This window comes from Rhodococcus koreensis, from assembly GCF_900105905.1.
Lineage (GTDB): Bacteria > Actinomycetota > Actinomycetes > Mycobacteriales > Mycobacteriaceae > Rhodococcus_F > Rhodococcus_F koreensis.
Genome location: NZ_FNSV01000005.1, coordinates 629,972 through 742,992, shown reverse-complemented (window position 1 = coordinate 742,992; position 113,021 = coordinate 629,972). Strand labels below are relative to the sequence as shown.

Here is a 113,021-nt window from a genome sequence, read left to right as displayed (position 1 = left end):
TCCGCATCCACAGCGTGTTGCTGTTCGAGCGGTCCAGCGAATCCGCTGTGTAGAGCAAGATCTGCGCCAACTGTGCGGCGCCGAGCATCATGTCGATCAACGAGATCGAACCGGGATATCCGGATTCCGCACCGTAGTACTGCCCGCTCGCCTCGTGGTCGATGCGATGCTGTCCGGTGATGGAGGTGTTATCGGCGCTGACGACGATGTCGCGTCCCGACAGCGTGCGATCCTTGAATCCGTCGAGGTAGAAGTGCTTCCCGGGTCCGCGATGGACGTGATGGCTACTTCGGAATCTGTCTACTCCGGGCACCGCGAGCGGGCCGGACCCGGGTGGGTGTACCAGCACCAGTGTGCCTTTCAGCTCACCGACCTGAAAACTGAAGGAGGTCTGTACTGTATTCGCGTCGGGTTCGTCCTCGGTTACCCCTTCCACGACCGCTTCGACCGGGATGTTCTGCAGATCCTCGTGTGGCCTGGTTCCGCATCGCACCGTCGCCCGGCGGACCCAGATCTGGCCTGCCTCGGTGTCATTGAGGTCCCGGGTGTAGACGATTGCGAGTTCACAGATCGTCGCGGCGAGAACGAGGGTGTCGATGCTGCTGACGTGCGGTACCAGTTCCTTGCTGGACTTCTTCGACCAGTCCGAGGGATAGCGCAACGTGGCGGCGGCACTGTAACGCGCACCGACCTCCATCGAGCGTTCGATCGAGATATCCGACAGCGAGTGCTCGACTCGCTTGTAGCCGCAACCGAAGTATCTCCCGTTCCTGGGGCCCAGCGCGTGATCGTAGGATTGGAAATGACTGCCATTCATGATGATTCTCCTACAGCGTCAACTGCGGGTTCCGTGCGAGTGAGCATCAGGGCTTCCCAGTGATCCGACAGGTGATGTCGAGGTACCCGAAGACCGGAGTGCCCCGACCGTGAACACCTAGAAGCCTGATCCCCGTACTCGCAGGAATCACCCCACCCCAGGGTGTCGAGGAGTGCACCCTAGGGTTGCCTCTGGGAGGCGGGCGGCGATCGGTGGCAGGCGATAGAGAAACCCAAACTCAGCCCCACCAGGAAGCACACCTGGTCGAGCTGCACCGCGCCGGCCGGCACACCACTGTTGACGGTCGCCCTGTATGCAGACGAATCAGGGGTGTTCCGTCAACGAGCTTTCTGAAGAGCTCTTCGGTGGAGTTCACTTCCTCTGCCGGCTGTTCACAGAAAAGCGGATGCCCGACGGCAACCCGCTCCGTGGCAGGTCTGTCAGTGAGGTCAACGCCCGCGACGTCAGCGCGGAGTCACAAGCTGTGATCCGCTATGACCTGTACCGCACCTTTGCGGTGGACCGGGGTCCTGAGCGCATTGAATGCCGCGAGCGCGCCGCTGCTGGTGGGCAACTCGAACGAACCTAAGGTGCATCGGACACGCGCGATCTGGAGTCTGCAGACCTCGCGCAGGAACGCTAGCTCCACCGTGAAGGCACATGACCGCAACACCGCACGCGAGGTCGGTCTCGCCTGGGATTTCCATGGCGAGTGGAGCTCGGTGTGGTGTGGCGCTGGAAGGTGTGTGCGATCAATCCGGTCGAGTTCATAGCGCACGTGCCGTGTGTGGATTGTCGTGTCGGGGTGGTGGAGCAGTCTAGTCATCGATGCACGGATAGTGCTGATTTACAGTAGTTTTCCCGCCAGATAGGGCATCTCATCACGATGCCGTGGAAGGGCAGCGACAGTGTCCGCCGGTCATAGGTAGGTCTCTGAGGTTCCGGTCCCGTACTCATCGCCGGGCCCAAGGCTTACGCCCTCCTCCAGGCCGCATAACCAGCACGGCTCAGGGGATGGTGGAATTCGTGGTGGCGGCCTTTCTTCCGCCGCTGTTTGATTAATCGAGCGAAAAGCAGAAATCCGGCCAGAACCATGACGGGAATACCGAGTACAAGAAAACCCATTGCAGGTGCGGTCTTTCAACAGAAACAAATTGCGGGCGGACCACTTCCCAGTCTTCCTCGGCCGCCGCCGATGGGCTAGGCACCCAAGGGGTGAAGTCGAACAGCCCCTCACTGATCTCGATTCTTCACGGGTGGTCGGGTCTGCCCGCGGGGGTGCCGATCCTGAGCTGATCTCGTCTGAGCGAGTGCGAGGCTATGCGCTCAGCCCCGCTGACATCGGTTCCCGCCGATGCACTCACGTCGGCCACGAGTGTGCTGTCGGTGCTCAAACCGGCCACGGTGGTGGGTCAGGTTCTCAATGTCGCCACCGGGGTGACCGCTCTCGAAGTGCCGGGCATCCTGAACGACCTCACCGTGTTGCCGCAGAAGGTCGCCGCCCTCGCCGCCCTCGACGCCCACGGTGCCCATCAGGTGGCCGGGGAGTTGAACAACCAGTTCGCGCCGTTGGTGACGATGGCCGCGGCCGTGGATCTGCGCTGGGTCTCCCAGGTGCTGTCGGTCATCCCGGACCCCACCGGATACACCCAGATCGCCGCACTGGTGGTGTCGATCCTGGCGAACGTCGACGTCATCCGGCTGGCGGTGGTGGAGAAGCTCTATTCCGCATTCGGCCGCGGGAATTCCCGGCGATTCTCGACCTGCTCGCCGAGGACGTGCGCTGGGAACACTGGGCCGACGCATTCGCTCAACGCGCCGGCGTGCCCTGGCTCCAACAGCGGACCGGTCGGGCCGGCGCGGCCGAGTTCTTCCGCGTCGTCGGCGCATTCGAGATCGCCGAGTTCGCCGTGCTCTCGATCATGGCGGACGAGAGCCAGGTCGCCGCCGAGATCGCCATCGACGCCGCCGTCCCCGGCGGAGGCCGCTACCGCGACGAGGAACTACACCTGTGGACCTTCAACGGCGACGGAACGATCTCCCGGATGCGGCACTACGTCGACACCGCGAAACACATCGCCGCCGCCCGGGGCGAAGACACCACGAGGCCGCAACCGTGACACGCGTCGTGGATTGGACCTTCGGGGGGACGTGGCCTACGAGCCACGCCGTCCCGCAGCAGCGGCAGCCGAGAGTGGCGTAGCTGGTCGACGAATGCACGCAGCGGTCCTTCGAGGACATGCGCAATGTTCCGCAAGCCCAACCACAACACCAGCGTGGTGGGCGCGACCAGGACCGAGGCGGTGCCGGAGAAGGCCACCAGCCCGAGGTTGATCACCGCGGTCAGGTCGTCGGCGAAGGCCTCTTGGGCCACCGCTATCCGGGACGGCGGCACGTCGGTGGCCTGCATCGACAGGGACAGCTCGATCACCAGGATCACGATGGCCCGGTTCCGGGGCACCTTCTTGTCGGGCGGTGGGCCCGGCCAGCGCGACCGCCAGCAGCAGGCACACGACCATCCGGGCGACCGGGATGCGCCATTTCGGTCCGGGACGTTTCGGGGCGACCCGGTCGAGGAGTGCGAGGTTGGTGAACCGCAGCAGGTGCCGGTACCGCAGCCGCTGCACCAGCACGTACCCGACCGCGACCGCGAACGCGAACGCGGCGACGGCGAATAGCAGCCGGAACGGGGAAGCGAACTCGAGCCCGTGCGCCGCGTTCGCGTTCGGTGAAGGGCCGCGGGTGGGGGCGGCGGGCAGGCCCGCCCGGCCTCACGGGCCCAGGTGGTCGGGCGCGCCCGGGCCTGGCGGGCAAGGTTGGTGCGGCAGGATCATCGGGGTTTATTCTCAGAGCCAGCGCTCGCGCCCCAACACCGCGTACAGGGTGATGGAGGTGATCAGCATCGGGGCCAGCGCGCAGGGATACCCGCCGCCCCAGTGTAGTTCGGGCATGTGGTCGCAGCTCCTCTGGCGGCCCGGGTGCGACCCGCCCTAGTTGATGGTCGACAGCTGGGCATTCGTGATCCAGCCCACCACGGGTTCTTCATTCTTCCCGGAGGCACTGACGAACACGTCGTTGCAGCGAGGGATGGCGTTCATCTTGTCGCGGGCCTCACCGAGGTTTGCGCTCACCGAAACGAAACCGATGGCTCCGGCCAGCTCCTTGTACTCCGGGTGGCCCGTATCGCCCAGCATGTTGTGCAAAGTTTTGTCACGGAGCGCTCGTCCTTCCTGAAGAAGTGCATATTCATCGAGTAACGATTTGTGCAGAACGAAGTGGGCTAAGTCATTCTTGTCGAGGATCGGGATCCGATTTTTTCCGCTCACCTTGATCTTCTCCAGCAGATCCTCGAGTTTGACTCCAGAGCCGTCGGTATCGCCATCCGCCAGAGTGTGTACCACCATCTGTGACCGCGGAATCATCAATTCGGCGACCGCGGACGAGCGATTGAGCAATCCGGTGAGGCGCAGTGTCGACTCGGATGCCGCCTCGAAATTATCGCGTGCGAAGTAGAAGGCGAGCACGGTGCCCACCCATGTGCCGAAGAGGGGCAATACTGCACTGAATACGAGGCGGGCCACCTCCTCGCGGTTATCCGGTGCGGCATAGATGACCATCAGTACGCTGATTGCAAGAATTCCGGCGAAGCTGGGAAGGATAATCCAAAACGCCAGTTGGTCGCGGAAACGCGTATTGCCATATTTGGGTTGCTTCGCCACGATGTCTCCATGCGGTGGGTGGGGAGAATGCGCAGGGACGGATACTCGGGTCGGATGGGGGACCGGACTGGATTTTAGTGTCGTCACGGGAGGATTTGTGGCCACATCGGCAAACGTCGTAGCCATGCATGCGCCGTGGTCCGGGAGCAATCGGGGTGTCCCGGGGCAATGATGTAGGAGATCGGCTGGTCGAGGGTGACAATCCCTGCTGCGCAGGACATGTCACTTCACTATCGCGCTCCCAGTGAAGAAGGGCCGGCGCCGTGGTGCCGAGGCAGAAGACGGTCGCGTTCCCCCTGACTTGCACAGGTCGATGGGGATTTCCGGCTTCGGCTGGCGTTTGTGCTGGTAGTGGATTCGCGGGTCGGGGATATGGGGCACTAATCGGTCGGTAGGATCGCCGGTTGTGGCTGCCTATATCCGCAAGGTTCGGACCGCGTCGGGGGCGACGGCGGTGCAGATCGCCGCGAAGGACGGGGGCCGCCACAAGATCCTTGAGCACCTCGGTTCCGCCCACACCGAGGGCGAGTTGGCGGCACTGTTGCAGGCGGCCCGGGAAAAGCTGCAGGCCGGCCAGCAGGAACTCGACCTCGACCTCGGCGGTGGTGGGGAACGCGGATCGGTGATCGCGACGAAACGGTCCCGCTGGCTGATCGAGGCGATCGAGACCGGATGGCGACGCCTGGGTCTCGACGCTGTCGACGACGACGCGTTCTTCCAGCTGGTCCTCGGCCGGCTCGTCGAGCCGACATCGATGAGCGACACCAGCCGGGTCGTCGCCGAGATCGGCCTGACCCCGGCCCACCGCAACACCTACGCCAACGCATTGAAGCGTTGCGCCACAAACGATTACCGAGACCGGGTCGCGAAGAAATGTTTCGAGCATGCCGCCGCGACCGGCGGATTGAGCTTGGTGCTCTACGACGTCACCACGCTGTACTTCGAGGCAGAGAAGGAAGACGACCTGCGCAAGGTCGGATATTCGAAGGAACGCAGGGTGGATCCGCAGATCGTGGTAGGCCTGCTCGTCGACCGTACCGGATTCCCCCTCGAGATCGGCTGCTTCGAAGGGAACAAGGCAGAAACCCATACCATCGTCCCGATCGTCCGGCAGTTCCAGGCCCGCCACGACATCGAGGGCGTCGAGATGGTTGTCGCCGCCGACGCAGGCATGCTCTCCGCCGGCAATCTCAAGGACCTCGACGAGGCCGGACTCAAGTTCATCGTCGGGTCCCGCGTCACCAAAGCCCCCGCCGATCTCGCAAACCATTTCCATTGGAACGGAAATAGTTTCGCTGACGGACAGATAATCGATACGGTCACTCCCCGGCACGCGAAGAGTACCGTCAACAACGTCAACAAGCGCACCGAACCGGTCTGGGACGCGGCCGGACATCCGAAGTCCTGGCGGGCGGTCTGGCAGTACTCGAAACGACGGGCGGTCCGCGACAATCAGACACTCAACGCCCAGGAGGCCCGGGCCAGGGAGGTCGTCGACGGCGGCACAGCTCCGAAGTCGACGCGGTTCGTCAAGACCACCGCGGGCGGCCGCACCCTCGACACCGCATCTCTCGATCGGGCCCGATCATTGGTCGGGTTGAAGGGCTACGTCACCAACATCCCCGCCACACTGATGGACCCGGGCGAGGTGATCGGCAAGTATCACGACCTTTGGCATGTCGAGCAGTCGTTCCGCATGTCGAAAACCGACCTACGGGCGCGGCCGATGTTCCACCACACCCGCGACGCGATCGAAGCCCACCTCACGGTCGTGTTCACCGCGCTCGCGGTCGCCCGCTATCTGCAGGCCGAGACGGGAGTCTCGATCGGGCGCATCGTGAAAACCCTGCGCCCGCTACAAGAAATCAGCCTGACCATCGCCGGCCACCCCCACACCGCCGCCGACCCGCTCACCGTCGACGCCGCAGCCATCCTCACCTCGCTGGAACTACCGACACGTTGACCGGGGTACTAAAACTGTGCAAGTCAGGCCAGAGTGTGTACCACCATCTGTGACCGCGGAATCATCAATTCGGCGACCGCGGACGAGCGATTGAGCAATCCGGTGAGGCGCAGTGTCGACTCGGATGCCGCCTCGAAATTATCGCGTGCGAAGTAGAAGGCGAGCACGGTGCCCACCCATGTGCCGAAGAGGGGCAATACTGCACTGAATACGAGGCGGGCCACCTCCTCGCGGTTATCCGGTGCGGCATAGATGACCATCAGTACGCTGATTGCAAGAATTCCGGCGAAGCTGGGAAGGATAATCCAAAACGCCAGTTGGTCGCGGAAACGCGTATTGCCATATTTGGGTTGCTTCGCCACGATGTCTCCATGCGGTGGGTGGGGAGAATGCGCAGGGACGGATACTCGGGTCGGATGGGGGACCGGACTGGATTTTAGTGTCGTCACGGGAGGATTTGTGGCCACATCGGCAAACGTCGTAGCCATGCATGCGCCGTGGTCCGGGAGCAATCGGGGTGTCCCGGGGCAATGATGTAGGAGATCGGCTGGTCGAGGGTGACAATCCCTGCTGCGCAGGACATGTCACTTCACTATCGCGCTCCCAGTGAAGAAGGGCCGGCGCCGTGGTGCCGAGGCAGAAGACGGTCGCGTTCCCCTTTCGTGAAGCCGCTGAGCTTGCCGACAGCTGCTGGAAGGCACCGTCTTGGAATGGAACCCCCCACGGCCGTCAAGAACTCGCCGCGCAGGTCCTGGGAACGGTCCTGGTCGTCCGCGCTCCCGCCTTACCCGCACGTGAGCGGCGAAGCGTGCTCCACCCGGGTTTGGAATAGGTAGTGAGGGCACCCTGGCTCCGGTGACTCTCACCTCACCCCTTTCACCGACGACAGTCCGGCGAAGGGGCGACGGGAGGGTGCCCGTGGGGAGGAGAATGCCAACCATGAGCAGTATCGACGACGATGTCCCGCCGGCCCCCGACAGTGTCATCGAGCGCGTGGCTCCCATACTCCGTGCCGCTCTTCTCCGGGCCGAGAGTCGAGCCTCAGACCGCGCCTCGAAGGCTGTGACCGTGGAACACGAGGCAGCGGCCATCAAGGCCGTGAAGGTCGCACATGGGAACTTGAGCGCCTTCCTCGCGGCCGACACCGCGCATCCCGACGGCGCCACCTCTCAGATCGACTATTACCGCTTCGCCTATGCACTGATCGATCGGATCGCGGAGGCGCGCAAGGCCGGTGTCGACGTCCGGCTCGGCGAGATCGAGATCCGGCGCTGACGATGGTCAAATCTCGACCAGGTGGTGATCGGCATGATCCATCAAGACATCCGGGAGCAGGTCGCCAAGTTGCTGCGACTCGACCTTGCGACGGCCGGCCCCGACGAACTGGCCAAGCTGGACGACGCGACCGCGCTGGCGGAGGGGTCGACTTCGGCACCTGAACCGGCAGGCCAGGTGGCGATAAATGCACGTTGGGGCTCAACCCAGGCGCATCATGACTCCACGAGGAGGTGGTCGTTTGGAAGGGAATAGTGGCCATTCCGGCAGGACCGATCGCTCCCCGGGTAGCGTTCGCCCACGGATCGCCGGGGGTCGATCGCCGTCTACAACTCACCCACAGGGTTCTCCCCAGTTCCGTCCACGGGATACTTAGGTTGGATTACGATCCGTCGGTGACACTAGGTTCCGTCTCGATGGCCCTCCTGCGCTTGAACTACGGCATAGCGCAATTTCCTCTTCAACTGATCGAGGATGTCGGGATCTCCCGCCTCGACGAGCGGGCACCGCTGCGGCTGGCCTACGAGAACGTACTCGTCACCGTGGATCGCGCCGCTGCTCGTCTACTCGATGACGAATCCGCCGCTGCCCGCGCCGGTGCACTTCATCAGCGGACGGCCGTTGTCCGGTTCACACTCGCCCTCCAGCAGCGACGCGAGAGGCAGAGGCAGGAGGCCGAGCGAGTTGCCAGGACGGCACGTATGGACGAGTGGGTGCGACACCGCGAGAGGCTCCGTGACGCACAGGTGGTCTATCTCGTTGATCGCGGCGATGACCGGCCGACGACCAAGTAGTACCCCTCGTTTCAGCCCCCGCGGCCGGAGCGGCCGGTAGCCTCTGTGCTGGGCGGGCCACGGGATGCCGAGCGACTCGCACGATGATGTGCCGCGGCGCAGAATCAGGGCGTTCGGCGGCTGACCCACATTATGCACGCCATTGGAATCGGGCAGGGTTCGACCAACCAGCTGCACGCCGGCACGAGCGCCTGGTCGGCGCCCGGCCCGGAAGTACCGGCAATCCGAACACAAATCTGCACCAGGGTCTACCCAGCGGTCTCGCAGAGGCAATGGGCGGTTGGATAGCGTGAGCTCAAATACGTTGTTGCAGATCGTATTCAAAGTTCGAGGCGGCATAATGCCAATTATCCCCACTTTGGGAAGGCTTGGCTGCCAGCATATTTGGAGCACAACTCTGCCCAAGCGCCCGCGACCGCGACCGCTGCGGGCGCGGGACGAGCCGTATCGAGGACCAGTCCTTCGCGGAGATCGTCACCCATTCGATCGTTTCTGCGGGACGAATGCACTCGGGACAGCTCCGGTGTTCACCGGGGATCGTCAGGAACCGCCCACAGGCCCGGGCCGGTCCGTCGGCCGGTGGCGGGGATCAGTGTCCGTAGCCGGTCGGCGTCTTCGCTGAGTGCCTTCTGCAAGTGGGGTCGTACGTCCTCGGCGACGCCTGGTGGGAGTGTGCAGCCTTGGTGTACGAGGTCGGCGGTGTTCTCGATGAGCCGGACCGCTCGCACGAGGAGCGGTTCCGGCACCCAGACGTTGGGGAGGTCGCCGTCGTGTTCTCTGGTCAGGACGCCGAGGGTGGAGATCATCGACATCGCTGTCGCCGGCTCGTCGGGACCAATGGTGGCGCGGGCGAGGGCGGCGACCTCGACGAGGGCGGCGATTGTCGCACCGAGGGTGGGCAGGGGCATGGCGATGGTGCGGGGCAGTGTCAGCAGGTCGGCGCCGGGTGCCTCATCTTTGATGCTCAGGGCCAGTTCACGGGCGAGCGTGCGCAGTGCGTGATGATCGAAGTACTGACGGGCGGTGCGTTCGGTGATGTGCATCCGCTCTGCCACGGCGGCGACGCGTTCGGTGAGCAGGTCCTCGAGTCGGTCGGCGGGGACGGTCAGACCGATTCGTGCCAGCTCCTCACCGAGGGCGGAGGCCGTCGTCCTCACCCATGATGATGGTCGCGGCATCGGGGCCTCCTGATCTGAGCGTTCCACCACACCTGGTCTGTCTACCAGTTCGCCCACGGTGCGGTCGGCAGGCAGGCGACTGGAAACGTGACGCCTGGCCCGGACACGCCCAGAGGCCCGCTCTAGCCGGAGGTGCGTCGTTGCAGGTCACTGATCGATCGAGGCTTCATTCGCTCGATCTGTCCTGAAATCCGATGCCGCCGGTGTCGAGCCTTACGTTCAGTTTCCGGCCTCAGCGTGCGCGCGACGGGCCGCCTCGATCAGAGCTTCTGCGGCACGTTCGGCGCGCTTCGATTCGGTACGGCTCGTCGGCGTATCGGTGTAACCGGGTCGCGTCTCGAGCCCCGAGCAGCACACCGAGGTGCTTCGCCGTAGCCGGGTCGACGGAACCGAGGAGTACCCGACTGGATCGAACTACTCTCCGACAACGAAACCCCGGAATTGGCCTCGGTCGTTGGGCGGACTGAGCCAACTGCCGATGGCGGAGCGCAAGATGACGGCGAAGGACCTGGGCGAGATCACCGAAAACGATCCTGACGCCTACATCTCCGGTTTCCACTCGACGCCCTCTCCAGCGGCGTCCCGCTGGGCGTCGACCTCAACGCGATTCCCGCACCGAGAATCGAAGTTAGTAGCGGGTTGCCACCGTGGGTGGGAGGTCGTGGTGTCGGGAACAGGCGAATGTCACACGACTTTGTATCCGAGTTTGTCGGCGACGCCGGCGAGTCGGGTGGCGAGGGCCGGGTCGGTCAGCGCTCGTGAGGTGAGGGGAGCGGTAGGCATCGCGTCCTGCGCTCGGGAGAACAGGGCTGCGCAGAGGGCCCCGGTGAAGCGGCTGTTGTAGCTGATGCCGTCGAGATGAGGGAATGCGTCGACGATGGCGCGGGCCCACCTCTGGGTGTGGTCGTGTCCGGCGGTGGAGATGGCATAGGTTCCGCCGGCGCGGGTGGGCCAGTGGCCGGTGCTGTCGGTGGAGACGTCGAGGAGGTGCAGGGTGCGGGTGAAACGCAGGCCGGTCAAGTAGGGGATCTCGAATGCGCGGTCGATGGTCCGATCATTTTGGAACGCTTCGCCGAGCGCGGCACCGGGGTTGGTTGCGCCGTACCAGACGCCGTGCGTGGGGTGATGTCCGCGCGGTTGCGGGTGGGGATCGAATCTCAGCACAGGCCCGAAGGTGCGGAACGCGTTCCACGCCAGGGTGTGTACGGCGGTGGTGCGGTGCACCCGCCACCAGGTTTCGGTCGTATCGATGAGGCGGTATTCGTTCGGTCGGATTCCGATGGCGCGCAGTTCATCGGGCGACGGAGGCGGGGGGAGAGGGAGGATGGACATCCGTCAGGCGCTCGCCCATCTCTGCTGCTCCACGACGCCAGAGGCGGTCGCGATGTCCCCGCCCGAACGTAGCCAATGCAGGATGGATGCGGGCTTGCCCTCGTCGTCGCGGAGTTGGTCTTGCGGAGTGGTCAGGAGCCCTTCGACGGCCAGGGGGTGCAGCCCGGCGGGCAGGGCAGACAGGATCTTGTCCAGGCCGCGTACCAGGCCGGGTCGCGGTCCATCGGGTTCGAACTGTAGTGCCGGGAAGAGCCATTTCCCCTGGTCCTTGAGCGCCCATAGCGTGCGGTCGGCTACGCGCTGCCGGATCCGCGACGGATCGACCTCGAGGAGGGCGCTGACCTCGGCTGATGTGCGCGCGGTGCTCAGCAGGCGGGTGTAGGCGGCGACGTTGTCGAGCATCTTCCGCCGGTAGGCGTCCTGGTCTTCGCCGAAGTCGGCGGCGTCGTACATCGCGGCCTCGGCAGCGGGAAGGGCCACCGAGGCTTTGTGGATGGTGGGGAGCGCGTCGAGGGCGCGTTCGATGTCGAGTCGAGCCATCTTGATGCCGAACTTCTCGCTGAGTAGTTGCTCGAGCGGCTGAGTGCCGCCACCGGTGTCTCGCGTCTCGATGTCCGCCGCCATAATCACCAACTCCTCTCGTTACCTAACAGTGTAGCCGTGCGTTAGGGTCGGTGCACCCGGCCGGGCCAGGACTATGTGAACACTGGATTTTCTCGCCCGGTGCATCGAGGGAAGCTCACGGGTGTTGGCCCGGCCTTCTCGCACCCGTGAGTTGAGGGTGGATCACTGTGCCGGCGGAGCCCCCTGAGGTCCGCCGCGATGTCGGTGAGTCGCTCACGTGAGGGACGTGTCGTTACTGCTGGTCGAAGGGGAGTAGTGGCCGCAGTAGTTCGGAGGTCCGCAGCCCCAGCAGCGCGATCCGCAGACGTGTACAGGGGTCGGCGAGCACCTTCTCGGCAGTGAGGGGGAGCGGGGGCAGGTCGGTGCGGATGCGGAGGAAGTACAGCACCGCTCCGCCCGACCGCGGTAGAAGGAGGCCGCGGACGTCGTGGCGTCCGATCAGGTCCCGGCCTCGGTGTTGCGGGCGGGTGGATATCAGCCGCGTCGTTGATGCTGTGGACACCTTCCTACCCGAGTTCCATGACGCATTCGACGATGAAACTACCTGAGCGCAGGAAGAACCGGGTGACCATCGGGGCGGCTGGAACGGTACCGGCCATACGGCTGCGACTCGGTGTGGCGGGTACTGGCCGACTCTGGCCGCTCCATGTGGGCGTCCCGGTGCGATTCCTGGCGTGACCTGCAAGGTTCGGCGATCAGGCCACCGGAGATCCGATGCCTCGAGAATTGCTGCGGCGACGAGCTCCTGCGGTGGGAGGTTCACGCACGAGGTGCCGGCCGATCCATCCTGATCTTCACCCACGCCTGCCCCAGTCGTGAGCGTGGAATCACCCGGCCGGGGTGGTGGCTCACCGAAATCGATATGCTGACCGACATTCTGGCGGGCCGCGGCGTTGCCGACTACCACCCAGATGGATAATCGCCACCGGCCCCCTTGCCGAGGAGAAGGAACGGACACGTCGAATAGGTACTTGGTAACCGGTGCCGGTCACCAACTGGTGGGCCGCTCCCTGGAGGTGAGCGCGATGATCAATCCGTACTATGCGCTGGTGGCAGTGCTGACATCATTTCGGCAGTGTGGCAGGGCAATCTGGGAATCTGGTGATCCGCCAGTCTGCTCGCCGCGAGAGCGAACTCCGCCCGGGTGAGTGCCGCCGGGGTCTTCGGTGTCAGCCGAAGGCGCGGCGGCAGCGTTCGATCGTGCGCTGGACTCGCTGCCCCGGACGTGAGAGCACGCAGCATGCACATGCATCACACCTTGCTTGTGCTCAGCGCTCATCGCCCATCATGCGTGCTTCGCTCAATAGTGTTGAAGTGCAACACTAGTCATCGTCATTGCTTTCAACCCTCTTGAATTCCACTGCACTGCAGCATGAATGACGACTGGTATGCGGCAGTCGACCGACCCATGATGGTTCCACTCGACAGTTCCGCCACACTGGTCCTCCGCACGTTCATGAGTACCCGACCACAACGGAGTTCCGGCGATTATCTGGTACGACACCTACCGGAACCTCACGGGCGACCTCTGGGACGCCGTAGTCGGCGCGCGAGGGGGGCGGGCATACCCGAGCACATCATCTTCGACACCATGTGAAACACATGAATGACGGCAGGCCAGCCCCCGTGCCGCCCCTTGGAATGGTGCGCACGGACTCTTCAAACGCATCACACCGAGGCTTGGCACCCCCAAAGCTGGCCTACCATGCCCAAACGTACTGTCTGCCTGGGCTTTGTGGGAAGGGTTCACGGAAAGATACGTCAGGCTCGGTCGGTGTCCTTGGTATGCTGGCGACGCTCGAATCGTTCACGCTGCAGATCGAGAAGGGCGGCGCTTTCCGCATCCACGCGCTGATGTCGGCGCGGCATCGTGACACGGACCCCAGCGCTACGGCGGCGCATGTCTGCTGCTCGTGTGGCGGCGTACTCGTCACCGAGCAGGATGGCGGCGGCGTGATCGCAGGGAATGAGCAACTGCTCGTAGGCGGGGCGCATCGGCGCATGCTCGTCCAGCAGGGCTATCCCGACGTCCTCGACCAACTGCAGCGGGACGCGAGCCAGCCGGTAATTGAGCCGCAGGAGGGCCATCGAGAGGGCGCCGAGCGTCACCGACGGATCGTAACCCGACCGTAATGTCCTGCGGACGATCTGTGGAGAAGCCTGGGGATCGTGGGTGGGGACATCGATCGACCCCCTGGTTGCTGCCCCTCGGTGTGCGGGAGAGGCCAGATTTGCGGCCAGGGGATCGTTTCTACTCGGTCAAGGAAGGCTCAATCGCATCCGACCACCTCTTCTCGTGAATCGGCAATTCCTCACGACCCAAGTTTATCGCCGGTGGCGGCGTTGCGGCACACAGGTTCCGAAGCCGACCCCGGCGCAGGTGATCGGAGGCATCCATGACCGGGGTCGACGATGTGCAGGGCGAGTCAGACCCGGTCTCTTTCATGCCCGGGAGGTAAGCCCATCTCCCAAAAGACCGGGGTCGACGGTGACTACCACGGTTGAGTCGTCGCCAGTCCGCTAATGACACCACCTCCGCCCGATCGGAAGGCATTCACAACGGTCGGTCCCGCAGGCGGTCTGGGAGGAGTCCGCGAGGGGACCGACCGGTTGCGATGCTACCGCCGAGGGGCAGGCCCGTGACGGAAATCGAGCCGACCCCGACGCTCGGGAGCCGGCAGTAAATCGCGAACGTCATTATTCGAAGTCCTTCTTGGTTGCGATCTCGTTCAAGACCTCAGAGCGCTTGCGCTGGAGTTCTGCGATCAGGGCATCGATCCGGCGGAGTCGTTCCTCGGGCGGCGGGGGCAGTCGCTTGATCTGGGCATCGATCCGGGAGATTAGCCTCAATTTTTCATGCCACCTGACAGGTGAGTAGGTTTCGGCTGGGATGTGATAGTGCGGGCTGGTTCTGGTGTGTGGGTGTGAGTGCGTGCCCGATGTCGCTCGGGTGGGTGCCCGGTTCCACCGGCCGGGGTTGCCTTTCGTGCGTCGTGGGAGCAGGTGGCCGCGGTCAGGTGAACGCGGTCCGGATGCGGCACCACGCTGCGGCAATGGCTTGGGCCCATTGCCAACTCGAATCGATCCGGACCCGGACCGCCCGTGCCCCGCGGGTGATGCGGGCCGCGACGTGCAGCACCCGGTAGCGGAAGGTGTCGATCTCGCAGCGGGCCAGATCGGGGTGGTCGGGGAAGCCGATCAGCTTCGCCCAGGCGACCAGGTCGGTGGCGGCCAGGATGGTCTCGAGCCAGGCGGCGTTCGCGTCGAAGCGGTGGCACGGCAGATTCCGCAGCCCGGTCGCCTTGGCCTGCCGGATCCGGTCCTCGACCCGTGCGTGCTGACGGTGCCGAAGCTCCAGTCCGGCCAGCCCACCGGGGACCACACCGGCGGGGGTGTCGGTGATGAACCCGGTGATCCGGTGCCCGTCGGAATCGGTGAACCGCAGCTGTGCCCCCGGGTGGTTGAGTCGGCCCGCAGCGCGGTACCGGTGTCGCCACCGGCCCGTTTCTGCGAGCCGCTCGCCGAACCCGGCGTGCGCGTTTCCACGCACCGGGCTCTCCACGGTCTCTGCCATCAAGCGTGGTTAGCCACTGCCCAGGGATTCGGGATCTTACTGCCGCGGTACCGATATCGTGCAGTCGGTACCCGGCCGAGATTGAACAGTTCGACCCCGTCCGCCGACGGCATCTTCCACGTCCCGTGAGGGCCGATGAGGTGCCGTCGAAGATCTGTCCAACTCCACCGATGCAGCCGTATCCACCAGCGAGCAATCCTGTGCCACACGAAGATGGCGAGGGATTGCAGGACACTCTTGGCTACCGCGTACCGAAAGTAATTGGACCAGCCGCGCATGATCCGGTTGAGCCGGATCAGCACGTCCCTGGGTGGCTGCTGCGACAGCCTGCTCGTCACGGCACGAATCTTGTCCTTCAGCGACCGGAGGGGCCGGTCGGCGATGAACACGTAGACGTACCACTTGTCCGTCCCTTTCTTGCGTTTCCACTGGAGGCGGAACCCGAGAAAGTCGAACCCCTCGCCCATGTGCACCACTCGGGTCTTGGATTCGGAGAACCGAAGCCCCAACGGCGCGATCACATCAGCGATCTCTTCGCGCAAGTCGTTCACATCGTCGCAGCTACCGAACACGAGCACGACGAAATCGTCCGCGTAGCGCACGATTCGCCAGTTCGGCAGGCCTCTCCTACGACGGAGAGCGCGACCTGTCGGGGTGCTCATAGCGCCGCCCGGTTGCCACGGCCCGTGAACGTGCTCATCGAGCACGCTCAGGGCGATGTTGGCCAACAGCGGCGACAAGATGCCCCCTTGCGGCGTGCCGGTCGGATTGTCCTCGTGATGGCCGGTTTCGCTCATCACTCCGGCCTTGAGGAACGACTTGACCAGCAGCAACACACGCTTGTCTTTGACCCGTTCTCGCACACGGCCCATAAGAGCCGTGTGCTCGATCGAATCGAAACACGCTTCGATGTCGGCATCCAGCACCCAGCGATAACCCTTGGTGCCGAAATACTGAATCTCCGCGACTGCGTCGTGCGCCCGCCGCCTCGGCCGAAACCCATAGGAGACCGGCAGGAAGTCGGCCTCGAAGATCGGTTCCAGCACCAGCTTCAGCGCCGCCTGAACGACCCGATCCGCAACCGTCGGAATCCCCAGCTTCCGGACTTTCCCGCTGCCGCCCGGTTTGGGAATCTTACGTTCCCGCACCGGAAGCGGACGAAACGAGCCGTCCTTCAACTGAGTCCGCAGATCGTCCAGAAATCCGGACATCCCCACACTCGCCTCCACGTCGGCGACGGTCATACCGTCGACGCCGGGAGTCTTCGCGCCGGTATTGCCCGCAACCCGTTCGAACGCCACACGCAATGTGGCCGGATCGTGCACGAAGTTGAACAGGTCATCGAACCTGCGGCCGGAATCGGCCGCCGCCCAATGGTGAAGCTTGGCCTGCATCCCCGATACCCGAGCACGTGGGCCCGGTGGGTCCGCGATGTCCGGGGCGACGATGTTCACCGCCGCGTCTTTCGGCATTACAGTCTCCTTCCCTTCTCGATACCGCTGCCGCCCTTCCCCATGTGCCGGGCTTTCCCCGGCTCGGAGTACTACGACGGCTCCGCCCCATCCCGACCTGATCGGCGGTCGGTGCGCCCAACCGTCCCCACGGACCGGATGCCCGTAGGTCGGTAAGACCGAGATGGTTCCCGTGTTCACTGTTGTTCGCTCGACGGAGGAGGAGCCCGACTCTGTCCCTGCGGCATCACCACGGCTACCCCGCAGCAATTTCACCGTGGTCTCCCGGCCAGCCGACCTATCCGACCCAGGAGTTCCCCACCGACGACTCGGTGGGTGCGCACCGCTGCCGGCCCAGATCCGCCAGATTCGAGCCGGTGCAAGATGAAGAGACGTAAACGCCGGTTCCTCTCGTACTCCTTTCCGTCCCGCTCGCCGGACCCGCACCATCTGGCAGTGCTGACACGTCCCGGCTTTGTCAGGGCTGCTTCCCGCCCTCCCCGGCACCACCCGGATCAGGCTGCCCTCAGCTCCACCGTCCTGCTGCGACAGGATCGGCGATGCAGGTCTTTCACCTCCATTCGAATCAACAGCGCCTCACGGCGCACGGGGCGTTCCTTGCGCAGGATCAATCGGGTTCCTTCCGGCCAGGCATCGAGGCCGACCAGGCCGGTGGCCTCGGCGACCCATGCGCCGTCGCGGATTTCGCCGTCGGAGTCGATCGCCGGCATCCACGCCGCCTTCGCGTTGAGGGTTTCGGTGGCCTCGCGGACACGGTCGTCGACGGCGAAGCCGAAGGAGAACCCCACCCCGGCGACGCGGCAGGCGTCGGCGAATCCGTGGGTCGCCCCGGCCGAGTCGCTGCGCACCAGAATCTTCTGCCCGGCGGGGTCGGTCGGATCGGGCCGATACGCCGGTGGCAGCGATTCGAGTGCCCACCCGAGGACGGTGACGTGGTCGGCTGCGGTGTTGCTTCCCGCATTCCCCGGACGGAGCAACCCGGCCAACGCCTCACCGCCGGCGATGTCGGGCCGGTCCAGAAAGGCCAGCAGTGGGTGATAACCATAGGTCTTCTTCCAGGTAGCAGCCGCGTTCTCCTTGCCCTCGGAATGGTCGAGGGTGATGGTGGCATCGACGTCGATGCGTAACCACTCCGCGGCGGTAGGGGCGGCCCCTGCTTCCCACGCCTGCTCCCGGGCCTGTGCTCGCGCGGCGCGGATCCCGGGCAGGTGGGCGGCATCGATACGCTCATCGACCAGCCGCCACATCGTCGTTGTCGACGCCGACGGGCCGAACACATGCATGCGGCCGGCACAACTTCGTGCTGCGACGTCCACACAGTCGGCACCGTCCGCCACCGCGGCGACCAGGTCGGCGAACACCGAACCCGGCGCATACGCCCATTTCCCGCGGTAGGTATCGGCCAATACCGCCGTGACCTGCGTGGACAGCCCCGTCAGATCCGCCACTTCCCGCAGCATCCCCACACCGGCATGCGACACCACGCCCCGTCCGTCGGCCGATACTTTCACCCGTGGACCCGCTGCGATACTCTTCACCTGCGAAGTGCCTTCCCGTCGGCATTGTGGAACCGTAGAGAAGTCCCATTATGCCGTGCAGGACAGGCACTTTCGCTTATGCGCACACTCTGATCCATCGCTCCCACACGAAAAATTCAGGTTAGCGCAGTGCAGTGCGTCTTGATCCGGCGCCGGGATTCGATACTGATTTCGGTCGATTCCTGCGGTTCGTCACGTCGGGCGACGATCTCCGCTCGCCACTCTCCCAACTCCTCCCGGCTGCAGGAGAGCAAGTCCTCTTCGAACTTCCTCTCCGAGGCTTCACGCTCTTCCCGATCCTTCCGCTGTTGGTCGGCCTTCGCTTCGGGCGTTCCGTGTTGAAGAATTCGCAACCACTCGTCCAACTTTCGTTGCGATTCTTCTTCTGTCCTCGGTACGGGTTTGCGTCTGGGCATGATCATCTCTCCAAAATCTCGTCAGTGCCGCTGATGTTGGACCTTCATACGGATTGGCGCGGCGTCAGGCTTCTCAGCGTCGAAGGCGTCGGCGCTATTTCGCGAGCGCGTTGCCTGAGTAACATCCTGGGCGGCCCCCGGACCAGTGGCCAGGATTACATCACGGTGCGGAACAGGCTCCCAGGCGGGGGATTCCGCGCATACGACCAAATCGCCCAGCGTGGTCCGTGCGCCTTCGAGGTGTGTCCGTTCGACAGCGGAGGCGTCCAGGTCGCCCGCGTCGACGTAGCTAGGACACGGCCCAGGCGGCCAGGCTGTCTCAGCGGCCATTGTGAACCGCTCGGCGTTCGGAACACCTACCAGCGCGTTCAGTTCCACAGTCGTCACGCCCACGACTGTAGGCTTCCTCAATCATCGCCTGGCAGGGCCTCGGCTCGCTGCTGTTCCGCCGCCCTTGAGGACGCGTCGAGTCCCTCCAGGCGATCCGAACCGTCCGCGAGATTGGGATTCGGAGGTCGGTCGGCGCGCCGTCACCATGACCAGGATCGGTGGCCTCGACCACGCTCTGATGAGATTTTGAATCTTCGGGTGCGTTTTTCGAGGGCGAATGTCGACGACCGACCCCTCGTGTGCGGCAGCGCAGGAAAGGTGTGGCCGCGGCATCGAAGATCTCATCGTGATTCGGGGTTCGCCGCAGGTTAGATCGGCGCGCAGCTCCTCGATCCGTTCCCTCGCGACCTCGGCTTGGGTGCGTGAGGCAGCGAGATCTTCTCGCGCGGTGGAAAGTTCGTCGCGGGTAGTGTCTGCCCGCGTCCCCTCGCCTTGAATGGCTGCCCTGGCCTCGTCGAGGTGCGTCTCGAGCCGGCCGATGGTGGCGGTCGACGCTGCAGCGGCACGGTCGGATTCACCTCGGATCTGGGTGATCTCGTCGCTGAGCTCGGTGGTACGCCGCGTAGGGACCCGATCAGTTGATGCTGTTCAGTCAGCTTCTCGCGGTGCTCAGCGTCGGCGGCGTCCATCCGTAGCCTGTAGACGACCCACAGCGCAGCGCATTCACCGCATGACCACGGTGGTCGACCGCGTCGAGACTGATCGGTTCGAGGAACTTCGGGCATTTCGTGCCGTCGGCTGGTCGAGGCCGGCGCCCGCGCCGTGCAGCGGGTCGCTCCGGGGGAATTCCGGTGGTTCACACGCTGTCGAAGATGCGGTGTTCGGGGACACCGGCGGTCTGTGCTGCGGTGACGGCGTCGAGGAGGTCGTCGGTGAGTTGCTCGAAGGTGGCGGATCGGACCCGTTCTGGGGGTCGGTCGCTCGGGTGGGTGGTCAGGAAGGTGTGCAGCACGGCGCAGGTGTCGCGGACCTGCTCGAGCGCTCGGCGTTGGTCGTCGTTCATCGGCCGCCGGGCCGGCGGCCGGCGGCCGTCGCTCGGCGTCGGCGTGACGTGCGGTGCCCTGGGCGGGCAGGCGTGGTCGACCGCCCGCAGCAGGTCGTGCGTGAGTCGTCGGTAGGTGGTGAGCCACCGGTGGTCGACGGGTTCGTCGCGCAGATACGCCGTCAGGGCGGCGGTGTTGTCGCCGGTATCCAACCATCGGCGTAGGTCGGTGGTGCGATCCTGGACGTGCTGTAATGAGGTGTGGGGTGAAACGGGCATCGGGTCTCCTCCTGTGCGGACTTCCCTTCGGCGAGAATGTATTCGACGTTGCCGGGGTCTCCCGACAACCCGTGTGCTTCCGGAGGCCAGTGTGACTCATGCCCGCGCCCGGCGCCGGTGTTTCGGGTGTACGTCAGTGGCGGGTCGCCGTGGCCCCGAGCGCACGGTCACCGATCCGGCGGCGGTGGCCGTGGAGTCTGGGTGAGCATGGGCCGCGGCGAAAGCGGGGACCGCGAGGATCCGCTCTGCCCGGGTCGGTACCCCCGGCAACAGCCCTGTGCCCCCGTTTCGCTTGCGCTTGACAGGCATCGGACTACCGTCCGTGACGAACACGCCGGCAATCCCCGGGCGCACACGCGCAGAAGGAGGCCACCGTGCCCCGACGGATGTACAACGCCACCATCGAACTCGCCGAACGGTTCGACCAGCTCACCGAGCGCGACCTCGACCACTGTCTCGATCAGCTCGCCGGGTTTCATCCCGCGATCGGGCGGGGTGAGCAGGGGACCGCGATCACCATCAGCCTCATCGCGGACGATCCCGACGAGGCCGGTGCGGTCGTGCGCACGCTGATCGCGCAGCGGGCGAACCCGAACCAGGTCGACATCGTGAACTCCACGGTGACGACCACCGACGAGTTCGACCGGCGAACGGCATCGAGCCAGTGTCGACGCCACCCGTCGACTGACCTCCGGAGTCGCTCCTCGACCATCCGCACAGCACCCCGCTCCACAATGGCGTCGGGCCGGGTGGAGGGCTGCAGCCGGCAGGTTACCGCATCCCGGGTAGGCACCCGTCTGTCCGGTGTGCGCGGTTGCGGGAACACTCCGAAATGTCGCAAATTGTGTCGACTCGAATGTGCGACGACGTGTCGGTGCGGCGGTCATGCACTTCGCACCATCCCACGCTTGGGGGGTATCGCGCGTGGGTTTGACCAGCACATACTGGGGACATGACCGTGGTGCGGAGGGCCGAACCGCTGCGCTCGAGTGTGCGTGACGCGGCGCTCGGGACCGCGGACAGTATCGAGTTCCGGCATGCGGTGCTCGACGCGATCCGCACTCGAATTCCCTACGACTTCGCGATTGTTGCGATGGTCGATCCGGCGACCCTGCTGCCCACGTCGCAGACGACGACCGGCGCCGACTCCCTGCCGAGCCATGCCATGGAAACTGCCGCCCGGTTGGAATACGGCCCGTCGCCGTACGGGAACGCCATCGGCAAGCTCGCCCGCAGTCCGGTCGGGGTCCAGACGATCCGCGATGCCATCGATGGCGATCTCCATCGAGCACTGCCCTACGTCGAGCTCCTCGGCCCGATGGGGATGGAAGACGAGATACGGTTCGTCGTTCGCGGGCGCGACAAGCTCTGCTGGGGCGGCGGGGTGGTGATGCGCGGCCCCGGACGGCGGTTCAGTGGCGAGGAGGTTCGGGTTCTCGCCGGTGCTGCCCGCGAGATCGGGGAGGGACTTCGCCTGTCGCTGCTCCGGCAAGCACCCCGGGTTCTCGCCGAGGTCACCAGTGGGCCTGCCGTGGTGATCGTCGGGCCCGACGACGAGGTCGAGTCGGCGACGGCACCAGCGGTGGCGTACCTCGATCGGATCAGCGGCGAATGTGAAACCCGGATGCTTCCCGCCGTGTTCGCGGCCGTGAACTTGCGCAACTCGGGTGCAGCGGCCGCGGTCACGCGGGCCCGCACGCTCGACGGTCAATGGGTGGTCATCCGGGCCGGGAAGCTCGACGGCCGCGGCACGGCGGGGCGGGTGGTCGTCACCCTGGAGCCGGCGGGACCCGCGGAGATCATCTCACTGCTGGCCGCCATCCACGGACTCACACCACGCGAGGCGGAGGTACTCGGCCACGTCCTCGCCGGCCAGACGCGCGTCGAGGTCGCGCACCGACTGTTCGTCAGCCCGTACACGGTGCAAGACCACCTGAAAAGCATCTACGCGAAGATCGGGGTGAACAGCCGCCAGGAACTCGTCGCGCAGCTGTTCTTCACCCACTACCTGCCGCGGTACGACACACCGGTCGGGCCGGACGGCTGGTTCGCCGATGCAGGAAGCCGAGACGACCGATGTCGGCCGTTGAACAGTCCGTAGTCGTTGCGCGCTCGGCGCCGGTCGCCCGTATCGGCACCGCGGTCCGCCGGCGGCGCTGGTAGGAAGCCGAAGGGAGACCCTATGGGAAACAGTGACATTCACACAGTGCTGCATGGCATGTTCAACGACCGTGACTTCGACGCCATAGACACACACCTCGACACCACCTTCGCCTACGAGGACGTGCCGCGGGGCCTGACGCTCCGCGATGCCGCCGAGTTCAAGGACTGGCTGCGTGGGTGGACGACCGCGTTCTCCGGCGCCCGGATCGACGCCGCCCAGTACCTGGGCGGGTCCAACTTCGTTCGTGGCGCTGTTTCGGGGCACGGGCCGCAACGACGGCCCCTTCGGCGACCTCCCGCCGACAAACCAGGCAATGGACGTCCCGTACTGGAAGGTCATGCGCCACGGCTCGGACGACAAGGCTCTCTCGTGCCGGATCTTCTACGACCAGGTGACGCTGCTGAACCAGCTGGGCCACATCACACCACCGGGGGACACGTGACTTCGGCGCGGAACGACCCCTGCACCCCGAGGGTGCTTGATGCACATTGTCCGGACTCATGAGGTTGGTGCCATGCCCGACATTCTGATCGTCATGTTCGACGCCGGCGGAAACGTGCCGCTCACGTTGAGACTAGGGCGAGAGCTCCGCCGCCGCGGAAACCGCGTTCGCGTCCTCGATCACGAGGCACAGCGCATGGCCGTCGAGGAGGCCGGACTGGAATTCCGCGCCTACCGAAACTCACCCCCATGGACCCCGCACGAAGACCACGGCACCTGGGACCTCGCCACCACGCTGCTCGCGGTGATGACGAACCCCGGGATCGGGCAGGACCTCCTCGACGCGGTGAGAGAGGACCCGACCGACCTCGTGATCATCGACTGCATGCTGTTCAATGCGCTCGACGCGGCGGCGCGCGCCGGCCTGCGCCACGTCGCCCTGTTCCCCGCGTTCTTCGGGTGTGCGGACGGCATGTTCCGACACGGTCCCTTCGGGATCGTCGCGCGACTCAAGGGACTGGGACCGCGCCGACTCTGGCGGCAGGCCGACCTGGCACTGGTGTGCTCGGACCGCGAGCTCGACCCCGCGGGCGGACGGCCCCACGACGGCAATCTCGTGTGGACCGGCCCGGTGCACGATGCCAAGAGGCCGGCGATAGGCTCAACTCCGCCGCGGGTGCTGGCCAGCCTCAGCACGGGCGGCCTCCCGGGCCAGCACCGGGTCCTGCAGAACATCCTCGACGCCGCCGAGGGCATGAACGTCGAACTGGTGGTGACGACTGGACCCGCCCTCGATCCCGCGAGCTTGCGTGCACCCGCGAATGCCACCGTCCACCGGTACATTCCGCACAGCGAACTGATGCCGACGTGCTCGGCCGTGGTCGGGCACGGTGGGCACGGAACCACCTTTCGAGCCCTCGCGCACGGCCTGCCGATGCTGATCCTGCCCATGTCCGCGCTGACCGACCAACCGACGATCGGCAAGAAGGTGGCCGCGGCGAAAGCCGGGAAAGTGCTCCGCAAGACGGCAACCCCCCGTCAGATTCGCGATGCCCTCGACGAACTCCTCCAGGTGGACACCTACCGGACGGCCGCCGCCACGCTCGGCGCCCGGATCCGAGCCACCGATGGGGCCTCGGCGGCGGTGGACGAGCTACTGGCGCTGATCGACCGCTGATCACCGGTGTCCCGGCACGGCCGCGGACGGATGGCCGGGGACGCCCGGCACCATCCTCACCCGGCCGGAGCGCGCCCTGATTCGACGTCGGTGGTCGGCGCCGCACACCACCGATGTCCGCGGCGGGCGGTGAAGTCGCCGGCGTGTGCGAAAGACCGGCGGGGAACACTGGCGTCTGTTGGGGATCCGGTCGGTCCGGTTCTCGGTGTCGAGGGGCCCGGTGGTCGCCCCGAACAGGTTCGCAGGGTCGAAGGTATCCGGATGGTGTGCCGGAGTCAGCTCCGGAGGCACACTTCCGCAGAACAGCCGATGGGGCTGGTGACGAAGATGAAGGTGTCGACGTGCGTCGCACGCTGTCGATCGTGGGCTCGGTGGATCTCACGCGGATGAGCGCACACCGCGAGGGCGACCTCGGGGACGTGTCGGTTGCCGTGCGCGAAGACGGTGGCGAGATTGTGGATTCGGTGAACGCGGTCCGCAATTGGCCGCCGGTTCCGGGTATCCAGTGCTTGCGGGGTGGGTCGATCGCGGCGGTCGGAGCGGGTAGGTGCGGTGGCGCGGTCCCACTGTGTCCGAGGCTGATTCAGATTCGAGTGCGCGAATTCTGTGCTGCCCCAGTCACGACTGTTGCAGTCGGCCCCGTGAAACAGGGACATGCCCTCATGACGATCTGCACGCGATATGTCTTGGTCGAGATCGTCTAACCCCCCGCATGGGGGATGGTATATCCGCCGCCTGCAGACCCACACTTGGTGTTGAAAGCACTCCCACTTCTTTGCCCTGGAGGACACAGTATCGCGGCCCTGGGCCCTGGCCCTGGGCGAGGCCGAGTCGGCCGGGTGCGTCAGCGGCGTGGACGCGACACATGGAGGCGAGTTTGATGGGTTGGACGGATTGTCATGCACGCAAAGCCATTCTCGATACAGTGGTCGCTCGAGCTCGGATCGACCCGGCAGGGCCGCTGCTGCTCGACGGCCTTCCCGATGTCGATCGGTTGTCCGGTGGAGCGGACGGCGTGTTGCTGGCGCTGCACCATCGTTGGACCACCCACCTCGCCGCGAAGCTCGATCAGGCGATCGAGCACGGTGATCCGCCCCAAACCTCCTGGGAAGAACTGAGTTCTGAACAGCCGACAGTTCGCGCGGTGCTCGATGCCGCCGTCGGACGCTCGGTGGCGCCGCGCGCAGCGCAACTCGGTGAGCAGCGGATGATCGATGCTCATGTCAGCTCGGGCGCGATCGATCACTGTGGTGTGCCGTCGGCCGGATTCCGAGCGGAACGTGTGGTGCGACCATCAGGACGTAGGCTCGGAGGAACTCCGGGGTGGGGGCAGAGGGGCGGCGCCCGCAATGGATAGTGACCGATCATATTTCACTCGTGAACCAGCCAGAGTCTGGTGCAGTCCGGTCGACCTCTACTCCAACGGTATGGTCCCTCAACTGGCGGAGTCCGGTATGAACGGCGCAGTTCGATGGCTGACCGGCACCCCGGGGCTGGCCGAACGTAAACTCACGGTCTGGGCTGAGGATGGTGTTTCACTTGCCGTTCGCGAGTGCGGTCCCACGGACGCCCCGGTAACCGTTGTCTTGCTGCACGGCCATTGCCTGGGCACCGAATCCTGGTCCCCAGTAAGCGGCGACTTGATGCGGCGTAACGCCGACGTGCGGATCGTCTGCTACGACCACCGCGGACACGGAGACTCCGCCGAAGCGCCGGCCCAGACCTACACTCTCGAGCAGTTGGCCCGCGACCTTCACATTGTGCTGCGCGCCGTCGCCCCCACCGGACCCGTCGTCCTGATTGGTCACTCCATGGGTGGGATGACAGTGCTGACCTATGCCAGAGCGCATCCGGACGAGATCGGCACCCGCATCGTCGGGGTCGGGTTGATCGCGACCACCGCGAGCGGTCTGGCCGATGCCGGGCTCGGCCGACTGCTACGCAACCCCGTGCTGTCCTGGTTCCAGGCCGCGGTGGGCCGCGCACCGACGTCCCTGGAGCAGGTGAAGCGGCTCGGCTGCAGGGTGTTCGCACCGGTCATCGGTGGGGTCGAATTCGGCAACCGAACGGTCAGCCACCGGGTACTCGCACAGGCGATCGCGATGCACGACCGGACCCCGATCGTGACGATGACCGGCTTCTTGAACTCCATCCTGACCCACGACGAGTCCCGGACCGTGCCCGCCCTCTCGGCGGTTCCCACGCTGGTGCTGTGTGGCTCGGCGGACCTGGTGATACCACCGACCCATGCGGTGGCGATCGCCGCACACCTCGAGAACTGCGATTTCGTCTGCGTCGACGGCGCCGGCCACTCGGTGATCCTCGAGCAACCCACCCCGGTCGCCGATGCGATCGCTCGCCTCATGACCCGGGTGTCCGCGGCCGGTACCGCCGCAGCGCATGTCGCCTGATGTCGCACTCCCGAGCAGGAGCACCCAATTCCGGGGTCCGGAGGCCACCAATCCGAATGGAGGACCGCGTTGACCGGGGCGACCGTGTCGATGACGGGTCGGTATCGTTGTCGATACTGTGCTATGCCATGCGTGCAGCCTCGTCTCGGTATGCCGGTGGATGCGTCGGAGCTGTTCCTGCCCGCAGTGCCGACGCGGCGCTGGCGTTCGACGTCGGGGCGGTGGGGGATCGATTCCGCGGCGGTCATGCACCTGCGTACCCCACGGTTGGGGGTATCGGGTACCGCGGCGACCAGCACAGACTGGAGTCATGACGGCGGCGCGGAAGGCCGAGGACCTGGTGGCGTGTGTGCGTGACGCCGCCGGCGGGACCGGGAACACGTCGGAGTTCCGCCGTGCGGTTCTCGACGGGATTCGGGCCCGAATTCCCTTCGACCGTGGCGGTATCGCGATGGTGAATCCGGCGACATTGATGCTCACGTCGGCGACATGGCCGATGTCGACGATCCGGCCGGGCGTGTGGTGGGGGTTGTCGCCGAGCAGGAGTGGCCCGGGCCGTATGCAAACACCTACGGCAGCCTGGCCCGCACTCGGGCCGGGTCCAGACGATCCGCGACAGCATCGAGGGTGAGATCCGTGAGGCGTTGCCCTACGTAGGGTCATCTCGAAACGCTCGTCCCCCGAACGGATTCGCGGGGCACTGGACGAAGTCCCGTCCGCCGACGACGACCGGGACGCGGCCGCCACGCTCGGCGCCCAGCTGCGGGCCACACACGCGGCATCGGCGGCGGCCGACCGGCTGTCGACGCTCATCGGCAGCCGCGGGTGAGGGAATCCTATGTGCGCCCTGGCGGTGGTGGTTGTGCGCCCCACCGGATCGCGGCGGCGGCGGCGAAGTCGCCGGCGTGCGCGAAGCCGGCCAGCAACACCAGCGACCCGTTGCGGATCCGGCCGGCCCGGTTCTCGATGTCGAGGGTGACCGGGATCGCCGCCCCGAACAGGTTTCCGCAGTCGTCGAACGTGTCCGGATGCTGCGCCGGAGTGAGTTCCAGTGCCTCGCGCCAGTTCCGAAGGAACAGCCGATTCGGTTGATTGGTGACGAACGTGTCGACCGCCGTGGATGTCACGCCGATGTGATCGCACACCGCGTGCGCCACCTCGGGGACGAGTCGGTTGCCGCGCGCGAATACGGTGGTGATCTTCGATTCGGTGAACGCAATCCGCAGTTGCCCGGTGCCGGGTTCCCAATACCTGCGGGGTGGGTCGATCGCGGCGGTCATGTCCCCGGCGAACTCGGGGCGATGGCGGCACTCGATGTCGAGGATCTGGGCCCGGTCCGACTTGCACAGTAGCCCGACTCCGCAGCCGTCGCCGGGCACCGCCGCCTGCGCGAGCGGGCGGACGTCGGGTTGGGTGAAGACCTGGCCGGCGCTGTTCTGCACCGTCACGATCAACGCCGTTCGTGCAGAGCCGTTGGTCGACAGGATCACTCGGGCGAGATCGAGCATGTGAATGAACGCGGCGCAGCCCCCGTTGTGCACGTCGAGGATGCACTGCGGGCTCATGCGCATTCGGCGGGCCAGGTCGGCGCCACAACCGAGCACGGGTAGATCGGGGAGTTGGGTGTGGGTAATCAGGATGTCGACGCCTGCGATGGTGGCGGTACCGTGGCGGTCGATCAGCGGGGTGAGGGCGCGTTCGGCCATGTCGACGGCCGACTCGCCCGCGCCGATGTGGTGACGGCAGGTGGGGGCCCGGAACATGACATTCTGCGCCATCCGGTCCGAGCGGGCGTACCGGGCGAAGTAGTCGGTGCCTATCGGATCGCCGGGGAGGTAGCTGGCGACGTCGATCAGGCTCACCGGGGGCGTCGGTGTGATGTCCATGGCCTCATCTCATCCAGGCGGGTGTGATCGGCAGGCCGTGGCGGGCCCGATATTCGCACAGGGCGGTGAGGTTGGTCAGCTCCAGTCGGTGGCCGGCGGCGAACATGTCCCAGAGGTCCCCGACCCAGACCTTCCGGTCCGGGGGCGCGGTGTCCGGGTAGGGGTTGTGGACGTAGAACGGGTGGTGGCAGTTGGTCCACAGCACCACCGTCCCCGGCTTGTCGAACACCGTCTGCGCGTTCACCACCCGCATCAGATAGATCATCCACAGATGACCGGGCTGATCCCAGGCGCAGTGGTAGTCGACCGTCATCGCCTCGGCGTTCGTGACGGTGCGGGTGTAGATGGTGGTGTCGGATCCGAGGCGGTCGTGGGCCGACCACAAGCCGGGCTGTTCGGTCGGGCCAAATCCACGGAGGCTGTAGGTCCACTCCTCCAAACTGCGGGGGTCGGCCAGGTAGTCGTACACCGCGCGGGGTGGGGCGGCGATGTAGCCGTTCACGGTGCAGTACTCACCGAAGACCTGCTGATGCGGGTACACCGACCGGAGCATGTCCAGGATGATCGGCGTGGTCGCCTCCCGGTCGGAGGTCTCGATCCGCAGCACGCCGGGGATCACGCCGCCCGGGATGTCACTGAGGGCGGGAAGCGGGGCGGTCACGATGGCTGTCCTCGATTGCTGGTTGGGTGAGAAACGGTAGAAATGGCGGAAATTCGTCGGGGTCGCAGTCCACGGCGATGAATGATGGGCCGCTCGTGGTGGTGGCGGCTTCGAGGGCGTCGAAGAGCTGGTCGAGGGTGCGGGCCGGGTGTGCCGGCAGCGACGGAAACATGACGCCGATGCCCTCGGCGAGCGAAGAGGGGCGGAACCGGTTGAAGCTGTAGCGGCCGAAGTAGAACAGTTGCTCGCGGGTCAGGCACATGGCGTGCGCGTTGTTGTTGAACACCACGAACGTCACCGGCAGCTGATACTCGATCGCAGTGTGAATTTCCATGCCGTGCATGTAAAAGGCGCCGTCGCCGGCGATGACGAACGTCCGCCGCCCGGGCGCTGAGACGTCCCCATGGGCTTGGCTGCCGCGGGCAAATGCGGCGCCGATCGCGGCGCCGAAGCTGTAGCCCATCCCGCCCATACCGAGCGCAACGACGAACCGACCCCCGCGAGACACCGGCAGGTGGTGCACCACCGCGGCGCCGGTGTTGCCGGCGTCGGCGAAGACGTCGGATCCGGCGGGCATCATCGCGGCGATCGCCTCGACTGCCTCGCGGTACCGGAGGCCGAGGCCGGAATTCTCCGGTACCTCCAGCGCGGTCAATGCACTGTGCTTTACCGGATCCGGCCGTCGGCTGCCCGAGGAGAACTGGTCGACGAACTCGGCCAACGTCTGCCGCAGGTCGAGGCTGGTCGCGTGCACCGCGGGCACATATGGTGGTTCGACGCCGACACTGGCGACCGGGACCGCGGCCACGGCGGTGTCCAGGCCGGCGCGGGCCGTGGCGGGAAGCCGGGTGCCGATCAGCAGGCACAACGCGCTGTGCCGCACGGCCTCGATCAGATCGGTGTGTCCCATGGTCCCGGTGACACCGCAGAACCCGGGCTGGTCGGCCGGGTAGACGTCCTTGGCGTCCGGCGCCACCCCGACGGCCGCGTCCACCGCGGCGGCGAGGGCACGTAACTGGTCCCGGGCGTCGTCCCGGGCCACCTGGTCGCCGGCGACGAGCACGATCTTCCCGGTATGCCGCGCCGCGGCGAGCATGTCCCGGATCCGCGTCAGCCCGTCCGGGTCCTGGCCGGATCGGCGGGGCGGTGGGCGGAACGTGAAAGCGTCGTCGACGGTGGCTTGTTGGATGTCCTTGGGCAGCAACAACACCGCGGACCCACCGGACCACGCCGCGGCGACCGCTCGCTCGAGGTGGGCGGCGAGGTCGTCGGGTCGCTCGATGCGGGCGCAGTAGCGGGAGACTTCGGTGAAAAGCCGGACCGCGTGGATCGAGCCGGCCTTGCCGCTCGTGTCCTGGAAGGCGCCGGTGCCCTCGAGGGTGGTGGGTGGTTGCCCGATCAGGGCCAGCACCGGCACCTTCGAGGTGTAGGACTCGGCGAGCCCGGCCACCAGGTTCATCGCCCCGCCGCCGGAGGTCGCGGCCACCACCCCGAGCCCGCCTGCGGTCCGGGCGTAGCCGTCGGCCATGGTGGCTGCCCCGAACTCGTGCTTGGCCACCACCCCCCGAACGGCGCGGGCAGTGGTGAACAGTGCGTCGTAGAGGTCTTCGATGTTGGCCCCGTCCACCCCGAAGATATGGTGCACCCCCAGGTCGGCGACCCCGTCAACCACGGCGTCGACGACCCGCCGGGCGCGCTTCACCGTGTGTGGGGTTCCGGTCCCCATGATGTCCTCCCGAACTCTGTGACAACCGCGTCGGTCAGGCCGGACGGCGTTCATGGCGGCGCGAGCGGCGGGGTGTCACCTCGACCTTGCCGCCCCAGCGGGTGGCACTTGCCCGCCGATACCGTCCGGCGAGCGCGTGCAGCAGGAGGAATCGCGGCACCGCGGGCAGCGCACCGGTGACCACCCGATACCGGTCATCGTCCAGGCCGTCGAGGACCCAGGGCGCCTCCCGCGCCAACTCCAGCTTGGGTCTGTCCTTCATGATGTCGTGTCCCCAGTCCTCCCATTGCCCGACGGTGATGGTGCGGGCCACGACCGGCATCGTCTCGTCCTCCTCGCGGCGCAGGTGCGGCAGCAGGGGCGCCTCCAGCCCGTCGAGCGCCGTGATCACGGCGTCCCGGGCGTGGGCGGAGCCGTCGGTGCGGTAGGCCTCGGCGGCGGCGCGGAGGCGGTCGATCCCGGGGGAGATGCTGGCGTGGTCGGCGTCCATCCGGTCGAGCAACGGCGCGGCGTCCGGATTGAGGCGCCGGATCAACGGCCACAACGTGTCGTCCTCGGTGCGGTGATGGAGGCGCAGAAACTCCATCATCCACATCAGGTGATCGGCGAGCGCGACGCGCTGGGAGTTGGCAGGCGGGATCGACGCGGTGAGCGCGGTGCGGGTCCGGTCCAGGTCGCGGCGCAACGCGTCGTGCAGAATCCCCGTCATCCGGGTGTCGACGGGTGCGGTTCGGTCGGTGCTCATCGTGTTTCCTCCGCCTCGAGCAGTGCCTTCGCGTGCTCGAGATTGCTCCGGACGTCGCGGGCATACAGTTTCGCCACGACGGTGTCGGCGAGGGAGCCGAACACCCCACCGAGGGACCCGGACTCCTGGTGCCAGGTGACACGGGTGCCCCCGCCGACGGGGGCGAACCGGGTTTCGTTCTCGTAGGGGATCGGGCTGTCGGTGCCGCGGCGGCGCAGACACTTGCCCTGCTCGACACCCGTCAGTTCCTCGGTGACCTCGAGTCGCCGGCCGGCGACCTTGACCACCCCGTGCACGCTCGAGCCCACCGAACCCCGAGAGCAGCTCGTACGAGAGAACATTGGTCGCGAAAAGCGTCACGTTGCCCGGGTTCATGAGGCGACCTCCTGAGTGGGTGGGTTCGTGCGTTGGTATGCAGACGCACGGCGGGTCGGGCCGAGCATGTGTTTCACGATTTTTGGCGCAGGATCATCTCCGCGAGGGAGATGTCGTATTCGCCTGTCGCGTAGTCGAATCGGACGCTGTAGACGGTGGGGTAGTAGGCGGTGTGCTGGTAGGCCTGTGGCTGCTTGGCGGACTCACGAATCGCCGGTTTCGTCAGCAGCCAGGCGCGGGTCATCATCGGCTCCATGAAGGTGTAGTTCCCGTCCCAGGACCCGTTGATGAACGTCTGGGTGAAGTCGTAGACCCCGGGGATCATGCCGGCGGTCGCGTCCATCCAGTGCACACCCATGAACGGCACCGCTAACTCGGAGGCCAGCGGCCCGGGCGGGGTGATGTAATCGCGGGGAATGTACTTGGCGTCGGGCAGGTGTGCGGCCCGGGCCGCGTAATCCGATGCGGCAGGATCGATCCCCATGGTCGAGGACATGTCGGTCATGTAGAAGTGCATGTCGAAATGCGGTTTCCCGAACAGGATCTCCGGTTCGTGTCCGTGCGGATTCCAATTCAGCATGACGTGGTCGAACACCGTCGCCGACGCCTGCTCCGGTAGGTCGAGCATGAACTTTTCACCGGTGTCGGGCAGTCCGTCCAGTGCGGTCGCCGACATCCGGATACCGACCCCGGTCGGCTCACCCCTCGCGTCCACGGTCGTGTACGTCCGCACCGCCCCCTCACCGACGCTCTCGGAGGCACCGAAAGACGTGCGGCTGCCCTCCGGTCCGGCGGCGGCCGCGCTGCACCCGGCCACGGTCACACAGACCGCGAGTATCAGTCCCACGGCGCAGCGCAAACGGTGATCTCGCATGATGTGGCCCCCTTTTTCCGAGGTTGGTGTCGGGTGCGACCCGCCGAGGCGCGCATGGCCCTTGCCGTATCGGCGTGAGCGATTCGGGACGTGACTGCGATTGAAGCCCGTCGCGTCCGTGTCGGCACGACTGGTGATTACCGCCAGTGTCAGCCCGGGACCGGGCCGGAAACCATCCCACACTCGGGGGATATCGGGACCACGGTCTGCAGTCGCATACTCACTACACGACCGGACGGAAGCAGGTGTCAGACCACCTGCAGGACCACGCTGAATACATGGTCCTCGAGGTCAAGTACGAGTCAAATCGACGACCCGTCCGCCCGCGAGGAAGGAGACAGCGATGGTCTAGATCAACGTTGTGCTCGTCATCCGGATCCAGAAAGGAGGTGAGTTCCATGGCTGAACCTGTCGGGCAGAGGAATTGGCGTTTTTGCACCAAGTGCTTTGCATTGTGGTACAACGGGTTACCGACCAACGGTCGGTGTCCAGCTGGCGGTGCGCATGTGGCATCAGCAAACAGCGGGGGTGCGGGACCGGCAAGCTGGGATTACATTGTGGTCGCCAATCCAGTGCTTTTCCCTGGATCGTAACGCCCGGGCGGGACTTGCGGTCCACCGTGAGGTCTGCCCTGTCGGGCAGACCTCGCTCGGTTCAGTTGCCTGGACGATTTCGATCTGCAGTGACAGTGACGGTGCGGCGTAACGCGCCGCCCGAGCAGATTTCGGGAATTTCACCCCCGACTTAGAGCGTCCTGGAGGGCGTGGTCGATCCGGTGTCGCGAATTCGTGTTCGAGAAACGAATGAATGATGGACGCAGCCGTTTCGATAGGATCAACCGATCAATCTCAGAAACCCCGATTGCCGACGGCCGAGTCGGGCATGAATCACGACGATGTCGGGTATGACTCAACGATGATCTGGTGGGCGGTGATCGTGTCACTGATCTCGCCACGCGGTCGCAGAACTCGGGGTTCGGTGCTTCAAGGGATGCTGGCGTGGACTACGCGGGTTGCCGTTGCTCTCCGCGGTCTGCATTGCCCTCGCCGGCGGCGTGGGTGCCGCGCTGAGGATTCCGACACGTTCGTGAGAATCACCCGCCGCCATGAGGTTGAGAACCCGCAGGCCGGATGCGCGAAGACGTGACACCGAGCCGTGGAACCTACCCGGTTGTAGGTTTTCGTTCCCCGGGTCTGCGGTTCGACCGGGTTTGTCACCGGATATCAGTGGCCTACACGATTGGGTGCGGTTGGTCGGGTCAGGGGGCGAGGCCGTAGCCGCTTCCGGCGGCTTTGGCGTGGTACATGGCCGCGTCCGCGCGACGGATCAACGTCTCCCGGGTTTCCTGCGGTCCGGCGAGTGCGACACCGACGCTGGCGGTGAACCGAAGGTCGCGCCCGTCCGAATCGGCCCCGACTTGTAGTTCGGTGATCCGGGTGGCGATGGCGATGGCCTCCTCGACCGAGGTGGTCTGGGGGCACACGACGAGGAATTCGTCGCCCCCGATCCGGGCCACGGTGTCGGTGGGGCGCACCACCGACTGGAGCTGTTCGGCCAACAGGATGAGGGCGTTATCCCCGACGGCGTGGCCGAGCCGGTCGTTGAGGCTCTTGAACTCGTCGACGTCGATCAGCAACGCCGCGACCCGGTGTTCGCTCCCGCGTGCCGCGTCCAGGGCGGCGTCGATCTGCTGATGCACCAGGGCACGGTTCGGTAGCCCGGTCAGCGGGTCGTGCAGGCTCTGATACCGCAGCGCCTCCTCGGCCTCGATGCGCCGGATCGCCGCGGTCAGCACCGCGGTCACCGAGCGCAGGAACATCACCTCCCGGTCGGAGTATTCGCGGGGGCGGGCACTGTGCGCGGTCAATACACCCCACACCGGCTCGGCGCCGATGGGAACGCAGACTCCGCTCCGTAACCCCCGGGCGTTCATGGCTTCGGTGGAGAACCGGTGCTCCCCGTACCGGTCCGGGCAGATGATGGTCTCGTCGACGGCGGCCGCGTAGCCGGGTTGGGAATCGGCACCGGGGGTGAAGGTTTCCGGGGCGGGTGGCTGACCGCGGTAGGCGAGTACCCGCAATGCGCCGCCCGGCTCCTCGGCCCGGGCCACCGAGGCGCAGTTGACCCCCATCAGCGCGGCGGCGGCGTCCGCCGCGGCCGCGAGCACGCGGTCGAGGTCGCCGTCGACGGCGAGTTGACTCAATTCGGCGAGGGCGTGTTGTTCGCGGGCCCGGTACGCGGCCGCCTCCAACGCTGCGTGCAGACGCTGTTCGTGCTCCTGAGCGGTCCGCAGGTCCTGGGCGATGCAGGCGATCACCGTCGGGCGGTCCTGCGGACTGCGCTCGACCACGAAGGCCGACAGGGTCACCGGGATCGGTTCACCGGTCAGGAAATTCCGAAACTCCGACCGCCCCTCCCACTGGCCCTGTTCGAGCAGGGTTGATTCCATTTCGGGGGCCTGGACGAACCCGACATCGGTGAAGAACTCCGGCGCCCAGCGAGCGGCGACGGCCGCCTCGTCGGTCAATCCCATCAGGTGCATTCCGGCGGGGTTGAGATGGAGCACGCGACCGGTGTCGTAGTCGGCGAGTGCGACCAGGTTTTGGGCGTGCTCGATCACCGCCAGCAACATGCGAGCGTCCGCTGTTTCCGGTTTCATCCTTGCCGTCCTTCCCCCCGGCGACGATGACGGGCGCCGCCATTGCGTCCACCCGCTCGGGTCGAGTCTTCACAGTGCTTGTGATGATTCGAGTGAACACCGACAGGTTCGATCAGTCGATGTCGATGCGTCCAAATCCCCGGGTCGTCCGTCTGAGGGTCGACTCCCCACGCGTGGGAGCGTCCTACGGAAGGAACCTCTCCCGCGTGTGCAGTCGTCTCCAGTTTTGATCATCACCAGCCATCCCCCTTGACGGGTTGCCTAGCCTGAAGGGCCACACTCTCATACCCAGTCATGCTGTCGCTGGTGCTGATCACTCGGTTAAGTTGAGCGATCCGCACCCGGGCAGCGGGGTGCTGTCCTGCAGAATCTGATCGCAGTCACGGCAGGCGCCGGCGCCGCGGCCAGCATGCCATCGAACGTGGTTGTCGGTGACGGTGGAGCTGCTCGGCGGGCGCAGTGAACAGCTGTGGCCATGGCCCGGCCGTGTCTTCGCGGTCGGGCCGTCGCACACCTGCACGAAGTCGGCGCGGACACCGGCGACGCACAGCGTGAACCGCAGCAGCAGCAGCCCGGACACGAACGCGGTCGCCGCGCCCAGTTCGAGGGTGAGATCTATCTCGGCCACGATCGGCATGTGCACGGCGATCCCTCCGGTGGTTGCTGGCGCGAGGCCCGGCCAACGATGGCGGCGCATGCTTCATCGTCGCATCACTCGGCCCCACGGTGTTTGTGAAGTTCCTGAGAGCCCCTCCCCGCGAGGATGATTCGAGTGCGAGACCTACAGCCCGGTAATTGAGATCAGGGGGCCGACCCCACCGGAAGGTGTGCTGCCGCCGAGGAGCGCAGGGTGCGCTCCGGGTCCACCGAGGCACGACGGATGCTGGACGTGGGGTGATACTGCGCCACCACCGGAACCTCCACGCCAGCGGACGGGGCACGCGGGCAGTGTCAGAGGGCGGCGGTGATCAGGCCGGCAATGCCGGCGACCGCGACGAGCGAGAGAAGGGCCAGCGCCAAGGATCCGAGGACGGTGCACACGAGGGTGGTCAGCACCGCCAGGCCGATGGTCACGGCGATACCCGCTTCCCAGGACTCGAGGAGCGCCGCGCCGTTCGGCGCGGGGTCGTCGCGATCGGTATCGAGGGTGGTCTGTGTGGCGGACAGATGCGGGCAGGGGACGGCGGTCACGGGTGGTGCGGATCCTTCCACAAGTCGAGGGCGAGAGGTGTAGGTGTCGCCTGCCATGGGCATGGGACCGGTATGACCTGATTTCTGCCACCCTCATGGGACCACTTGGATTGCCAGTTATGGGACCACCCGGCGCGTCGCGCCGGAGTCCCGTCGGATGACTCGTTTGATCGTCGTGTCGGTATTCCCGGTCACGAAGGCGGACGGGCATGGCTTTTCGGGAGGTCAATGTGAACGAAGTCAAGGAAGTGCTCCGGGTCTGGCTCGGGGTGTCCGGGTCCCGGCCGCCGGGGTTACGTGCCATCGCGGCGCACTGCGGGGTGGACCGCAAGACGGCGCGGCGGTACGTCGAGGCCGCGCAGGCGGCGGGGCTGCAGCGCACCGACGGTGTCGAGGCCCTCGACGATGGGCTGATCGGTGCGGTGATCGAGGCGGTGCGCCCGGCCCGCCCGAGCGGGCACGGGTCCGCCTGGGACCGGCTGCTGGGGTTCGAGGACCAGATCACCGCGTGGGTGGCCGGCGACGGACCGCATCCGCCGCTGACGATCACCAAGATCGAAACGCTGCTGGCCCGTCAGGGCTGTGTGGTGCCGTATCGGACGTTGCACCGATTCGCCACCGAGCGGTGCGGTTTCGGCCGCAGGGACACCACCGTTCGGGTCGTCGACGGCGATCCTGGCAGTGAATGCCAGATCGACTTCGGCTACCTGGGCTATCTGACCGACCCGGAGACCGGGCGGCGCCGCAAGGTGCACGCGTTGATCTTCACCGCCGTGTATTCGCGGCACATGTTCGTGTGGCTGACGTACTCGCAGACCCTGGCGGCGGTGATCGCCGGCTGCGAGGCGGCGTGGACCTTCTTCGGCGGTGTCTTCAAGGTCCTGATCCCGGACAATCTGAAGGCGGTGGTGACCGAGGCGGACGCGGTCAATCCGCGGCTGTCGCAGGGCTGGCTGGACTACGCCCAGCACACCGGGTTCGTGACGGACCCGGCCCGGATCCGGTCCCCGAAGGACAAACCTAGGGTCGAGCGCGCAGTTCAGTATGTGCGCGGGAACTACTGGGCTGGTGAGGAATTCGCGGATCTCGCCGAGGCGCAACAGCGGGCCGAAGCGTGGTGCCGTGACACCGCGGGGATGCGGACCCACGGCACCACCGCCGCCCGCCCGCTCGAGGTGTTCGACGCGGACGAGGCACCGATGCTGCTGCCCGTCCCACCGGTCTACGACGTGCCGATCTTCAAACAGGTCAAGGTGCACCGCGACTTTCACGCCGAGGTGGCCAAGGCGTTGTATTCGATCCCGGGACCGTGGATCGGCAGTGTGCTCGAGGTGCGGGCGGACAGTGCGCTGGTGAAGTTCTACGCCCGCGGAACCCTGGTGAAGGTGCACCCGCGCCAGCCCGCCGGCGGGCGCAGCACCGACCCGGAGGACCTGCCCACCGAGAAGGTCGGATACGCGATGCGGGACCTGGACCGACTGATCGGCACCTGCGCCGGGCACGGCCGCGCCGTCGGGATCTACGCAGAACGACTGCTCGACGATCCGCTGCCCTGGATCCGGATGCGGGCGGTCTACCGGCTGCTCGGACTGGTCCGCCGCTACGGGCCCGGCCCGGTCGACACGGCATGTTCGACGGCGCTGGATCTGGATGTGGTGTCGGTGAGCAAGATCGCCTCGATGCTCGAACGCGCCACCGAGACCACCGCACCGCTACTGCCGGCCGCCGGATCGGCGGCCCCGTCCCGATTCACCCGCGACCCCGCCGAATTCGCCACCGACCGGACCACACCTGCCACCACCGGGACCGGCGTCGCCACTACCGGGACCGGCGCTGCCACCGAAAGGACCACCCCTGCCACTGCCGGGACCGGGGTTGCCACCGAGAGGACCGGGCATCTGACGGTGATCGCCGGCGGCAACGCCGACACGAAGGAGCCACGATGACCACCCCACCCGCACCCATTTCCGGCCCGGTCGATCCGATCGGCGCCGACCTGATCACCCTTCTCAAGGCCCTCAAGCTCGGCGCCCTCAAGGACACCCTGCCCGAGCGACTCGCCCTGGCCCGCCAGCACCAGCTCAGCCACGTCGCCTTCCTGGAACTGCTCCTCGCCGACGAGGTATCACGGCGGGAATCACGCTCGGCCACTTTGCGATCGGCGAAAGCCGGTCTGGATCAGTCGATGCGGATCGACACCTGGAACGCCCTCGACGACCTCCGCTACGACCGATCCCTGCTCTCGGATCTGGTGTCGCTGCGGTTCGCCGAGGCCGGCCACTCGGTTCTGGTTCTGGGACCGGTCGGGGTCGGAAAAACGCACCTGGCGACCGCCCTCGGGCACGTCGCGATCCGGCGGCGGATGACGGTGCTCTGCGCGCGGGCGGACAAGCTGTTCGCTCGTCTGCGCGCCGCCCGGCTCGACAACTCGGTCGAGGCGGAGATGCGGCGCATCGCCACCGTCGATCTCCTGGTCCTCGACGATTTTGCGCTTCGCCCCCTGGACGCCACCGAGACCAACGACTTCTACGAGTTGGTCGTGGAGCGCCATCGCCGGAAGCCGACGATCGTCTCCTCGAATAGGTCCCCTGATAAAGCGCACAGGTTCGTGCGAACGTGTGCACGGTGACGCCTGAATTCTCACAGGTCCGCGAGCAGGGTGGGATCGACGCGGTCGGCGAAGTAGGCCAGGACGCCCTCTGGGCTCATGCCGTAGGTGGTGGCAATCAGATTGGGATCGTGGCTGTTGGCCAAGGCCAGCAGTCGGGAGGCGCGCAGCGTGGAGATCGTGGTGTCGGCGGGGCCGAGGAGGTGGCTGAGGTAGGGCCGGGACGCCGGTGTCCGCCCGGATCGGGTTCGGCTGGTGACGATGACGTGGGGATTGTGGGTGCCGGATCTGCGGTGCTCGAGGCATCGGGTCAGTGCGGCCCAGGTCGCCGGGTCCAGCGGGATCGGATGTGGGCGGCGGCCGAGCCGAACCGTGTGGTGCTGGGGATCGATGTCGGCGAGCTGCAGGTGACGCAGTTCGTGCTGTGAGGCACCGTGGATCAACGCCATCAGGCCGACGAGGGCCTCGTTCGGCGCCCCCTCGGTGGATGTGGACCAGCGCGTGAACAGTTCGCGCTGTCGCGAGCGCGGCAGGGTCCGTCCATGGAATCCGCGGGGCGTGCGCACGCGCAGCTCGGCGGTGGGATCGATCAGGATGAGCTTGCTGCGGCGGGCGAAGCGGAAGAAGTGGCGAAGTCCGCCCAGGGGGCCGCCGGCCGGCGAGACCTCGGCGAGGTAGTCCTCGATCACGGCCTTGTCGACCTGCGCCCAGTCCTCGATCCCGCGTCCGACGAGATGACATGACAGGTCCCGGATCTGGGCCAATCGCTTGTCGATGGTGGTGTCGGCGCGGGGCCGGGTCCCGGCGCGGCGGGCGCGGTCTCGTTCGTCGAGCATTGCGCGTTCGAATGCGGCGACGGCGGGCCGCAACGGTTCGGGCACGGCCTGCACGCGTCGCGCCCGGCGGTCGGCCGCGAGCCGCTGCGACTGGTCGGTGGGCAGGGCAAGGCCTCGGGCGGTGAAGAAGTCCTCGAGCATCTTCGCGAGCGACCCGATCGAGCGGCCGGGGATGCGGGCCCGGTCGAGTAAGGTCTGCGGCATTGCCCGTGGCTCGGTGCGCAGCAGTGCCCCGAGCTGACTCACCAGACGTGTCGCCTGCCCCGGGCAGTACCGATCTGCAACGTGGATGGTGAAGTCCCACAGCCAATTCGGTGGATCATCGAGTTCGGCGAGGAGGTGTTCGGCGCGGGTGTAGGGGCGTTGGGGGCGGCGTTGCAGGCAGCGGTTGCACAGCCTCGCCCCGCCGCCGCGGATCACGCGCCCGCATTCGGTGCATGCGGCGGCCGGCTTCGGCGCCGGCCCGGGTTGTGAGCACGGTCCGCACCAACCGGTGTGTTCGCGTAAGTAGCCGTCGCGGCCGCAACGCGGACAGCGTCGGCGGGCGGTGGCGAGGTCGTGACGGCGTCGGCACCGCAGGCACCGGGTCTCGCCCTTGCCGCGGACGGCGGCACCGCAGTCGTGGCAGGTGCGCGAGCACCACCGGCATCGCCCGGTGTCCGGACTCAAGACCCGCTCGATCCCGCAACGGGGACACGGCGACTTCGCCGCAGCGGCGACCGCGTTGCGCCAGCACCGGCAGCACAAATCGCGCCCGAGTCGGCCCCGCGGCCGACCGCAGCGGGTGGCAGTCCCCGACCTTCTTCGTCACACCGGCGGCATCGACCGGCCGCCGACTCGCCGCGCCGCGGGCTCCGACGCTGTCGGCGCCGAGGGCTCGGCGGGGACCCGATCGGGCGTGGTGTCGAGGTCGAACAGGTCGTTCGGGGTGCAGTCGAGCGCAGTGCACAACGCCAGCAGCGTGCTGAGCTTGATCTGCGAGGGTTCCTTGGTGAACAACGCCGACACCGACGCCGACGACAGCTCGAGTCCGCCGCGTTCGGCGAGCAGACGGCGCAGCTGGGTGCCGGTCCATACTTCCCGTTGGGCCGCGGCCATCCGCAGTTTCCATCTAATGTGCATCATCATCTCCCTGCAGGAACGCGACGGTGTCGGACACCGCGCTGCGGTAGGCGTCCTCGATGAACGTCTCCGACGGACGGACGTACCGCATCGTCGATCCCACCGTCCAGTGCCCTAACATCTGTTGTATCGCAACGAGATCGACTCCTCGTTCGTAGTTGTGGGTGGCGCATGCCCGGCGCAGCGCGTGCGGGCTGAACCGGTCCGCCGGCGAGCAGTGCTCGAGATCCTGCAGATACCGCAGACGGTTGCGGATCGTGCCCCGGGCCATCGCACCACCACTCTGATCGCAGAACAACACCGCCGATTCCGGCAACTTCGGTCGTACATCCTCGAGATACCACCGCACCACCAGATCGAGGTGGTCGAGCATCGGAACCCACCGCGGCCGGGGCCCGGAGGTGCGGGCACCCTTGCCGAACCGCACATGCAACTTCCCGAACGGGCCCTGCCCGAGGTAGACGTCCGCGATCTCGAGTTTGGACGCCTCATCGGAGCGCAACCCGGCGTGATACAAGGTCCGGAACAGCGCATAATCCCGGGCCGCTGGCGCGTACTTGCGAGCCGAGCCGATCCGTTCCTTGAGGAAGTCGAAGAAGACGGCCACCCGACTCACGCTCGGAGGTGGAAGCAGCCTCGGTGAATCGTCACCGACATGACGGCTCGCATTGAACTCGTCGATCGGGTTCGTCAACCGCACCCCGAACAACGCCTCGATCTCCCCGGCGCGGCGGGTGATCAGGAACCGGTGAAAACTGCTCAGCGCCTGCACATATCTGCGTCGAGTCGACGCCAGCAAGCCGTCCGCGGCCATCGCTCCGACCACCCGATCGACATCGTCGGCGGTGGCCTCCCACACCGGTTTGCCCAACGCTGCCAGCATCCGCTCGAGCTCACCTGTCTCGTTCTCGATGGTCACCGCACTGAAGCCTCGGACCACCCGCGAGGTCACGAACGCCTCGACGCATTCGAGTTGAAAGGTCAGCGGATCGGTCGACGCGTGGGCGACCTCGACCGTCCTGCCCTGCACCACACGAAATGTGTGACTCATGCCACATAGGTTAAGGCCACCTTGCTCGTCAAGGTGGTACCGACACGAATGGAATCCCACCTCGAAAACAGTGGACTCCCCAAACCGGGCTGAATGACCAGCTCGCAGGCGATTTCCGAGAGAACGAACGTATGCCACTTCCAATCGAGTGGCTGTCGATGACCACAGACGCCCTGCTCGCGCAGTCGGCGATCGACCGGCTCACCTCCGCGGCGCACACCCTCGTCATCGAGGGCCCGTCCTACCGGCAACGCACCCGACCCGGGCGTGGTGCCATTGACAGTTCAGAAGGCGAGGTCGATGCTCGATGACACCTTCGGGTGGTCCCATGCTCGTGGCAACGAGGTGGTCCCATCACCCTGGCAAGCGACAGTGTAGGGGCTGGTGCGCAGGTCACAGGTACTCCAGCACCGGAAAAAGAGCGATCGCGGACACCGTGATCCCCGCGACACCGGCGACGACGCCGAGCAACGCCCGCAGGGAGGCCGGCTCATCGCCGGCTGCGCCGGACCGGGATGTAGCGAGAGCGCCACACGCCATGGCGCTCACGCCCAGGACGAACCCGAGTCCGACCACCCAGAACGACGCGATGGACAACGCCCCCAGGGCGATCGACACGGAGGGCAGCCGCGATCCCCCGCGCGGCGCTCGTCGGCGGGCGCGCGCAGAGGAACTCTTGTCGCTGGTGACGCCTGATGGGCGCGGGGTAGCGGCGGTCATGATCCTCTCCAGTGCCTCGGGTGGCCCGGTCATCGGTGTGGCGAAGCCGGATGTGCCCAATCGTTCGAAGGGCAATCAACCTTCCAGCCACTGCCCCGACCCGGGGCGGTAGCACTTGCGCTGCAGCTGGCCGGCGACTGTGTTTGGGCCCAGCGGTTCTCGCGGGTCCGTGTCCTCGGTTACACGGAATTTAGCACTCTCGATGGTGGAGTGCTAATGGTTGGTCTGGCCGGCATGCTGTGAGTCGGGGATATCATCGCGCGGCCAAGGTTCACGAAGGGCCCGTTGATCCTCAAGCCGGAAGACTGGCAGCACCGCATTGGCACCTTTCGACTCGCGCGCAACAATGTCGCGGTATCTAACGCCGTCTAGCGTTTCGGCCGTCGGGTTCGTCGGTTCTGTGCAGCGGACTCCCACGCTGACGCAGGGGTCAGAGGTCCCACAGTCCCAGCAGCGCGGTCCGGAGGCTGGGGGAGCGGACGTAGTGGTCGGTCCGCAACCGTGAGCCGGGGTGCCCGAGGTCGGTGAGCACCTTCTCTGCCTCGGCAAGGGGAAGCGGTGACAGGTCGGTGCGGATACGCAGGAAATACAGCACCGCGCCGCCCGATCGCGGGATCTTCATGGGGTCGGACACCACGACGGCCGGTGGGTAAATCCACCCGTCGTCGACGGAGACGATCACGTCTCCGCGCCGGACAGCGCTGGTTCTGTCGAGGCGGAGCGATTCGAGCTGGTACTTCACCGCCGGCCCCGCCGTGGTCCGTTGCCGCGACCGGTGCTCGTCGAGCATATGCTGTTCGGTGAGACTGGGTTCGTAGTCGACGGCGTGTTTGACGAACATCCGGGTCACCGGCGTCGGCAGGAAGTCTGTCTCGGTGCGGACGCGGCCGGTGACCCCGGGCAGGGGGACGGCGCGGCCGATCTCCCACTCCCGGGTGGCGTCGTCGATGAATACCTGATCGACTTCGGTGATCTCGTCGAGGCCGTCGATGAATGTCCGTACGGAGGCGATGATGTCGGGGTCGTCGGTGATGACCACAGCGTCGTCGGCGAGGGCGGAGTTCTCGGAGGCGTTCGCCGACCCGATCACCGCGCGCCGACTGGTAACGATCACCTTGGCGTGCAGGGTCGGCGACGACAGCACCCGCACCCCTTTGTTCACGTAGTAGGCGAGGGCGGCGGGGGAGGTGGCGTGCGCCCGGATCGCGGCTTTGGAGGCGTTGACGACCAGGACGTCTCCGGCGCGTAGCGGGAGCAGCTCGGGTGCGTCCTGGCCGAGGTAGCCGATCGCGGCGTACCGGGCACCTCGGGTGCGGATGGCGCGGGTGATGTGCGGCCACGGGCTCGGCCCGTGGAAGGTGGTCCCCATACCGACAGACGGTAACCGGCCAACCTCCCCGGGTGGTGCAGGTCCCGGGCAACGCTAAAAGAAGCTGAAGGGGATGCCGTCGGTCTGTCGCTCGGGGCGCAGGTCGACGGTGGCGCGTGGGGCGGGCTGACCGCGGGGGCCGAGTGCAGCGATCCGGTCGAATCTCGGTTGCGGAAGATGCATCGGCATCGGCATCGGCATCGGCATCGACCGTCGGCCCGACGCTCGTATGCTGTGGGCACCACGAGACCAGTGGGAGAAGGATGATGAGTTACGAAGCGATCTACGACGGGGTCCGTTATCCGCTCGCCGATGCGGCCGCCGCCCACGGCCTCGAGTACGCTATCAGGGGCCTCTTCGCAGACAACGGCACCGGCGGATTCGTCGGTATTGTCAGCCAGAACTCGACGGTGCGCTTGCTGATTACGCCGGCGACTCCGGTCGCGATTCGGGGCAGCGACGAGCCGAACCCGAGCGTCGTCTACCGCTGGTAACCGCGCCCGCAGCGGATGCCCCTCGTGCCGCGACGGTGTGTCTGTCTTCGCCGAGGACGGGATGTCAGCGAGACTTTCGGCAACGCTCCACCGCCAGCAAAGGAGGGTAGGGTGCCCAGCCTCATCTTTGGGCGGCGCCACCTACCGCATCAGCCACATCCGATTCGAGGCCACCCACGAGCTGCTCGCACGGTTCGCCGAGGGACACACCACGGGGGTGGCGATGTCCCTCACCCACGACGGCGACCGGCACCACCTGTTCATCACGCCCAAGGGTGCCGATCACGCTGGTGGAATGACGAATCCGAGATTGTCGAGTCGTGACGGCTTCCTGCGCTGACGTACCCGAGCTGTGTATCCGGCTATGTCACCGCCAGCGGCGTCAATGCCTGCGCCCGTAGCGCCCCGTCACATCCCGGGCGCAAATCTGCATGCAAACATGCCCGCGAAGATACCTGTAATAAGGCCCGCAATGGGTAGGGTGATTTCCGCGCAAGCACACGGCGGCACGCGGAATACGAGTGGGTGGGTATGGCGAAGGTGGGAAATTCCGAAGGCGGCGCCCGCCGCCGCCCGACCGGAGCCCGAGGTGGCGCCGCGGGGTCGGGGAAACGCGCTCCCGGTGCGGGAGACTCCGGTGGTGCGGGAGGGCCGAGTCCGGAATTGACGGCGAGGTTGGAACCGCGGAAGGGACCGGCGAAGGTTCCGCTCAATACCCGGGTCCTGGCCTCGACGGAGGCCCGGTTGACCTGGCTGGTGAACGATCGCCAATCCACGGTGACCAACGTCGTGGATGTGGCCCTGCAGGAGTTCTTCGACCGCTACAGCGTCCCTCCGGCAGATCATGACGGCCGGATCGTCGAGCAGGACTCATGAGCGGGCCGTGGGAACAGATACCTCTGTTCGCACTGCCCGAGGCGACGCTGACGATATCTCCCGCTTCCACCGATGACGTTGTCCCCGATGATGATGATGACGCCGTCTCCGTCGAAGCTGGTGTCCCCATCGCAGCCGATCAGGCGGACTCTGAGGCAGCCGTGGCCGCACACCCCGAATCGTCCGAGCAGTGGGATGTCGCCGACGCCCCGACCCCGCCGTCCTCCGAGGTGGACAGCGAAGAGATGGATAGCGCTGCGGTGGACGGCGGCGACGAGCCCACCGAAATCGCACCGGCGGAAACAGCTACGTCAGAAGCCGCCACGGCGGAACCAACCACGGCCGCTGATGCCCTGGATCTCCCAGCATCGGAGATCGAGCCGACGGCAACACCCCGTACACCGGTGTGGGAGGCGCTTCCGGCCGGAGACGAGGCCGATGGTCACGCGTTGATCGTGACCGCCGCGGGCACGTACACACCCTCCGGGCGGGAGCTGACCGGTCCGGTCGACTCCGTCGAGAAGCTGGACAAACTGATCCGCTGGGCCGCCCTGACCCCGTTGGGAGCCCCCGCACAGATCTGGGTCGTCGGACAGGCGGCATGCGAGCTGCTCGGGTGGATCATCGACCCGGGCAGCGAAGACGACGTCGACGACATGGAAGCCCTGCGCACCCGCGCCGCCCAAGAATTGACCGCCGTCCTCCAGGCCGCCCTCACCCCGCTGCTGAACGCAGGGTGGGAACTGCGCGGCGACCCCGGGCACGTGGTGCACCTGTCCCGCTCGATCGGGAACTTCACCTCGATGGTCGATGTGGTGATCGAGCCGTATGTGTGGACCTACTGGAACAAGGACTTCGGTTGGCACAACCGGGTCGGCGACATGGGGATCCTCGGCTCCCCCACCGCCGGAACGTATCTCCCCGACGACGACCTGCCGGCAGCCCGGGAACTCGGACGCCGGTTGGCGTGGTGCGCCCAGCACCTCGGGGTGCTCCCGGGCCCCACACCGGCGCGCACCGGGGCCGCCCTCGTCGACAAGATCAAGCGTGAACGCACCCGCAGCGGCAAAGGCATCGTCGTCACCGCACCTGGCTCGGTTCCACCCCTCGACGGCCCGCCGCGGGGAGACCTCGAACCCGCTGTCGGCTGGACCCGCGTCCCCGACGCGCAGGATTTGGACGGGACGGGCCGGTTGGTGTCCATCGACCAACGCGCCGCCTACCTTGCCTCCGCGGGCATGCTCGAATTCGGGTATGGGCAGCCCCAGCACCTGATTGGTGACAATGCCGCTGTTGCGGCGGTGGGGGAGAAGGGGGCCCCGTTCGGGTTGTGGCGGATCACCCTCCCGCCCGGGCAGGCACTGTCGCTGCCCGAGAAGCTCCCGCTGCCGCACCCCCACATGCTGGCTGATCAACCGGTGCAGACCTGGGTCACCACGGTCAGCCTGGACGGGCTGTGCTCGCCGGTCGCGGATGGGGGGATCGGCGCCGAACTCGACGACCTCGACATCACCGAGGCCTGGGTCTACCTACAGCAGGGCCGCACCCTCGACAAGTGGGCGAAAATCCTGCGCGAGGCCCGCAAGGCCGCGGTGGACACCGACGACGAAGCGACGAAACGGTTCCTCGGAACGTGTTACAAGGGGTACATCGGGCGAATGGTCAACCCGGACATGTGGACCGCGACCCGGATGCAACATCACCACCAACCGCTCTGGCGGGCGGCGATCATCGCGCACTGCCGGTGGCGCGGCCGACGGGTGGCGATGCGGATCGCCCGCGAGCACGGCCGTTGGCCGGTCCGCACCGTCACCGACTCCTGGGTGTACCTCCTGGCCGGCGGGGAGGAAATCGCCGACCCGAGTGAGGCGCTGGGGAAGATGTCGGTCGAGAAGGACGTGGTCCTCACCGACACCCTGTTGTCCGCCTTCACTTCGGCGCAGGACGTGCACGAGGTGAACCTCGCGATCAAGGCGGCATTCGCCGAAGACGAAGGGGAGGGGGCACTCTGATGGCACTGCATCTTCCCAAGCCCCGCACCACGAAACCGGCGCAGGAGGCGGTCGGCCTCGACGGCCTCAAAGTCTCGGTCGCCAACGCCGCGACCAGCGGTGTCGAGAAGTCGAAGCAGGTCAAGAGCGGGGGACTGGCCGGACTAACCAGCAAGGTCTCGGTCACACAACTACGCAAGGAACTCGGCAACGAGGGACTGCGTCAGGCCGCGATCGATGCCGGCCGCACACCGCCGTCCGACCGCACGCTGCGCCGTTGGGCGCAACAGGGCCGCATCCCGCACCCGGATGTCCTCGAGCGAGCCCAACGCCGAGCGGCGATCGAACGACTCGGCGGCGTCGATGCCGTGGCCGCTAAGATCGGCCGTTCCCGCTCCGCCGTCTCCCGGTATCGGTCCGGGGACACGAACGAGTTGCGTGCCGACGCCAGCAAGAAACTCAAGAACGTCAAAGCCGAGGACATCATGAAACGCGCCGGCGTGCTGCGCCCGGACGGAACCCCGAAGAAAGCGGTCATCCGCGTCAAGGGCGGTGTCATGGTCCGCAACGGCGCCGACGAGGGCTACGACTACCGGGTCCGCACCCTGGATTTCGCGAACTCCGACACACAGTTCACCAGCGAGGAATCCCGCGAACTGGCCGCCGCACTGGCCAACGACGACCACGCCCGGGTCGTGGCCTTGCTGGAGCGGCACGCCACCCTCGACTACCCGGAGAACAAGGGCTTCGACAAGTACAGCGACCAGTTCGGATTCCACTTCGACCACATCGATTCGGTCCACATCGACTGGATCTGATCACACGCGGAATCCGATGGCGCCCAGGATCTGGTGCCCCTGTCCTGGGGTGGTGACCCCGCTTGCGCGTTTCGTGCCCACAACCGTCGCTGTGTGCGCGGTCGTCGTCTTGGCTCTGATCTCAGGGGACGTGTGCTGTCCGGAGTTCAGCTCCGGACAGCACCGCTATCGCAGCTAGCACGTCTCGCACCGCTACGGGAGTGCGCGGTGGGGTCGGGGTAGCAGGCGACGTGCGAATGAGGGCGGGGAGGAGAAGTTATCCACATACCCCGTTGAATTCCGCTGCCGAATTCGGTCACCGTATGCACCTCACCCCACCGGTGCGTTGTTGTCGGAGGCTGCGCGTGGCATCCCGGAACCCACACCAGTGGGTGAGCTTGATAGCTCGCCGGCGACAGATGAGGTGCCCATGCCCGCAAGACGTTCGAGAGCCCGCAGCCTGGTCGCTCTCGCCGCGTGCGCGACCATCACCGGAGGCAGTGTCGCGGTGACCGCCCCCTCGATCGCCCATGCCGACCCCACCAGTTGTGCGGCGACGTTCAACCTGCTGATCCCCGGGACCTGGGAGACCTCCGAGGACGCCGACCCTACCCGGCCTGTCGGGATCCTCGCACCGGTCGCCGAGTCCATCACCGCCGCCCACGGTGACCGGGCCAAGGTCTACACCCTGCCGTACATGGCCCGAGCGTTCGACAACGGGCACACCTACGCCGACAGCAAACTCGACGCCCTCACCAAGGCCACGGCGGTGCTCACAGAGGTGGCGAGCACGTGCACGAACACGAAGTTCACGATCACCGGATACTCCCAGGGCGCCGACGCCGCAGGCGATCTCGCCTCCGGGATCGGCAACGACCACGGGCCCGTGCCCGCCGACCGGGTCCTGGCCGTCGGCCTGCTCGCCGACCCCGGCGCCGGCACCCAAGGCTCGGCGATCGTGGGCCCTCGCACCTCCGGTCAGGGCATCGCCGATCCACGCCCGCGGGGCATGGGCACACTCTCCGGCCGGGTCGCCTCGATCTGCGACCCCGGGGACCTGTACTGCTCGATCCGCAAGGGCGACAACCCACTACTGGGCTCGCTCGGGTCGATCCTGACCAAGACTCCCAGTGTGAACGGCGATACCAGCGCAAATGGTGGAACCAGGAACACCGGTGGCGATGCCCGGCTGGCCACCGCGCTGACCTCGGATTTCTCCGGTGCCGACCTGCCCGCGCTGGGACGCACCGTCGCCGCCCTCGGGCAGCAGCTTTCCGAGCCGAATGTCGATGTCGGCGGCGTGGCAGCGACGGCCTCGTCCATCGCTACCACGCTCGCCCCGATGGCTGATCTGATCGACTCCGGGACCGCACGTGCCGCCAGCGGGCAGCTCGCCGCCGCCCAGGTGGGTAGCCCCGAACACAGCGCCTCCGAGGTCCTCTCCCAGGCCGGGGCCTCCGACCTGTCCGCCGCACTGGACACCGTGACGACGATCGCCGACACCGCGAGGAAGCTGGCCGATTCGGGGACTACGACCGTCGCAGGGGCATCGGGGGACGCGGCGCAGCTGTCGGCCGCGGCCACCACCCTCGGCGGTCAGGTCGCCCCGCTGACGTCGGTTCCAGCCGATGCACTGTCGGCGGCGTCGACTGTGTTGTCGGTGCTGAAACCGGCCACGGTGGTGGGCCAGGTGCTCAATGTCGCGACCGGGGTGACCGCTCTCGACGTCCCGGGCATTCTCCGCAATCTCACGGTGTTGCCGCAGAGGGTCGCCGCCCTCGACGCCCACGGTGCGCACCAGGTGGCGGGGGAGCTGAACAACCAGTTCGCGCCGTTGGTGAAGATGGCCGCGGCCGTGGATCTGCGCTGGGTCTCCCAGCTCCTGTCGGTCATCCCGGACCCCACCGGATACACCCAGATCGCCGCACTCGTCGCGTCGATCCTCGGAGGCGTCGACGTCATCCGGCTGGCCACCCTCATCGGGCGGATCCAGGACATCGCCTGGACCGCGGTGGAGAAACTGCTCCCGCCCCCCGGACAAGTCCCCGACCCCATCGGGGCCGGGGCCGCGATGGCCGGCCTCGTCCCCGTCGGCCTCGACCTGGCCTCGGTGGCGGTGACCATGCTCGCCGGCACGGCATCCAAGACCCCACCGGAACTACTCGGCAAGCTGTCAAACGCGGCCACCAACATCAGCACCCAGACGCAGAACGTCGATCTGCCGGCGCTGACCGGCTCGCTGACGACCATGGCCCAGTCACAAGGGGCCGAGGACCTGACCGCCCTGGTCGGCGAAGGCCTGCAGGCCGCGAGCTTCTTCACCTCCGGCGCCCACACCAACTACCGCGCCCTGGTCGTCGACAACGCGGGGCGCGACGCGATCACCTGGCTGTCCGATTGGCTGAATATTCAGATCGGAAGTGCGATATGACTTTCCTCCGTCCCGCGTGTAGGTTCTCAATCTCGCCTGCACCTGTCTCAGCGCGAGCTGCACTTCGATTGCACTCGGCGCGCCGCGATTGAGACTCCGCAGGTCAGGATGCTTTGTTACTCACGGCCGCACACCGCGCCGGCGAAGAAGTGCAGCGAAGTTGAGATGGACGACGGTGCAATCGCCATGAGACAACGTCGGCCCCGCTGGTCACGGGCTGATCAGGTGAAGCCAGGTGTGAGTCCCTACACCGCGGTAGCTTTCTTACATCCGAACATGAAGTCCTGAACGCTTTTTCACTACATCAACAAAATGCCGTGACGGAACATCACCGTCTCGGAAGGGTGCACCACGATGTTGCCGCCGCGGTCGGCCGCATCCCCGTCCGCAACCTCCAGGCACAACACCAGGCGGGGATCCGTCGAGAGCACCACCAGCAGCAAATCCAGATCGTGGTGGTTCCTCACCCCGTGCCACGGCCTTCTTCCCTCCCCGCCGCCGACCGCAACACAGTCGAGCGCGCGACGCCAGCGCCTGGCCTTCGACGATGTGCAACCGGCCACCGGCCCTCAGAGGCGGAAGGGGACGGTCCCCCCACCGACCCAGGCGCGGCGACGTGCGTCTGTCCGTGTTCGGTCGTCATACTCCCGGCGTGCCCTGTGACAACATCCCCGGGAACTCGGGCTAGGGGTGGCGCCTCGGCACGATCATGGCCGGGACGGGGACGTGCCGTAGGATCTTCGAAGCCGCCGACCCGAGGAACACCTGGGCGCGTGGGCCTGCCGCGGCGGATCCGAGCAGCAGCAGCTCACCGGATTCCCAGGCGATGTCGCCGACCGCGTCCGGCCAGTCGGTGCCGGTCCCGAGCACGACGTCCGCGTCAGGGATCGAGATCGTGGAGCGGACCGCGTCGAGCTGTTTACGTGCCGACTGCAGGGTCTTGCGCGTCCACTGCTCGGTGACGAGATCCTCGGCGGAGCGGGCGATCGAGCCTCCGAACATCGTGGTCGGCCGCACGGTGAACGAGGCGATCCGCATCCGCACCCGCCACGGTTTGGCGAGTTCGGCGCCGGTCCTGATGAGTTCGGCTGCGTCCGCGGCGCCGCCGTAGGCCACCGTGAGCCGTTGCAGGGGAAGGGGAGTCGACGGGTAGCCGCGGGGAGCGATCGCGACCGCCACCTCGGCGGTGTGCACCAGGTGTTCGGTCACGCTGCCCAGGGCGATCCTGCCCAAAAGACCCGAGGACGAGGATCCGACGACGACGAGTTCGGCGAGGTGTTGTTCCGCCAACTCCATCAGTCCCCGCGGGATCGAGGTGGCGTGATGGATGACCGTGGTGATGTCGAGGTCACCGCATATCCGCCCCGCGACCTGCTCGAGCGATCGCTTCGCCCAGGTGGCGGCCAGGCCCGGTGCTGGTCTTCGAGCGGGTCGGCTCCGGCGGATAGCGAGCGTTCCACGGCGGCAGCGGCGTTGATCCTCTCGCTGGTGGTGCGGGCGAACTGTGCCGCGAGATGCAACGGTGCGCCGCCCTGCCGGCTCGCGCTGAACCCGGCGATGATCGTCATTGGACGAACGCCTCGACAGCCACCGGGATCGCGACCACGTGGGTCACGGGAATCTGGGGGTAGTCGTGACGGGCCCGGTCGACCACATCGAACCGATGCCAGACCGACATCTCCGGCGGCAGCGTCGCGATGACAATCAGATCCGGGCGGAAGGTGTCGACGGCGTTTGCGAGTGCCCGAAGCGGCCGGAAGTCACCGCGCGCGCCGTCGACGTCGAGGTTGTTCGACCGCAGTGTCGCCACCGTGTGGTCCAGCCTCGATTGCGCGGCCTGCTGGGTAGCCTCCCGCACGTCGACGGGCCCGTGGGTCGCGGCGGCGCCCGTCTCGATAGGGCTGTCCGGCACCACGACGAAGTAGCTCGCGGCTTGGTCGGCGCCGATGGTATGCAGCTCGGCGAGCAGCTCGGCGGAATCGGCGGTTTCATTGGCCAGCACCAGCACTCGGCGCGGATTGGGTTTCGCGACGGCTCCCTCGACTTCCGGGCGGCGGGCGATGAACCACTTGTTCGCGAGGTACAGCACGATCACGACCGCCCACGACAGCAGGCTCAGCACGAGCTGCGACCGCGAATCCTTCTCGATGCCCATCTGTGCCAGGATCGCCATGATCGCGACGACGGTGAAGATTGACAATGCCGGGAACATCCACATTTTCACTCGCAGGTGTTCGGACCCGCTGCGGTACCGCAGGGTGACCTGCGAGATGCCGATCAGGCAGTACACGAACAAGATGACGGCACCGCTGGAGTTGAGCAGGAAGGAGAAGACGGTGTCCGGCGAGACCGCGGCGGCGATGACGCAGAGGAACCCGACGATCGACGAGGCGAGGATCGCGATGGCGGGTACGCCGCGGCGGGTCACCTTGACCAACTGCTGCGGTGCCTCGCGGCGGGCGGCGAGTACGAAGAGCATGCGCGAGGCGGTGTACATGCCGGAGTTGAGGCAACTCAGCACCGCGGTCAGCACCACGGCGTTCATGATGTGGTCCGCGTACGGCAGGCCCATCTTGGTGAACGCGGCAACGAAGGGTGACGCCGCGACGGTGTCGTCGTTCCATGGCACGATCGTCACGAGCAGGAAGATGGACCCGACGTAGAACAGCGCGATGCGCGCGATGACCGAGTTCGCGGCCTTGGCGACCGCGCGTTCGGGATCCTTGGATTCGGCCGCGGCGATCGTGGCGACCTCGGCCCCGGTCATCGAGAAGATGACGGTGACGATGGCGGCCGTGATCGCCCATGCCCCGTTCGGGAAGAAGCCGCCGTGGGAGGCCAGGTTGGAGAAGTCCACCGACTTGCCCGGCCACAGGCCGAAGACGTAGGCGGCGCCGATGCCGAGGAACAGGATGATCGCGGTGACCTTGATGCCGGCGAACCAGAATTCGAACTCACCGAACGATGAGACGGAGAACAGGTTGGTCATCGTCATCGCCACCAGGAGGACGAGCGAGCACAGCCACAGCGGGATACCGGGTATCCAGTACTGGACGATCTTGGCCCCGGCGATCGCCTCGAATCCGACGATGATCACCCAGAAGTACCAGTAGAGCCAGCCGACGGAGAAGCCCGCCCAGCCGCCGAGGGCGTTTCGAGCGTAGTCGGCGAACGATCCGGTCGACGGGTGGGCCACCGCCATCTCGGCCAGCATGCGCATAACCATGATGACGAGAAAGCCGCACAGTGCGTACGGGATGAACGCGGCCGGTCCGGTCGCGTGGATCACCACGCCCGAGCCGACGAACAGACCTGCACCGATCACACCCCCGATGGCGATCATTCTCAGCTGCCGTTCGCTGAGCCCTTCTTCAACGCGGGTGCTGCACCCATAGCGCGATTCCTTCATCATCGAACCCGAGCGTGCATTCTGCGTTCCTCGGCGCAGAACGGGCAGTTCCGAGCAATGCGGCGACACCGGCGTCCCACTGAAATGCGTCTGATACATCAGTTGTCGACTACAGTGTATTGTGGATCACATTCGCAGGTCAAGGAATCGAGCACCTTGCGCGAAGCTTGTCCGGTTTGCCGGGTATGGATTGTCCGTTCGGAATTCACGGGACCTTTGGGCAACCCGGAACGGGCGCACATCAAATCTCAGTGATCGCGACTGGCCGTTCCGGCGTATCCGGTGCCCGGCTGTGGTTGTGCGAAGCCGCCGAGACCGGCAGCGGCACTGCCCGAGGCGACATCAACCCCGCTGGTTCGAGGGGTCGGCGGGGCAGCCCCGACTGACCGTCGATAACCCGGGTGCAACATCAATGAAGCCGGTCACGCCTTCCCCGGCGTCGGCGGCTTCATTTCCTCGTCGATTTCCTTTCCATGGACGCTTCGCAGTAAAGGGTCGTACCCGGTCAGGGTGACGGTGACGCCAGAGATCAGTGACCCACCTCGTTGGCATTTCAAGGGAGAGTGCGGATTCCGCTATTCGGCAACATCCACCGTTGCCGTCTGCGGCAATGCGAAGATTCGTTGCCGCTCAATCGCGATAGGTCGCCGGGGGTGGGCCCGCGACGGGTCCGAGCAGAGGGGCGAGCCATCGGTCGTAAATGCGCATCCAGGTGCCGTCCGCGCGGATGCGGTCGAGGGTGCCGTTGACGAACCGCACCAGGTCGTCCTTGTACTTGTTGACACCGATCGCCCAGTGCTCTTCTGACTCCAGTCGTGGCCCTACGATCTGAAAATGGGGGTCCTGGGACGCGAGCCCGGCCAGGATCGAGTCGGAGGTGCTGGTCGCGTCGGCTTGCCGTTTCTGCATGGTGACGAGGCAGTCGTCCCAATCGGGGACCGCGATGATCGTGGCATCCGGTGCGACGCGTTGGACGGTGCCAAGTGAGGTGGTGTCGATGAAGGTGCAGACCCGCTTTCCGGCCAGGTCCGCCGGCCCGGTGATGTCGGAACCCTGCGGAACGAGAATGCGTTGGAAGGCGCGGACGTACTCGGTGGAGAACCCGACGAGTTGGGCGCGGTCGCAGGTGATCGAGAAGCCGTGGATGACGACGTCGACGTCGTTGTGCTCGAGTGCGGAGAATCGGCCGGGGGAGTTGAGCAGCCGGAACTCGATCCTGGTCGGATCGCCGAAGACGTCCCGGGCGATCTCCCTCGCCAGGTCGATCTCGAACCCTTGCAGGGTGCCCGTGGTCGGGTCGCGGAAGCTGAAGAGGTTGGTGTTCTGGTCGACACCGACGATCAACCGGCCGCGTGCCGCGATCTCGGCGAGTGACCCACCGGGCGGCATCTGCCCGGGCGGGGGCTGCGGGCCGGGCCGCAGGCTCGCGAGCGCCCCGCACGACTCGGGGAGCGGTGGTTCCGGCGGCGGACTGTTTGTGGGCGGGATGATCTGTGCACCGTTCGTCATCGGACGTGTGGTGTAGGTGCCCGAGACCGTCGGAGTGAGGGGATCGGGTGTGGCGCAAGAAGCGAGGACGAGGATGCCGACGAGGATGCCGACGAGGTGCCGAGCACACGACCTCACCCCTGGTCTCGAAATCCTCACCTGTGTCATCAGCGGTATTTATTCAGTCGCGGCCAGATTCCATCCCCGATGGCGAATCTGCAGGATACGCCGGTAACCATGCTACCGATGGCCAGCCTCGACATCGATCGGTAGTCCTCAGTCGTGGCGTCGGTCGGGTCGCGTCCCGGGCCGGTCGGAGCTTATGCTCGATCTCGGGAGTCTCCGGGCGAAGAGGTGCATCAACATGGCCCGAAACAGTGGCAGCCGGCCGGTCGGTGGCCCGGCGTTGACGATCGGTGTCCGGGTGCTGGTCCGCAGGAGCACCGCGGCCGATCTCACCGGTGAGGTGGTCGAGGATTATGCGGCGGTGACCGACCCGGGCGGTGGTGGGCACGCGTGGGCGCCGGTGCATCGGTGGGCGGTCGCGCTTGACGACGGGCGGCTGGTCTTCGCCGACACCGAAGACCTGACCATCGATCCGAGCTCCTACCGCTCCGCCCCGAACCCGGATTCGACCGGGCGGACACCCGGCCGACACAGGGGAGAATGATAGGTGGTTGCCGCCGCCCGTGGATGCGTTCCGGCCTCAGGTTCGGGACACGGTTGCGCTACGCGTCCGGTGGAGACCATCGCGGATCGATGATCCGAGGACGTGGCGGTCAGTGCCGGTCCCAGCGCGCCGAGTGTGAACGTGCTTCATGGCCGGTTCTGAGTGACGTCAGACATCGTGTACATGAATGCCACTAGCGGTCAGTCGATTACATGAATGGCGCGGATGAGGTCCTGAAGGGGTGATCCGTTGACGTCGACCTCACCGCTTGGCATCTGCCGGGGCATGCCTGAATCGTGGCATAGCCGCACCGAATGTGTTTCTCGCCGGGTGTTGTTCGGAACTGTGGTTTCCGGCTTACCGTGTTTCGTGTGAGAGGTGACGAGGCTCGCGTGGTCGAGGCGTTCGCGGGGTGGTTGTCGTCTCAGGGGTGGACGGTGCGTACCGAGGTGGATTTCGTCGATATTGTTGCCGAGAAGAACGGTCGTCGGGTCTACGTCGAGGTCAAGGGTGTGACGACCGCGCCGGGGTTGGATGTCGATACCGCGATCGGGCAGCTCGTTCGGCGGATGCCGAGCGAGGCGGATCGGTCGGTGGCGTTTTGCGTTGGTCGTGCGGGACGAGCCGGGGTCGGTGGAGGCGGCGGTCGAGGTCGCCGATCCCGAGGTGACCTCGACCGGTGGCAACTGCTACGCCCTCACCGGCGACGCGGGTTACGCCCCCGACGGCCGATCGATCTACCTCCTCGCCACCACCAACGGCGATCCCGCACTGACGACCGGTGAACCCATTACGGGCTGGACCGTCGGCCTGTACGACACGCAGGGTGACTCGGTCGCCCTGGCACTGGGCGAAGCCAGCGTCGAGGCACTCGGCGACTCGCCCGACGCACTCGGCTGCGCGGTCACCCGCGCCCGCACGGCCCTGCACCAGTACACCGGCGGCGCACCGGCGGGGAGGGTCGCTCTCATCGGAGACCGGGGCGTGACCTGGATCCCCGCATAACCACCCACACCACACACCCCTCATCGAAGGAGAACGGAAAGCTATGTCGAAGAACATCTTCCAGGCCGGTGACCGCGTGATCATCGACCCCGTGGTCGCGAACAAGGACATGAACGGCCGCGTTTTCGAGGTGGTCCGCCGGCTGAAGGTGAACTACGAACTCACGCCACTCGACGGTGTCGGACCCGGAGTGCGGGCGCAACCGCAGGTGCTGGTGCCCGCCCCCGCGGAACTGCTGGCGAAGCCGACATCGCGGTCGCGCCGTTGTCGACCGGCTCCACGGTCCGGGTGAAGCGGGCCCGCAATATCGACCCGGAGACGCTGTTCGTGGTCCTGGCCAACGGCGCCAAGGTGAAGATCGCAGAACTGGGCGGCGAAGACGGCCGGTACTGGACTGTGCCGCGGACCGCGCTGGAGAAGGTGACGATCGACCTCGCCGCCGCCGCCGCCGCGGCCAGCGCCCAGGTGGCCGAAGCCCGCTAATTCGACGTCCGGCCGACACATCCTGACGGCCACATCCCGACCCGCCGAACAACGAGCGCACCGGGCAGCAACTATCTGCCCGGGGCGCTCCACCCAGAAGGAGAGAACGACCACCATGACCGAGCCCGAAAACCCACTTCCTCAGCTCGACCTCTTCACCTCGTGCACTATCCCCACCTGCGACTTCCCAGTCGTCGAACCCGGCGACGTGTGCACCGGATGTCAGGACGCGTTCGATGACATGCTGCGACCCCGACCCGCTGCGCCGTGCGTATCACCGCAGTTCGAGCCCACGCACTCCGCCGGCAACTCGGAGCCGAACAAGACGAGCCGGACCTCCAGCGCTGACGAGCGCACGCGGGCTCAGCGGTGATCTGTTGACCGGACTACCGGGCGACACGCGCGGCTCCTTCGGCACGGATGCCCTTTCGGATCGGTAGACATCACCTCGAACTCGGAGGAGGCGGTGTGCATGTTCGACAACGTAGAGCGGGATATCCGATCGATCAGGTTGCCACGATGGGGTCGCGTCGATCGCGCGGAGGGATCGGCGTCGGTGAAGTCGTCGGCGTTGAGCGCCAGGCCGAGCCGGTTCCAGTGGCGCTCGAGCACGAAGGCGAGGTCGTCATCGCTCAGCGGCCGGTATTGGTGGGCGAAGCCGATGCGGCTGTAGAGCTGGGGGTAGCGTTCCAGTCCGGGCATGCCGACCAGGATCAGGCCCAGGTGGTGGCGGTCGACGAAGTCCCGAAGCTGTTCGAGGCCGGTGGCTTTCAGGCGGTCGGCCTCGTCGATGATGAGCAGTTCGGTGTAGCCGCACTAGTTGGTGAATCTGAGCGTGTCTCCCCAGTTTCCGATTTCCCAGCTCCCGTTGTAGCCCGAGAACCCGTGGTCCGTCTTGGTTGCTGTTCCGCTTTTCTGATCGGGATTATCTGCCGTACCCGTGATCTCTGAGATCTGGATCCCGAATTGGGTGATCGAGCCCCACTGCTGTATTTGACTCTGCATCTGCTGGATGTCGCGTCCGGCACTATTGCCAGAGTCGGGCTGGATTGCCGCCTTGTATGCACGCGCTGACGTTTTTATTCCGTTAAAGTAGTCGAGGTAGCTTTGCTTAATGGGACCGTTCAGTTGATCGCACATCTTGTCGCACTGTGTGACTACGTTCTCGATGTCCAGGATTTCAAACACAACGTCCGCTACCGACATGACGACTGCGACAACCGCGATGAACTTGCCGACAGCATCCATGGCGCCAAAAGCGGTGGCGTCTACTTCCTCCACAGGAAGGCCGGCAGCTTCTGCTTGTGCCTTAATGGTGTCGTTCGCAATTTTCAATTTATAAAACATAATCGCGATGCACGCATTTTGGACCATGGATATCTCGGGCTTACCGGGGAAATTCCAACCCGCCAGAAAGTCCATGAATTTCTTGACGTCGGCATCAGTCTTTTGACTGAGATTCAGCGTATCCAAAGCATCGTAGACCGCGTTTATCTCGTCGCTGTTGTATAGACGCCGCGCGGACTCGGCGTACTGCTTGAATGTCCCAACATTCAACGTCGTGTTTCTCTGCACCTCCGCTAAGAATTGCAGTAGAAGGCCGCGACATGTTCGCGTGTCGAGGCCCACCGGAGCCTTGCTCGCAATCAGATTGTTGTTTTGCTTGTATTTAGCGACGTAATCACTCACCTGCGAGTTTTTGATTTGAGCGGAGATGTCAGCGTCGGCCGATGTCAGCTTATTGTTGAGGTCGGTGGACTTCGATGAAATAACTTTTTGCTGAATGATCTCGGCAGCTTCGAGAGCGGCGAACGCTGCCATCCCAAGTCCGAAAGACCAGATTGCAGCTACCGCGGCTCCGTCGGCGGCAATCTGGGTAGCGTCCTCCGCAACGGTCAGGTCACGCACCTCGCACGACAAGTCGTACAGCGTCGTGAATTCGGCGTTGACCGCCGTGTCTGAATCGAATTCTCCCAGATTTACAAAGAGAGCCTGCTCGGAAATAATGCCGTCGATGTTTTCCTCTGATTCGGTCTCCCAGGTAGACATGTAGTTCAAGTAGGTGATGAGGTCCGTGCTGCCCATGTGAGGTTGCCTTTCGAATCGACTCTTCAACCGACGTACACGCCGGCCGTCGTGAAGCTGTGGTCTTGCTGGACGTAGTGCGGTGGGGCCGCGGATTCCGGCGGGTAGATGGGTGGAAATCTAGGAACCTCAATCGTCCGCCGCTGATCGGCGAAAGGTCAAGACTGGTTGGTCCTGTTTGACAGGAGGTCCGAGCGTAGCGGCACGAATTCTGCATAGTTATACACTGCTTCGGATTGTCTCTCATTCGAGCAGTGTTGAGGCACCGCACCAGCGCCGAGGCGCTGCATCAGGGAGATAGGCACCGGCCATCGACTTCAACTTGCTTGAGACATCTGACCCTGCCATGCCGAGCATTGTTTGCATTCGAATTGATGTGGGTCACGGATCAGTGCGTCAGAAACGACCGATATCTTTAGTCGTCCACTCGAGTCCGTCGGTGGCCTGCAGATCTGCGTTGCGGACAATGTGTTCGACGGACCGATGCTCGGTGCGGAATCGGGTGGCCGCTAGTTCGGTGGTGCAACCGATGACCGATCGGCGTTCGGTGGTGTGCAGTCAGTGCGTCGACGGACTACGCGGGGCACCGCTCCGGGCGTCCTCGCGTCGGCATTGCCGCCGGGCGGGATCTCGATTCGCCCGCGACCGCCCCGACCGGGGAATACTGGGAACATGCGGACCGTGTTGATCCTCGGCGCCGGGTTCGGCGGGCTGGAGCTGGCCGCCTGCCTGTCGGAGTCGCTGGCCGGCGAGGTCCAGGTCGTGCTGATCGACCGGAACGACGCGTTCACCTTCGGCTTCTCCAAGATGGACATCCTGTTCCACGACCAGGCGCCCGAGGCGGTCCGAATTCCGTACGCCGACCTCACCCGGCCGGGTGTCGAGTTCCGCCGGGAGGCGGTGACCTCGATCGACCCACACACCCGGCGCGTGGTCACTGACCGGTCCGAATACCAGCCGGACATCCTCGTCGTCGCGCTCGGCGCCGACTACGACCCGGCCGCCACCCCGGGTTTCGTCGAGGACGGGCACGAGTACTACTCCATCGACGGGGCCTGCCGGTTGCGGGAGCGGCTCGAGAGCTTTACCGGCGGGACCGTGCTGCTCGCGATCCTCAGTGTCCCGTTCAAGTGCCCACCGGCACCCTATGAGGGCGCGATGCTCCTGCACGAGAAGCTGACCCGGCGTGGAGTCCGGGAGAGCACCCGTATCCATGTGCTCAGCCCGATGGACTCGCCGATCCCGGTGTCCGCGGACACCTCGTCCGCGCTCGTCGACGCGCTGGCCGACCGCGACATCGCGTACTCGCCGGGCCTGCGGGTGCACGCGCTGGACCCGGCCGCGCATGTGGCGGCCACCCGCACCGGTGACCTCGCCTACGACCTGTTCATCGGGATCCCGACGCATCGGGTGCCGGCGGTCGTCGAGGCATCGGGACTGACCGAGGGCGGCACCGACGGCTGGGTCGCCGTCGACCCGCGCACCCTCGCCACCCGGTACCCGGGGGTCTACGCGATCGGGGACTGCGCCGACGCGCCCGTTCCCCGGGCCGGCGTCTTCGCCGAGGACGCCGCCCGCACCGTCGCCGCCGGCATCGCCGCGCACCTGCACGGATCACCTGCGCCGGAGAAATACCGTGGCCGGGGCACCTGCTACATCGAGTTCGGGGACGGGCTGGTCGGCAAGGTGGATGCGGACTTCCTTTCCGGTCCTACCCCGGTCGCGCCGTTCTTCGGGCCCTCGGTCGAACTCGCCCGGGAGAAGGCGGAGTTCGCCGCCACCCGCCGCCGTCGCTGGTTCACCGGCTGACCAGCGCCACGATGTCGCCGCGCACATCGCCCGAAAAAGCTACCCGCATCACCCGCACGGCGAGATCCCTCCACAACGCACCATCGGCACCGAAACACCACGTGGGCTACATGAAAGACGCGGTATCGCCGACTACGGTTATCGACCGTTTCCGAGACACCGACCGCGGGACCGTGGCCGCACGGTCTCATGTCGGTCGCGCTGTGTACTCTGTGCGCAGTTCCGGGACTCCTCCCCCCATTCGATTCTCGGAACCCCCGCCCCGGCGTCACCCCCCGACGTCGGGGCATATTAATGCCCGGACTTTCGTCTGTATGCCCACCTTCGACGGCCGCGGTCCTTCGGCCCGGGCGAGGTCGCCTCCGGTGTCCCCCGGATCGAGCTCCGCTGTGCTGCGCCCTGCAAATGAGCCATTTGTTTCTCCTTCCGGCTTCCGAGTCTCGCCGGGCCGGTCCTGCGCGCAACCGCCGGCGCATGCGGCGGGCACAAGGGCTCCGAAGGCTTTTCTCCCTCCGCTTGGCTCCCTCCGAAAACTCTCCGGCCCGACGGTGGCACTGCGTCCCTGATCCCGGCGGACCTACCCCTTGCCCGAAGACGAAAAGAATTGGCGGGGCACGAGTTACGTCCGGGCTCGAGCGAAAGGTTACCGGTGGCGACGAACGAGGACGACTACCGGGAAGGCGACGACCAGGGCGCCGCGACCAATCGCTGTGCAGGCACGTTCTGCGGATGCGGCGACTTCGTGCGACATGAATCAGTGCGCGAACGGGGTATGAGGGATCGACATGACTACTGCACACCAGGGCACCGACACCGGCGCACCGACCTCCCGCGTGACCCCGTCCGTCAAAGCCCGGCCACCGCATTGCTGGACTGCTACCGGCTCCTGCAGACGGTGGCGGCCGACTCGTGCAGGTCACCGTGCTTGTCGCTAAGGGTGGAGACGGACACCGGGATCGGCGCCCCGGTGCCGAAGTGCCGCAGCTCGCTGGTCCCCTCCCAGTGCCCGTCGCGGGTCAGGGCGGCCTCTACCGCGGGGGTCTGGGCCAGCCCGGCGTCGGTGAGGAATTCGGCGGTGGTCCGGGCGCGGGCGTCCGTGTCGTCGCGCAGGCCCACCAACCGGATTCCCGCCGGGTTGAGAGACAGGATGCGGCCGGAGGCGAAGTCCGACACCATCACCAGGTCCGTGGCCCGCTCGAACACCGACCGCCACAGGTCGGGGCCCTGCGACTCGAACACCATTGCACCCCCTCCCCGTGGCCCGCGCTGCTCATCGGACCGTGGGTTCCGGCCCGGGGCCCGATGGTCGGGTCGTCGGATACGACCGCGGGCCTCCACCCGCGGTGGGGGGTGTCGCCGCCGCGATCGACAGATCCGTGACGAGCCCGAGGAAGGCGCGTGCATAGGGTGAGTCGGCGGTGGTGTCGGCGACGGCCGGCCAGTCGACCCGTTCGCCCAGGGCCCGGGCGAGCTGCACCATCGGCACGAAGTCGCACCGATGCGTGCCGAGTTCGTGAAGTTTGTCGGTCATCAGATCGGTGGCAGCGATCACCGGGGCCGCGGCGCTCCCGATCTGCACCGATGAGGCCCGGTCCAGCAGACGCCCGGTGACCGCGACGGAGTGCGGGCGACCGAACACCAGCTCGACCGGGGTGTCGCCGTCATAGACCGTGTTCAGCCGGTCCTCGCGTCGCCCGGCGGCCCGCATTCCGGCGGTGGCCAAGGCCTCGGCTGCGCGCTGCGTATCGTCTGGTGTGAGGACGATGGTCACGTCCTGCTCGGCGGGTGGCCCGCCGAGCAGGTGTGCGGCGCAGTCGCCGGCCACGGCGAACCGGATCCCATTGGCCGAGAGGAGCTTCACCACCCGTACCAGGGTTTGCTGTAGCTCCTCCTCCCGAGCATCCGTCGCCCGGGGGTCGGGGAACTCGCTCGACCGCGGTGGATGCCGGTGGGGTTGCTGTTCGGTGACCATGGAGCGGGCGTACCCGATCCCGATGCGATGAACCCTCCCACCCCCTCCCGGCACGAGCCCGCAGGTGTCGCACCGACGGCGGAGGCTCGCTCGACCTACCGGCGGCCGGACGGAACGACCCGACGGCGCACGGCCGGCAGACCAGTGATCTCCGCCGTCGCCGGGATCACCTGTCGCGGAGCTTCGGTTCACGCGGGAAGGGGGCCGCCGCCGGCGGCGTTCCCGGACACGACCGGCTAGGAGCTAGGGCGGGATCCTCCACCGTGCTGTGCGTGATCCACGAGCGACATCGCCGTCATCTTTGTCCGACGTTGTGCCGCGTGCCGAGGCGGAAGGGTGGCGAACGTCCCCGAGTACTGAACACCGGGAAGTCACGGGACATGCCCCAGACAGGGGTTCGGCCGGGAATGCTTTCGCATTCTCGGCCGGATCTCTGCTTCTCGAGTTTTTCACCGTTACCGATGAAGTCTCTCGATCCGCGAATCTCAATCTACGCGCGCCCCGCGGCCCACCGCAATGCCGCGGATCGACTCGTCACCGGTGCTGCTGCCGACGAGGTTGCGGCGGGCGGGCGGGTCGGACATCTCGGGTGTCCGCCGCAGGGCGCCCCGCCCGCGGACACCACCACCGCGCCTCCCGAGTGTGTGTCCGTCTATGGGCTCAGCTGTTCGCCGGTGACGAGGAAGATCACCCGGCGCCCGACCACGACGGTGTGGTCGCCGAAGCGTTCATAGAAGCGCCCGAGCAGGGTGACATCGACCGCGGCGGTGATGCTGCCGGTCCAGGCCGGGTCCTGGATCAGGGTGAGCAGTCGCCGGTGCAGGTCGTCGAGCTCGTCGTCGCGCCTGCCGAGCTCCGCGGCCAGCTCGGGATCATGCGTGCGGAGGACCTGTTCGGCGCCTCGGGCCAACTCGCCCGCCACCCGCCCCATCCGGGCGAGCAATTCCTCCGCCTCCCCGGAGGCGACGTGGTCGGGGTGCCGGCGGCGCACGCTCTCGGCGACGTGTTGCGCCAGCCCGCCCATTCGGCTCAGATCCGACACGAGATGCACCCCGGTGACGACCTGGCGCAGGTCCCGGGCCACCGGGGCCTGCAACGCCAACAGCGCCAGCGCCTGCTCCTCGCACGGACCGTGTAACTGCTCGATCTGCTCGGTGAGGTCGAACACCAGCTCCGCCTGCGGAAGGTCCGCCCGCACGAGGGAGTCGGTGGCCACCTCGATGGCCTCCCCGGCCAGATGGCACATCGACGCCAGCCGGTCGGTCAGGTCGTCGAGCTGCTCGTGAAACTTCATCCGCATACGCATCATCATCGTGCACTCCGCCGGTCGCCGGGCCTCCGCGCTCGTCCCGAATGGTTACCAGAAGGCCGTTAGTGCTAGGTACCAGGAGCCGCGTCCCCGGTTCCGCCGGACTCCGGTCGCGCGTGCCGCGGCGTGAGAGGCCGGTACTCGCCGCGGCGTAGCCGGCGGGCGTGCCGTCTGCGGTCGGTCTCGGTCATGCCGCCCCAGATTCCGTAGGGTTCGCCCGTGGCCAGGGCGTGGTCGCGGCACCGGCTGAGCACGGGGCAGTCCTCGCAGATCCGCCGGGCCCGTTCTTCGCGTCGGGCCCGGGCCTGACCGCGTTCCCCGTCCGGAGAGAAGAACACCGACGATTCGATGCCGCGGCACGCGGCGTCCTCCCGCCAGACCCCGGCACCGGGGGCGGTCCCCTCGGTGGGCGGCAGCGATGAGGGTCCTACGGACAGCACTGTGGTTCCTTCCGTTCCCACGCAGCGGAGCCGTCGAGACGGATCCGCCACCTCGGGAATGTTTCTTCTATCGGCGTCGGGTATCGGTTACGACTCGTTTCAGATAACAAAACCGAATACCCTGTTTGTGAGGTATACCGGAGAAGCCGATGTCGGCGCCACCCGGTTGCATGTCCAACGTCCGTCCACACGCTGCGACGCAACCCCATCGTGCGATCGGAGGCGGGGCCGAGGTCGATTGCCGACGCGGTGCGGGCGCACAACGCGTTGTCGGTCGTTGCGCGGCAAGATTTCGTTGCGTGGCAGCACCCGGTGCACGAATCCAAATTTTGCTGGTGGAGATCCATTGTTCGAATGCTGCTTATTCGTTTCAGTGAGGTCGGGCCTTCACGAAGCCGGCGACGCAAGATTGTTCTGTTTGAGTCCCCTCGGGTGGTGTAAATCCGGAAGGCCCGAGGGTGACCGGGCGTGTCGGTCCCTCATGAGGACGGGCCACCGCGTGAGGCTCTGTGAGAAACCGACCAAAGTTTCCACGAGAGGAGCCACGCGATGGCCCTGGACCAGTCTGCCCTACTCGCCCTGACCGAGTCACTGCGCACCGCCGACGGCGGCGACGTGATGCGGACATTGCTGACCACGATCCTGCAGGCACTGATCGAGGCCGAGACCACCGCCCGCATCGGCGCCGACCGCTACCAACGCACCGACGAGCGCACCACCAGCCGCAACGGCACCCGAACGAAGACGGTCACCACCACCAGCGGCGACCTGGACGTCAAGATCGCCAAGCTGCGGTCCGGATCGTTCTTCCCGTCGCTGCTCGAGCCCCGCCGGCGCGTCGACCGTGCACTGCACGCGGTGATCATGGAGGCCTACGTGCACGGGGTGTCGACCCGCAAGGTCGACGACCTCGTCACCGCTCTCGGATCGGACACCGGAATCTCCAAGTCCGAGGTCTCGCGGATCTGCGCCGACCTGGACGAGGAGGTGACCGCCTTCAACACCCGTGAGCTGGGCGGACAGGAGTTTCCGTACGTGTTCCTCGACGCCACCTACTGCAAGGCCCGTGCCGGTGGCAGGCGCGGAGGGCGAGGAGCTGCGGTGGTCTCACAGGCGGTGGTGATCGCCACCGGAGTGGCCGCCGACGGGCGACGCGAGGTCCTGGGCTGCGCGGTCGGGGACAGCGAGACCGAGGCGTTCTGGGCCGAGTTCCTGCGGAGTCTGCGCGCACGCGGCCTGCATGGGGTTCAGCTGGTCATCTCCGACCACCACAGCGGTCTACGGGCTGCGATCGACACCGTGCTGCTCGGGGTGGCGTGGCAGAGGTGTCGGGTGCACTTCCTGCGCAACGTTCTCGCCCGTGTCCCCAAGGGGCAGGCGGAGATGGTCGCCGCCGCCATCCGCACCATCTTCAGCCAACCCACCGGGAAAGATGTGCGGCAACAGGTGGACACCGTCGCGGCCATGCTCGAACCCCAGTTTCCCGCGGTGGCAACGATGTTGACCGACTGCAAGGAGCAGATCACCGCGTTCGCGGACTTCCCCAAACCGCACTGGTGCAAGGTGTGGTCGACCAACCCCCTCGAACGCCTCAATCGGGAGGTCAAGCGCCGCACCGACGTGGTGGGGATCTTCCCCAACCCCGCGGCGCTGCTCCGGTTGGCGACCTGTGTGCTCATCGAAACCCACGAGGAATGGCAGGTCGGTGACCGCCGCTACCTATCCGAGGAATCGATGGCACAACTGCGCGCCCCCGAGCCGGAATCCTCGGCCGGGCACGCCGACATCCCCGCGAAGAAGGAGGAATCCACCGCCCTTACGGTATGATCACCGCAATCACAGCGCCACGCGCTCAACGATTTACACCACTCCACGGGGCTCTATCGATGTTCTTCCAATCTGCGGGCAGAGCAGGGTCGGAGTGGTGGCCCATTCGGCGGCGATGAGCCACCGTTGAACCCGCTCGGGTAAGCACCTCCGGCTGCGGGAGTTCAGCGAGTGCATCGGTGCGAATGAGACCGTCGCCACATGGTGCAGGCGATGTCGAATGCCTGTTGGTCGGGTTCGCAATGGCGGCACTGACTTTGACTGATCAGGTGACCGGAACCGTGCGGGTCCGGACGGAGCCAGATGACGGCGAGGTCGGCGCGTTGATGGACGGCCTCGGCCCGAGTGGTCGGCTCGTGTCCGCACGTGGGGGGCACGATCGGGAGGTTCGCGCGATTGCGGCAGTCGCTGCGACCTCCGTGACCTGCAGCGTGTCCGCCCCGTTGCGGGGTCGCTTGTTCAGGTGCCCGTACATGGCGGTGCGCGGCACTTTCAGCATGCCGGAGATCTGCGCGACGTTGTGTTCCCCGGCATCGTAAAGGCGTTGCGCGAGTTCGATCTGGTCGGGGCTGAGTTTTCGAGTGCCGTCCACCCTTGCGGCCGCGGGCACGGGCGGCGGCCAGCCCGTCGCGAGTGTTCGCCAGATCAGCTCGCGCTGGAACTCGACAGCATCGACCGTCCGAGCCGGTCCAGCCGGGTGATCACCAGGACGTCGTCATCGCGCAGCCGCTGCAGGACCAGATCGAATTGGGGTCGTGACGCTTTGACCCCGCCCGCGTGGTCGACGTGGGTGTTCTCGGCGGCGCCGGCGCAGCGCATCCGATTTCCGTCACATGCCTCGGTCCCGGGGGCTGTTACCGGGGTGGGAGGGTCGTCGAGTTGCCGGGTGGGTGGGTAGCGCGGCGGCGTTCGCGGAAGCGTGCCCGGTGGTGTTCCATCACGACTTCGGATTCGGTGTGGATGCTACTGGGGTGGCGGGCGATCGCGTCTCGAAAGGCGCTGCGTCGACGGAGGAGGGTGGCACGGACCGTCGCCGTGTCGTCGGCCAGCAGGTACACCGCGGCACTGTCGCAGTCGCGGAGGAACTGCCCGTACGCCCGCCGCACCGGCGCGTCCTCGTCGAAGATCACCGGCAGCACCACGTCGTCGACCAGGCGGAACGGGAAACGAACAAGTCGATAGGCGGCCCGCATCAGCGCTCGCACCCGGGCGCCCGGTCCCATGCTCCGATCGTAACGCCGGCCCGGGCTCCGGTGACGCCGTCACAGGGGCCGAATCCCGACGGGCCGGCCTCACCGCAGTGGAAATTGGTGCCGAGGACCCGCAGCGGCGTCCGGGCGCGCGGTCTCGCCCGAGGCGCAGGCCCTATTCGGTACCCGCGCCGCCGGCACGGGCCGCGTCGAGGATCCGGTCTCGCATCCACGCCTCGAGGGGCTGGCCCGCCGCGGCGGCCGCGGCTACACACAAGGCATGTTCGGCGTCGGTCAACCTGAGGTTGGTGACGTGTGTCGGCCATGGCCCCAGCTCGGCGGTGAGCCGGTGCTCGGTGACTTCTCGGAGGATGTGCTGACGCAGTTGGTCGGCGTCCACCGGTAGGACCTCGCCGAGCAACCGTGCGCCGGTGGATTCGCGGTCGTCGATGAGGGCGAGGAGGATCTGTTCGGTGCCGATGCGGTCGTGGCCGAGCAGGGAAGTTTCCCGCAGGCTGTGTTCGAGGATCCGTTTGGCGTGCCGGGTGAACGGGATGTGCTCGGGTCGGGCTTGCTCGCCGTGACCGGTGGTGAGTCGGCTGTCGATGACGGTCGCCGACACGCCGAACGATTTCAGCGCTCGCGCCGCCGCGCCGTCACGTTCGCGGAGGAGGCCCAGCAGGAGGTGCTCGGTTCCGAGATAGTCCTGGTGGTGGGCCCGGGCCGCGTCGGAAGCCAGGACGACGGTGCGCCGCGCTTGGTCGGTAAACCTCTCGAACACCGTTGCTCCCCTCGGATCGGCCGCTGCCTGCGGGTACCTCATTCCCCCGTTGTTTACACCCACTGCAGGCCCGGGCGGGCGTCTTCCTCGCCCAGGAGAAGCCGGAGCCTGCAGAAGAGGTGTCCGAGGCTCTGATCCGACTCCTCGAGGGTGAGACCATTCTCCTCTGCGACAGCGAGGACCGACCGGCGGCGGCGAGGGGATCGCGCCCGGAGAGCCTTGGGCGGCATCGGCATCGGATTCCGATGCCGTTCTGGTGCGGGTCGTGGATCAGGGTCCGGGTGCCGCGGACGGTGCGGTCGAGTCCGGGAGGGCGGTGCGCTGATGCTCATCGGCACCCTGCCGCGGCCGCGGGATGCTCCGGCAACCCGCCGAGCGAGCAATGGGAGCCGCCGTTGGCCGGGGCGCAATCACCCGAGCCCGGATCGTTGTCGATCGCTCAGCCCCTTGGCAGCGCCTCGCATGGGGTTTCGTCGGTGAGGTGCTTATGATCCAGACGGGTAGCCGAGCGGAAGGCGCAGACCGATGCCCGAGAAGAAGGATCACAGTCCGAGCCCCGAACCCGGGCCGCTCGGCGCGGGCGCGCGGGTGCTGGTGCGCCGGCCGGCTGTGCCGGCGCAGACCGGTCGGATCATCGAGGATTACGCCGAGCTGACCGACACCGAGGAGCGCGGGCATGCCTGGGCGCCGGTGCACCGGTGGGCTATCGCCCTCGACGACGGTCGCCGCCTGGTCTTCGCCGACACCGACGACCTCACCGCCGACCCGAGCACGCCAGGATCCGCCGGGTAGACCGACCCCGGCCGGTGGACGAAGCAGCCGGAGACCGTGCCCCGGGGACCGACCGAACTGGGTTACGTCACCGCCACGCTGCCGGTGAAGACGAACGGCGCCGTGCCACCGAAGCAGGAGACGGTCGCGGTTCCCGTCGCGAAACCGCCGAGCTTTCCCGCGGTCCCCGGGCCCGAACGCTCCGGCGACTGCTGGCGGTGCCGGGTCGTCCGATTCGTCTGCTGGTCGGACGCCCGAGCGCCTTGGATGGGGCTGGGCCGCACTACGCCGGCGGAACCCCTGCACGGGGGAGTGGCAGTGTGCACAGGCGGAGGTGGACACAGGGGGTTGCGGCAGCCCTCCGTGTATCCGGCCCGTCGGATGCCGATGATGCCGCACAGGTAGGCCGTGAGTGCTTCTGCGGCTGCATGGGTCGGTCATCGGTCGGCGGCGATCGGAGGGGCGGTACGGCGACCGACGCTCGAATGCATCACAGTGACGAAAGCGGCGAGGGGTCGCGTGCGTTGGGGATCGCCTGGCAAAAAGTCGGGTTGGTGCCGTTGATGAGGATCCTCGAAGGATTCCGGCGGCGGCCGCTCGCAAACGATGGCAGGGCGCCGTGCGACGACGAGACTGATCGCCGACATTTTGGTGCGAAGCAATCTTAGCTAGCGTAGCTAGCAGCGATGCGTTGTGCGGCGCGAGTACTGTTGTTTCGTCATCGTATCGATGACGGTGGGAGTGAAATCCGTGGCGCGCAGGGCTGTGGTGGAGTTGGTGGACGATATCGACGGGACCGTGTTCGGCGACGCGGGGGAGAGCATTCACTACGCGGTTGATCGGGTCGAGTACGAGATCGACCTGAAGGACGAGCACGCCAAGGAGTTCCGCGGCGCCCTCGACTACTACATCGCGCACTCCCGGAGGGTCGGAGGCAGGAAGCACCGCTCGAATCGGGTCGCGGACCCGAGCGGGTCGACTCCGGGGACGGGCGAGGTCAAGATGATCCGGGAGTGGGCGAGAGGACACGGCTACGAGATGCCCTCCCGGGGCCGGATTCGCGCCGATATCGTCCAAGCCTTCCGCGACGCCCACTGACACCGCATCGCCCGTCCGAGCGGGCGGCCCGAGGGCGCTCATCGCGAGCACCGGGGCGGGACTCATCGCCTGGAGGGCGGCCTTGCCCTCGTTCATGCAGTTGCGGACGGTCTCGAGGCGGTGCGCGGGGTCGGGGAGGTGGGTGGCCGGGTTGCGCGCAAGCACTCCCGCCCGATTGCCTCGGCGTGGTCTGGGTCAAGCGGCCTCACTACCAGGACAACGATGGCCAACACCGCGAACCCGCACCGCTTCCCACCTTGTGGGCCCTGGCGTTGGTAGTCGTCACTGCGATCGTCTCCGCGATGGGAACCGGACTCGCGACGCTACTGGCTGGGCTGACTTCGGCCCACGCCGTCCTGCCGGGAGGCGCCGCATTCGCATCGTCGATGATGGTGGGCCCGGCAGTGCTCAGGTTGGTGAAGGAGCAGCCGTAGACAGGTGTCAGTGCACCGCAACTCCGTGGCGGAGAGCCCGTCGGCTGCGGTGTTGATGGTCAGGACGGAGCCGAATTATGTTCCGCCGCATCGGATGTGGTTCCGGCAGGCGGGTGGGGGTCGCAACCCGGAGGTGCCCGCCCGGATCGCCGGGTGCGGTAACCGCGTCCGTTCCGAGGCGACCGGCGGACGGACGTACACGTCGGCATGGGCGGTTCGAACCTTGGTGCACGGCGCCCAGTGCACGGCGTTGCCGTCGCAACCCGGTGACCGCCGCCGCGTATCTGGTCGACGGCGCCACCACCTCCGGCATGGGCGGGGAGCGGGCCTACGCCCCGGTCACTGTGGCCCGGTGAGTGAGGCGTTCGGATATCACCACCGCACCACCGGTTGCTGCGCTCCGGCTCCACCCGCCCCGTGCGCGGGTGCTGTTGCATCCAGCCCGCTGGGTCCTCGCTTTCCCGTGTCACGTGACCAACCCTGGCGAGAGGACGATAAGCATCAATACCGTCCGAATGGTCTCCTTCTTTGGGATGGCCGCGCACCTCGAAGTCGTTCCGTGGAAAGGATGCCCGCAAAAGCGAGAACGCGTGCGGCCTACCACGATGGTCTCGGGTCGTTCCGGTCCGCGACTCTTGCTGGGCACTGGTAGCGTTCGTCCGGCTAATCGGGGTGGGTAGATTCGTTGGTCGTTTTCTCGCTCACGGGGGCAGGGAAGGTGTTTCAGTGTCTCAACAGGCCAGGGCTGTGGCGACGAGAGCGCAAATCGTGCGCGGAGCGGCGGAGACGTTCGAGAAGCAGGGCTACGTCGGAGCGAGCGTCGGAACGATCATCGAGAACGCCGGCCTCACCAAGGGCGCTCTGTATTTTCATTTCCGGTCGAAGGACGAGTTGGCGCGGCACATCGTCGCCGAGCAGCACGCGATCTCCATTGCCGCGGTCGAGGCAATCGGCCGCGAAGAGGCACTGGCGATCGAGCAGATTGTGATGCTCTGCCATGAGATGGCCCGGCAGATCGTGCACGACCCGATCGTCCGCGCCGGCATCCGGATCACCCTCGAACTGAGCGCCGACGAGCAGGGCCCCACCGATCCGTACCTGGACTGGATCAACGCCTGCGAGCAGTTGGCGCGGCGCGCCATCGAGCAGGGCGACCTCAGGTCTGACATCGATCCGCCGCGGTTCGCCCGGTTCGTGATCGGTGCCTTCACCGGTGTCCACACGGTCTCGCAGGTGCTCGCGCACCGCACCGACCTGGAACAGCGGGTCGACGACATGTGGATGTTCCTGCTGCCCGGGATCATGCCCGAAGACCGGCATCCGGACATCGAGCGGATCCGCAAGGCCCGCAGCGTCGGCGTACCCGTTGTCGGTGCCGGGCAGGTGCCGGCACGGGGCTGAGCAGCTCAGCGGCGGGCAAGCCGCACGCATCCCGTGGTGACGTCGACGCCGGCCTGCCTGATCACCGCCCTCACCGACAACGGATCCCCGTCGAGGACCCGGACACGGACGGTGGCACGCTGATCGAGCTCGGCGAAGCGGTGGAACACCGCGTCGAACGATTCCAGGTGGGCGTCCGGAACCTCGAGGGCCGCGAACGCGCCCTGGCGCAGCGCCTCCAGGAGCAGCATTCCCGGCAGATGATCGAGCGGGTGGTCGAACAACACCGGGTGGGTCACGTCGACCCGCAACTCCCACTCGCCCGGCGCGGACTGCCGACCGAGGACCACGTGCTGGTCTTCGACGTGCCCCACCACGGCGGGTGGTATCGCGGCGCCGCACCTCGCCGGGCCGGGGGTACGCGGACCGGCGGTGCCCCACCGTGCCCTCGCGTAGGCGGACGGCGGGAGTGCCGCGGCGACACCCGATGCCGATCCGATCTCCCGATTCGCCAGCCAAAACCGCAGCTCTATGCGGAAACTTGACAGCACCTCACCGCGGTACACCAGATCGGACAGTGTGGCGGTCGCCGTCACGTCCGCGGCCGACACTCCGACCTCCAAGGCGTCGAGGTGCGCGCGGACGTGCAGGTCGTGCATGATGAATCGCCGGTTCAGCGGCACCCGGTATCGGCTGTGGGCGAGGTAGATCGCCGCTTGTCGCAGTGTTTCTCCCAGCAGCATCGGGTCGTACAGGCCGTCCCGGGCGCGGTAGAAGCCGTGCAGTCGCGGCCACTGCGCCGCGACGGCGAACCCGTTCGGCTCAGGGAGCTCGACGCAATCGGTGAGGAAGACCTCCGCGACCGCCTGGCGGTGCACGTAGCGGCGGGTCACCGGCCGCTCGAACGACAGGACGGGAAGTGCCTCACGCAGCGGTTGACATGCTCGCGTCACGAACCCCTCCACAGAAACCGACCGGTCCTATATGCCGGGATGTCGAACTATAGAACTGGAGTCGGACAAACCGATCAGCCGGGTGACATCCCGCGGCGAGCCCGCGAAAAACCGCGGAGTGGGGCACGGTTCGGGAGGGAATGACGGCCGAATCGTCACCCGTCGCCGACGCGCCGCGAAAGTGTCATTCACCGACCCTACGAACGCCCGGGTAGGAAGGCCCGCAGCACGGCAAATACCTTATCGCCGTGCGACTTCGGTCCTGTGGGGGAGGATCGGCCGCAGCGTTCGGCCGGACGACGGCGATAAGCCGTCTCGAGGTGGTCTCGCACCGCCCACAGTCACGCGAAACCATGGCGATCCTGCATGAGATCTACGTAGACGCTCAGATGAGTGTGGCGTTGTATTTTGCGAGATGGGATCGGACCAGCTCCAACCCGGCGCGGTCATCGAGCACGATCGGGCCCCGGGACACCGTCATCAGATCAGGCAGCCCCACACCGGCATTGGGCTTGATTGCCATGACGACGGAGAACTTGTCCTCGTCGTTACGTGCCCGGTATTTGATACCGAGAACCCCGTCGGTCCCGTGCAGGATGGCTGCCGCCCAGTCCCGGGTGGTCCGGTAGTCGACGGGATCGCATTTCGTCAGCCAGGTGTCCTGACCGATCGCCGCCAGATGCGAGCCGTGCACCAGTGCGACTGGGACATCGTCGGTGACGGTGACCTGGGACAGGACCCGACCGGCCAGCTTGGCCTTCCGCAGGATTCTCGGAAGGTGATCATCGAGCGGCAGCGACCGGCAGTAGGTCTCCGCGATGCAGGTGGAGATGTCCTCCCCGAAATAGCTGTAGTGGTACGACCCGTCGGCGGAGTCGAACCGTCCGCCCGCTGCTCCCGCCGGGGTCGGATTCAGGGTCAGGGCACCCCGGTTCGGGTCGCCGGAGTGGATGCGCCAGAGCGTGGTTCCCGCGGTGAGCGACCCGACGTGCGCGGTCACCGAGGCCGGTGGTGGGCGGTTAGGCAAGGTCGTCGGCGATCTCGGCTCGCAGCAACGCGCGCACGGCGGTGAACGATCCCTCGCCGAGCAGTTGGACCGGGGATTTGCGGTCTTCGGTCGACGGGTTCGGCGAGAGCCACCACGACGCGACCCCCCACGGATCGTCCCGGGCACCGAGAGCCACGTTGCCTTCCCGCACTACCTGATTCGCCTCGCCCGGCAGGGAGAACTGAAACTCCGGATACCGGAACTTCCCGGCCCGCTTGAGTCCGATGACCTCACCTTTGGCGCTGAGCTTGCGGAGCGCATCGCTGGGATTGGCCCAGTTCTTGTCGTAGTCGTCGGCGACCTCTTTGGCGGAGAGGTGCGGGAACGACAGGATGCGTTCGACGGCGTCGCTCAGCACCGTCTTCTCGTCGAGGATGTCGTCCGATTCGATGAGCTCGAGGATCGGGTCGTCCCGATCGATCCGCCCGGCCAGCATGATGTGGGTGACCCTGTCGGCGACCAGCCGCATGCTCGGCCTCTTGTACAGCTCGGCGCGCATCCGGGCGATGAACTCGTGGTCGCTCACGCCGCTGCGCTGCTGTTGCGGATCGGACTCGAAGCTCGAGCCCGCGGTCGTGTGCGCCATGTTCCCCTCCTCGGTGCCCGGGCAGACACCCTCGACCACTTCTATATAGAAGTCTACCGTAGATCTGCGTTCGAGGGCAGGGCCCGGAAAGTGGGCCGATGGCATACCGCCGAACGGGCCCGCACCCGGGCCGCTGCCGACGGACGCCGCTCGTGCGCAGTGCGGGTGCCGTGCTCCCGAGTCTGTGCGACAAGTATGTGACCAGCAGGAACGAGGCGACACGGTGTAAGACGAATCATCGGGGGGGTGCGTCGACGAAGACATCGAGTAAGGGGGGTGGGTCCCGCGCACTGAGGCCGGCGCCTCGCTGCTGATCGATGTCTCGACGATCTCGATCACCCCGCCCGCGACGCCCACGCCCTCGTGGTCGCGAGGACTGGTGTCGGGCCACGCCCGCAAGGACCCAGGCGACGGTGTCAGCGCGCCTGATGGTGCTGATCGGGGCGGTCGTCGGCGAACATGGCCTCGATCCGGGCCTTGATTTCCTCGGTGCTGATCGCCGTGTGGTGTGGGGTGCCGTGGACTCCGGTTGTTGCGGTGGCTGGTGTGGTCGGGGTGTTCATCGGGAGAGTTCCTGTCTTCGTTCCGAGGTGGGGGAAGTTTCTGTGCGGGTGGGGCGTGGGGTCAGAGTCCGACGGCGGTCTCGAGGAGGTCGAGTTCGGCGTCGAGGTGGTCGAGCATGGGGTGCAGATCCGGGACGGTGCGGCGGCAGCCGGTGAGGCCGAAGACGATCTGGTCGTCGCTGCTGGTGCAGGTGATGTTGAGTGCCTGCCCGGTGGTGGGGATCGAGAGCGGGTAGAGGGTGTCGAGTCGGGCCCCGTTCCAGTACAACGGGGTTCGCGGGCCGGCGACGTTGGAGATGACGACGTTGAACGGTGGCCGCAGCGGCCCCCGTCGGCCGAGGAACATCTCGACTCCGAGCGGGGCGGCGCCGAGGGCGCTCATCGCGAGCACCTGGGCGGGGCTCATCGCCTGCAGGGCGGCCTTGCCCTCGTTCATGCAGTTGCGCACGGTCTCGAGGCGGTGCGCGGGGTCGGGAAGGTGGGTGGCCAGGTTGCACATGAGCACGCCCACCCGGTTGCCTCCGGGAGTGCGGTCACCGGTCCCGGTGTCCGGCGCGCGCAACGAGACCGGGACCATCGCGATCAGCGGGTTGTCCGGCAACGCGTCGCGGGTGTGCAGGTAGGCCCGGAGGGTGCCCGCGCACATCGTCAGCACGATGTCGTTGATGGTGGCGTCGGCGTGCTTGGCCAGCAGGCGGATCCGTTCGAGGGGGAAGGACCGGGCGGCGACGTGCCGGGCTCCGCTGATCGGCACGTTGAACAGGGTGTGCGGTGCGGTCAGCGACAGCGCACCGCCCGTGCCGCGTCGGGCCCGATCCACGGTTTCCACCGCCGCGGGCACCAACCCGGCCACCTCGCCGACCGCGGCGCGGGCGGCGCCCCACGCCAGTCCCGGCAGCGTCGCCAGTCCCGGCAGCGTCGCCAGTCCCGGGAGCGTCGACCCGCCCTGAGTGTCCGTGCCCCCGGTCGGTGCAGGGACGACAGTCAACCGATGGTGGGGTTGCCAGGGGGCGGGCATGTTCTGCCGGTGCGGGTCCTCGCTCATGCTCTCGCGCAGCAGCCTCATCGACGACGCCCCGTCGGCGAGGGCGTGGTGGATCTTGGTGTAGATCGCGTAGCGGCCGTCGGCGAGTCCCTCGATCAGGTGCATCTCCCACAGGGGGCGGCTGCGGTCGAGCAGGGTGCCGTGCAGTCGAGACACCAGGGTCATCAGTTCGGTCATTCCGGCCGGCTGGGGCAGGGCATCGCGGCGCACGTGGTGTTCCAGATCCACCTCATGGTGCGGGAGGGTGTCCCAGCCCCACTGGCCGAGCGAGGTCAGCGAACGGCGGGCCCGCTTACGGAAGGGTGTTGCCACCTGGTCACCGAGAAGGGCCGCGTCGAACATCGCGCGCACATCTGCCGCCGAGGCGCCCTCCGGTGGGGTGAACACCGCCAGGCCGCCGACGTGCATCGGATGCTCGCGGGACTCGCCGAGCAGAAACAGTGAATCGGTCGGTGCCATCGGCAACAACATGTGTGTCCTTACCGTTCCCGAAACCGGATCCACCTGCGCGGATCCGTTCCCCCGAAACTGATGGTCAAGTCGATGTAGTCGTTTCGCAATATAACGTTTAGATGTGGTTCAGATCACAAACCCGTCTCGCTGTTTCCGTTCTACAGCACCACCACCGCCCGCGCCACCTGCGCGGATGGGCGCCCTTACCTGGACGTTTGTGTAGACGGCCGGCGCGCGGCGTGTGCTAGAACTGATCTGGCATCGGCAGTGACATGACTCACATTGTTCGTCCCACGGGGGTTTGTCCGCACACCGGCGGGTCCCGGCCGATGCACGAGAGCGAAGGACCGGGTCCCGGCCGATGCACGAGAGCGAAGAACCACGCCCCATGATCGAGGACACCACCGAACCACCCCTCACACCGGTTCCCGGCCCGACGCGCCTGATTCCCCGCCGGCGGCCCGACGGTCGCGAACTCCTCGCCACCGCGAAGGGAATCCTGATCGCCGCCCGCGGCTGCAGCGACGCCCAGGCGTTCGACGAACTCCTCGACGTATCCCGTCGCCATCACCTGACCGTGATCGGCGCGGCCCGGAGTCTGGTCGACCTCACCGCAGGACCCACACCCCGGCGTCGCCGGTCCGACGCCGTCCGATTCGACGAATGGGAACAGCTGATCACCCAGCTTCCCCCACGCCGCCACGCGCACGCGAGCTGACGCGACAGGATGCGCACGATCATGTCTGAGACCGACAGTTGGAACGACTCCATCGGCACCGCAGCGAGCCAACCGGGCGAAAGCGCGGCGCCGGTCGCCGACGAGGCGATCGTGTGGCCCGAACCCAGCCCGCTCGATTCCTGGTGGGAGCACGTGGTCCACGACCACCCGGCCCCGCCCACCGCCGAGTCCGCACTCGGCACCGACAAGTAGCGGTCCGGCGACCGGGCCGAGGTCACGATTTTCGGCCGAAACCGCATGCCGCGACACGTATCCCGTTTGCTACCGTCAGCCATCGCTTGGATGGTCCTGCGTGAGAATCGAGAGGCGAGCGTCCCTCATTTTCTGAGCGCTGATGCGGAGGAGACGGAAGGTGCCGGAGCGACCCGGGTCCGGGTTGGAACGGCTCGGCGCGCTTGTGTGGGCCACCACGGCCGCGCGGGTTGTGGCATCCTGGGTGCACAGTGTCGAAGTCGCGGGGGTGACATGACTGTTGGGGGTTCCCCCTCGAGTGTGGACGTCGTGAACACTGGATCGTGAAGGTCCAGAGGAAGAGATTCACTGATGGTCATGAAGGCGTACTCGGCGGAGTTCAAGGCCGATGCAGTCGCGTTGTACCTGTCCGATCCAAGCCACACGTTCGAGGGCATCGGCAACGACCTGGGAGTCAGCCGCGAGACCCTGCGCAACTGGGTGCGGGCCGAACGCAAACGCACCGGTACCTCCACGGCCGAGCTCCGGTCCGGCGGGGCGGAGCGGGCGGTATCGCCGGGCGCGGTATCGTCCGAGTCCGTGTTGGAGGAAGAGAACAGGCAGCTCAAGGCCCAAATCCGGAAGCTCGAAACCGAGCGGGAGATCCTGCGGAGGGCAGCAAAGTATTTCGCGGGCGAGACGTCTTGGTGAGCAGCCACTTCCAATTCGTTGACGACCACTGCGACACCTTTCCGGTGAAGTGGCTGTGCCAGATCCTCGAGGTCTCCCGCTCGGGTTTCTACCGGTGGCGGGCCTCCGCGCCGGCCCGGGCCGCCCGCGCCCACTCCGATCAGGAGCTGGCGGCGCGGATCCGCACCATCCATGCCGATTCCGACGGCACCTACGGGGCCCCGCGGGTGACCGCTGAACTGCGCGATGCCGGGATCGAGGTCAATCACAAGCGGGTCGAGCGGGTGATGCGTGAGCACCGGATCGTCGGGGTGCATCTGCGCAAACCGGTCCGCACACTATCCCCGCCCCGGATGCGGCCCCGGTTCCGGACCTGATCCGGCGGGATTTCACCGCGAGCGCCCCGAACACCAAATACGTCGGCGACATCACCTACCTCCCGGTGGGTGACGGTGAATTTCTGTATCTGGCGACGGTGATGGACCTGGGCTCGCGCCGGTTGGCGGGGTGGTCGATCGCCGATCACATGCGTACCGAGTTGGTCACCGATGCGTTGCGGGCGGCGGCGGCCTGTCGCGGCGCCGCCGGGCTCGATGGGGCAATTTTCCACTCTGACAACGGATCTCAGTATGCATCGGCCGAGTTCGCCGACCTCTGTCGCGAGTTGGGGGTGACGACATCGCGGGGCGCGGTCGGAACGTCGGCGGACAACGCGGCTGCCGAGTCGCTGAACGCGACGCTGAAACGGGAGACGCTGCAGGGCCGGAAGCGCTGGAACAGTGCGGGTGAGGCACGCGCCGCGGTCTTCCGTTGGATCACGCGGTACAACACCAGAAGGAGGCATTCGAGCCTGAGCCAGATCTGCCGGGTCGAGTTCGAACGGCGATCGGCTACGCTGGCCACCGCCGCATAAAGATGGGTGTCCACATCTCGGGGGGAACGCCGTTTGAGGTTCTCCCCGGAAAGTGGACACCGACTTGGCGGGACACCGGTCCCGCTGGAAGGATGTCCGTATGCCCCCTCGCAAGCGTCGGTCGTTCACGACCGAGTACAAGGTCGAGGCTGCCCACCGGGTGATCGACTCCGGTCGCACCATCGCAGAGGTCGCCCGAGAACTCGGCCTCAACGAGAGTCTGTTGGGTGAATGGGTCAAACTCGAGCGGCGCAGAATCGCCGCCGCAGAGTCCCACGGAGAGAAGCCTTTGGACGCGGCCGAACACGCCGAGCTACTCCGATTGCGAAGGCAGGTAAGCGAACTCGAGAAGGACAACGCTTTCCTGGTAAAAGCTTCGGCGTACTTTGCCGCGATGCAGAAGAACCGACCCGGTTCGATCTGATGGCCAAGTACGCCGGCCCCGACAACATCGAAGAGACCGCCGGCACCGCCGCGCCGGAAGGTGAACGGTTCTCGATCCTGCGGATGGCGAGACTGCTGGAGGTGTCCACATCGGGCTACTACCAGTACGTCAAGCGCAGAGTCGCCACGGTGTTGACGCCGAGGCAACAGCGTCGCGCCGACCTCGAAGTCAAGATCGTCGAGATCCACCGGGAATCGAAGGGTACCTACGGGTCGCCGCGGGTCACGGCCGAGTTGCGGGCGCGTGGTGAGGTGGTGAACGCCAAGACCGTGGCCAAGATCATGGCCTCGCTCGGTGTGGAGGGCATCAGCCCGCGCACGTTCAAGGTCAAGACCACGGTGGTCGATCCGCAGGCGTCGTTCCCGCCGGATCTGATCGAGCGGCACTTCGATCGGGGCCGGCTCGATGCGGTCTGGTTTACCGACATCACCTACCTCACGTGCGGTGAGGGGGACATGTTCTTGTGTGCGATCCGGGACGGTCATTCACGGAAGGTGTTGGGATACAGCATTGCTAATCACATCAGCGCCGAGATGGTCACCACCGCCATCGATCGAGCCGTGGCCACGCGCGGTGGGCGGTATCGCGAGACGATCCTGCATTCGGACCGGGGTGGGGAATACACTGCCCACCTGACCGCGGCGTCGTGTGTGCAGCACGGGTTGCGTCGGTCGATGGGTGCGACCGGGATTTGTTGGGACAACAGTCCATCCGAATCGTTTTGGTCGATCTTCAAGCATGAAGAATACTATCGGCACGTCTATGCAACGAAGGCTGATCTCGTTGCTGGCGTTGACAACTGGATTGTCTTCTACAACACTGTTCGACGGAACTCTACGGTGGGGATGCACAGTCCCGACAGCTACGAGAAGTTGCTTCAGGTGGGAGTCGCCTGAGGCACGCAACCCCCTTGTCCACCGTTCGGGGGGAACCTCACCACCGCTGTCGGTCCCGAGCCGGCAGCCGCCGCTGCGGGGGCTGCCCAGCTATGACGCGGTGACCCTGTTCGTGCAGAGAGCGGTCGCCGCGGTACCCGAATTCGAGCTCACCGAGGACAACCGAGTCACGGTCACCCGGATCTGTCAGCAGCTCGACGGACTGCCGTTACCGATCGAGTTAGCGGCCGCGCGGCTGCGGGCGATCTCTGCCGCGGACATCCTCGATCGGCTGAGCGACCGGTATCGGCTGCTGGCCGGGGGCCGTTGAGGCGTCCCGACACGGCAGCAGACGCTGCGCCTGTCCGTGGACTGGAGCTATGACCTGTGCGAGCCGGAGGAGGCGCGGCTGTGGGCACGGCTGTCGGTGTTTGCCGGCGGGTTCGAGCTCGATGCCGCCGAAACGATCTGCGCCGCAGACCCCGAGCCCGAGACTATGCTCGACGTGATTACCTCGCTGGTGGACAAGTCGATCCTGATCCGGGAGGAGCCGGGCACTGCGGTGCGGTACCGAATGCTCGAGACCCTGCGCGAATACGGGCGGGAAAAGCTGCAGGACACCGGCGAGTCCGCGGCCCTGCGACGGCGGCACCGCGACTGGTACGAGCAACTGGTGCTGCGTGCGGAGGCGGAATGGATCGGCCCGAACCAATTGGGGTGGATCGCCCGCCTCGAGCGCGAACACCGGAATCTGCGTGAGGCTCTACGGTTCTGCCTGACCGAGCCCGCCGAGTCGGAGCACGGTCTGCGGCTGGCGGCTGCCCTGAATCTGGTCGTGCTCGCCCGCGGGATGTCCGGCGAGGGCCGGTACTGGTTGGACCGCGTGCTGGCCCACCACAGCGGCACCCCGACGACGCACCGGGTCGATGCCCTGTGCGCCGACAGCGTGTTGGCCGGGGTGCAGGGCGACCTACCGGCGGCGACGGCTCTGGTCGAGGAGGGCCGGATGCTCGCCGAGGCGGTGGGCGACGGCAGCACCACACGTGCCCTCGTCGACCAGGCCGACGGGCTCCTGGCGCTGCACAGCGGCGACCTGGACCGCGCGGTCACCTCCCTCGACGCCGCTGTCGCAGCATTCCGTACGGCCTTCGACCTCCGCCGGGAGGTCGAAGGCCTGACCGCGCTCGGTCTGGCCACCGCGCTCCTCGGGGACACGCCGCGGGCGATCTCGCAGATCGAGGAGGTCCTCGCGATCACCGAACTCCACGGCGAATCGGTGCAGCGCGCCTACTCGCTGTGGGCACTCGGGCTGGTGGTGTGGCAGAACGAACCACGGCGGGCGACCGGGCTGTTCGAGCAGAGCCTGCGCTTGTCCCGCCGCTCCAATGTCCCGCTCAGCTCTGCCCTGTGTATGGACGCCCTGGCCTGGATCGCGGCACGCGAACAGCAGGCACGGCGATCTGCCATGTTGCTGGGCGCCGCCGAGGCACTGTCGCAGGCCATCGGAAACCCCACCGTCACCGTCCCCCACCTGCGGCACCACCACGAGGAATGTGAGCGACGGACGCGCCGGGCGCTCGGTGATCGCGCGTTCGAGGCGGAGATCCGCCGCGGGCAGGCCCTGAGCCTCGCCGACGCCCTCGCCCTCGACGAGGAACCACGGACCGCACCGCTGCCCCGGGTCGACGCGGCGACCATCCTGACTCGGCGCGAGCGGCAGGTGGCCGACCTGGTCGCCCAGGGCCTGACGAACGGGGCCATCGCCGACCGGCTGGTGATTTCGCCGCGCACCGCGCAGGGACACGTCGAGCACGTCCTCGCCAAGCTCGGGTTCACCTCACGCGCACAGATCGCCGCCTGGGTCGTCGGGCAAACCCGAAACGATCAGCCCTGATCGGCGCGTCGTTCCGGAACACGGGTGCCCTCTAGCCGATGCTTCGCCAGCCCATCAACCGGTTCGCAACATGGGCCCGACGGCTGCAATTGACATGGATCGGCATTCGCTCTCACCGACGTCGTGGGCCCGCCTCGCCCACAGGCAACACAGAGCCCTTCGCTCGACAATCGAGCACCGTCCACCCTTCGGGCCTGGGCGAATGTCCCCAGCCAATGAGTAGGCGGTCGACGCACCTACGCAGCGGGCGGCGGCGTCATGAAATTACTTAGCAAAAGGAGTTAGCACTCCCACAACGCGAGTGCTAAATTCGTGTGGGGTCTACGTCACAAGCGGAGACCCACGACCGAGTCGCAACCATCGACCACCGAAACGGCCTCGACCACACCGCTCCCGTTGCGCCCGAACAGTTCCCGAAGACGCTTCCGGTCTCGTCAAACCGATTTGTTCCCGTCGACCCGACTCGTCAACCGTACGAAGGAGGATCATGACCGCCGCCGTCCCCGACAGCCCCAGTGCCGACCACCGCATGTGTCCCTCCCTCGACGACAACGGGATACGGAAGCAACGTGGGTCGCGGTTGCCCGCCGTGTCGATCGCCCTCGGGGCGCTGTCCGTGGCGTCGTTCTGGGTGGCCGGACTCGGCTTCCTCTTGGGGGTGGCCGCGGTGGTCTGCGGCGCCGTCGCCACGTCGCGGTCCGCGGTAGCGGACGACGAGGCGGCATCGTTGCGGGCCCTCCTGGGTGTCGTTGCCGGCGCCGCGGGTATCACCGTCTCCGCAATCGCCCTGTTCCCCATGCCGCGCACCTGTGAACCGCGAATCTGACGGCTTCATTTTTGGTCCCCATCCGGGGGTCTGCTGCAGTTCGGTCGCCCACGCCCCCTCCCGCCCTGAGCGGCGACGATCGCGCCGCTCGTCAGATTCGAGAAATGTTCTGACAGTGCAGCATTAACGACCAAGACCCAATCTGATCGCCTACGAAAGGATCGGTCGGACGGCGACCGGTTTCGGAGCCGAAGCCGGTTCGCCGCTGCAACCGACACCGATGCAGATCCGAGCTGAGCCCTTGACCGGTTGCGTCCGAGGCCTCGACCGCGTCAGTAGCGCACTTCGACAACGTCTTCGTCGAGAAAGCCCTTCAATCCGCCACTGAAGACATCGTTGTCGTCGCCGGCGACCATATGGCCGGCCCCGGTGACGTCGATCAGCTTGGCGGTCGGGATCAGCTCGAGCAGCTCCTTGGCGCCTTCTTCGCTGACCACATGGGATTGCTTGCCACGAACGAGCATCGTGGGAACAGTGACCGCAGCCGCGGCGGCACGAGCGCGTTCGTCATCGTGTCTCCTTCGTGTCGGTGTTGCCGCCGGCGATCACCGTCAGATGCCCGGTCCTCTCGGTGGCGAGGCCGGTCCCGTTTCGGAGGCCGCTCGGTCGTCGTCGTGAGCGGCGGCGAACATGGCCGCGATCCTCGATCTTTCCCGGTGTGCAACGAGATGCTTCGTGCCGTGGCGAACGTGTCGAGACGCGCGGCCCCGCGGATTCGGATCCGGATCCGGGTTGGGACGCGGTGGGGCACTCGGGCCAGGGGATGCTCATCGAGCCACGTCGATGTCGGCGGCCGCGATGGCGGAGCCGTGTTACCCGCGCCGCTATCTCATTTGTCGCCTGCCCAGCGGTGCTGACCGGCCATGGTGGCGGAGCACCCGGTGCCGCAGGCACTATCGAATGATCTGCAGGCGTGACTGATTTCGAAAGGGTCCCCCGGAGATGGACGCCCCGGGATGGGTGAACTCGCGCTGCTCGTAATGTCGAAACGGGGTGACCGGTAATGACCGTGATGACGGTGTCCCAGTTTCACTGCCTGTGTCGGCTCGCCGCGCACCTCGAGGTCGACGGCAATGATCTGCCGCGCTTCAGTGACCTGGTCACCCGCGTGCTCTTTCATCTGCTGCTGGCGGCACAGGCTTCGGCTGCCGCCCACGGCCGATACATCATCGAACCGGCCGACCTGCCGATCACCACCGGGCTGCAGGCGAGTATCCGCCGGTACCGCACCCTGGACATTCCACTCGATCTCGACCGGATCCTGGATCAACTCGCCGCGCACCGACCACTCGACCGGATCCTCGCCACCGACACCCTCGCCCGCGTCCCGGACCTCGTCGGCGGTCTGACCGTGACACTGGCGCGCACGTTTGCCGCCGCCTACCCGGGGCGCATCCACCCCCGCACCACGGACTGGGAGGCGATCGGTGCCGTCGCCGATCTATATCTGTAATATTCGAAGATGGTGGCCTGTACGAATATTGACGACCCACGTCACGCTCGCGCGATTATTTCGTCGGCTTCGGTGAACGATCGGGACCGGGTGGTGTGATCGGGCACGTCATGCGCGGGAACTCTTCCTCGCCTTCGGGATGGTGGTGCAGGAGCTCGGCTGGGCGTCGGAGGTCGCCGGCACCCGGCCGGTTGGCGAGAATCACCGCGAGCGGGTCGACGTGGTGCTGCTGTGGTGGCGGGCGAGAGACGGGAACCTCGTCGGCGCCCTGCGCGGTGTGACGACCATGCTGTCAGCGGTGGGGTTCCCCCGAATAGTGGACACCGAGATAGCGGGACCGATGGTCTCGCTGGAAGGATGTTCACTATGTCCCGTACTCGGTCATATACGACCGAGTACAAGGTCGAGGCGGCCCATCGAGTGATCGATTCGGGCCGCACCATTGCCTCCGTCGCCCGTGATCTCGGACTGAACGAGAGCCTGCTCGGGTGGGGCGCTGAGTGAGACGCCACAGCGAGTTCCGGACCCCCGCGCCGACGCCGACGCCGCGAGTCCGTGATTCACCCGCGGTCGGGAGATCGGCATCGGACCTCGCTGAGGGCGGGATGGAGAGGTCAACCGCGGGCGAGGCGGCGTACGGCGCCTCGGAGGGTGTGTTCGATCCGGGGCAGGTCGATGTCCTCAGGGGCGGTGGCGGTGTTCTGGGTGGGGTTCCAGCTGATTCGGCGGTCGATACCGGTGGCCGCGGCGGCGAGTTCGGTGCTCCACTCGCTCAGGGTCGGTTCGGGGTTGTCGACGCCTTCCCACTCGAGAATCCAGAGGGCGAGTGAGTGCCACTGCAGATCGGTTGCGTGAATGGTTCGGATGGTCATCGGGTCCTGGCTTCTGTTGGGTTGGTGGGCGGGTTTCTGCGGTCGGCGATCTCGGCGAGCATGGTGGTGGGATGGTTCCGGCGTCACCGCGGGCGACGCGCCGGGAGGACAGGGTCGGGCAAGGGAATGCGGGGAGAAGGTGTGCGGAACTACTCGCGGTCCGGCGCTCCCACTGATCGGCGGCTCAACCGTTCCGTGATCTGGTCCGGTTCCACCAGCTCGAAGTAGCGCGGATCGGGATTGGTTCGCGCCGCGACGATGTCGCCGTAGTTGATCATTCGGGTCGCAGCGCCGAGATGGATTCTCTCGTGGCTGCCGACGTATCGGAAATGGAGCATGACGTTCCTCCCTCGCGGGCGTGGCCGATGAACAGTCGCACTGCCGGACGGGTATGAGGCGCCACCATCCATGCGCGTCGGCCCAGCCTGAGTTGTGTGAGCCCCGGGTTCCCCCTCGCTCGATCCTGGGCATGACCCATCTCAGCCCACTGTAACTTTCATGTTTTCTACTTATGAAGATTAGCAATTGCACCCCAGGATGTGGGCTGCACCGGGGGTCTTGCTGGATCAGGGGGCCGACCGGTAGCGGGATTCGTAGGAGGCCTGCTCCTGGTCGAGGCGGCGTCGTTGGTGAATGTTGAGGAGCGCGGGGTCGAGGCCGTGGCTGACGAGACGGTGGCGGAGGTAGATGTTCTTCAGGGCGAGAAGGAAGTACACGAACGGCAGGAACAGCAGCAGCACCATGCCGGTGCGGATGATCCAGGGGCCGGGAATGAGCAGGAGCCCGACCAGGATCGGAATCAGCGGGATGAGGCAGCGGGTGGCGTAGCGGCGGGTGGCTCCGGGGCCGGTGGTGTCCGCAACAACCCACGGGTGCAGCTCGGCGGGCAGGGTGCGGCCCAGCAGGTAGCCGAGGCGTTGGCCCGCGGTGGGTTCGGGTGTTGGGGTGGGTTCGGAGGTGGGGGTCGTGTTGTCGGCGGGGTTCTCGGTCATGGTCGGTCCTCGTTCGTGGTGGGGGTGTAGTGGTGTTCGGGTCGGACGAGCGTGCGGGCGTAGGCGATGGCGCGCGGGGTGGTGTCGAAGAGGCGCCGGTCTTCGCTGTCGGTGGTGGTGAACACCCCGAGGGCCTTCAGGGGGCGGAGGTGTTCGGGTTTGGCTCCGGAGATCAGGACGGTGATGTGCCGGTGCTCGAGTTTGGTGATGACGTCCTTGAGGACGATCCCGCCGGTGGCGTCGATGGCGGTGATCCGCGACATCCGCAGGATCACCACCTTCACGTCGGAGACGTCGGCGAGTTCGAGTAGGAACCGGTGCGCGGCGGCGAAGAACAGGGCGCCGTCGATCCGGTACGCGACGATGTGCTCGCGGAGCAGGTCGTGTTCCTCGACCAGGTGGTCGTCGGTTTCGAGCGGGACCTGTTCGATGCGGGCGGATTTCGCGACCGCGCGGAGGGCGAGGACGGCGGCGAATCCGACTCCCACGGCGACCGCGGTGACCAGGTCGAAGACGACGGTGACCAGGAAGGTGGCGACCATGACGATCGTGTCGGCGCGGGTGGCTCGGGTGATGGCCAGGATCGACGCGGTCTCGACCATCCGCACCGTGGTCGCCAGCAGCACCCCGGCCAGGGCGGCGAGCGGGATCTGCGCGACGAGCCCGGCCGCCGAATACACGATCGCCGCGAGGAGGAGTGCGTGGGTGAGGGCGGCGAGCCGGGTGCGGGCACCGGAGCGGACGTTGACGGCGGTGCGGGCGATCGCCCCGGTGGCCGGCACCCCGCCGAACAGCGGGGCGGTGATGTTCGCCAGCCCCTGCCCGAACAGTTCCCGGTCCGGGTTGTGGCGGGTTCCCACGGACATCGAGTCGGCGGCGGTCGCCGACAGCAGGGACTCGAGCGCCGCCAGCGCGGCGACCGCGAGGGCGGGGGCGATCAGCGAGGTCAGCTCACCGAGGTGCAGGAAACTCAGGGTGGGTGCGGCGAATCCGGCCGGAATGGTGCCGATCCGGGCGATGTCGAGGTGAAAGAGCTGCGCGATCAGGGTGGCGGCCGCGACCGCGATCAGGGAGAACGGGACGCGGGGGAGGTAGCGGCCGCCGACGAGGATGACCGCGGCCACCGACAGTGCGGTCGCCGGGGTCAGCAGGGAGGGGTCCTGGGCGAACTGGCGGACGGCGTCGGCGGCGCTCTGCCACACCTTCTCCCCGGCGGCGCCGGTGATGCCCAGCGCGGCGGGAAACTGCTGCAACGCGATGACGACGGCGATCCCGGCGGTGAATCCCTCGATCACCGGGGCCGGCATGTACCGCACGGCCCGGCCCACGCCGGCGAACGCCAGGACGACCAGCACCATTCCGGCGATCAGCCCGACCGCGAGCACCCCGGTCGGCCCGTACTGGCCGACGATCGGCACCAGTACGACGGTCATCGCCCCGGTCGGGCCCGACACCTGGAAGCGGGACCCGCCGAACACGGCCGCCACCGCCCCGGCGATGACGGCGGTGGTCAGTCCGGCGGCGGCGCCGAGGCCGGAACTGATGCCGAACCCCAACGCCAGCGGCAGCGCCACCAGCGCGACGATCAGCCCGGCGAGTAGGTCCGCGGCTGGGGCACCGGCCGCGGGTTTCCATTCACCCCAGCGCGGCAGCAGCGCGGCCACCGACCGCGCCGCCCGCACGAGGGTGCTTCCGGTCGCGTCGGCCGGGCCGATGGGGGTGGATGGTTCGGTCATCGGCGTTCCTCGGTGGTGGTGGCCAGCGGCGTCCATAGTTGCTAATGTTAGCAAGTAGTCATCATCGAAAGTAGAGTGATGTGGGTAACCCCGCATCGTGGGCCTGCCGGTGGCGCGGCGGTTGGTTGTCGCCGGCACCGGTCGACGGTGTCAGCTCGTATCCGGCCCCGCGTTCGGGCCGACCCGCGGTGGCCCGAACACCGACCGTGACGCGCTCCACTCACCCGATACACACAGCAAGGAGAGAGCGCACCAACGAGTGCAGTCGTTGCGCGGTCGTTGCCCGAAGCGGGGCTGCGCCCAGCGGGATTCCCCGTCCTCGGAGGCGGCGGGGGCGCGCCGGCGATCGGCGGTGTCCTCGATGCGCCGCAACGCCCACTCGAGGATCCGGGAGTTCTCGCCGAAGCCGGGCCAGAGGAATTTGTCGTCATCGCCGCGGCGGAACCAGTTGACGTAGAAGATCTTCGGCAGCACCGGGTGGGTCTGCTCGCCGATGTCGAGCCAGTGCTGGAAGTAGTCGCCGACGTGGTAGCCGAGGAACGGCAGCATCGCCATCGGGTCGCGGCGCACCACACCGACCTTTCCGGCGGCGGCGGTGGTTTCCGAGGACAGGGTGGCGGCCAGGAACACCCCGTGCCGCCAACTCAATGATTCGGTGACCAGGGGGATGGTGGTGGCGCGGCGGCCGCCGAAGAAGATCGCCGAGATCGGCACCCCGGCCGGATCGTCCCATTCGGGGGCGACGGTCGGGCACTGGGCGATCGGGGTGCAGTACCGCGAGTTCGGGTGCGCCGCCGGCTCCCCGCAGGCCGGGTCCCTGCTGGTAGCGTCGCCCAGCTCGCGGGTCTGGGGCTTCGGATGATCGCTTTTCGCTCGCGGGCAGGAAGGTTGGCAAGGGTTCAACAGGCACGCGCGGCAGCGACCAGGACGCAGATCGTGCGCGGCGCAGCGGAAATGCTCGACACGTGGGGGTTCGAGGGCGTGGGGGATGGTCGAAAAATCACAGGACGTGCGCTGGCCGGCGCACCGTGGGTGGTGGTCGTCGTGCAGATGGGCCTGATGGGGTGCGGACCGCCCGCCATCGGGCACCGTGCGTGGGTGGCGACCGCGGAGCTGGCCGATCCAGGAATCTGCGCTCAACGATTCCCCGCTGATTCGAGCGACGACGGTCGCTGCAGTTTTCGATGTTCGAGGAGTTCACCGGCCGGGGTTTCTGTGAAAAGGCTGGTGTGAACGTGTTCCTCGTCGTCGAAGAGCTCGTCGGCCTGACGATCGGGACACCGTAGGTGCCCGGCACGAACTGGTCGCGATCACCGATCGGCGCGGCCCACGGACAGTTGGGGGTGACGAAGAACTTGTGTTCCGACAACAATAGGGGCGGCGACGGTCAGGTGGCTCCTCGAGGAAAAGTGCGGGGCGGAAAGTCTGGGATTCCTCTCATCGTCGCGGTGCACCCATCACGGGCGTAGGGACGGAGGTTCCACCTTGATGGGCGGGGCCGAGACCGAACCCGGTTCAGGGGAGCGGGCCAGTGGAGGGTCGCTCCGCCGTCGGGGTTCGTGTCGACGGTGCAGCGCCCGTTCACTTCCCGTGCCCGGGCCACCAGGTTGTCCAAGCCGCTCCGGGGGACGTTCTCCGGGATGCCGGTGCCATTGTCCGCGGCCTCGATGGCGAGATCGTCGTAGACGGAGATGCTGACCGTGACGGTGTCGGCCGATGCGTGCCGGACCGCGTTGCTCAACGCCTCACGCAGACTGCCTCGGCATGTTCGGCGAGCGTGGCGTCGATGACGGACAGCGGCCCGAACATGTGCACGGTCGTGCGGAGCCCGGAATCGGCGGTGGTTTCGGCGACGATGTCGTGCAGCAGCCGCCGCCGGAACTGGGTCATGCCACCCGAACCGCCGTGAACGTCGAAGATGGCGGTGCGGATATCGCGCACGATGTCGTGCAGGTCGTCGATCGCTTGTTCGAGTCGCTGTTTGAACGCTCGGTGCCTTCGTCCGCTGCAAGGTGCTCTGCAGTGACAGGCCGACCGCGAAGAGCCGCTGGATGACGTGGTCGTGGAGGTCGCGGGCGATGCGATCGCGATCGGAGAGGACGTCGAGCTCACGCATTCGGCGTTGACTGTTGGCGAGTTGCAGCGCGACGGCCGCCTGATCTGCGAACCCCGACATCAACGCCAGCTGGTCATCCGTGAACGGCGACGCCTCGACGTGACGGAGGGTCACCAGCACCCCTGTCACCGATTGCGCGGCGCGCAGCGGCAGCGCCAGCGCAGGACCGAACCGCGTTCCTGTCTCGAACCCCGGATCGAAGGCCAGCGCGGTGACGTGAAGCGGTGTCCGCTCGCGGAAAGCCTCACCGGACGTGGATTTGTCGACCGGGATCGCCCGGCCGATGATGCGATCCGACACCGTCCCCGCCGATGCCGTCACCACGAGTTCGGTGACCTCGTCCGACGGGATGTCGGGGTCTTCCGGCACCGCGAGGAAGGCACTGTCGGCGCCGGTGAGGGCAAGCGCGTCGTCGGCGATCACCTGCAGCACCTCGGCAGTGTCGCTGCCCGCGAGTAGTTCGGTCGCGATGTCGCGTGTCGCCTCGAGCCAGGCTTGCCTCGTCCGGGACTCCTCGTATAGCCGGGCGTTCTCGATGGCGATGCCGGCGGCGGCCGCGAGGGCGCGGAGAAGCACCTCGTCGTCCTCGGTGAAGTCTGCACCGTTCGCTTTCTCCGTCAGATACCGATTCCCGAACACCTGGTCCCGGAGCTGAATGGGAACTCCGAGAAAGGTTTTCATTGGAGGATGATGGGCCGGGAATCTCACCGACGCGGAGTGAGAGAGAGGTCGTTGAGCCGGACGGGCTTCGGATTGGTGATGAGGAAACCGAGGACCCCGCGACCACGGGGCAGGTCGCCGATACGCGCGCGTGTCTCGTCGTCGATGCCCTCGAAGACGAACTCGCTCAGGCTCTCTCCCCTTTTGAAGCGAGCACCCGAGCGCGCCGTAGCGGGCATCCACCAGATTGATCGCGGCATGGACGATGGTGCGGAGGGTGTTGTCGAGGTCGAGTTCGGATGTGACGGAGAGCATCGCCTCGAGAAGTCCGTCGATGTGATCTCGGGCATCGACGATCTGCGCGATGCGTTCCTGCACCTCGGTCAGCAGCTCGCGGAGCCTCAGTTCGGACAGGGCACCGAGTAGCGGCCCTCGGTCGCGCTCATCCGATTGACGGTCACGCGATCTATTCCCCCATGTAGTGGCATCGATAAGTGTCGGAACTACTCTCGTCAGGTGCCGGACTGCTTCGACTGCATCTTCGTGGCGAGCAGCGCTGCCTGAGTCCTGCGCTCCACACCCAGCTTGGTCAGCAGCCGGGACACGTAATTCTTGACGGTCTTCTCCGCGAGGAACATCCGCGCAGCGATCTGACGGTTGGTCAACCCCTCGCCGAGAAGGGCGAGCAATGTCCGCTCCTGATTCGTCAGGTGCCCGAAAATTCCGTCCTTCCCATTGGCGTCCGCCCGAACCTTGGTCATCAGAGCCCCGGCGGCGCGGCCGTCGAGCAGCGACTTTCCGGCCCCCACGTCGCGGACGGCCTGGGCCAGGTCCATGCCCCGGATGTCCTTCACCACGTATCCACTGGCCCCGGCGAGAATCGCGTCGAGCATCGCCTGCTCGTCCGTGAATAACGTCAGGATGAGGCAGTGCAACTCCGGCATCAGCGAGTGCAGTTCGCGGCACAGTTCGATTCCGTTGCCGTCGGGCAAGCGCACGTCGAGGACGGCGACATCGGGTTTGAACGCCGGGATCCGCGCCATCGCCTGCGCATAGGAGGCAGCCTCACCGACCACTGTCAGCTCCGGATCGGAGGTGAGAAGATCCGCGATCCCGCGCCGGACGACCTCATGATTGTCCACCAGAAACACCCTGATCATGGGGCTACCTCCAGTCTGGCTGCGTCGACCCTTCCGGAAACGCAGATTACGTCGGCGACAGGAAGTGTCCGACGCTTCCCTGTCGACGGAGCGGCCGGTGTTCATTACGATGCCGGACGGGCCGGGCGCGCTCCATGCCAGCGTGACCGGTGCGGCATCAACATCGCCACCGCCAGACCGACGGTGGCGACGAGCGTCGCGGCAGCGCCGACTCCGACGGGCGGGGTTGCGAGCCAGGCGCCGAGCAGGACGACCACGCCTGCGACCGCTGCTCGCGACACCACGGCAAGTGCGAACCCGACGGGACGTAGGTACAGGAACTGCCCGGGGCTCGTCGTGCCGGTGACGGTCGTCGCGCGGCCGCAATGCGGTGGAATGACCTTCGAATATCATGTCCTCCCTCCTTCCGCTCACGGGTGGCTCCGATCTCGTGCGTCGGCCTCTTCCCCCACGGTGCGATAGCGGCGAGCGTTTTCCCAGGGTCAAAGGTCACACTTCTCGGGAACCCCCGGTACGACGGCGCGATCTCTGTCACGTTCGGCCACCGATCCGAGATCTGGGCCTCGGCTCCGTGGCTTCGCCGATGTGCGATGGAAGGGATCAACGGCACGGCATCCCGCCACTCCAATTGCGTAGGATATGTTGCGTTCGATCCGAGTCGAAGGCTGGCAGCTCGGTCCGCTCCCCCGCGGAAGCAGGCAATCGGTCGTCTTCCTGCACGGGTCCGGTCTCGATGGCCAGGTATCCGTTCGTCACCTTCAGGAAGCTGATCGACGCGGGGTTTCGCCAGTATGCCGCCTGCGCTTCCCGGATTCGGCGGGACCACCAGCCTCCCTGCCGGGCACCGAATCTTCGTCGGAATGCTCCAGTGGATCGGGCATTTCGCTGACGCGATTGATCTACCGCCACCAGTGGCGGTAGTCGGGCATTCCGGCGGCGGCGTCGCGATCGGGACCACAGATGAATTGCCCGACCTGGCTGCGCGATTGGCTCCTGTGAACCCTATGGGCGGCTCGTGAGGGGCAGGCGATCCCCTTCTCAAACGGGAGGATCGTGGCCTTTCCGAGGTGCGGCGAAGTCGAGCCGTCACTCCCGGCTGATCAGAATGTGAACCAGTGCAGTGCAGTGCAAAGACCACCAGTCGCCGGCACGATGCCGGACGAACGTTCCTCGTGCGCGCAGCGTCTCACGACAACGACAAGGACTTCACTGGTCACTGGTGTCAATGACCTTGTGCCCTAGCCCGTGCGCCTCGTGTGCGGAAGACTGTGAAACCGAACGGCGGTCCGAGGAGGAATGTGATGACCACCGATCAGGTACTGCGCTGGTGGCGTCTGGCGCCCTGGAGCCGAAATCCCCTCATGCGGGCCACGGACCGCTGCGATTCCGTCGTCGCGGCCGTCCTGATCACCTTCATCCTGATGGTGGTCCCGTTCGCAGCGGCGTTCGGAACCGTGACGTACACCAGTCTGAACGAACGGTCTCACGCCGAACTTCGGACCAGGCATGCGCAGTCAGCCGTTGTCATCGATGATCCGCGACATGTGGTGGTCGCGGATGCGCCCAGCCGTTCCCCGGAAATGCAGAGCCGTGCGACGGTTCAGTGGACTGCGCAGGACGGTGTCCTGCGCTCGAGTGATGTGGAGATCAGACCCGGAACGCACCGGGGCGACACCGTCACTGTGTGGGTGGACATGAACGGAAACGTTGTCGACGAGCCCAGGTCGGGAGTGGAGAACGCGGCGATCGCGGTGTGCGCGGCCCTGTTGGTCTGGACGGTGGCGGCGGTCTGCTCCCTGCTGTTGTACGTGGGGGTGCGGTGGATGAATGGACGAAGCCGGATGCGCCAGTGGGATCGCGCATGGAGGGATTTCGGCCGAACACCGGGCTGGCCGGTGAGCTGACACACTGGTCCGCCGGTCGTGGACCGGGGCGCGGACTCTACCTGGCCCAGAATGATCGTGCACCGACCTCTGCTCGACTCGGTCTACGTGGTCGTGGCAGGAGATCTTCACCGCGCGTGGATTTCCGGCGCTCATGCTGACCGCAGCGTCTCACCCGCTTATCGTCGGTCGCAGTTGGTGACCGCGATAGACGATCGGAAACCTCGAGCACGCCAGGCGGGTTGGTCCGTGTTGGACCGAGAACGAGTAGATCTCCACGGGTTTCAAGTCCGGTGAAACCACGCTGAAGCAGGTCGATACTTCCGGTCATGGCTGCCCGGTGGATTCACTCGGATGTCGCCCCTCCCTGGATGTCGGTGATGTCGGCCGCGTACATTCGGTCGAAGAATTCTCCAGTCCGGAGCCGCATAGCTCGCCGGCAAGTCCGTCAAAAGGCAATCCCTACCTGAACGGCGTGCTCGGCGAGCAGCCGACGCCGCCGCCACGACCGAAGCTTTCCTCGGCGAACGCGACCGGCGCACGTCCCGCGGCGCGGGCAAGCTGACAGCGCTCGTCGCGGTTGCCCGCTCGATCCTTGTCATCGTCTGGCACCTGCTCGTCGACGCCGGTGTCCGCTTCCGTGACCTCGGGACCGACCGCCACACCCTCCGGCTCCACACCGCACGCAATCTGCAATCGCATCGCCCAACTCGCCGCGCTTGGCTACAGCGTCACGCTAGAACCCGCTGCCTGACCCCATGCCCACCGCCTCAACCGAGCCCGGCTCCCGCAAGCTCCGGCGGGTGTCGTCGCCTGCCCACTCACCAGAGGCATTTTCCGGTCAGTGGCGCAGGTAACCTCGATCGCCCTGCGCGGCGGCCTGGTTGTGGCCGGCACCGATCAACGGTGTCAGCGCGTATCCGCCCCCCGGGTTCGGGCCCACACCCCGGTCGCCTGAACCCGAACACCGACCGTGACGCGGTCCACGATTGCGCGGTCGTTGTCAGAATCGGGGCTGCGCCCACCGGGATTCCCGGTTCTCGGAGGCGGTGGGGGCGCGCCGGGGATCGGCGGGGGCGGCGTAACCGGACGCGGCGAGGCGTTGCCGGAGGGCGGCGAGTTCCTCGCGTAGGACGTGGGGCAGTCTGTTGCCGCCGATGGTGGCGAACCACTCGTCGATCAGCCGAAGTTCGGTGATCCATTCGGTGGGGTCCACCCGCAGCGCGGCGGCGATCGTGGTGTGGTCGAATTTCAGGCCGGTCAGGTCGAGGGCGCCCGGGGTGGGCGCGTGGCCGAGTGGGGTCGCCTCGGCTTCGGCGGTGCCCTCGATTCGCCGCAACGCCCACTCGAGGATCCGGGAGTTCTCGCCGAAGCCGGGCCAGAGGAATTTGTCGTCATCGCCGCGGCGGAACCAGTTGACGTAGAAGATCTTCGGCAGCACCGGGTGGGTCTGCTCGCCGATGTCGAGCCAGTGCTGGAGGTAGTCGCCGACGTGGTAGCCGAGGAACGGCAGCATCGCCATCGGGTCGCGGCGCACCACACCGACCTTTCCGGCGGCGGCGGTGGTTTCCGAGGACAGGGTGGCGGCCAGGAACACCCCGTGCCGCCAACTCAATGATTCGGTGACCAGAGGGAGGGTGGTGGCGCGGCGGCCGCCGAAGAAGAGCGCCGAGATCGGCACCCCGGCCGGATCGTCCCATTCGGGGGCGACGGTCGGGCACTGGGCGATCGGGGTGCAGTACCGCGAATTCGGGTGCGCCGCCGGCTCCCCGGAGGCCGGGGTCCAGTCCCGCCGTTTCCAGTCCGTCAGATGGGGCGGCAGCGTATCGGTCATGCCCTCCCACCAGATGTCGCCGTCGTCGGTCAGCGCCATGTTGGTGAAGATCGAGTTACCCCGCTCGGATGGTGGCCATGGCGTGCGGGTTGGTGTGGGCCCCGGTTCCGGGTGCGACGCCGAAGAACCCGGCTTCGGGGTTGACCGCGTAGAGCCGGCCGTCGTCGCCGAATCGCAGCCAGGCGATGTCGTCGCCGATGGTTTCGGCGGTCCATCCGTCCAGGGTGGGGTCGAGCATCGCGAGGTTGGTCTTGCCGCAGGACGAGGGGAACGCCGCGGCGATGTAGTGCACCGTCTGCTGCGGGGAGATGAGTTTGAGGATGAGCATGTGCTCGGCGAGCCAGCCCTCGTCCTTGGCCATCTTCGACGCGATCCGCAGCGCGTAGCACTTCTTGCCGAGCAGGGCGTTGCCGCCGTAGCCGGAGCCGTAGCTCCAGATGGTGCGCTCCTCGGGGAAGTGGGAGATGTATTTGGTGTGGTCGCACGGCCACGGGGTGTCGGTCTGCCCCTCGTGGAGTGGGGCGCCGACCGAGTGCAGGCATTGGACGAATTCGGTGCCCGGAGTGAGTCGGTCCCAGACGGGGGTGCCGGAGCGGGTCATGATCTGCATCGAGACCGCGACATATTCCGAGTCGGTGATCTGGACCCCGAACTTCGGCTCGGGCGCATCGAGGGGGCCCATGCAGAACGCGATGACGTACATCGTGCGGCCGGCCATCGCGCCGCGGTAGTGCTCGGTCATCATCGTCTTCATGTCGACCGGGTCCATCCAGTTGTTCGTCGGACCGGCGTCGGCCTGGAACTGGGAGCAGATGAACGTGCGGTCCTCGACCCGGGCCACGTCCTCGGGGTCGGAGGCGCACCAGAAGGAGTTCGGTTTGCGCTCCAGTCGCACGAAGGTGCCCTTGTCCACCAATTGTGTGGTCAGCCGGTCCCATTCGTCGGCGCTGCCGTTGCACCACACCACACTGTCGGGGGCGGTGAGGTCGGCGACGTCTTCTACCCAGGACACGACGGCGGGATGAGCGGTGGGGGCGGTGGGGATGCTCACGGGTGTTCTCCTTCAACACTATTCGACACAATGTGGCGCCTGCGACGGGGTGGATCATCGCTGTTGATCGCGATAGGGGACGGGATGGCCGAGGGCTCGGCTCACGTGGCGGGCGATGGCGGAGACCAGCCGCCGGTCATCGACGGACGGCAGCAGCTGGTCGGTGGGGGTGATCAGCGCCAGTGCCCGCACACAGGCGGCCACGGCCTCGACGGTCAAGGTCTGCACCTGGTGCCCGCACAGGGCGGCGAGCAGTCCGGGCAGCACCAGCGCACCGTAGGGGAAGCCGTCGGCGGGAACCGTCACTGTGCGGCTGACTGCCGCGCCCTCGGGCGCGCAGCCGGCGAGATCGATCAGGGCGTCGTTGTGGTCCATCAACCGGCGCAGCGGGAACGCCTCGGCATCACGCTCGTGCCAGCTGCTCAGATCCCCGATCCCGGAGGCGATCAACACCGGCGCCAGCAACGGCGCCCACGACGCGCCGGTGATGACGACCCGGCCGGCGCGTGGCGGGACGCCGCGGCGGCGCAGGGTGGTGATCGTCGCGGCCGCCACCGCCGCCGTCAGCACGTCCAGTTCGGTGAGGACCACGGGCCCGCCGCGCTCGGTCACCTCACGTTGCACCGCCGCGGACTCTCGGTGCCTCAACCCGACCACGAACACCGCGGACACCCCCGTTGGGAGACCCAGGATGCGCTCGGTCAGTAGGTGCGGGTCGCCCGTGGTCATCGGAACGCTGAGCGCGCGCATCGGAGTCCGCTCCCGGATGAGGGCCGCATAATCCTCCATCGCGGCCCACGGCGACCGGGTCCGCACCGACCCGGCCGTGCTGGGCGAGCGGGTGGCGGACACGGCGAGCACCGCGACGGCGATTCCCGTCAACGCCATCCCGGGCCCGTCGGGCCGATCGCTGGTGCCACCGTCGGGATTGTTCGTCACCGCCCACTTCTCTTTCCGGGTCCGAGAGACGAATCTCCGCCGCTCATGCATCCAATATACGTACTTTAGAAAATTCGCAACTAATACTCAGTGGTGTGGGGTTCTGCCGTAGTGGGCCTCGTCAGCCCCTGGTCTCGGCCACCAAGGCGGGGGGTTCGGGAAGGTCCTCGAGCACCTCGGCCTGCCCGGCGACCACCCCCGTCAAGATCCCGCGCGCGACGCGTAGCAGCTCGGCGATGCGGGGGGAGGTCAGCGCGTAGGACACCGACAGGCCCTCGCGGCGGGCGGTGACCAGGCCTGCGCGTCGGAGGACCGACAGCTGCTGGGACAGGTTCGCCGGCTCGATGCCCACCTCGGGCAACATCTCGGAGACGGCGTGTTCGCGTTCGCTGAGCAGCTCGAGGACCCGGATGCGTGCTGGGTGCCCCAACGTTTTGAAGAAGTCCGCTTTCATTTGATACAGCGGTTGGCGCGAGTTCGCGGCCATGGCTCCTCCTGTCGTCCCGGGTCGATCCGGCGCCGGCACGGTGCGTGTCGCTCTCGCGGCGGCGTTGGGCCGGATGCCTCGCCTGCAACCTGAAACTCCGGCAGGTTGTGTTTGTTACTTGCGAATCTTAGCAATTCGCTAGGGTTCGTGCTGCGGAGCCGACGCCGAATGCTCGCGGTGAGGCGCTTCGCGCCAGGCGCACCCGCGCCGCTGGGAGAGGATTTGCGAAAGATGCCCTCGGCGGCGTCGACCGTCCTGGTCAACGGAGGCCCCTTACCCCATACCGTCTCCGATACCGACAACCGACAGGTGGGTGATGCCGAATGAGCACACCCGATGTGGAGATGACCATGCGACAGCGGGGACGACGAGCAGTCGAGACCGCGGTCGCGATGCATGTCGGATTCGTCGACGCCTTCGGGTTCGTCCTCCCGGGCGGGTTCTTCGTCTCCTCGATCGAAGCCACCACCACCCGGGCCGGCATCGCCCTCGCCGACGTTATGTGGTTCGTCCTCGGACTCGGAGGGGCAATCATTGCCGGGTTCCTTATCGGCGTCGTCCTCGCCGGCGTAGTACGCCACAGGTGGCCCGGCGAGCGCATCACACCGGTTCTGCTGCTCTCGGCGGTTTTCCTCGCGGCGGTCGGCGCCCTCACGCGGTCACCGCCACTGCACCCCTGATCGGATTCGCCCTCGCCCTGGCCATGGGAACCGAAGCCACCCTTCTCGAGACCGGCGGCCTGCTGGCCGAGGCGGCGCGGTCTCTGACCGATCACCTGTTGGCCGGGGACCTCGGCGATGGGTTCGATACCTGCCGCTCTGGGGTGCGGTCGCGGTGGGGGCGGCTGCTGGCGCGGTGACGTACCGGGTGCTTGGGTCCGGCGCACTCTGGGTCGCCGCGGGGGCCGCGACCCTCGCCGCCTACGCCTTCAGGAACAGCCTCACCGACCCGACCGACGCCGCCGGCTCGTATGGACCGGGTGCTATCGAGCGGGAGGACGCCTCGGTGGTCAGCGGGTCGCCGGTCACCGGCGTCATGGTCTCGCCGATCAGTTCCAGTTCCGTCCAGGGAGGCATCGGGGCGCCGCCGGCGGGGAGCGGCAAGCCCCACTCGCCTAGTTCCATGATCACCGACAACACAAGGGCTCCACCTGCGGAATCGCCGACCAGCCTTGCCGGGGGCCAGTCTTCGTCGAGTAACCACCGAAAGGCATCGGCGCTGTCGTTCACCGCCGTGGGGAAGGATGTTCCGGCGCCAGGCGGTAGTCGAAGCCAAGCATCGTGCCTTTCAGGCTCGAGAGACAATCGTCCGTTGAACTGCCGCCACATCCACGACGCGCCGCAAACGTAGCCGCCTCCGTGTAAGTACATGAATACAGAGTGGTCGGACGATCCGTCGGCCCGTTCTTGCGCGGACGCCGAGGTAGCGCAGCCTGAGATCGCTCGGTGGGACGTGGGAGGGGGCGGGGTTCGGCCGTCGTGGCTTGTCAGGCCGGGTTGGGCCGGTGCGGGTGGTGGCGGCGCCGGTGTGGGGTGAACCGGGCGCGGTGGCGCATGTAGGCGATGGCCTCGTCCTTTTGGCGACGACGCCGACGGGCGAGGGTGAGCCGGGCGGCCGCGGTCCGGTGGCGAAGGGTGTCGTCGGCGAGCAGGTGCGCGGCGGTGCGGTCGCATTCGATCAGCAGTTGGGTGTACAGCGGCCGCAGGCCGGTCCCGCAGAGCATGCGCAGGCCGGGGTCGTCGAGGAGGTGCAGCGGGATCCGCAGCAGCCGGTAGTTGATCCGTGCCACCGCGAGGGGAAGTGCGCCCAGTCCCATGGCCCGATGGTAGGTGGGTGCACACACGCCCGTTGTGCCGGGCTCCGGGGTGGGGGTCACCCTGCACCGGAGCCCACTCCAGTTGCGGAACGCCACGTCCCCTGAGATGTGGACACCAGGGCCGGCGACGTTCCCTTTTCTGAAAATGGCTACCGTTAAGGCATGGCCTCAACCTCTCCCCGATTGTCCCGCTCGTTCGGCGGCCGCTACCTGAGTCGGCACGCTCCGGATCATCGGGAAGGCTTCGATTGGAGGTCGCTCGCGAAGTGCCGAGGCGCCGACTCGGAGATTTTCTTCTCCCCGACCGGCGAGAGCCGCCGAGCGCGGGCACGGCGCGAGGAGTCGGCCAAGGAAGTGTGCACCCGCTGCCCCGTCGTGTCGGCGTGCGGTGAGTACGCGTTGAGGGCGGGCGAAAATTACGGCGTATGGGGAGGAATGACGACGAAAGAACGCAAACGCATCGGTGCGGAGCAGGTTGGCGAGCCGCGCCGCGGTCAGCACCGAGTCCCACCGGACCTCCTCAAGTGACCGACCCGGTCCCTCGCCGCGGCCCGGTCGCCCGGCCGTCCGACGAGCAGCGCCAGCACCGACCGTGGCACCCGTCCAACACGGACGAAGATCGTCGAGCCCGAGGGTGCGGCGGGACGAAGATCGTCCACGGTCCGCGACACTGAGGGTGGCGGCACCGTCTGTGCACGCTGCGCCAGAGCGGATCCGGCACGACACCAACAGTGCGCGCGGTGCGGCAAGACCGCTCCGGTCGCCTACCGGATCGACGGCGCACCGTTCTGTCAGAGTTGCGGCCCGCGCAAGCGGCACACGTGCAGCGGTTGTGGCCGCGCGAATCAGATCGCCCGCGCTGTTACCGATGACGGGCCGCTCTGTCCGCGCTGTTACCACCGTGCTCGGGTGCGCGACTGCGCGCGCTGTGGCCGCACCACCACCAACATTCGTGTCGACGACCGCGTCGCTGGGACCTGGATCTGCGACCGCTGTTGGACACCACCCACCGAAACGTGCTGCAGTTGCGGGAAGGGGAAGCCGTGCGGTCGCCGCACCGCAGCGGGGCAGCCAATCTGTGCGACGTGCCGCCAGCCTCCATCACGCCCACCGACTGCCCCGCGCAGCGGGTAAGAACCAGCGACACATCAGGATTACGAGACACGCGCAGCCGGACGCGATCGGTGTTCGTGGTCGCCCAGTGCTGCACCACCGGTGGCTCGACGAGGAGGTACTGCCGGTGCACGGAAAGGATTCCGTCACTCGTCGGGTTCGCACCACTGGTGACTGGGCAGGAACCGTGATCGCATGGTCAGGAGAAAACCTATCGTCAACACGAAGACGGAGGCGACGATCTTCCACCATAACGGCTGATCGGACACGACGGCCCCGACAGTCCAGCAGAGGACGCCGGCCAGGGCCAGGCCCATCGAGATCTTGTGTGTGCCGGGGTGAGCGGACGGGCTCGATCCCCGGATCAAGCCGTCGCCCAGTCCTCCGATGCCGATAAGGCTGAGTCCGGCGAAGTACAGCGCGGTGCTCACTGCGGATCCTCCGATCGGTGCGGCGCAGCCACTTACGGCACCGGCGGGTCAGGCTGCGTCACCCTGCCGCGCCGGTGCCCCGCCCGCGCTATTGCCGGTGGTGAGTGATGTGGTGGTGTCGGATCCGACGAAAGTGGTGGTTCTGGGGAGTCAGTCGCCGGGCTCACCGATGTCTCCGACCGTCCCCTGAAGATGTATTCGGCCGTCGGACAGCTTGTAGGTGACGCCCGCGACGGCGCAGGTACCGGCCTCGATGCGTCCGGCGATGATGCGTGAGCGCTGCGCAAGAAGTTCGCCGGTCTCCACTACGTGACGGGCCTCGAGTTCGTCTGCGGTGCAGAGACCTTCGCGACGTCCCGTCATGACTGACGGTGCCACGCGTTCGACGACGGTGCGAATGAATCCGTCCGGCACCGCACCGTTGTCGAGCGCGTCGAGCGTCGCCTGGACGGCGCCACAGCCGTCGTGGCCGAGCACGACGATGAGCGGAACGTTCACGATTTCGACGGCGTACTCGATCGAGCCGAGAACGGCGTCGTCGAGGACGTGGCCTGCGGTGCGCACGACGAACACGTCACCGAGACCCTGATCGAAGATGATCTCGGCGGCGACTCGCGAGTCTCCGCATCCGAACAACATGGCGGTGGGGTGCTGCCCGTCGGAGAGCGCCGCGCGGTCCGCGATCCCCTGGTTGGGATGCAGTGGGGTTCCGTTGACGAATCGCTCGTTTCCCTGCCGCAGGACCTTCCATGCGGACGCGGGGGTCATAGGGTGCGAGGAATCTGTGTGCACTGAGGCCTCATTTCGTCTCGACCGGGCTGGGTACTCGTGTCGCTGCGCCGGGCCCGGATCGGGCCGAAGCTCGAACATCACTGACGAGGTCACGGCTCAGCGCGTCGGGGTGGTCCAGTACCCGCCAAGCTACCCAAGTTCTTGCAGCATGCAAGGCTTACAGTAGCTTCTGCAATACTTGAGCTATGCGCAAACGCGGCGGTGACGACGAGTCGGTGAGCACGAGTCCCGAGGATCTGCGAGCATTCGAGGTCGCCACCCGAGATCTCGTGGGTGTGGCGCTGCGCAGCATCGAGGGCGGCGACGTCGAGGTCACGTTGCCGCAGCTGAGGTTGCTGATGGTGCTGAGCGAGGAGGGCACAGTGAGTTCGAGTCAGGCGGCGCGAGCACTGGGTGTTGCCGCCTCGACGGTCACCCGCCTCGCGGATCGTCTACTCGCCTCCGGGTACCTCAGACGAGGCGCGGATCAATCGAATCGCAGCGTCGCCACCCTGGAATCGACGGCGCGGGGGCGCGCCGTCGTCGAGCAAGTGAATGCTCGACGGCAAGGGGAGTTACGTCGGATCCTCGACCAACTCGACCCCACCGAGCGGTCCGATTGTGCGGCCACCCTGCGTCGCATACACGAGTGCCTCGACGGTACGTCGACACCACCCGCGCTCAGCTCGCTTTTGCGGTGAACTGCCCGCTCCCGTGGTCACCGGCTGGTGCGGTACGCCACCACGTGCGATCCGATGGCGCATCGAGCACGACTACCGGGAACTGAAAACCGGGCTCGGACTGGGTCATTTCGAGGGGCCCTCCTGGCTCGGCGGGCACCACCACGCGACCCGTGGTCACCGCCGCCCACCGTTTCCTCACCACCCGCTGATTGACTCAAAGTGCGCAATCTGCGACTTGCCCGCGTCTGAGGTTCGTCCACCTTGTAATGAATCGGCTGGACAGGACTTGCCCCCTACGCCCACCCTCCGCGAACGCGCACTTGCTCGTTGAATCGGTACCTGCCGACTGTGCCACCACACCGCCTGGCGCAGTCCTACTAGGGCAGGGCGTGGGGTACGGGTCCGATCTCGATGGTCGACGACGTTGCCGCCAGTCCGATCCGGGCCCATTCCACGGTCACCATGAGCGACACCGGCGCGGGGATTCCGTCTATCCAGTACCGCGGCGTGGTGCGGAAGTCGATTAACCGCGTCGTTCCGGTCGACAGGATCGGGGCCTGGTACGGGTCGGCCTCGCCCGTGAGATCTCCGGCGCGCACGTGCGTCCGGAGGAACGACCACCGCGGCGACGGGTCTCCGGGGTCGGTCAGCGGTCGTGTTTCATAGCGTGCCTGCTGGGCCGCGTGCCCGTAGGCGGTGAGGGCAAGACGCAGTTCCACCCCGGCCGGGTAGCGAAGAAGGTCGATGAGTTCGACGGTGATCCCGAGGCCCGCGGCGAGAACGGAACGCCCGTGAACAATACCCACGCCGCGCCAGGAGGGTGGGGGTGCGGCCGGCCAGCGTCTTCGCATACTCGTCATACTTCCACTGAGACGGAACCTCAATGTGAGAATCCCATCGGAGGAGGGCTTTTCGCGTCCCACGGCACGCAAACGACGTTGGCATCCGTGCCGTGGTGTGCACGACAATTGTACCAAGCAGCACTTGTACGGGCTGTATCACCTGGGTGCTCGGTAGTGTGAGTGGGCCGGAACGACAGTGTCTCTCGGCTATGCGACTGGTGGTGGCAGGGGGAGTGGCACTGGAGGAGCAGCACCAGCACCAGACGGTGGGTCATCCTGTGGATGCCGAACTTTGGGTTCCACCCTCTTCGGTGAGGCCGTAGGTAATCCGCCGAACTACCCGCGGACATGAAAAGGCACTGACCCCACCGTCTTGCGATCCTGCGAGCACGTGTCCCATTCACTCAGCGGTACGGACGCTTCTGCGCCGTGGAGTCGTGTATCACCAGGTGAATGGTGGAACACGATGACCGCGCCGCGACGCGCACGACTTCCGAGCGAGCGCATGCGGTAAATTTCGCGTCCGTTGGACAACGTTTCGCGCGTGGCTCGACGGGCTGCTGTCGCACGCGTTGTCCACGAGGGCACTGGGTGCTGTCACCCTGACCGCCCGTTGTCGAGGATCACTGTGGCGGTGGCAGGGTGGACGGAAAAGATGTGTGACCCCCCGGGTCTCACTCAGCCGTATCGCACCCGTTCGCGGTCGCCGGTGCGGCGCGGCCGCACAGACCTGTCTCCTCGGTGGTGTAGTGCTCCGCCTTCGGACTCCCAGCGGTGTTGGGCGCGCAGTGCCAGCCGGCGATCCTCGGCCTCGCGCGCACCGATCGCGAGCAGTTCGTCGGCGGTGGAGACGTCGCGCGGACTCGCCGCCGTCATTATGGTCGCGTAGGCGAAGACCGGGTCGGTGTAGGGAGGGACCACCAGCAGGACCAGCCGTCCGAACTTCTCGCCGGTGATCGCCAGTGTATTGCTCGACTGGTCCTTGGAGTGTCGCAGGTCCACCGTGTTGCCTGCGTGGTCGATACGCGACGGTGCTGGCGCCCAGCCGTTCTCGTCGTAGGCGATCCGGTCGATGGGGCCCAGCCGCCGCGAGAGCGCCGTGAGTAGGGCCGGAAGCTCATCGGTGAGGTGAGTCGATCGTGGCCACCAGGCGCCCTGCACGAATCCGCGGGACTGGGCGGGCTTGAGCCGCAATCGCAGTCCTCGACCGGGTGAGGGTGTCGCCTTCGAGGCATCCACATGCAAGGTTGGTGTGGACATGAGTGGCCTCCCGCCTGTTGGTGATTGGTGAAACGGTTGTCGTGGGATTTACGGATTGGGGTTTCGTCGGCATGCTGTGGGTGCAGTGCTGGGTCATTCTCGGGTGTCGCCCTGCAACACTGCGTCAGTGAGATGTGTGGTGTTTCGGCAGACATCCACACCACCTGCCGGCGAGTATCGCACGAGCGGCCCGGCGGTCGAGTTGTGTGGTTTCGCGCAACGGTAGTGTGAGCGATCGCGATGATCGTGGTCGAAGGCCTCGAGGCGCAGTGGACCGTCGTCGGAGTCCACCGCCGACTTCAGACCGGCAACTTCGTTGTGCAGCCGCTCCATCTTCCTGTCGAGTCGGTGCGCGACATCGGCGGCCTCGGTCAGCTCCTGCAACAATCGGCGGGGCACGGAGCGCTGGTACTTGTAGTAAATCTTGTGCTCGAGGCTGGCCCAGAAGTCCATGGCGATTGTCCGGATTTGCAGCTCGACGGGCACTTGGACGACCCGGTCGCTCAAGAACACCGGGATCTCGACTGCCACATGCAAACTCTTGTAGCCATTGGATTTCGGCTTCGCGATGTAGTCTTCGACCTCGAGCACGGTGACATCGGGCTGACCGCCGATAAGGTCCGCAACGCGGTAGGTGTCCGAGATGAGACCGCAGGTGATGCGGACTCCGGCGATATCGCGGATGTTCTGACGAATGTCGGCGACCGTGAGCGGGCAGCGCAGGCGCTGCGCTTTGGCCATGATGCTGTCGGGGGATTTCACCCGTGATGAGACATGCTCGATAGGACAGTGTCGATCCAGGTGCGTGAAACCCTTTCGCAGGATTTGCACTTTGGTGATCAACGTTGAGATTGCGCATTGGTAGGGGAATACGAACTGGGTGAATTCGGGACCGAAGAGCTCGAACTGCGTCGTCGTCATCGGTAAGTCGGAATCGCAGATGGTGTCGACCGTCATCCCCTACCTCTGCTGTTGTGATGCGGCTAGTATTTAACGGAAGTATATCCTTTAAATTGGTAGAATGAAAGGTGACGAGGTGGACGAGGAAAGCGATACCCGGGGGCCGCGGCGAAATTTCCTGCCGCGCAACCGGAAACGGGAACGTGTTCTTCGGATGGTGCGTGAGCACGAGGGTGCGGTGGACGCCGTCGAACTGGCATCACAGATCGGTGTGCACGTGTCGACGGTGCGGTTCCATCTGGACGCGCTGTGTGACGACGGTGCGATCACGCGCACCCGAATGAACCGGCCGGGCGCCGGCCGGCCCCGTACCGGCTATCTGGCGATCGAGGAACGCGTGGACTACCGGACTCTCGCCGACGTCCTCGCGATGGAGCTGGGCCAGACGGTGCAGACGCGTGCTCGCCGCGCGCAGCATGCCGGGCACGAATGGGCCACGCGGATGGCGGCTTCCCGCAGCGCAGGCACCGGTGACGGCGGGCACACCCCGGAGTCGGATGCCGATGATGCGCTCGATCACGCGGCGGCGCGCACCACGAATGCTTTCGCGCGGATGGGGTTCGGCCCCGAGCTGGTCTCGGCGCCGGGCCCGTCGACACCGTCGTCGACGGACAGCGGCGGCCCCGCGGGCGAACGTGAACGGATCATTCGCCTGCACGCCTGCCCGGTACGGGATCTGGCCCGGTCGCATCCCGAGGTGGTGTGCGGAGTGCATCGGGGGTTGCTGCAGGGTCTGCTGGACACGTCAACGACCGAGGGAAACAGAAAGCCGCATCAACCGGCCATCTCGGCTCACCTCGAGCCGTTCGTCGAACCCGAACTGTGCGTGGCCAGGCTGGTGGCGGGGTGAGTCAGGTTGCCCGAAACGCGGCGCTACTGGTGCCAGGTTCTGGGCCGGGATGAGGGGGGCGATGCCGGGATGATTGCGGCGATCGTTCTCCGGAACGCTCTGCGACACGTTGCTTTGAGAGTGACTCGTGGATGATGTTCGACACCTCGAAATCTGTCGGCCCCGGGTTTCTTTCGACGGGCATCTGGTGATGTGAGGCACTCGTACACGCCCGAGCCACACTGTGCACCACCCCTACCGATGCGGCCCGCGCGCGAATCTGCACAGTTGGCCCCCGCGCCGGCCGCCGTGTGTCGACAGCGGTGATCTGGGTGTACGGGCGGGGGATTGTTACGACGCCGCCTCGCCGACGCGGTACCCGGAAAGGTCGGGGACGGTCCAATTCTCACCGTGTTTCTCGAGCGGGATGGTCGCCACCACGATGTCCGGATCCAGCGGCACCGCTCCCATGATCCGCGGAACCCACCGACCGGGCGTACCCGACGGTCCCGCCCTCTCGTCCCAGCGAACGTCGACACCGGCATCGCGGAGTGCGTCCTGATCGATCACAATCACCGCCAGGGGAAGATTGACGTCACCGTAGACGGTGGCGAGGACGTGCTCGAGTTGCTCCGCGGTCGCGGCGTGGATGAATCCGATCTGATCGAGTGTGTGGGCGCGGGTGGACGCCTCGTATTCTCCGAACCGTGCGGCGCCTTCCCAGTCGTCGGCGAGGGCTATGTGAAAGATCTGTTCGCTCATCGTGATGTCCTTGTGGAGGATTGTCCGTGGGAATGCAGGTGTCGGGCGCCGCCCCACGCCCGGAACGAAAGGGGTTTCGTGCGTGCCGGTGTTCAGGCGGAGGAACGTCGACGGCCGAAGACGGCGGCACGCGCGGAGGTGAGCGCGCTGCGCGTGACCGCTTCCCGCTGCGCGGCTGCTTCGTAGAGTTGATGCGACAGGTCTGCCAGGGCGCGGGCAGCGGCCATGTCGTCGCTGACCTCCGGGACGTCGGTATGGCGCGGATTGCGCCGTGCGAGTCCCGTTCCCACGAAGGCGGCCCGGCCGCTGGTACGCAGGCGGGCCCTCGCTCGGGTCTGGGCGCCGGTCTCCGCCGATTTGTGTTCGTCGATGACGATGTTCACCGACCATGTCTTCTGGTTCACGGTTGATACACTTCCTTTCGTATTCTGCCATCGCGGACGCATCCGAGTCGACGCTGATGACCCCGGGGGGTCTGCGGCCACTGTCTGCTCTGTTCGGCGCGGATTGTGGTGGTTTTCCGGGAGATCCGTGGCCTCGTGCGCCCGGCGATGCGACGCCGTTCCGTCATCGTGGAGACCGCCGGGGCAGCGATCAGGTGTGTGGTCCTCGCGGACCCGACGGTGAAGTCGGGAGGTGAGGGCATCGAGTTCGGCGGAGTCGGTGCCGGTCAGGTTGCGGTGCATCGCCCGGGCGATCCTGGTGGCTTGGGCTGTGGCCTGTTCGGCGATCGGACCCTGAAACATCTGCCCGACCGTGGTGGACCAGAGGGTGAGCCATCGCAGGAAGTGCCGTGCCTCGAGTCGATGCCGGGTGTGGATGCTCCGGTGCACCCGCAGGGCGCTGCCCTGGTAGAGGCGGGCCCCGAACAGGACGGTCTCCCAGAAGTCGCACATGATCGGCAGGTGTGATTCGAGCCCGCTCCCGCGGATCTCGGCGAACGGGTCGGCGAGGAGGTCGTCGACGAGCACGCACCCATAGAAGCGGCGGAGCAGGTCCTCGAGGTCGGCGCGGGTGGCCAGATCCGTGCGCGTAGGTTCGTCTGGTGTCAGTGAAGGCATGAGGCCACCGCCCGAAACAGCTGGAAGATCAACGCGATCAGCAATGCGACCTTCGCTACTTCCAGTCCGATGTACACCAGGTGCATCCTCGATCGTGGCAGGTGCTCGCCGGCGAGGATCCGGTCCGATCGTGTACTCAGGGGCGGGCGGACCACCGCGATCTGCACCACCAGCACCACCGTGACAAGCGCGAGCACCGTCAACGCGGTTGCGTCCGGGGGCGCGGCGACGCACGACGCCAACAATGCCAGTGCCAGAACCAACTCCACCGCGTTGAGTGCGAGGAAGACCCTCCGGCCGATCCCGAGCCCGATGGCCAGGGTCACGCCCGGGGCCCGAAATTTGATCGGCGCCTCGAGAAACGAAATCGCCACCACCATCCCGAGCCAGAACACCGGCAGGATCAACTGCGTGTAGCGCGCCACTTCAGTCATGTGCCACCCACCTTGTCAGGCGGGCACGGGTCCGACGGACGGTCTCCGGTGGACGGGTGCGGCGGTCGCCCCGCGGGGTCGGCCGGTCGCCGCCGTTCATCGGACCGCGGCCGTGCAGGCATCGTGGCCGCATCGGCTTCGGGGCACCGCAGGAAACTGTGGGAACGATGGGCGGTGTCACTCATCGCCGGCCCGTTTCTCGCTCGGGTTCGGAGACGGTGCCCGCGGTGACCGTGACCGACTTGGGCCGTCGGCCGACGTACGTTTCGGCGCGCATCCGTTTCACCATGTGGGGGTAGTGCAGTTCGAACGCGGGGCGCTCGGAACGGATTCGGGGCAGCTCGGTGAAGTTGTGCCGCGGCGGGGGACAACTGGTGGCCCACTCGAGCGAGTTCCCGTAACCCCAGGGGTCATCGACCGTGACCACCTGGCCGTACCGGTAGGACTTGAAGACATTCCAGACGAACGGCAACACGGACCCGCCGAGGACGAACGAGCCGATCGTCGAGATCGTGTTGAGGGTGGTGAACCCGTCCGTGGGGAGGTAGTCGGCGTAGCGGCGGGGCATGCCCTCGGCGCCGAGCCAGTGTTGGACCAGGAAGGTGGTGTGGAAACCGATGAACGTGGTCCAGAAGTGCCATCTGCCGAGGCGTTCATCCATCAGCCGTCCGGTCATCTTCGGGAACCAGAAGTAGATGCCGGCGTAGGTGGCGAACACGATGGTGCCGAACAGCACGTAGTGGAAATGCGCGACGAGGAAGTAGGAGTCGGTGACGTGGAAGTCCAGCGGCGGGCTCGCGAGCAACACGCCGGACAGGCCACCGAACAGAAAGGTCACCAGGAAACCGAGCGAGAACAGCATGGGGGTTTCGAAGGTGAGCTGCCCTTTCCACATGGTGCCGATCCAGTTGAAGAACTTCACCCCGGTGGGCACCGCGATGAAGAAGCTCATCAGCGAGAAGAACGGCAGCAGAACGGCGCCGGTGGCGAACATGTGGTGCGCCCACACCGCGGTGGACAGTGCGGCGATGGCGATGGTCGCGTAGACGAGGCCGGTGTAGCCGAAGAGCGGCTTGCGGCTGAAGACCGGGAAGATCTCCGAGACGATGCCGAAGAACGGGATCGCGACGATGTACACCTCGGGGTGACCGAAGAACCAGAACAGGTGTTGCCAGAGCAGGGCGCCGCCGGTGGCCGGGTCGAACAGGTGCGCCCCGAGGTGCCGATCCACGAGTAGGCCCAACAGTGCCGCGGCCAGAATCGGGAAGGCGATCAGGACCAGGATCATGGTGATGAAGATGTTCCAGGTGAAGATCGGCATCCGGAACATCGTCATCCCCGGCGCACGCAAACAGATCACGGTGGTGATCATGTTGACGCCACCGAGGATGGTGCCCACACCGGCCAACGTCAGTCCCGTGATCCACAGGTCGCCGCCCACCCCCGGCGAATGCACCGCGCTGGTCAGGGGGGAATACCCGGTCCAGCCGAAGTCCGCGGCCCCTCCGGGGGTGAGGAACCCGGACACGGTGATGATCGCGCCGAACAGGTACAGCCAGTAACTGAACGCGTTCAGCCGGGGGAACGCCACGTCGGGGGCGCCGATCTGCAGCGGCAGAATGTAGTTCGCGAATCCGAAGACGATCGGCGTCGCGTACAGCAGCAGCATGATGGTGCCGTGCATCGTGAACAGCTGGTTGTACTGCTCGTTGGACAGGAACTGCAGACCGGGGACCGCGAGTTCGGTGCGGATCAGCAGTGCCATCAACCCGCCGACCATGAAGAACACGAACGAGGTGACCATGTACATCAGACCCAGCATCTTGGGGTCGGTGGTGGTGGCGGCCTGGTAGAGGAACGTCCCCTTGATCCCGCGCCGTTGTGGGTACGGGCGGGCGGGGACGACGTCCACGGTGAGAGGTGTCACGATGCGCCGCCGCCGCAGGGGGACCCCTCGCCGGTAGCGGCGGGGTCCGAATGTGGATGCCCACTGACCAATTCGGTGTCGGCGGCGAGCCGGCCGAGCTTGCCCGCCCCTCCCGGCATCCCCAGTGCGGCACTCGCGCCGGGGAGCGGGCGGTGGAAGAACCGGGCGTTGTCGTCGGTGAACGCGCCCCACCGGGCGGGCAGGTCGTCCTCGTAGTAGATGGCCTCCACCGGGCAGACCGGCTCGCATGCGCCGCAGTCGATGCATTCGTCGGGGTGGATGTACAGCGACCGGCCGCCCTCGTAGATGCAGTCCACCGGGCATTCCTCGACGCAGGCCCGGTCCATCACATCGATGCACGGCTCTGCGATCACATAGGTCATGGCCACCTCCGGGAAGCTAACCCTTTTTTAGAGGAATCCCTTCCTCTAAAGTCATACAGTATGGCGATACGAAAAGGAACCGGTGCCGGACGCGCCGGGACGCACGCGGTGTTGGCCTCGCGCAGGCGGGTCCAGCTGCTGGACGCTTTGCGGGCCAGTCCGACGCCGATGACCGTCGGGGAACTGGCGGCGCTGTGCGAGCTGCACGTGACCACGGTTCGCTTCCACCTCGACGCGTTGACCGGCGCCGGATTGG

General features: G+C 66.6%; 112 protein-coding genes and 12 pseudogenes (2 of these 124 running past the window's edge). 49 read left to right on the top strand and 75 right to left on the bottom strand.

Features of this window, described 5'->3' with window-relative positions; genetic code table 11:
* Nucleotides 1–817, bottom strand: partial view of an AvrD family protein gene (locus BLV94_RS08005; protein WP_072949993.1) — the 5' portion only. Its footprint begins 209 nt before the window's first position; 817 of the gene's 1,026 nt are visible here — the first part of the coding sequence; its start codon is at nt 815–817; the stop codon falls past the left edge of the window.
* 313 nt (nt 818–1,130) lie between these two features.
* Between BLV94_RS08005 and BLV94_RS48585 the strand changes: the two genes are divergently transcribed.
* The 3 genes and pseudogenes from BLV94_RS48585 (at nt 1,131) to BLV94_RS49455 (ending at nt 2,937) form a co-directional block, all read left to right on the top strand.
* Nucleotides 1,131–1,406 carry a hypothetical protein gene (locus BLV94_RS48585; RefSeq protein ID WP_143051370.1) on the top strand — a complete coding sequence of 92 codons (276 nt, stop codon included), beginning with the start codon at nt 1,131–1,133 and terminating at the stop codon, nt 1,404–1,406.
* A 740-nt stretch (nt 1,407–2,146) separates the two neighbouring features.
* A pseudogene (locus BLV94_RS50735) lies at nt 2,147–2,530 on the top strand (cutinase family protein); the annotation flags it as partial.
* Nucleotides 2,419–2,937 carry a nuclear transport factor 2 family protein gene (locus BLV94_RS49455; RefSeq protein ID WP_255315049.1) on the top strand — a complete coding sequence of 173 codons (519 nt, stop codon included), beginning with the start codon at nt 2,419–2,421 and terminating at the stop codon, nt 2,935–2,937. The pseudogene BLV94_RS50735 and the gene BLV94_RS49455, both read left to right, overlap by 112 nt.
* A gap of 155 nt (nt 2,938–3,092) precedes the next feature.
* Here BLV94_RS49455 and BLV94_RS50730 read toward each other — a convergent pair.
* Both BLV94_RS50730 and BLV94_RS07975 read right to left on the bottom strand, forming a co-directional pair.
* Nucleotides 3,093–3,498, bottom strand: a pseudogene (locus BLV94_RS50730) (vWA domain-containing protein); the annotation flags it as partial.
* Between the two features lie 309 nt (nt 3,499–3,807).
* Complete coding sequence (locus BLV94_RS07975) at nt 3,808–4,536, bottom strand: CBS domain-containing protein (RefSeq protein ID WP_143051368.1); 729 nt, start codon at nt 4,534–4,536, stop codon at nt 3,808–3,810.
* A gap of 406 nt (nt 4,537–4,942) precedes the next feature.
* On the opposite strand from BLV94_RS07975, the gene BLV94_RS07970 reads away from it, so the two are divergent.
* Nucleotides 4,943–6,499: an IS1634 family transposase gene (locus BLV94_RS07970; RefSeq protein WP_072937935.1), complete on the top strand. Its 1,557-nt coding sequence runs from the start codon at nt 4,943–4,945 to the stop codon at nt 6,497–6,499.
* Between the two features lie 23 nt (nt 6,500–6,522).
* Here the strand turns inward: BLV94_RS07970 and BLV94_RS07965 are convergent, their stop codons facing one another.
* Entirely contained in the window at nt 6,523–6,861 is a 339-nt protein-coding gene (locus BLV94_RS07965; RefSeq protein WP_143051367.1) for a hypothetical protein, read from the bottom strand.
* Nucleotides 6,862–7,438: 577 nt separating this feature from the next.
* Here BLV94_RS07965 and BLV94_RS07960 point away from each other — a divergent pair.
* The 3 genes from BLV94_RS07960 to BLV94_RS07950 all read left to right on the top strand — a co-directional run bounded on the left by BLV94_RS07960 (nt 7,439) and on the right by BLV94_RS07950 (nt 8,568).
* Nucleotides 7,439–7,774, top strand: a complete 336-nt coding sequence (locus tag BLV94_RS07960) for a hypothetical protein (protein WP_072949983.1) — start codon at nt 7,439–7,441, stop codon at nt 7,772–7,774.
* Between the two features lie 21 nt (nt 7,775–7,795).
* A complete protein-coding gene (locus tag BLV94_RS07955; protein WP_072949981.1) occupies nt 7,796–8,029 on the top strand; it encodes a hypothetical protein in 234 nt (77 codons plus the stop codon).
* A 140-nt stretch (nt 8,030–8,169) separates the two neighbouring features.
* Entirely contained in the window at nt 8,170–8,568 is a 399-nt protein-coding gene (locus BLV94_RS07950) for a hypothetical protein (protein ID WP_244163555.1), read from the top strand.
* Nucleotides 8,569–9,095: 527 nt separating this feature from the next.
* Here BLV94_RS07950 and BLV94_RS07945 read toward each other — a convergent pair.
* From BLV94_RS07945 to BLV94_RS51525, 11 genes are all read right to left on the bottom strand, one after another.
* Nucleotides 9,096–9,725, bottom strand: coding sequence for a hypothetical protein (locus tag BLV94_RS07945; RefSeq protein ID WP_244163554.1), 630 nt, complete (start codon nt 9,723–9,725; stop codon nt 9,096–9,098).
* Nucleotides 9,726–10,430: 705 nt separating this feature from the next.
* Entirely contained in the window at nt 10,431–11,078 is a 648-nt protein-coding gene (locus tag BLV94_RS07940; protein WP_072949974.1) for an RES family NAD+ phosphorylase, read from the bottom strand.
* Between the two features lie 3 nt (nt 11,079–11,081).
* On the bottom strand, nt 11,082–11,702 hold the full coding sequence (locus BLV94_RS48575) for a hypothetical protein (RefSeq protein ID WP_072949971.1): 621 nt from the start codon (nt 11,700–11,702) through the stop codon (nt 11,082–11,084).
* Between the two features lie 232 nt (nt 11,703–11,934).
* On the bottom strand, nt 11,935–12,204 hold the full coding sequence (locus BLV94_RS50725) for a hypothetical protein (protein ID WP_072949969.1): 270 nt from the start codon (nt 12,202–12,204) through the stop codon (nt 11,935–11,937).
* 1,259 nt (nt 12,205–13,463) lie between these two features.
* Nucleotides 13,464–13,811: a hypothetical protein gene (locus BLV94_RS07925; protein WP_072949965.1), complete on the bottom strand. Its 348-nt coding sequence runs from the start codon at nt 13,809–13,811 to the stop codon at nt 13,464–13,466.
* A 588-nt stretch (nt 13,812–14,399) separates the two neighbouring features.
* Nucleotides 14,400–14,552 (bottom strand): hypothetical protein, encoded by a 153-nt coding sequence (locus BLV94_RS49450; RefSeq protein ID WP_167372146.1) that lies wholly within the window; start codon nt 14,550–14,552, stop codon nt 14,400–14,402.
* A gap of 163 nt (nt 14,553–14,715) precedes the next feature.
* Nucleotides 14,716–15,276, bottom strand: a complete 561-nt coding sequence (locus tag BLV94_RS07920) for a transposase (protein WP_255315048.1) — start codon at nt 15,274–15,276, stop codon at nt 14,716–14,718.
* Nucleotides 15,276–16,748 carry a group II intron reverse transcriptase/maturase gene (gene ltrA / locus BLV94_RS07915; RefSeq protein WP_074933679.1) on the bottom strand — a complete coding sequence of 491 codons (1,473 nt, stop codon included), beginning with the start codon at nt 16,746–16,748 and terminating at the stop codon, nt 15,276–15,278. The genes BLV94_RS07920 and ltrA overlap by 1 nt, the downstream gene beginning before the upstream one ends.
* Nucleotides 16,749–17,242: 494 nt before the next feature.
* Entirely contained in the window at nt 17,243–18,286 is a 1,044-nt protein-coding gene (locus BLV94_RS07910) for an IS1380 family transposase (RefSeq protein ID WP_072949952.1), read from the bottom strand.
* Nucleotides 18,287–19,888: 1,602 nt separating this feature from the next.
* The gene (locus tag BLV94_RS50720) at nt 19,889–20,353 is read right to left on the bottom strand and encodes a hypothetical protein (protein WP_244163553.1); all 465 of its coding nucleotides are present in this window, start codon (nt 20,351–20,353) and stop codon (nt 19,889–19,891) included.
* Nucleotides 20,354–20,828: 475 nt separating this feature from the next.
* Nucleotides 20,829–20,960 (bottom strand): hypothetical protein, encoded by a 132-nt coding sequence (locus tag BLV94_RS51525; RefSeq protein ID WP_255315047.1) that lies wholly within the window; start codon nt 20,958–20,960, stop codon nt 20,829–20,831.
* A 345-nt stretch (nt 20,961–21,305) separates the two neighbouring features.
* Between BLV94_RS51525 and BLV94_RS07880 the strand changes: the two genes are divergently transcribed.
* From BLV94_RS07880 to BLV94_RS07870, 3 genes are all read left to right on the top strand, one after another.
* Complete coding sequence (locus BLV94_RS07880; protein WP_072949946.1) at nt 21,306–22,454, top strand: helix-turn-helix transcriptional regulator; 1,149 nt, start codon at nt 21,306–21,308, stop codon at nt 22,452–22,454.
* 307 nt (nt 22,455–22,761) lie between these two features.
* The gene (locus BLV94_RS07875) at nt 22,762–22,959 is read left to right on the top strand and encodes a hypothetical protein (RefSeq protein ID WP_072949945.1); all 198 of its coding nucleotides are present in this window, start codon (nt 22,762–22,764) and stop codon (nt 22,957–22,959) included.
* A 72-nt stretch (nt 22,960–23,031) separates the two neighbouring features.
* On the top strand, nt 23,032–24,135 hold the full coding sequence (locus BLV94_RS07870; RefSeq protein ID WP_072949944.1) for a glycosyltransferase: 1,104 nt from the start codon (nt 23,032–23,034) through the stop codon (nt 24,133–24,135).
* Nucleotides 24,136–24,979: 844 nt separating this feature from the next.
* On the opposite strand, the gene BLV94_RS49445 is transcribed toward BLV94_RS07870, so the two are convergent.
* Nucleotides 24,980–25,357: a hypothetical protein gene (locus BLV94_RS49445; protein WP_167372145.1), complete on the bottom strand. Its 378-nt coding sequence runs from the start codon at nt 25,355–25,357 to the stop codon at nt 24,980–24,982.
* Nucleotides 25,358–25,610: 253 nt separating this feature from the next.
* Here BLV94_RS49445 and BLV94_RS07855 point away from each other — a divergent pair, with 253 nt between their 5' ends.
* On the top strand, nt 25,611–26,546 hold the full coding sequence (locus tag BLV94_RS07855) for an alpha/beta fold hydrolase (protein ID WP_371851614.1): 936 nt from the start codon (nt 25,611–25,613) through the stop codon (nt 26,544–26,546).
* Nucleotides 26,547–27,382: 836 nt separating this feature from the next.
* Here the strand turns inward: BLV94_RS07855 and BLV94_RS07850 are convergent.
* From BLV94_RS07850 to BLV94_RS07810, 9 genes are all read right to left on the bottom strand, one after another.
* Nucleotides 27,383–28,432: a 3-oxoacyl-[acyl-carrier-protein] synthase III C-terminal domain-containing protein gene (locus BLV94_RS07850; RefSeq protein ID WP_072949938.1), complete on the bottom strand. Its 1,050-nt coding sequence runs from the start codon at nt 28,430–28,432 to the stop codon at nt 27,383–27,385.
* A 4-nt stretch (nt 28,433–28,436) separates the two neighbouring features.
* Nucleotides 28,437–29,096, bottom strand: a complete 660-nt coding sequence (locus BLV94_RS07845) for an SRPBCC family protein (protein ID WP_143051366.1) — start codon at nt 29,094–29,096, stop codon at nt 28,437–28,439.
* Nucleotides 29,065–30,819 carry a thiamine pyrophosphate-binding protein gene (locus BLV94_RS07840; protein ID WP_072949932.1) on the bottom strand — a complete coding sequence of 585 codons (1,755 nt, stop codon included), beginning with the start codon at nt 30,817–30,819 and terminating at the stop codon, nt 29,065–29,067. Before BLV94_RS07840 ends, BLV94_RS07845 begins: the two co-directional genes overlap by 32 nt.
* 34 nt (nt 30,820–30,853) lie before the next feature.
* Entirely contained in the window at nt 30,854–31,564 is a 711-nt protein-coding gene (locus BLV94_RS07835; RefSeq protein WP_072949929.1) for a hemerythrin domain-containing protein, read from the bottom strand.
* Nucleotides 31,561–31,851, bottom strand: a complete 291-nt coding sequence (locus BLV94_RS07830; RefSeq protein WP_244163552.1) for an SRPBCC family protein — start codon at nt 31,849–31,851, stop codon at nt 31,561–31,563. Before BLV94_RS07830 ends, BLV94_RS07835 begins: the two co-directional genes overlap by 4 nt.
* Nucleotides 31,852–32,012: 161 nt before the next feature.
* Nucleotides 32,013–32,813, bottom strand: a complete 801-nt coding sequence (locus BLV94_RS07825) for a DUF5602 domain-containing protein (protein WP_072949927.1) — start codon at nt 32,811–32,813, stop codon at nt 32,013–32,015.
* Between the two features lie 1,258 nt (nt 32,814–34,071).
* Entirely contained in the window at nt 34,072–35,472 is a 1,401-nt protein-coding gene (locus BLV94_RS07820; RefSeq protein WP_072949925.1) for a sensor domain-containing diguanylate cyclase, read from the bottom strand.
* A gap of 313 nt (nt 35,473–35,785) precedes the next feature.
* On the bottom strand, nt 35,786–36,109 hold the full coding sequence (locus tag BLV94_RS52055) for a hypothetical protein (protein ID WP_371851613.1): 324 nt from the start codon (nt 36,107–36,109) through the stop codon (nt 35,786–35,788).
* Nucleotides 36,110–36,423: 314 nt separating this feature from the next.
* Nucleotides 36,424–36,663: a hypothetical protein gene (locus BLV94_RS07810; RefSeq protein ID WP_072949923.1), complete on the bottom strand. Its 240-nt coding sequence runs from the start codon at nt 36,661–36,663 to the stop codon at nt 36,424–36,426.
* 209 nt (nt 36,664–36,872) lie between these two features.
* Here BLV94_RS07810 and istA point away from each other — a divergent pair, with 209 nt between their 5' ends.
* Both istA and BLV94_RS07795 read left to right on the top strand, forming a co-directional pair.
* On the top strand, nt 36,873–38,609 hold the full coding sequence (gene istA, locus BLV94_RS07805; RefSeq protein WP_083395515.1) for an IS21 family transposase: 1,737 nt from the start codon (nt 36,873–36,875) through the stop codon (nt 38,607–38,609).
* Nucleotides 38,606–39,253: pseudogene (locus BLV94_RS07795) on the top strand (ATP-binding protein); the annotation flags it as partial. The gene istA and the pseudogene BLV94_RS07795, both read left to right, overlap by 4 nt.
* Before the next feature lie 50 nt (nt 39,254–39,303).
* Here the strand turns inward: BLV94_RS07795 and BLV94_RS07790 are convergent.
* The 3 genes from BLV94_RS07790 to BLV94_RS07780 form a co-directional block, all read right to left on the bottom strand.
* Nucleotides 39,304–40,527 (bottom strand): site-specific integrase, encoded by a 1,224-nt coding sequence (locus BLV94_RS07790; RefSeq protein WP_072949918.1) that lies wholly within the window; start codon nt 40,525–40,527, stop codon nt 39,304–39,306.
* A gap of 387 nt (nt 40,528–40,914) precedes the next feature.
* Nucleotides 40,915–41,229, bottom strand: coding sequence for a helix-turn-helix domain-containing protein (locus BLV94_RS07785; protein ID WP_005265299.1), 315 nt, complete (start codon nt 41,227–41,229; stop codon nt 40,915–40,917).
* On the bottom strand, nt 41,219–42,280 hold the full coding sequence (locus BLV94_RS07780; RefSeq protein ID WP_074933673.1) for a tyrosine-type recombinase/integrase: 1,062 nt from the start codon (nt 42,278–42,280) through the stop codon (nt 41,219–41,221). The genes BLV94_RS07785 and BLV94_RS07780 overlap by 11 nt, the downstream gene beginning before the upstream one ends.
* 140 nt (nt 42,281–42,420) lie before the next feature.
* Between BLV94_RS07780 and BLV94_RS07775 the strand changes: the two are divergent.
* Nucleotides 42,421–42,591: pseudogene (locus tag BLV94_RS07775) on the top strand (ATP-binding protein); the annotation flags it as partial.
* 82 nt (nt 42,592–42,673) lie between these two features.
* Here the strand turns inward: BLV94_RS07775 and BLV94_RS07770 are convergent.
* From BLV94_RS07770 to BLV94_RS49440, 3 genes are all read right to left on the bottom strand, one after another.
* Nucleotides 42,674–43,000 (bottom strand): hypothetical protein, encoded by a 327-nt coding sequence (locus tag BLV94_RS07770; RefSeq protein ID WP_244163551.1) that lies wholly within the window; start codon nt 42,998–43,000, stop codon nt 42,674–42,676.
* Between the two features lie 430 nt (nt 43,001–43,430).
* The gene (locus BLV94_RS07765; protein WP_072950158.1) at nt 43,431–44,369 is read right to left on the bottom strand and encodes a phospholipase D family protein; all 939 of its coding nucleotides are present in this window, start codon (nt 44,367–44,369) and stop codon (nt 43,431–43,433) included.
* Between the two features lie 54 nt (nt 44,370–44,423).
* On the bottom strand, nt 44,424–44,570 hold the full coding sequence (locus tag BLV94_RS49440; RefSeq protein WP_167372144.1) for a hypothetical protein: 147 nt from the start codon (nt 44,568–44,570) through the stop codon (nt 44,424–44,426).
* A gap of 65 nt (nt 44,571–44,635) precedes the next feature.
* Between BLV94_RS49440 and BLV94_RS07760 the strand changes: the two genes are divergently transcribed.
* The 6 genes from BLV94_RS07760 (at nt 44,636) to BLV94_RS07740 (ending at nt 50,958) form a co-directional block, all read left to right on the top strand.
* The gene (locus BLV94_RS07760) at nt 44,636–44,863 is read left to right on the top strand and encodes a hypothetical protein (protein WP_072950212.1); all 228 of its coding nucleotides are present in this window, start codon (nt 44,636–44,638) and stop codon (nt 44,861–44,863) included.
* Nucleotides 44,864–44,990: 127 nt separating this feature from the next.
* On the top strand, nt 44,991–45,203 hold the full coding sequence (locus BLV94_RS49435; protein ID WP_167372113.1) for a hypothetical protein: 213 nt from the start codon (nt 44,991–44,993) through the stop codon (nt 45,201–45,203).
* 191 nt (nt 45,204–45,394) lie between these two features.
* A complete protein-coding gene (locus tag BLV94_RS07755; protein WP_072950160.1) occupies nt 45,395–45,739 on the top strand; it encodes a hypothetical protein in 345 nt (114 codons plus the stop codon).
* Nucleotides 45,736–47,751 (top strand): hypothetical protein, encoded by a 2,016-nt coding sequence (locus BLV94_RS07750; protein ID WP_072950162.1) that lies wholly within the window; start codon nt 45,736–45,738, stop codon nt 47,749–47,751. The genes BLV94_RS07755 and BLV94_RS07750 overlap by 4 nt, the downstream gene beginning before the upstream one ends.
* The gene (locus tag BLV94_RS07745) at nt 47,751–48,548 is read left to right on the top strand and encodes a hypothetical protein (RefSeq protein WP_072950165.1); all 798 of its coding nucleotides are present in this window, start codon (nt 47,751–47,753) and stop codon (nt 48,546–48,548) included. Before BLV94_RS07750 ends, BLV94_RS07745 begins: the two co-directional genes overlap by 1 nt.
* Before the next feature lie 409 nt (nt 48,549–48,957).
* Nucleotides 48,958–50,958, top strand: coding sequence for a cutinase family protein (locus BLV94_RS07740; protein ID WP_072950167.1), 2,001 nt, complete (start codon nt 48,958–48,960; stop codon nt 50,956–50,958).
* Nucleotides 50,959–51,257: 299 nt separating this feature from the next.
* Here BLV94_RS07740 and BLV94_RS07735 read toward each other — a convergent pair whose 3' ends face one another.
* From BLV94_RS07735 to BLV94_RS07720, 4 genes and pseudogenes are all read right to left on the bottom strand, one after another.
* Nucleotides 51,258–51,401, bottom strand: a complete 144-nt coding sequence (locus BLV94_RS07735; RefSeq protein WP_244163550.1) for a hypothetical protein — start codon at nt 51,399–51,401, stop codon at nt 51,258–51,260.
* A 241-nt stretch (nt 51,402–51,642) separates the two neighbouring features.
* A pseudogene (locus BLV94_RS07730) lies at nt 51,643–52,526 on the bottom strand (universal stress protein).
* Nucleotides 52,523–54,351, bottom strand: a pseudogene (locus BLV94_RS07725) (amino acid permease). The pseudogenes BLV94_RS07730 and BLV94_RS07725 overlap by 4 nt, the downstream one beginning before the upstream one ends.
* A 646-nt stretch (nt 54,352–54,997) precedes the next feature.
* On the bottom strand, nt 54,998–56,023 hold the full coding sequence (locus tag BLV94_RS07720) for a glutamate ABC transporter substrate-binding protein (RefSeq protein WP_072950170.1): 1,026 nt from the start codon (nt 56,021–56,023) through the stop codon (nt 54,998–55,000).
* Between the two features lie 196 nt (nt 56,024–56,219).
* On the opposite strand from BLV94_RS07720, the gene BLV94_RS07715 reads away from it, so the two are divergent.
* The 4 genes from BLV94_RS07715 (at nt 56,220) to BLV94_RS50710 (ending at nt 58,013) form a co-directional block, all read left to right on the top strand.
* Complete coding sequence (locus BLV94_RS07715; protein WP_072950215.1) at nt 56,220–56,525, top strand: hypothetical protein; 306 nt, start codon at nt 56,220–56,222, stop codon at nt 56,523–56,525.
* Nucleotides 56,526–57,137: 612 nt separating this feature from the next.
* Entirely contained in the window at nt 57,138–57,530 is a 393-nt protein-coding gene (locus BLV94_RS49940) for a hypothetical protein (RefSeq protein WP_371851616.1), read from the top strand.
* 43 nt (nt 57,531–57,573) lie between these two features.
* Entirely contained in the window at nt 57,574–57,822 is a 249-nt protein-coding gene (locus BLV94_RS50715) for a hypothetical protein (RefSeq protein WP_244163548.1), read from the top strand.
* Nucleotides 57,819–58,013 carry a hypothetical protein gene (locus tag BLV94_RS50710; protein WP_244163547.1) on the top strand — a complete coding sequence of 65 codons (195 nt, stop codon included), beginning with the start codon at nt 57,819–57,821 and terminating at the stop codon, nt 58,011–58,013. Before BLV94_RS50715 ends, BLV94_RS50710 begins: the two co-directional genes overlap by 4 nt.
* Before the next feature lie 363 nt (nt 58,014–58,376).
* Here the strand turns inward: BLV94_RS50710 and BLV94_RS07695 are convergent, their stop codons facing one another.
* Together BLV94_RS07695 and BLV94_RS07690 are read right to left on the bottom strand one after the other, a co-directional pair.
* Nucleotides 58,377–58,805, bottom strand: a complete 429-nt coding sequence (locus BLV94_RS07695; RefSeq protein WP_255315054.1) for an AAA family ATPase — start codon at nt 58,803–58,805, stop codon at nt 58,377–58,379.
* Nucleotides 58,806–58,829: 24 nt separating this feature from the next.
* Nucleotides 58,830–60,098 carry a hypothetical protein gene (locus BLV94_RS07690; protein WP_072950175.1) on the bottom strand — a complete coding sequence of 423 codons (1,269 nt, stop codon included), beginning with the start codon at nt 60,096–60,098 and terminating at the stop codon, nt 58,830–58,832.
* Between the two features lie 672 nt (nt 60,099–60,770).
* On the opposite strand from BLV94_RS07690, the gene BLV94_RS07685 reads away from it, so the two are divergent.
* On the top strand, nt 60,771–61,907 hold the full coding sequence (locus tag BLV94_RS07685; RefSeq protein WP_072950178.1) for an NAD(P)/FAD-dependent oxidoreductase: 1,137 nt from the start codon (nt 60,771–60,773) through the stop codon (nt 61,905–61,907).
* A gap of 876 nt (nt 61,908–62,783) precedes the next feature.
* Here BLV94_RS07685 and BLV94_RS07680 read toward each other — a convergent pair.
* The 4 genes from BLV94_RS07680 to BLV94_RS07665 all read right to left on the bottom strand — a co-directional run bounded on the left by BLV94_RS07680 (nt 62,784) and on the right by BLV94_RS07665 (nt 65,625).
* Complete coding sequence (locus BLV94_RS07680; RefSeq protein WP_074933667.1) at nt 62,784–63,149, bottom strand: PAS domain-containing protein; 366 nt, start codon at nt 63,147–63,149, stop codon at nt 62,784–62,786.
* A gap of 28 nt (nt 63,150–63,177) precedes the next feature.
* Nucleotides 63,178–63,879, bottom strand: a complete 702-nt coding sequence (locus tag BLV94_RS07675) for a hypothetical protein (protein WP_244163546.1) — start codon at nt 63,877–63,879, stop codon at nt 63,178–63,180.
* A gap of 652 nt (nt 63,880–64,531) precedes the next feature.
* Nucleotides 64,532–65,179 carry a phosphate signaling complex protein PhoU gene (gene phoU, locus BLV94_RS07670; protein ID WP_072950220.1) on the bottom strand — a complete coding sequence of 216 codons (648 nt, stop codon included), beginning with the start codon at nt 65,177–65,179 and terminating at the stop codon, nt 64,532–64,534.
* Between the two features lie 77 nt (nt 65,180–65,256).
* Nucleotides 65,257–65,625 carry a WhiB family transcriptional regulator gene (locus BLV94_RS07665; protein ID WP_072950223.1) on the bottom strand — a complete coding sequence of 123 codons (369 nt, stop codon included), beginning with the start codon at nt 65,623–65,625 and terminating at the stop codon, nt 65,257–65,259.
* Between the two features lie 552 nt (nt 65,626–66,177).
* Here BLV94_RS07665 and BLV94_RS07660 point away from each other — a divergent pair.
* On the top strand, nt 66,178–67,455 hold the full coding sequence (locus tag BLV94_RS07660; RefSeq protein ID WP_072950184.1) for an IS256 family transposase: 1,278 nt from the start codon (nt 66,178–66,180) through the stop codon (nt 67,453–67,455).
* A 645-nt stretch (nt 67,456–68,100) separates the two neighbouring features.
* Here BLV94_RS07660 and BLV94_RS50700 read toward each other — a convergent pair.
* The 3 genes from BLV94_RS50700 to BLV94_RS07645 all read right to left on the bottom strand — a co-directional run bounded on the left by BLV94_RS50700 (nt 68,101) and on the right by BLV94_RS07645 (nt 69,426).
* On the bottom strand, nt 68,101–68,274 hold the full coding sequence (locus BLV94_RS50700; protein WP_244163545.1) for a recombinase family protein: 174 nt from the start codon (nt 68,272–68,274) through the stop codon (nt 68,101–68,103).
* Nucleotides 68,275–68,309: 35 nt separating this feature from the next.
* Entirely contained in the window at nt 68,310–68,678 is a 369-nt protein-coding gene (locus BLV94_RS07650) for a hypothetical protein (RefSeq protein ID WP_072950186.1), read from the bottom strand.
* A gap of 142 nt (nt 68,679–68,820) precedes the next feature.
* Nucleotides 68,821–69,426, bottom strand: coding sequence for a Clp protease N-terminal domain-containing protein (locus BLV94_RS07645; RefSeq protein ID WP_244163544.1), 606 nt, complete (start codon nt 69,424–69,426; stop codon nt 68,821–68,823).
* 525 nt (nt 69,427–69,951) lie between these two features.
* Here BLV94_RS07645 and BLV94_RS07635 point away from each other — a divergent pair.
* A complete protein-coding gene (locus tag BLV94_RS07635; protein WP_072950191.1) occupies nt 69,952–70,218 on the top strand; it encodes a hypothetical protein in 267 nt (88 codons plus the stop codon).
* A 729-nt stretch (nt 70,219–70,947) separates the two neighbouring features.
* A complete protein-coding gene (locus tag BLV94_RS07625; RefSeq protein ID WP_072950228.1) occupies nt 70,948–71,295 on the top strand; it encodes a histone-like nucleoid-structuring protein Lsr2 in 348 nt (115 codons plus the stop codon).
* 27 nt (nt 71,296–71,322) lie between these two features.
* On the opposite strand, the pseudogene BLV94_RS07620 reads toward BLV94_RS07625, so the two are convergent.
* Nucleotides 71,323–71,475, bottom strand: a pseudogene (locus BLV94_RS07620) (WS/DGAT domain-containing protein); the annotation flags it as partial.
* Between the two features lie 980 nt (nt 71,476–72,455).
* On the opposite strand from BLV94_RS07620, the gene BLV94_RS07610 reads away from it, so the two are divergent.
* A complete protein-coding gene (locus tag BLV94_RS07610; protein WP_072950199.1) occupies nt 72,456–73,130 on the top strand; it encodes a ScbR family autoregulator-binding transcription factor in 675 nt (224 codons plus the stop codon).
* Between the two features lie 5 nt (nt 73,131–73,135).
* Here BLV94_RS07610 and BLV94_RS07605 read toward each other — a convergent pair whose 3' ends face one another.
* The 5 genes from BLV94_RS07605 to BLV94_RS07590 form a co-directional block, all read right to left on the bottom strand.
* Nucleotides 73,136–74,062, bottom strand: coding sequence for a ScbA/BarX family gamma-butyrolactone biosynthesis protein (locus BLV94_RS07605; protein ID WP_072950230.1), 927 nt, complete (start codon nt 74,060–74,062; stop codon nt 73,136–73,138).
* Between the two features lie 385 nt (nt 74,063–74,447).
* Nucleotides 74,448–75,062 carry an RES family NAD+ phosphorylase gene (locus BLV94_RS07600; RefSeq protein WP_244163543.1) on the bottom strand — a complete coding sequence of 205 codons (615 nt, stop codon included), beginning with the start codon at nt 75,060–75,062 and terminating at the stop codon, nt 74,448–74,450.
* A 19-nt stretch (nt 75,063–75,081) separates the two neighbouring features.
* A complete protein-coding gene (locus BLV94_RS07595) occupies nt 75,082–75,696 on the bottom strand; it encodes a hypothetical protein (RefSeq protein WP_143051364.1) in 615 nt (204 codons plus the stop codon).
* A gap of 416 nt (nt 75,697–76,112) precedes the next feature.
* Nucleotides 76,113–76,259, bottom strand: a complete 147-nt coding sequence (locus BLV94_RS49430) for a hypothetical protein (RefSeq protein ID WP_167372143.1) — start codon at nt 76,257–76,259, stop codon at nt 76,113–76,115.
* A gap of 61 nt (nt 76,260–76,320) precedes the next feature.
* Nucleotides 76,321–77,775, bottom strand: coding sequence for a WS/DGAT/MGAT family O-acyltransferase (locus tag BLV94_RS07590; RefSeq protein WP_072950207.1), 1,455 nt, complete (start codon nt 77,773–77,775; stop codon nt 76,321–76,323).
* A gap of 370 nt (nt 77,776–78,145) precedes the next feature.
* Here BLV94_RS07590 and BLV94_RS07585 point away from each other — a divergent pair, with 370 nt between their 5' ends.
* From BLV94_RS07585 to BLV94_RS07545, 8 genes and pseudogenes are all read left to right on the top strand, one after another.
* A complete protein-coding gene (locus tag BLV94_RS07585) occupies nt 78,146–78,475 on the top strand; it encodes an ANTAR domain-containing protein (RefSeq protein ID WP_072950210.1) in 330 nt (109 codons plus the stop codon).
* Nucleotides 78,476–78,496: 21 nt separating this feature from the next.
* Entirely contained in the window at nt 78,497–78,688 is a 192-nt protein-coding gene (locus BLV94_RS07580) for a hypothetical protein (protein ID WP_072950233.1), read from the top strand.
* A gap of 351 nt (nt 78,689–79,039) precedes the next feature.
* A pseudogene (locus BLV94_RS07570) lies at nt 79,040–80,270 on the top strand (IS3 family transposase).
* A 52-nt stretch (nt 80,271–80,322) separates the two neighbouring features.
* Nucleotides 80,323–80,694, top strand: a complete 372-nt coding sequence (locus BLV94_RS07565; protein ID WP_143051362.1) for a transposase — start codon at nt 80,323–80,325, stop codon at nt 80,692–80,694.
* On the top strand, nt 80,694–81,611 hold the full coding sequence (locus BLV94_RS50695) for an IS3 family transposase (protein ID WP_072951786.1): 918 nt from the start codon (nt 80,694–80,696) through the stop codon (nt 81,609–81,611). Before BLV94_RS07565 ends, BLV94_RS50695 begins: the two co-directional genes overlap by 1 nt.
* Before the next feature lie 100 nt (nt 81,612–81,711).
* Nucleotides 81,712–81,921, top strand: coding sequence for a hypothetical protein (locus BLV94_RS51755; RefSeq protein WP_074933664.1), 210 nt, complete (start codon nt 81,712–81,714; stop codon nt 81,919–81,921).
* A gap of 36 nt (nt 81,922–81,957) precedes the next feature.
* Nucleotides 81,958–83,484, top strand: coding sequence for a LuxR C-terminal-related transcriptional regulator (locus BLV94_RS07550; RefSeq protein WP_074933661.1), 1,527 nt, complete (start codon nt 81,958–81,960; stop codon nt 83,482–83,484).
* A 487-nt stretch (nt 83,485–83,971) separates the two neighbouring features.
* The gene (locus BLV94_RS07545) at nt 83,972–84,310 is read left to right on the top strand and encodes a hypothetical protein (RefSeq protein ID WP_244163542.1); all 339 of its coding nucleotides are present in this window, start codon (nt 83,972–83,974) and stop codon (nt 84,308–84,310) included.
* Nucleotides 84,311–84,582: 272 nt separating this feature from the next.
* On the opposite strand, the pseudogene BLV94_RS07540 reads toward BLV94_RS07545, so the two are convergent.
* A pseudogene (locus tag BLV94_RS07540) lies at nt 84,583–84,816 on the bottom strand (alpha/beta fold hydrolase); the annotation flags it as partial.
* A 497-nt stretch (nt 84,817–85,313) separates the two neighbouring features.
* On the opposite strand from BLV94_RS07540, the gene BLV94_RS07530 reads away from it, so the two are divergent.
* From BLV94_RS07530 to BLV94_RS07520, 3 genes are all read left to right on the top strand, one after another.
* The gene (locus tag BLV94_RS07530; protein WP_072951656.1) at nt 85,314–85,763 is read left to right on the top strand and encodes a DUF1931 family protein; all 450 of its coding nucleotides are present in this window, start codon (nt 85,314–85,316) and stop codon (nt 85,761–85,763) included.
* Between the two features lie 79 nt (nt 85,764–85,842).
* Nucleotides 85,843–86,187 carry a DUF3052 family protein gene (locus BLV94_RS07525; protein WP_255315072.1) on the top strand — a complete coding sequence of 115 codons (345 nt, stop codon included), beginning with the start codon at nt 85,843–85,845 and terminating at the stop codon, nt 86,185–86,187.
* Nucleotides 86,130–86,267, top strand: coding sequence for a transposase (locus BLV94_RS07520; RefSeq protein ID WP_167372142.1), 138 nt, complete (start codon nt 86,130–86,132; stop codon nt 86,265–86,267). The genes BLV94_RS07525 and BLV94_RS07520 overlap by 58 nt, the downstream gene beginning before the upstream one ends.
* Before the next feature lie 110 nt (nt 86,268–86,377).
* Here the strand turns inward: BLV94_RS07520 and BLV94_RS07515 are convergent, their stop codons facing one another.
* The 6 genes and pseudogenes from BLV94_RS07515 to BLV94_RS07490 form a co-directional block, all read right to left on the bottom strand.
* Nucleotides 86,378–86,635, bottom strand: a complete 258-nt coding sequence (locus BLV94_RS07515; RefSeq protein ID WP_072951652.1) for a hypothetical protein — start codon at nt 86,633–86,635, stop codon at nt 86,378–86,380.
* Between the two features lie 149 nt (nt 86,636–86,784).
* Nucleotides 86,785–86,973, bottom strand: a complete 189-nt coding sequence (locus tag BLV94_RS07510) for a hypothetical protein (RefSeq protein WP_072951649.1) — start codon at nt 86,971–86,973, stop codon at nt 86,785–86,787.
* Nucleotides 86,974–87,201: 228 nt separating this feature from the next.
* A complete protein-coding gene (locus BLV94_RS07505) occupies nt 87,202–87,627 on the bottom strand; it encodes a DUF5313 family protein (RefSeq protein ID WP_072951647.1) in 426 nt (141 codons plus the stop codon).
* A complete protein-coding gene (locus tag BLV94_RS07500; RefSeq protein ID WP_074933659.1) occupies nt 87,624–89,363 on the bottom strand; it encodes a SulP family inorganic anion transporter in 1,740 nt (579 codons plus the stop codon). Before BLV94_RS07500 ends, BLV94_RS07505 begins: the two co-directional genes overlap by 4 nt.
* Before the next feature lie 150 nt (nt 89,364–89,513).
* Nucleotides 89,514–90,176 (bottom strand): annotated as a pseudogene (locus BLV94_RS48555) (phosphoenolpyruvate carboxykinase domain-containing protein); the annotation flags it as partial.
* Nucleotides 90,177–90,750: 574 nt separating this feature from the next.
* Complete coding sequence (locus BLV94_RS07490) at nt 90,751–92,382, bottom strand: GAF domain-containing sensor histidine kinase (RefSeq protein WP_244163834.1); 1,632 nt, start codon at nt 92,380–92,382, stop codon at nt 90,751–90,753.
* Between BLV94_RS07490 and BLV94_RS50690 the strand changes: the two genes are divergently transcribed.
* On the top strand, nt 92,305–92,565 hold the full coding sequence (locus BLV94_RS50690) for a hypothetical protein (RefSeq protein ID WP_244163879.1): 261 nt from the start codon (nt 92,305–92,307) through the stop codon (nt 92,563–92,565). The two genes, BLV94_RS07490 and BLV94_RS50690, sit on opposite strands and share 78 nt — an antisense overlap.
* Before the next feature lie 86 nt (nt 92,566–92,651).
* Here BLV94_RS50690 and BLV94_RS07485 read toward each other — a convergent pair whose 3' ends face one another.
* Nucleotides 92,652–93,299 (bottom strand): response regulator transcription factor, encoded by a 648-nt coding sequence (locus BLV94_RS07485; RefSeq protein ID WP_072943976.1) that lies wholly within the window; start codon nt 93,297–93,299, stop codon nt 92,652–92,654.
* Nucleotides 93,300–93,403: 104 nt separating this feature from the next.
* A complete protein-coding gene (locus BLV94_RS50685) occupies nt 93,404–93,583 on the bottom strand; it encodes a hypothetical protein (protein WP_244163541.1) in 180 nt (59 codons plus the stop codon).
* Between the two features lie 1,017 nt (nt 93,584–94,600).
* On the opposite strand from BLV94_RS50685, the gene BLV94_RS07475 reads away from it, so the two are divergent.
* Nucleotides 94,601–95,203 (top strand): Rv1733c family protein, encoded by a 603-nt coding sequence (locus BLV94_RS07475; RefSeq protein ID WP_072943974.1) that lies wholly within the window; start codon nt 94,601–94,603, stop codon nt 95,201–95,203.
* Nucleotides 95,204–95,644: 441 nt separating this feature from the next.
* Here the strand turns inward: BLV94_RS07475 and BLV94_RS07470 are convergent, their stop codons facing one another.
* From BLV94_RS07470 to BLV94_RS07455, 4 genes and pseudogenes are all read right to left on the bottom strand, one after another.
* Nucleotides 95,645–95,884 carry a hypothetical protein gene (locus BLV94_RS07470; protein ID WP_072943972.1) on the bottom strand — a complete coding sequence of 80 codons (240 nt, stop codon included), beginning with the start codon at nt 95,882–95,884 and terminating at the stop codon, nt 95,645–95,647.
* A 301-nt stretch (nt 95,885–96,185) separates the two neighbouring features.
* Nucleotides 96,186–98,067: pseudogene (locus BLV94_RS07465) on the bottom strand (phosphoenolpyruvate carboxykinase (GTP)).
* A gap of 54 nt (nt 98,068–98,121) precedes the next feature.
* Nucleotides 98,122–99,006 (bottom strand): hypothetical protein, encoded by an 885-nt coding sequence (locus BLV94_RS07460; protein ID WP_072943970.1) that lies wholly within the window; start codon nt 99,004–99,006, stop codon nt 98,122–98,124.
* 121 nt (nt 99,007–99,127) lie between these two features.
* Nucleotides 99,128–99,493 carry an ArsR/SmtB family transcription factor gene (locus BLV94_RS07455; RefSeq protein WP_072943968.1) on the bottom strand — a complete coding sequence of 122 codons (366 nt, stop codon included), beginning with the start codon at nt 99,491–99,493 and terminating at the stop codon, nt 99,128–99,130.
* 323 nt (nt 99,494–99,816) lie between these two features.
* Here BLV94_RS07455 and BLV94_RS50680 point away from each other — a divergent pair, with 323 nt between their 5' ends.
* Both BLV94_RS50680 and BLV94_RS50675 read left to right on the top strand, forming a co-directional pair.
* Nucleotides 99,817–100,173 carry a DUF1275 family protein gene (locus BLV94_RS50680; protein ID WP_244163540.1) on the top strand — a complete coding sequence of 119 codons (357 nt, stop codon included), beginning with the start codon at nt 99,817–99,819 and terminating at the stop codon, nt 100,171–100,173.
* Nucleotides 100,174–100,196: 23 nt separating this feature from the next.
* Entirely contained in the window at nt 100,197–100,352 is a 156-nt protein-coding gene (locus tag BLV94_RS50675) for a hypothetical protein (protein WP_244163539.1), read from the top strand.
* Between the two features lie 61 nt (nt 100,353–100,413).
* Here BLV94_RS50675 and BLV94_RS50670 read toward each other — a convergent pair whose 3' ends face one another.
* Nucleotides 100,414–100,863, bottom strand: coding sequence for an alpha/beta hydrolase fold domain-containing protein (locus tag BLV94_RS50670; protein ID WP_255314993.1), 450 nt, complete (start codon nt 100,861–100,863; stop codon nt 100,414–100,416).
* Between the two features lie 116 nt (nt 100,864–100,979).
* Nucleotides 100,980–101,309 carry a hypothetical protein gene (locus BLV94_RS50665; protein WP_072943991.1) on the bottom strand — a complete coding sequence of 110 codons (330 nt, stop codon included), beginning with the start codon at nt 101,307–101,309 and terminating at the stop codon, nt 100,980–100,982.
* Nucleotides 101,310–101,471: 162 nt separating this feature from the next.
* Between BLV94_RS50665 and BLV94_RS07435 the strand changes: the two genes are divergently transcribed.
* Nucleotides 101,472–101,837 carry a WhiB family transcriptional regulator gene (locus BLV94_RS07435; protein WP_083395511.1) on the top strand — a complete coding sequence of 122 codons (366 nt, stop codon included), beginning with the start codon at nt 101,472–101,474 and terminating at the stop codon, nt 101,835–101,837.
* 731 nt (nt 101,838–102,568) lie between these two features.
* Here the strand turns inward: BLV94_RS07435 and BLV94_RS07430 are convergent.
* Both BLV94_RS07430 and BLV94_RS07425 read right to left on the bottom strand, forming a co-directional pair.
* Nucleotides 102,569–102,853 (bottom strand): hypothetical protein, encoded by a 285-nt coding sequence (locus tag BLV94_RS07430; RefSeq protein WP_072943967.1) that lies wholly within the window; start codon nt 102,851–102,853, stop codon nt 102,569–102,571.
* 150 nt (nt 102,854–103,003) lie between these two features.
* The gene (locus BLV94_RS07425; RefSeq protein WP_072943965.1) at nt 103,004–103,621 is read right to left on the bottom strand and encodes a carbonic anhydrase; all 618 of its coding nucleotides are present in this window, start codon (nt 103,619–103,621) and stop codon (nt 103,004–103,006) included.
* A gap of 209 nt (nt 103,622–103,830) precedes the next feature.
* Here BLV94_RS07425 and BLV94_RS07420 point away from each other — a divergent pair, with 209 nt between their 5' ends.
* Both BLV94_RS07420 and BLV94_RS48545 read left to right on the top strand, forming a co-directional pair.
* On the top strand, nt 103,831–104,325 hold the full coding sequence (locus BLV94_RS07420) for a MarR family winged helix-turn-helix transcriptional regulator (protein WP_072943963.1): 495 nt from the start codon (nt 103,831–103,833) through the stop codon (nt 104,323–104,325).
* A gap of 49 nt (nt 104,326–104,374) precedes the next feature.
* Nucleotides 104,375–104,516: pseudogene (locus BLV94_RS48545) on the top strand (IS701 family transposase); the annotation flags it as partial.
* 168 nt (nt 104,517–104,684) lie between these two features.
* Here the strand turns inward: BLV94_RS48545 and BLV94_RS07410 are convergent.
* The 3 genes from BLV94_RS07410 to BLV94_RS07400 all read right to left on the bottom strand — a co-directional run bounded on the left by BLV94_RS07410 (nt 104,685) and on the right by BLV94_RS07400 (nt 107,366).
* The gene (locus BLV94_RS07410; RefSeq protein ID WP_072943987.1) at nt 104,685–105,113 is read right to left on the bottom strand and encodes a hypothetical protein; all 429 of its coding nucleotides are present in this window, start codon (nt 105,111–105,113) and stop codon (nt 104,685–104,687) included.
* A gap of 714 nt (nt 105,114–105,827) precedes the next feature.
* Entirely contained in the window at nt 105,828–106,343 is a 516-nt protein-coding gene (locus tag BLV94_RS07405) for a DUF5994 family protein (protein WP_072943961.1), read from the bottom strand.
* 159 nt (nt 106,344–106,502) lie between these two features.
* A complete protein-coding gene (locus BLV94_RS07400) occupies nt 106,503–107,366 on the bottom strand; it encodes a GTP pyrophosphokinase (protein WP_072943959.1) in 864 nt (287 codons plus the stop codon).
* 64 nt (nt 107,367–107,430) lie between these two features.
* Between BLV94_RS07400 and BLV94_RS07395 the strand changes: the two genes are divergently transcribed.
* Nucleotides 107,431–108,219: a helix-turn-helix domain-containing protein gene (locus tag BLV94_RS07395; protein ID WP_072943958.1), complete on the top strand. Its 789-nt coding sequence runs from the start codon at nt 107,431–107,433 to the stop codon at nt 108,217–108,219.
* Nucleotides 108,220–108,549: 330 nt separating this feature from the next.
* Here BLV94_RS07395 and BLV94_RS07390 read toward each other — a convergent pair whose 3' ends face one another.
* The 5 genes from BLV94_RS07390 to fdxA form a co-directional block, all read right to left on the bottom strand.
* Nucleotides 108,550–108,960: a DUF952 domain-containing protein gene (locus BLV94_RS07390; protein ID WP_072943957.1), complete on the bottom strand. Its 411-nt coding sequence runs from the start codon at nt 108,958–108,960 to the stop codon at nt 108,550–108,552.
* A gap of 92 nt (nt 108,961–109,052) precedes the next feature.
* A complete protein-coding gene (locus BLV94_RS07385) occupies nt 109,053–109,364 on the bottom strand; it encodes a dsRBD fold-containing protein (protein WP_072943985.1) in 312 nt (103 codons plus the stop codon).
* A gap of 644 nt (nt 109,365–110,008) precedes the next feature.
* Entirely contained in the window at nt 110,009–110,455 is a 447-nt protein-coding gene (locus tag BLV94_RS07375; RefSeq protein ID WP_072943956.1) for a hypothetical protein, read from the bottom strand.
* 181 nt (nt 110,456–110,636) lie between these two features.
* Nucleotides 110,637–112,382, bottom strand: a complete 1,746-nt coding sequence (gene ctaD / locus BLV94_RS07370) for an aa3-type cytochrome oxidase subunit I (protein WP_072943955.1) — start codon at nt 112,380–112,382, stop codon at nt 110,637–110,639.
* Entirely contained in the window at nt 112,379–112,765 is a 387-nt protein-coding gene (fdxA, locus tag BLV94_RS07365) for a ferredoxin (RefSeq protein WP_072943954.1), read from the bottom strand. Before fdxA ends, ctaD begins: the two co-directional genes overlap by 4 nt.
* 60 nt (nt 112,766–112,825) lie before the next feature.
* Here fdxA and BLV94_RS07360 point away from each other — a divergent pair, with 60 nt between their 5' ends.
* Nucleotides 112,826–113,021 carry the 5' portion of a helix-turn-helix transcriptional regulator gene (locus tag BLV94_RS07360; protein ID WP_072943953.1) on the top strand. The gene runs 497 nt beyond the window's last position, so only the first 196 of its 693 coding nucleotides appear in the window; its start codon is at nt 112,826–112,828; its stop codon lies off the right edge, out of view.

Excerpts from the sequence above, each read along its gene's own strand:
- BLV94_RS48585 (WP_143051370.1), top strand. The coding sequence starts at position 1,131 with ATGCAGACGAATCAGGGGTGTTCCGTCAACGAGCTTTCTGAAGAGCTC.
- BLV94_RS07960 (WP_072949983.1), top strand. The coding sequence starts at position 7,439 with ATGAGCAGTATCGACGACGATGTCCCGCCGGCCCCCGACAGTGTCATC.
- BLV94_RS07940 (WP_072949974.1), bottom strand. The coding sequence starts at position 11,078 with ATGTCCATCCTCCCTCTCCCCCCGCCTCCGTCGCCCGATGAACTGCGC.
- BLV94_RS48575 (WP_072949971.1), bottom strand. The coding sequence starts at position 11,702 with ATGGCGGCGGACATCGAGACGCGAGACACCGGTGGCGGCACTCAGCCG.
- BLV94_RS07920 (WP_255315048.1), bottom strand. The coding sequence starts at position 15,276 with ATGGCAGAGACCGTGGAGAGCCCGGTGCGTGGAAACGCGCACGCCGGG.
- ltrA (WP_074933679.1), bottom strand. The coding sequence starts at position 16,748 with ATGCCGAAAGACGCGGCGGTGAACATCGTCGCCCCGGACATCGCGGAC.
- BLV94_RS50720 (WP_244163553.1), bottom strand. The coding sequence starts at position 20,353 with ATGCCCGTTTCACCCCACACCTCATTACAGCACGTCCAGGATCGCACC.
- BLV94_RS51525 (WP_255315047.1), bottom strand. The coding sequence starts at position 20,960 with ATGTCGACCTGGTTCGGGTTCGCCCGCTGCGCGATCAGCGTGCGCACG.
- BLV94_RS07880 (WP_072949946.1), top strand. The coding sequence starts at position 21,306 with ATGACCGTGGTGCGGAGGGCCGAACCGCTGCGCTCGAGTGTGCGTGAC.
- BLV94_RS07870 (WP_072949944.1), top strand. The coding sequence starts at position 23,032 with ATGCCCGACATTCTGATCGTCATGTTCGACGCCGGCGGAAACGTGCCG.
- BLV94_RS49445 (WP_167372145.1), bottom strand. The coding sequence starts at position 25,357 with ATGAGCATCGATCATCCGCTGCTCACCGAGTTGCGCTGCGCGCGGCGC.
- BLV94_RS07850 (WP_072949938.1), bottom strand. The coding sequence starts at position 28,432 with ATGGACATCACACCGACGCCCCCGGTGAGCCTGATCGACGTCGCCAGC.
- BLV94_RS07840 (WP_072949932.1), bottom strand. The coding sequence starts at position 30,819 with ATGGGGACCGGAACCCCACACACGGTGAAGCGCGCCCGGCGGGTCGTC.
- BLV94_RS07835 (WP_072949929.1), bottom strand. The coding sequence starts at position 31,564 with ATGAGCACCGACCGAACCGCACCCGTCGACACCCGGATGACGGGGATT.
- BLV94_RS07825 (WP_072949927.1), bottom strand. The coding sequence starts at position 32,813 with ATGCGAGATCACCGTTTGCGCTGCGCCGTGGGACTGATACTCGCGGTC.
- BLV94_RS07820 (WP_072949925.1), bottom strand. The coding sequence starts at position 35,472 with ATGAAACCGGAAACAGCGGACGCTCGCATGTTGCTGGCGGTGATCGAG.
- BLV94_RS52055 (WP_371851613.1), bottom strand. The coding sequence starts at position 36,109 with ATGCCGATCGTGGCCGAGATAGATCTCACCCTCGAACTGGGCGCGGCG.
- istA (WP_083395515.1), top strand. The coding sequence starts at position 36,873 with ATGGCTTTTCGGGAGGTCAATGTGAACGAAGTCAAGGAAGTGCTCCGG.
- BLV94_RS07785 (WP_005265299.1), bottom strand. The coding sequence starts at position 41,229 with ATGCACATTAGATGGAAACTGCGGATGGCCGCGGCCCAACGGGAAGTA.
- BLV94_RS07780 (WP_074933673.1), bottom strand. The coding sequence starts at position 42,280 with ATGAGTCACACATTTCGTGTGGTGCAGGGCAGGACGGTCGAGGTCGCC.
- BLV94_RS07770 (WP_244163551.1), bottom strand. The coding sequence starts at position 43,000 with ATGACCGCCGCTACCCCGCGCCCATCAGGCGTCACCAGCGACAAGAGT.
- BLV94_RS07765 (WP_072950158.1), bottom strand. The coding sequence starts at position 44,369 with ATGGGGACCACCTTCCACGGGCCGAGCCCGTGGCCGCACATCACCCGC.
- BLV94_RS49440 (WP_167372144.1), bottom strand. The coding sequence starts at position 44,570 with ATGCCGATGCCGATGCCGATGCATCTTCCGCAACCGAGATTCGACCGG.
- BLV94_RS07760 (WP_072950212.1), top strand. The coding sequence starts at position 44,636 with ATGAGTTACGAAGCGATCTACGACGGGGTCCGTTATCCGCTCGCCGAT.
- BLV94_RS07755 (WP_072950160.1), top strand. The coding sequence starts at position 45,395 with ATGGCGAAGGTGGGAAATTCCGAAGGCGGCGCCCGCCGCCGCCCGACC.
- BLV94_RS07750 (WP_072950162.1), top strand. The coding sequence starts at position 45,736 with ATGAGCGGGCCGTGGGAACAGATACCTCTGTTCGCACTGCCCGAGGCG.
- BLV94_RS07745 (WP_072950165.1), top strand. The coding sequence starts at position 47,751 with ATGGCACTGCATCTTCCCAAGCCCCGCACCACGAAACCGGCGCAGGAG.
- BLV94_RS07740 (WP_072950167.1), top strand. The coding sequence starts at position 48,958 with ATGCCCGCAAGACGTTCGAGAGCCCGCAGCCTGGTCGCTCTCGCCGCG.
- BLV94_RS07720 (WP_072950170.1), bottom strand. The coding sequence starts at position 56,023 with ATGACACAGGTGAGGATTTCGAGACCAGGGGTGAGGTCGTGTGCTCGG.
- BLV94_RS07715 (WP_072950215.1), top strand. The coding sequence starts at position 56,220 with ATGGCCCGAAACAGTGGCAGCCGGCCGGTCGGTGGCCCGGCGTTGACG.
- BLV94_RS50715 (WP_244163548.1), top strand. The coding sequence starts at position 57,574 with ATGTCGAAGAACATCTTCCAGGCCGGTGACCGCGTGATCATCGACCCC.
- BLV94_RS07690 (WP_072950175.1), bottom strand. The coding sequence starts at position 60,098 with ATGGGCAGCACGGACCTCATCACCTACTTGAACTACATGTCTACCTGG.
- BLV94_RS07685 (WP_072950178.1), top strand. The coding sequence starts at position 60,771 with ATGCGGACCGTGTTGATCCTCGGCGCCGGGTTCGGCGGGCTGGAGCTG.
- BLV94_RS07680 (WP_074933667.1), bottom strand. The coding sequence starts at position 63,149 with ATGGTGTTCGAGTCGCAGGGCCCCGACCTGTGGCGGTCGGTGTTCGAG.
- BLV94_RS07675 (WP_244163546.1), bottom strand. The coding sequence starts at position 63,879 with ATGGTCACCGAACAGCAACCCCACCGGCATCCACCGCGGTCGAGCGAG.
- phoU (WP_072950220.1), bottom strand. The coding sequence starts at position 65,179 with ATGCGGATGAAGTTTCACGAGCAGCTCGACGACCTGACCGACCGGCTG.
- BLV94_RS07660 (WP_072950184.1), top strand. The coding sequence starts at position 66,178 with ATGGCCCTGGACCAGTCTGCCCTACTCGCCCTGACCGAGTCACTGCGC.
- BLV94_RS50700 (WP_244163545.1), bottom strand. The coding sequence starts at position 68,274 with ATGCGCTGCGCCGGCGCCGCCGAGAACACCCACGTCGACCACGCGGGC.
- BLV94_RS07650 (WP_072950186.1), bottom strand. The coding sequence starts at position 68,678 with ATGGGACCGGGCGCCCGGGTGCGAGCGCTGATGCGGGCCGCCTATCGA.
- BLV94_RS07635 (WP_072950191.1), top strand. The coding sequence starts at position 69,952 with ATGCCCGAGAAGAAGGATCACAGTCCGAGCCCCGAACCCGGGCCGCTC.
- BLV94_RS07595 (WP_143051364.1), bottom strand. The coding sequence starts at position 75,696 with ATGGCGCACACGACCGCGGGCTCGAGCTTCGAGTCCGATCCGCAACAG.
- BLV94_RS49430 (WP_167372143.1), bottom strand. The coding sequence starts at position 76,259 with ATGAACACCCCGACCACACCAGCCACCGCAACAACCGGAGTCCACGGC.
- BLV94_RS07590 (WP_072950207.1), bottom strand. The coding sequence starts at position 77,775 with ATGTTGTTGCCGATGGCACCGACCGATTCACTGTTTCTGCTCGGCGAG.
- BLV94_RS07585 (WP_072950210.1), top strand. The coding sequence starts at position 78,146 with ATGATCGAGGACACCACCGAACCACCCCTCACACCGGTTCCCGGCCCG.
- BLV94_RS07580 (WP_072950233.1), top strand. The coding sequence starts at position 78,497 with ATGTCTGAGACCGACAGTTGGAACGACTCCATCGGCACCGCAGCGAGC.
- BLV94_RS50695 (WP_072951786.1), top strand. The coding sequence starts at position 80,694 with ATGGCCAAGTACGCCGGCCCCGACAACATCGAAGAGACCGCCGGCACC.
- BLV94_RS07545 (WP_244163542.1), top strand. The coding sequence starts at position 83,972 with ATGACCGCCGCCGTCCCCGACAGCCCCAGTGCCGACCACCGCATGTGT.
- BLV94_RS07530 (WP_072951656.1), top strand. The coding sequence starts at position 85,314 with ATGACCGTGATGACGGTGTCCCAGTTTCACTGCCTGTGTCGGCTCGCC.
- BLV94_RS07520 (WP_167372142.1), top strand. The coding sequence starts at position 86,130 with ATGTCCCGTACTCGGTCATATACGACCGAGTACAAGGTCGAGGCGGCC.
- BLV94_RS07515 (WP_072951652.1), bottom strand. The coding sequence starts at position 86,635 with ATGACCATCCGAACCATTCACGCAACCGATCTGCAGTGGCACTCACTC.
- BLV94_RS07510 (WP_072951649.1), bottom strand. The coding sequence starts at position 86,973 with ATGCTCCATTTCCGATACGTCGGCAGCCACGAGAGAATCCATCTCGGC.
- BLV94_RS07505 (WP_072951647.1), bottom strand. The coding sequence starts at position 87,627 with ATGACCGAGAACCCCGCCGACAACACGACCCCCACCTCCGAACCCACC.
- BLV94_RS07500 (WP_074933659.1), bottom strand. The coding sequence starts at position 89,363 with ATGACCGAACCATCCACCCCCATCGGCCCGGCCGACGCGACCGGAAGC.
- BLV94_RS50690 (WP_244163879.1), top strand. The coding sequence starts at position 92,305 with ATGCCCTCGAAGACGAACTCGCTCAGGCTCTCTCCCCTTTTGAAGCGA.
- BLV94_RS07485 (WP_072943976.1), bottom strand. The coding sequence starts at position 93,299 with ATGATCAGGGTGTTTCTGGTGGACAATCATGAGGTCGTCCGGCGCGGG.
- BLV94_RS07475 (WP_072943974.1), top strand. The coding sequence starts at position 94,601 with ATGACCACCGATCAGGTACTGCGCTGGTGGCGTCTGGCGCCCTGGAGC.
- BLV94_RS07470 (WP_072943972.1), bottom strand. The coding sequence starts at position 95,884 with ATGCGATTGCAGATTGCGTGCGGTGTGGAGCCGGAGGGTGTGGCGGTC.
- BLV94_RS07455 (WP_072943968.1), bottom strand. The coding sequence starts at position 99,493 with ATGGCCGCGAACTCGCGCCAACCGCTGTATCAAATGAAAGCGGACTTC.
- BLV94_RS50680 (WP_244163540.1), top strand. The coding sequence starts at position 99,817 with ATGAGCACACCCGATGTGGAGATGACCATGCGACAGCGGGGACGACGA.
- BLV94_RS50675 (WP_244163539.1), top strand. The coding sequence starts at position 100,197 with ATGGGAACCGAAGCCACCCTTCTCGAGACCGGCGGCCTGCTGGCCGAG.
- BLV94_RS50670 (WP_255314993.1), bottom strand. The coding sequence starts at position 100,863 with ATGTACTTACACGGAGGCGGCTACGTTTGCGGCGCGTCGTGGATGTGG.
- BLV94_RS50665 (WP_072943991.1), bottom strand. The coding sequence starts at position 101,309 with ATGGGACTGGGCGCACTTCCCCTCGCGGTGGCACGGATCAACTACCGG.
- BLV94_RS07435 (WP_083395511.1), top strand. The coding sequence starts at position 101,472 with ATGGCCTCAACCTCTCCCCGATTGTCCCGCTCGTTCGGCGGCCGCTAC.
- BLV94_RS07425 (WP_072943965.1), bottom strand. The coding sequence starts at position 103,621 with ATGACCCCCGCGTCCGCATGGAAGGTCCTGCGGCAGGGAAACGAGCGA.
- BLV94_RS07420 (WP_072943963.1), top strand. The coding sequence starts at position 103,831 with ATGCGCAAACGCGGCGGTGACGACGAGTCGGTGAGCACGAGTCCCGAG.
- BLV94_RS07400 (WP_072943959.1), bottom strand. The coding sequence starts at position 107,366 with ATGACGGTCGACACCATCTGCGATTCCGACTTACCGATGACGACGACG.
- BLV94_RS07395 (WP_072943958.1), top strand. The coding sequence starts at position 107,431 with ATGAAAGGTGACGAGGTGGACGAGGAAAGCGATACCCGGGGGCCGCGG.
- BLV94_RS07390 (WP_072943957.1), bottom strand. The coding sequence starts at position 108,960 with ATGAGCGAACAGATCTTTCACATAGCCCTCGCCGACGACTGGGAAGGC.
- BLV94_RS07375 (WP_072943956.1), bottom strand. The coding sequence starts at position 110,455 with ATGACTGAAGTGGCGCGCTACACGCAGTTGATCCTGCCGGTGTTCTGG.
- fdxA (WP_072943954.1), bottom strand. The coding sequence starts at position 112,765 with ATGACCTATGTGATCGCAGAGCCGTGCATCGATGTGATGGACCGGGCC.